General features: G+C 49.8%; 79 protein-coding genes and 2 tRNA genes (1 of these 81 cut by a window edge). 35 read left to right on the top strand and 46 right to left on the bottom strand.

Annotation, left to right across the window (positions count from 1 at the left end):
* Positions 1-37: 37 nt before the first annotated feature.
* From FN808_RS10725 to FN808_RS10685, 9 genes are all read right to left on the bottom strand, one after another.
* The gene (locus FN808_RS10725; protein WP_142714590.1) at positions 38-1,279 is read right to left on the bottom strand and encodes a site-specific integrase; all 1,242 of its coding nucleotides are present in this window, start codon (positions 1,277-1,279) and stop codon (positions 38-40) included.
* 237 nt (positions 1,280-1,516) lie between these two features.
* A complete protein-coding gene (locus FN808_RS10720; protein ID WP_142714589.1) occupies positions 1,517-2,731 on the bottom strand; it encodes a site-specific integrase in 1,215 nt (404 codons plus the stop codon).
* A 244-nt stretch (positions 2,732-2,975) separates the two neighbouring features.
* Positions 2,976-3,065, bottom strand: a tRNA-Ser gene (locus tag FN808_RS10715).
* Positions 3,066-3,193: 128 nt separating this feature from the next.
* Positions 3,194-3,751 (bottom strand): hypoxanthine phosphoribosyltransferase, encoded by a 558-nt coding sequence (hpt, locus tag FN808_RS10710; RefSeq protein ID WP_142714588.1) that lies wholly within the window; start codon positions 3,749-3,751, stop codon positions 3,194-3,196.
* Positions 3,752-3,756: 5 nt separating this feature from the next.
* Positions 3,757-5,118 carry a tRNA lysidine(34) synthetase TilS gene (gene tilS, locus FN808_RS10705; protein WP_142714587.1) on the bottom strand — a complete coding sequence of 454 codons (1,362 nt, stop codon included), beginning with the start codon at positions 5,116-5,118 and terminating at the stop codon, positions 3,757-3,759.
* Complete coding sequence (locus FN808_RS10700; RefSeq protein WP_142714586.1) at positions 5,090-5,896, bottom strand: biotin--[acetyl-CoA-carboxylase] ligase; 807 nt, start codon at positions 5,894-5,896, stop codon at positions 5,090-5,092. The genes tilS and FN808_RS10700 overlap by 29 nt, the downstream gene beginning before the upstream one ends.
* Positions 5,897-5,910: 14 nt before the next feature.
* Positions 5,911-6,957, bottom strand: coding sequence for a bifunctional phosphoglucose/phosphomannose isomerase (locus FN808_RS10695; RefSeq protein WP_142714585.1), 1,047 nt, complete (start codon positions 6,955-6,957; stop codon positions 5,911-5,913).
* Entirely contained in the window at positions 6,954-8,702 is a 1,749-nt protein-coding gene (gene ptsP, locus FN808_RS10690) for a phosphoenolpyruvate--protein phosphotransferase (protein WP_142714584.1), read from the bottom strand. The genes FN808_RS10695 and ptsP overlap by 4 nt, the downstream gene beginning before the upstream one ends.
* Positions 8,686-8,967 carry an HPr family phosphocarrier protein gene (locus FN808_RS10685; protein WP_142714583.1) on the bottom strand — a complete coding sequence of 94 codons (282 nt, stop codon included), beginning with the start codon at positions 8,965-8,967 and terminating at the stop codon, positions 8,686-8,688. Before FN808_RS10685 ends, ptsP begins: the two co-directional genes overlap by 17 nt.
* Before the next feature lie 162 nt (positions 8,968-9,129).
* Between FN808_RS10685 and gatC the strand changes: the two genes are divergently transcribed.
* Entirely contained in the window at positions 9,130-9,417 is a 288-nt protein-coding gene (gene gatC / locus FN808_RS10680) for an Asp-tRNA(Asn)/Glu-tRNA(Gln) amidotransferase subunit GatC (RefSeq protein WP_142714582.1), read from the top strand.
* A 55-nt stretch (positions 9,418-9,472) separates the two neighbouring features.
* Positions 9,473-11,950, top strand: coding sequence for a YfhO family protein (locus tag FN808_RS10675; RefSeq protein ID WP_142714581.1), 2,478 nt, complete (start codon positions 9,473-9,475; stop codon positions 11,948-11,950).
* A 76-nt stretch (positions 11,951-12,026) separates the two neighbouring features.
* Here FN808_RS10675 and FN808_RS10670 read toward each other — a convergent pair whose 3' ends face one another.
* From FN808_RS10670 to FN808_RS10660, 3 genes are all read right to left on the bottom strand, one after another.
* Positions 12,027-14,747, bottom strand: coding sequence for a DUF5916 domain-containing protein (locus FN808_RS10670; RefSeq protein WP_142714580.1), 2,721 nt, complete (start codon positions 14,745-14,747; stop codon positions 12,027-12,029).
* 161 nt (positions 14,748-14,908) lie between these two features.
* Positions 14,909-15,682, bottom strand: coding sequence for a sulfotransferase family 2 domain-containing protein (locus FN808_RS10665; protein WP_142714579.1), 774 nt, complete (start codon positions 15,680-15,682; stop codon positions 14,909-14,911).
* Complete coding sequence (locus FN808_RS10660; RefSeq protein WP_142714578.1) at positions 15,682-16,515, bottom strand: glycosyltransferase; 834 nt, start codon at positions 16,513-16,515, stop codon at positions 15,682-15,684. Before FN808_RS10660 ends, FN808_RS10665 begins: the two co-directional genes overlap by 1 nt.
* A 92-nt stretch (positions 16,516-16,607) precedes the next feature.
* Between FN808_RS10660 and FN808_RS10655 the strand changes: the two genes are divergently transcribed.
* From FN808_RS10655 to FN808_RS18915, 7 genes are all read left to right on the top strand, one after another.
* Complete coding sequence (locus FN808_RS10655; protein WP_185958353.1) at positions 16,608-17,522, top strand: glycosyltransferase; 915 nt, start codon at positions 16,608-16,610, stop codon at positions 17,520-17,522.
* A 30-nt stretch (positions 17,523-17,552) separates the two neighbouring features.
* Positions 17,553-18,422 (top strand): ATP-grasp fold amidoligase family protein, encoded by an 870-nt coding sequence (locus FN808_RS10650; RefSeq protein ID WP_142714576.1) that lies wholly within the window; start codon positions 17,553-17,555, stop codon positions 18,420-18,422.
* A gap of 120 nt (positions 18,423-18,542) precedes the next feature.
* On the top strand, positions 18,543-20,033 hold the full coding sequence (locus FN808_RS10645; protein ID WP_142714575.1) for a lipopolysaccharide biosynthesis protein: 1,491 nt from the start codon (positions 18,543-18,545) through the stop codon (positions 20,031-20,033).
* A gap of 73 nt (positions 20,034-20,106) precedes the next feature.
* Positions 20,107-21,093: an NAD(P)H-quinone oxidoreductase gene (locus FN808_RS10640; protein ID WP_142714574.1), complete on the top strand. Its 987-nt coding sequence runs from the start codon at positions 20,107-20,109 to the stop codon at positions 21,091-21,093.
* A gap of 209 nt (positions 21,094-21,302) precedes the next feature.
* Positions 21,303-22,562 carry a histidine--tRNA ligase gene (gene hisS, locus FN808_RS10635; protein WP_142714573.1) on the top strand — a complete coding sequence of 420 codons (1,260 nt, stop codon included), beginning with the start codon at positions 21,303-21,305 and terminating at the stop codon, positions 22,560-22,562.
* Positions 22,563-22,623: 61 nt separating this feature from the next.
* Positions 22,624-23,625: a hypothetical protein gene (locus FN808_RS10630; protein WP_142714572.1), complete on the top strand. Its 1,002-nt coding sequence runs from the start codon at positions 22,624-22,626 to the stop codon at positions 23,623-23,625.
* A gap of 8 nt (positions 23,626-23,633) precedes the next feature.
* Positions 23,634-23,780, top strand: coding sequence for a hypothetical protein (locus FN808_RS18915; protein ID WP_185958352.1), 147 nt, complete (start codon positions 23,634-23,636; stop codon positions 23,778-23,780).
* Here FN808_RS18915 and nhaA read toward each other — a convergent pair.
* The 3 genes from nhaA to FN808_RS10615 all read right to left on the bottom strand — a co-directional run bounded on the left by nhaA (position 23,777) and on the right by FN808_RS10615 (position 27,687).
* Positions 23,777-25,135, bottom strand: a complete 1,359-nt coding sequence (gene nhaA / locus FN808_RS10625; protein WP_142714571.1) for a Na+/H+ antiporter NhaA — start codon at positions 25,133-25,135, stop codon at positions 23,777-23,779. The two genes, FN808_RS18915 and nhaA, sit on opposite strands and share 4 nt — an antisense overlap.
* 76 nt (positions 25,136-25,211) lie before the next feature.
* Complete coding sequence (locus FN808_RS10620; RefSeq protein ID WP_142714570.1) at positions 25,212-27,338, bottom strand: amino acid permease; 2,127 nt, start codon at positions 27,336-27,338, stop codon at positions 25,212-25,214.
* Positions 27,339-27,468: 130 nt separating this feature from the next.
* A complete protein-coding gene (locus FN808_RS10615) occupies positions 27,469-27,687 on the bottom strand; it encodes a hypothetical protein (RefSeq protein WP_142714569.1) in 219 nt (72 codons plus the stop codon).
* 306 nt (positions 27,688-27,993) lie between these two features.
* Between FN808_RS10615 and FN808_RS10610 the strand changes: the two genes are divergently transcribed.
* Positions 27,994-29,838 (top strand): cation:proton antiporter, encoded by a 1,845-nt coding sequence (locus FN808_RS10610; protein ID WP_142714568.1) that lies wholly within the window; start codon positions 27,994-27,996, stop codon positions 29,836-29,838.
* 112 nt (positions 29,839-29,950) lie between these two features.
* Entirely contained in the window at positions 29,951-30,988 is a 1,038-nt protein-coding gene (locus tag FN808_RS10605; protein ID WP_142714567.1) for a S1 family peptidase, read from the top strand.
* 70 nt (positions 30,989-31,058) lie between these two features.
* Here FN808_RS10605 and FN808_RS10600 read toward each other — a convergent pair whose 3' ends face one another.
* The 9 genes from FN808_RS10600 to FN808_RS10560 all read right to left on the bottom strand — a co-directional run bounded on the left by FN808_RS10600 (position 31,059) and on the right by FN808_RS10560 (position 45,773).
* Positions 31,059-32,324, bottom strand: coding sequence for a sugar MFS transporter (locus FN808_RS10600; RefSeq protein ID WP_142714566.1), 1,266 nt, complete (start codon positions 32,322-32,324; stop codon positions 31,059-31,061).
* A gap of 73 nt (positions 32,325-32,397) precedes the next feature.
* Positions 32,398-33,261: an ROK family protein gene (locus FN808_RS10595; protein WP_142714565.1), complete on the bottom strand. Its 864-nt coding sequence runs from the start codon at positions 33,259-33,261 to the stop codon at positions 32,398-32,400.
* A 179-nt stretch (positions 33,262-33,440) separates the two neighbouring features.
* Positions 33,441-33,749: a hypothetical protein gene (locus FN808_RS10590; RefSeq protein ID WP_142714564.1), complete on the bottom strand. Its 309-nt coding sequence runs from the start codon at positions 33,747-33,749 to the stop codon at positions 33,441-33,443.
* Between the two features lie 75 nt (positions 33,750-33,824).
* Entirely contained in the window at positions 33,825-34,385 is a 561-nt protein-coding gene (locus FN808_RS10585) for an RNA polymerase sigma-70 factor (RefSeq protein WP_142714563.1), read from the bottom strand.
* Positions 34,386-34,498: 113 nt separating this feature from the next.
* Positions 34,499-35,380: a PIG-L deacetylase family protein gene (locus FN808_RS10580; protein WP_142714562.1), complete on the bottom strand. Its 882-nt coding sequence runs from the start codon at positions 35,378-35,380 to the stop codon at positions 34,499-34,501.
* Positions 35,381-35,480: 100 nt separating this feature from the next.
* Positions 35,481-36,890, bottom strand: coding sequence for a Gfo/Idh/MocA family protein (locus FN808_RS10575; RefSeq protein WP_142714561.1), 1,410 nt, complete (start codon positions 36,888-36,890; stop codon positions 35,481-35,483).
* An 84-nt stretch (positions 36,891-36,974) separates the two neighbouring features.
* Entirely contained in the window at positions 36,975-38,741 is a 1,767-nt protein-coding gene (locus FN808_RS10570; RefSeq protein WP_142714560.1) for a RagB/SusD family nutrient uptake outer membrane protein, read from the bottom strand.
* A 61-nt stretch (positions 38,742-38,802) separates the two neighbouring features.
* The gene (locus FN808_RS10565) at positions 38,803-42,000 is read right to left on the bottom strand and encodes a SusC/RagA family TonB-linked outer membrane protein (protein ID WP_142714559.1); all 3,198 of its coding nucleotides are present in this window, start codon (positions 41,998-42,000) and stop codon (positions 38,803-38,805) included.
* 476 nt (positions 42,001-42,476) lie between these two features.
* Positions 42,477-45,773 carry a VCBS repeat-containing protein gene (locus FN808_RS10560; RefSeq protein ID WP_185958351.1) on the bottom strand — a complete coding sequence of 1,099 codons (3,297 nt, stop codon included), beginning with the start codon at positions 45,771-45,773 and terminating at the stop codon, positions 42,477-42,479.
* Between the two features lie 437 nt (positions 45,774-46,210).
* Here FN808_RS10560 and FN808_RS10555 point away from each other — a divergent pair, with 437 nt between their 5' ends.
* Positions 46,211-47,572 (top strand): aspartate kinase, encoded by a 1,362-nt coding sequence (locus tag FN808_RS10555; RefSeq protein WP_142714557.1) that lies wholly within the window; start codon positions 46,211-46,213, stop codon positions 47,570-47,572.
* Here the strand turns inward: FN808_RS10555 and FN808_RS10550 are convergent, their stop codons facing one another.
* On the bottom strand, positions 47,573-48,646 hold the full coding sequence (locus tag FN808_RS10550) for a hemolysin family protein (protein WP_142714556.1): 1,074 nt from the start codon (positions 48,644-48,646) through the stop codon (positions 47,573-47,575).
* Positions 48,647-48,765: 119 nt separating this feature from the next.
* Between FN808_RS10550 and FN808_RS10545 the strand changes: the two genes are divergently transcribed.
* Both FN808_RS10545 and FN808_RS10540 read left to right on the top strand, forming a co-directional pair.
* On the top strand, positions 48,766-50,730 hold the full coding sequence (locus FN808_RS10545) for an ABC-F family ATP-binding cassette domain-containing protein (RefSeq protein WP_142714555.1): 1,965 nt from the start codon (positions 48,766-48,768) through the stop codon (positions 50,728-50,730).
* Positions 50,731-50,832: 102 nt separating this feature from the next.
* Positions 50,833-51,600, top strand: coding sequence for an SDR family NAD(P)-dependent oxidoreductase (locus tag FN808_RS10540; RefSeq protein WP_142714554.1), 768 nt, complete (start codon positions 50,833-50,835; stop codon positions 51,598-51,600).
* A gap of 16 nt (positions 51,601-51,616) precedes the next feature.
* Here the strand turns inward: FN808_RS10540 and FN808_RS10535 are convergent, their stop codons facing one another.
* The gene (locus tag FN808_RS10535; protein WP_434084133.1) at positions 51,617-52,048 is read right to left on the bottom strand and encodes a VOC family protein; all 432 of its coding nucleotides are present in this window, start codon (positions 52,046-52,048) and stop codon (positions 51,617-51,619) included.
* A 171-nt stretch (positions 52,049-52,219) separates the two neighbouring features.
* On the opposite strand from FN808_RS10535, the gene FN808_RS10530 reads away from it, so the two are divergent.
* Together FN808_RS10530 and FN808_RS10525 are read left to right on the top strand one after the other, a co-directional pair.
* Entirely contained in the window at positions 52,220-52,975 is a 756-nt protein-coding gene (locus FN808_RS10530) for an alpha/beta hydrolase family protein (RefSeq protein ID WP_142714552.1), read from the top strand.
* A 71-nt stretch (positions 52,976-53,046) separates the two neighbouring features.
* A complete protein-coding gene (locus tag FN808_RS10525; RefSeq protein ID WP_246068333.1) occupies positions 53,047-53,634 on the top strand; it encodes a superoxide dismutase family protein in 588 nt (195 codons plus the stop codon).
* Positions 53,635-53,754: 120 nt separating this feature from the next.
* Here the strand turns inward: FN808_RS10525 and FN808_RS10520 are convergent, their stop codons facing one another.
* Entirely contained in the window at positions 53,755-54,615 is an 861-nt protein-coding gene (locus FN808_RS10520) for a sulfite exporter TauE/SafE family protein (RefSeq protein ID WP_185958350.1), read from the bottom strand.
* 369 nt (positions 54,616-54,984) lie between these two features.
* Between FN808_RS10520 and FN808_RS10515 the strand changes: the two genes are divergently transcribed.
* Entirely contained in the window at positions 54,985-55,185 is a 201-nt protein-coding gene (locus tag FN808_RS10515; protein ID WP_142714550.1) for a dodecin family protein, read from the top strand.
* A gap of 60 nt (positions 55,186-55,245) precedes the next feature.
* Here FN808_RS10515 and FN808_RS10510 read toward each other — a convergent pair whose 3' ends face one another.
* Positions 55,246-56,715: a glycine--tRNA ligase gene (locus tag FN808_RS10510; protein ID WP_142714549.1), complete on the bottom strand. Its 1,470-nt coding sequence runs from the start codon at positions 56,713-56,715 to the stop codon at positions 55,246-55,248.
* 184 nt (positions 56,716-56,899) lie between these two features.
* Here FN808_RS10510 and asd point away from each other — a divergent pair, with 184 nt between their 5' ends.
* A complete protein-coding gene (gene asd / locus FN808_RS10505; RefSeq protein ID WP_142714548.1) occupies positions 56,900-57,961 on the top strand; it encodes an aspartate-semialdehyde dehydrogenase in 1,062 nt (353 codons plus the stop codon).
* Between the two features lie 37 nt (positions 57,962-57,998).
* Here asd and FN808_RS10500 read toward each other — a convergent pair whose 3' ends face one another.
* The gene (locus FN808_RS10500; protein WP_142714547.1) at positions 57,999-58,406 is read right to left on the bottom strand and encodes a hypothetical protein; all 408 of its coding nucleotides are present in this window, start codon (positions 58,404-58,406) and stop codon (positions 57,999-58,001) included.
* Between the two features lie 279 nt (positions 58,407-58,685).
* On the opposite strand from FN808_RS10500, the gene FN808_RS10495 reads away from it, so the two are divergent.
* The 3 genes from FN808_RS10495 to FN808_RS10485 all read left to right on the top strand — a co-directional run bounded on the left by FN808_RS10495 (position 58,686) and on the right by FN808_RS10485 (position 66,423).
* Complete coding sequence (locus FN808_RS10495; protein ID WP_185958349.1) at positions 58,686-64,295, top strand: lamin tail domain-containing protein; 5,610 nt, start codon at positions 58,686-58,688, stop codon at positions 64,293-64,295.
* A gap of 89 nt (positions 64,296-64,384) precedes the next feature.
* Positions 64,385-65,185, top strand: a complete 801-nt coding sequence (gene murI / locus FN808_RS10490) for a glutamate racemase (protein WP_142714545.1) — start codon at positions 64,385-64,387, stop codon at positions 65,183-65,185.
* A gap of 2 nt (positions 65,186-65,187) precedes the next feature.
* Positions 65,188-66,423 (top strand): BaiN/RdsA family NAD(P)/FAD-dependent oxidoreductase, encoded by a 1,236-nt coding sequence (locus tag FN808_RS10485; protein ID WP_142714544.1) that lies wholly within the window; start codon positions 65,188-65,190, stop codon positions 66,421-66,423.
* Positions 66,424-66,448: 25 nt separating this feature from the next.
* Here the strand turns inward: FN808_RS10485 and FN808_RS10480 are convergent, their stop codons facing one another.
* Together FN808_RS10480 and FN808_RS10475 are read right to left on the bottom strand one after the other, a co-directional pair.
* Positions 66,449-67,780 carry a PhoH family protein gene (locus tag FN808_RS10480; RefSeq protein ID WP_142714543.1) on the bottom strand — a complete coding sequence of 444 codons (1,332 nt, stop codon included), beginning with the start codon at positions 67,778-67,780 and terminating at the stop codon, positions 66,449-66,451.
* A 140-nt stretch (positions 67,781-67,920) separates the two neighbouring features.
* A complete protein-coding gene (locus FN808_RS10475) occupies positions 67,921-68,706 on the bottom strand; it encodes a TrmH family RNA methyltransferase (RefSeq protein ID WP_142714542.1) in 786 nt (261 codons plus the stop codon).
* Between the two features lie 115 nt (positions 68,707-68,821).
* Here FN808_RS10475 and amaB point away from each other — a divergent pair, with 115 nt between their 5' ends.
* Entirely contained in the window at positions 68,822-70,351 is a 1,530-nt protein-coding gene (gene amaB / locus FN808_RS10470) for an L-piperidine-6-carboxylate dehydrogenase (protein ID WP_142714541.1), read from the top strand.
* Between the two features lie 81 nt (positions 70,352-70,432).
* Here the strand turns inward: amaB and FN808_RS10465 are convergent, their stop codons facing one another.
* On the bottom strand, positions 70,433-71,380 hold the full coding sequence (locus FN808_RS10465; protein WP_142714540.1) for a DUF3078 domain-containing protein: 948 nt from the start codon (positions 71,378-71,380) through the stop codon (positions 70,433-70,435).
* Positions 71,381-71,453: 73 nt separating this feature from the next.
* Complete coding sequence (locus tag FN808_RS10460; protein WP_142714539.1) at positions 71,454-71,969, bottom strand: phosphoribosyltransferase family protein; 516 nt, start codon at positions 71,967-71,969, stop codon at positions 71,454-71,456.
* A gap of 143 nt (positions 71,970-72,112) precedes the next feature.
* Between FN808_RS10460 and FN808_RS10455 the strand changes: the two genes are divergently transcribed.
* From FN808_RS10455 to FN808_RS10420, 8 genes are all read left to right on the top strand, one after another.
* Complete coding sequence (locus FN808_RS10455; protein ID WP_142714538.1) at positions 72,113-72,397, top strand: hypothetical protein; 285 nt, start codon at positions 72,113-72,115, stop codon at positions 72,395-72,397.
* 7 nt (positions 72,398-72,404) lie between these two features.
* Complete coding sequence (locus FN808_RS10450) at positions 72,405-73,592, top strand: DUF2851 family protein (protein WP_185958348.1); 1,188 nt, start codon at positions 72,405-72,407, stop codon at positions 73,590-73,592.
* A gap of 52 nt (positions 73,593-73,644) precedes the next feature.
* Positions 73,645-73,715: transfer RNA gene (locus FN808_RS10445), tRNA-Gln, on the top strand.
* 79 nt (positions 73,716-73,794) lie between these two features.
* Positions 73,795-74,727, top strand: a complete 933-nt coding sequence (locus tag FN808_RS10440) for a ribose-phosphate diphosphokinase (RefSeq protein WP_142714536.1) — start codon at positions 73,795-73,797, stop codon at positions 74,725-74,727.
* A gap of 18 nt (positions 74,728-74,745) precedes the next feature.
* Complete coding sequence (locus FN808_RS10435) at positions 74,746-75,459, top strand: 50S ribosomal protein L25 (protein WP_142714535.1); 714 nt, start codon at positions 74,746-74,748, stop codon at positions 75,457-75,459.
* Positions 75,460-75,486: 27 nt separating this feature from the next.
* Positions 75,487-76,044, top strand: coding sequence for an aminoacyl-tRNA hydrolase (gene pth, locus FN808_RS10430; protein ID WP_142714534.1), 558 nt, complete (start codon positions 75,487-75,489; stop codon positions 76,042-76,044).
* A 611-nt stretch (positions 76,045-76,655) separates the two neighbouring features.
* Positions 76,656-78,842: a sodium-translocating pyrophosphatase gene (locus FN808_RS10425; RefSeq protein ID WP_142714533.1), complete on the top strand. Its 2,187-nt coding sequence runs from the start codon at positions 76,656-76,658 to the stop codon at positions 78,840-78,842.
* 134 nt (positions 78,843-78,976) lie between these two features.
* Entirely contained in the window at positions 78,977-79,636 is a 660-nt protein-coding gene (locus tag FN808_RS10420) for a hypothetical protein (RefSeq protein ID WP_246068332.1), read from the top strand.
* A 51-nt stretch (positions 79,637-79,687) separates the two neighbouring features.
* Here FN808_RS10420 and FN808_RS10415 read toward each other — a convergent pair whose 3' ends face one another.
* Positions 79,688-80,431 (bottom strand): SAM-dependent methyltransferase, encoded by a 744-nt coding sequence (locus FN808_RS10415; RefSeq protein ID WP_142714531.1) that lies wholly within the window; start codon positions 80,429-80,431, stop codon positions 79,688-79,690.
* A gap of 195 nt (positions 80,432-80,626) precedes the next feature.
* Here FN808_RS10415 and FN808_RS10410 point away from each other — a divergent pair, with 195 nt between their 5' ends.
* The 4 genes from FN808_RS10410 (at position 80,627) to rnhA (ending at position 84,657) form a co-directional block, all read left to right on the top strand.
* Positions 80,627-81,895, top strand: coding sequence for an OmpP1/FadL family transporter (locus FN808_RS10410; protein ID WP_142714530.1), 1,269 nt, complete (start codon positions 80,627-80,629; stop codon positions 81,893-81,895).
* A gap of 18 nt (positions 81,896-81,913) precedes the next feature.
* The gene (locus FN808_RS10405) at positions 81,914-83,254 is read left to right on the top strand and encodes an SGNH/GDSL hydrolase family protein (RefSeq protein WP_142714529.1); all 1,341 of its coding nucleotides are present in this window, start codon (positions 81,914-81,916) and stop codon (positions 83,252-83,254) included.
* Between the two features lie 124 nt (positions 83,255-83,378).
* Complete coding sequence (gene pyrF / locus FN808_RS10400; RefSeq protein WP_142714528.1) at positions 83,379-84,218, top strand: orotidine-5'-phosphate decarboxylase; 840 nt, start codon at positions 83,379-83,381, stop codon at positions 84,216-84,218.
* Positions 84,211-84,657 (top strand): ribonuclease HI, encoded by a 447-nt coding sequence (rnhA, locus tag FN808_RS10395; RefSeq protein ID WP_142714527.1) that lies wholly within the window; start codon positions 84,211-84,213, stop codon positions 84,655-84,657. The genes pyrF and rnhA overlap by 8 nt, the downstream gene beginning before the upstream one ends.
* A 54-nt stretch (positions 84,658-84,711) precedes the next feature.
* Here rnhA and tsaD read toward each other — a convergent pair whose 3' ends face one another.
* From tsaD to FN808_RS10345, 10 genes are all read right to left on the bottom strand, one after another.
* Complete coding sequence (gene tsaD, locus FN808_RS10390) at positions 84,712-85,716, bottom strand: tRNA (adenosine(37)-N6)-threonylcarbamoyltransferase complex transferase subunit TsaD (protein ID WP_142714526.1); 1,005 nt, start codon at positions 85,714-85,716, stop codon at positions 84,712-84,714.
* 11 nt (positions 85,717-85,727) lie between these two features.
* Positions 85,728-86,669 carry a quinolinate synthase NadA gene (gene nadA / locus FN808_RS10385; protein WP_142714525.1) on the bottom strand — a complete coding sequence of 314 codons (942 nt, stop codon included), beginning with the start codon at positions 86,667-86,669 and terminating at the stop codon, positions 85,728-85,730.
* Positions 86,670-86,703: 34 nt separating this feature from the next.
* A complete protein-coding gene (nadC, locus tag FN808_RS10380; RefSeq protein WP_142714524.1) occupies positions 86,704-87,564 on the bottom strand; it encodes a carboxylating nicotinate-nucleotide diphosphorylase in 861 nt (286 codons plus the stop codon).
* A gap of 8 nt (positions 87,565-87,572) precedes the next feature.
* Entirely contained in the window at positions 87,573-89,141 is a 1,569-nt protein-coding gene (nadB, locus tag FN808_RS10375) for an L-aspartate oxidase (RefSeq protein ID WP_142714523.1), read from the bottom strand.
* A 132-nt stretch (positions 89,142-89,273) separates the two neighbouring features.
* A complete protein-coding gene (gene dnaK, locus FN808_RS10370; RefSeq protein ID WP_142714522.1) occupies positions 89,274-91,223 on the bottom strand; it encodes a molecular chaperone DnaK in 1,950 nt (649 codons plus the stop codon).
* Positions 91,224-91,348: 125 nt separating this feature from the next.
* A complete protein-coding gene (locus FN808_RS10365) occupies positions 91,349-91,774 on the bottom strand; it encodes an Hsp20/alpha crystallin family protein (RefSeq protein WP_142714521.1) in 426 nt (141 codons plus the stop codon).
* Between the two features lie 137 nt (positions 91,775-91,911).
* Positions 91,912-93,201 carry a 3-phosphoshikimate 1-carboxyvinyltransferase gene (gene aroA, locus FN808_RS10360; protein WP_142714520.1) on the bottom strand — a complete coding sequence of 430 codons (1,290 nt, stop codon included), beginning with the start codon at positions 93,199-93,201 and terminating at the stop codon, positions 91,912-91,914.
* Positions 93,201-96,197: a tetratricopeptide repeat protein gene (locus FN808_RS10355; protein ID WP_142714519.1), complete on the bottom strand. Its 2,997-nt coding sequence runs from the start codon at positions 96,195-96,197 to the stop codon at positions 93,201-93,203. Before FN808_RS10355 ends, aroA begins: the two co-directional genes overlap by 1 nt.
* Before the next feature lie 337 nt (positions 96,198-96,534).
* A complete protein-coding gene (locus tag FN808_RS10350; protein WP_142714518.1) occupies positions 96,535-98,589 on the bottom strand; it encodes a ComEA family DNA-binding protein in 2,055 nt (684 codons plus the stop codon).
* Positions 98,589-99,440: a PorV/PorQ family protein gene (locus FN808_RS10345; RefSeq protein ID WP_142714517.1), complete on the bottom strand. Its 852-nt coding sequence runs from the start codon at positions 99,438-99,440 to the stop codon at positions 98,589-98,591. The genes FN808_RS10350 and FN808_RS10345 overlap by 1 nt, the downstream gene beginning before the upstream one ends.
* A gap of 35 nt (positions 99,441-99,475) precedes the next feature.
* Here FN808_RS10345 and porD point away from each other — a divergent pair, with 35 nt between their 5' ends.
* Positions 99,476-100,390, top strand: coding sequence for a type IX secretion system protein PorD (porD, locus tag FN808_RS10340; RefSeq protein ID WP_142714516.1), 915 nt, complete (start codon positions 99,476-99,478; stop codon positions 100,388-100,390).
* A gap of 98 nt (positions 100,391-100,488) precedes the next feature.
* On the opposite strand, the gene cysN is transcribed toward porD, so the two are convergent.
* Positions 100,489-101,769 carry a sulfate adenylyltransferase subunit CysN gene (cysN, locus tag FN808_RS10335; RefSeq protein ID WP_142714515.1) on the bottom strand — a complete coding sequence of 427 codons (1,281 nt, stop codon included), beginning with the start codon at positions 101,767-101,769 and terminating at the stop codon, positions 100,489-100,491.
* Between the two features lie 78 nt (positions 101,770-101,847).
* A protein-coding gene (gene cysD, locus FN808_RS10330) for a sulfate adenylyltransferase subunit CysD (protein ID WP_142714514.1) crosses the window boundary here: on the bottom strand, positions 101,848-102,221 show its 3' end. It continues 532 nt past the right edge of the window; the window shows 374 of its 906 coding nt (coding positions 533-906); the start codon falls outside the window, past its right edge; it ends in the stop codon at positions 101,848-101,850.

Raw genomic sequence — 102,221 nt, 5'->3', positions numbered from 1 at the left:
TTGTCTTGCGTAGTCATGGTGAGTCTGCGTTTAGTGATTAGGTTGTTGGATACTCTAATCTAACTAAACTGTCAGATTTCATCGTGACTACTTCATATAAGTTGGTTTCATTTGTCATTTTTATCTCCTGTGCTATGCGGGCATAGTGCATAGTTCTTGATAGCCTGGAGTGTCCCATGATCATCTGGACCGTCTCCACGGGGACTCCATTGTTTAACAGTACTGTTATAGCAAAGGTACTGCGTGCCACATAGTGGGTAAGAGTTTTGTTAATCCCACAGAGTGCTGCTAATTCCTTTAGGTAGGCATTGGTCTTTTGATTCGAAATCATAGGCAGCAGGCTTCCATCCTGGGTCTCCGGAACTGACTGATAACGCTTAATGATCTCTACCGCTTTGGGTAGTAATAGTATTTCGGACAACTCATTGTTCCTTGTTCGGTTCATCTCCAAGAACGCTTCTCCCTGTTTATTCCAACGAACATCAGTTTGCTTCAACTGCTCGGCATCGGTGAAGCTCAGCCCTGTATAGCAGGAGAACACAAAAACGTCTCTGACCTTGCTGAGTCGGTCAATATCGATCTGTTTGTTTTCAATGCGACCCAGTTCATCTTGGCTTAAATATACCGGCGTTTTCTTTTTGTAGCTTATGTCGTAATTCAAAAAAGGATCCTTCTTGATGAAGTCTTTTCTCAGAGCAAGATTGATGATCTTCTTCAGATGCGACATGTATTTCATCGTGGTATTATGAGAGCAGGGATTCTTCTTAGTCTTGAGGTAATACTCAAAGTCCTCCAGGAAATCCAGGTCTACTTTGGTTACCGGAAGTTCCGGGTCATCCATAAATCTTTCCAGGTGCCCATACGAGGTTTTGTACTTTTTATAGGTATTCTCTGAGTAGTCTTTTCCGATGAGCTGTTCCATCTTATTGTTGTGCTCGGTAAACAGCTCAAGTAGAGGCTTCATATGCACTTCTTTTCCTTGCATCCTTGCCTTTACATTATGAGCAGTAACATCCTCTCCACCCTGCATAAGTTGGTGGTGAGCATCGTTGGCTTCCGCCTTTAAGGTATCCAAATAAGCGTTGATAGAGCGGGCATCTGGCGAGTGACCCTTGACCCTTCTAGCCTTGGGATCCCACCGCTCTGGGTCAATTTTGCGCGATGCCGACATTTCCGTCACTTTACCGTTAACACGTATGCGCATGTAGATGGGTGCTGTGCCGTCTTTGCGCTTGTCACTGGCTCGCAATACAAATGAAAGTTGAATTGGTTTATACATAATGTTCTCTTGATTTAGTTATGATATGAAATGATGATTCTAGTGGGACTGTAAATGGTATCCCTGTACCATTGTAGCTGGTGGTTGTTAAAATATAGCCATACCAGAAAATAAAATAGCTACGAACAGATACTATGTATTACTGTTCCCTGGGTGGTCAGTACTTTAAACTATTTTGTATCAACAGAGATAAGCCCCACAACATGAAACGTTGTGGGACTTTCTTCCTGGGTTATCTCAGGAGGCCAACCGTTTTTGCAGTTTGTTGATATCTTTATGAATTTTACTGCCTGCTACCCTCGCATAGTGCATAGTGGTAGATAGCTTAGAATGGCCCAGAATTTTTTGGACCGTCTCTACCGGAACTTCATTAGCCAGCATGACCGTAGTAGCACAGGTATGCCGGGCTACATGAGTAGTCAGCTTTTTGTCTACACCTGCCAGAGTCGCGACCTCTTTGAGATACTCATTCGTCTTTTGGTTGGAAATAGTGGGAAGCAACCGCCCATCAGCTGTTTCGGGATCATCATGATACTTCTTGATAATCTCCATGGCTTTGGGGAGCAATGGGATAATGGCCTGTTTATCAGTTTTCACCCGCTTTACATCCAGGTAGGGTTTGCCTTCATTGTTGTACTTAATGTGATTTCCATCTACCCTGCAAGCATCGCTATAGGCAAGTCCGGTATAGCAACGGAATACAAAGACATCCCGAATTCTTCGAAGGCGCTCAGATTCCAATTCTGTGCTCTCTATACGTTCCAATTCATCCTGACTCAGACAGGTTGGGGACTTTTTCTGTAACGTTTTGTCATACTCCAAAAAAGGATCTTCATCGAGCCATTTTTTCCTCATGGCCAAGTGAACAATCTTCTTGAAGTTAAATACATATTTGAGCGCGGAGTTGTGCCCACAGGGGTTCTTTTTGGTTTTAAGATAATATTCAAAGGCTTCAATGAACTCCAGGTCCACCTTGTCGACGGGATATTCCATATCATACTCTTGGGAAAGGAAATCCTTTATATGGTTCAAACATGTGCAGTACCGCTTGTATGTGCCTTTGGCAAAATCCATCCCGACGAGGGATTTCATCTTTTCGTTGTGCTTTGTGAAGACATCGACAACAGCATGGGACTTTTTATCCTTTCCTGTAAGCCTGCGTTTGATAGCTTTAGCGGAAATCTCCTCCCCTTCCTGCAGGAGCTGCCGGTGGGCATCATAGACGTTGGCTTTTAAGGTATCAAGGTAACTGTTGATGGACTTTACTTCCGGTGTACGTCCCTTTACCTTTTTTCTGTCAGGATCCCATTTTTCAGGGGCTATAGTGCGGGATGCAGAGATTTCCACTCGCTTGCCTCCCATTCCGATTCTTAGATAGATAGGAACAGTTCCGTCTTTACGCTTCTTGTGCTTACGAATGAGATATGATAATTGCAGAGTCTGATAGGTCATAATGGCTATCCAGATTAAAATATTGAGATTATAGCTGAATGAAAGGCGGTGTCAGTCTATGTCTCTGTCCTGGTATGCCACAAATTCCGGTTATCCCGGTGACCAAATTTCATGAAAAACGGATGGTCACCGAAATAGTCACCAAGAATCTGGCAGAATCTGTCGTTATCTGTAAGTAGTACCTGCCTTCTAAGGTGATAGAGTACAGATTTGGATCTATATAAACAATCTGTACCCTAATTTGCGGAGAGAGAGGGATTCGAACCCTCGATACCCCGTATGGGGGTATACTCCCTTAGCAGGGGAGCGCTTTCGACCACTCAGCCATCTCTCCGAGCGAGTGCAAATATAAGCGAGTTTATTTTTCTAATCAATCTATTTCTGTTAAAAACTGACATCCCTGGCTGCAGAAGTACTCATTCCTTTCGGCTCGGCCTTCGGAAGCGAGGTTTCCGGCGCCGGTTATTCGCCGTCGAGGATGTAAATCTGAGCCAGATTCCGTCCCTCCTGTGCATAGTCCAGCCCATAGCCCAGCACAAACAGCGTGGGAATCTTAAACCCCACATAATCAAGCTGAACATCGTGGTGAGTTGCTTCACTTTTATGCAGAAGCGTTACCGTAGCAATAGAGGCGGGGTTCTTCTTCTGCAGCTTGTCGACGATATACTTCATGGAAAGCCCCGTATCAACGATATCTTCAACCAGGATAACGTTTCGTCCTTCGATATTGGCGTCAATATCCTTGAGGTCGGTCACCTGCCCGGAAGAGACCTTTTCATCCCCGTAGCTGCTCAGTTTCAGGAAATCAACCTCGCAGGGTATCTCCACACGGCGCATCAGGTCAGAGAGAAATATGTAGGCTCCGTTGAGTACACCGATAAAAATAGGATTTTTGCCGGCATATCGTTCGGATAACTCTTTTCCCAGCTCAGCTATTCGTTCCCGGAGTTCTTTTTCAGTAAGATAGACATGAAATGTTTCACCGTTGCATTCAACCGTCTGTGGTTTGTAGAGGGCCATCAATACTATGTGCTATATCTTATTTTCAAGCATCGCGCCTCTCCGGCATCCAGCTTAACCTGTTCGGAAATCATGCCGATGGAGGTGCCGTTTTTGACTGGCGGAAAGATAACAGCGCAAATGGTTTCTTCAAAAGATTCAATAACCAGTGCTTTGCGCTTATGGGCCGATGGTACTTTTCGGTTCGTCAGATGGTCGGATACCAGCTGATGGCCCTCCATGCCCAGCGGCTGAAAACGGTCTCCATCCTTCCAGCGGCGCAGCCTTAACGGCCACTCCATCTTATCCGGATCCAAGCAGAGTATGTCAGGATCCGTTAAATCATCGCAGGAGGTTAGTGCCAGGGTTAGCCCTGCTCCACCGAAGCTGTCTTGTTCCAGCTTGTCCTTGTGCAGCTCGATCTCACCCATAGTCGCAGGCTGTTCTTCCAGAATACAGTAATAATTACGATCGCGTATCAGCGAAAAGTTCTTCGTCAGCTGAATCTTACCTCCGGTCTGCAGACCGCTCAGGGCTTCTACCTGCGCAAGGCTTTGGCGCGAAATATAGGCATCGGGATTTCGCTCTTTGACCAGAGACAACAGCACGGCTTTCTGCAGGCCCTCACCAAGCGTATGAAAAGCCTCCCTCTCAATGCCACGTCCATCAGATATGTGATCCGCTATCCATGCAAGGGCACGATCGTATTGTCGGGCCTGCTTACTGATACGCAGGATATTCTTTTTCCATCCCGGAAAAAAATCGGAAAGCGATTCCAGCCATTCATTTCGCAAAAAGTTACGCGCAAAGTCAGATTCCAGGTTAGAAACATCCGTGCGATATGGAATCTGCTCACGGCGGGCATAGGCGGTGATCTCCTCCCTGGAAAACTCCAGCAGCGGACGAAAAAGACGCCCGTCCCAAACCTGCATGGCCGACCAGCTGGCCAGTCCGCCTCCCCGAAACATCTTCAACAATATCGTTTCAATCTGGTCGTCCCGGTGATGGGCCACGGCAATGCCGTCCGCCTGCTGCTGCTCAGCCATGACATCAAACAACCGGTACCGGCGGTCACGGGCCCACTCCTGAAAATTCTGTCCCTCCGCATCCTTCGGGTTGACATCGATAATGCGGCACTCAAAATTCCACTGCCTGGCCATCCGTTCCACAAGACGTGCATCGTTACGGGAAGCCTCTCCGCGTTTCTGATAATTCAGATGAACCGCGCAGGCTGAGATGTTTAGTCGGTGCAAGGCATAGAGCAAACACATGGAATCCACCCCTCCACTCACTCCAACAATAAGATGAAGAGTTTCCCGATCTCCAAAAAAATCGGTTAGGTAATTTTGAATGGTTGCTTCAATCCGTGATAACTCGGATTTGCTCATACGAAAAAGACTCTAATCCACCTTCCCTGTTTAGTACCACCAGGCGTCCAACTTCATTGACGCCCAGCAGCTTATAGGCCCCATTTTTCTTCTTCCCGTCAATCCTCAGGCCAATCCATTTGCCGTATCCCTGAATTTTCCGGTTAACTTCCCTGAGAAGATCCAGCTGCCGTTCATTCCACCGTTTATATTTGTATTCAATACGATACAGCAGATCACAAAGAAGCTGCTCGCGTACCAACTTCTTGTGGATTTCCAGTCGGATAGAGGTTGCTTTATCGCTCAGTTCGGCATCATATTCTTGCTGATTGACATTCAGGCCCATCCCAATTATCAGGCGGTCCGGCTTGTTTCCCAGAAAGACGGCCTCGGTCAGGAGCCCCGCAACTTTCTTATGATTAAACAATACATCATTGGGCCATTTGATAGAAAGGCTGGCTTGCTGGTCGAACTGTCTTAGCTGTTCCACAAGCGCCAATGCACAGGCCAGGGTCAAGACATGAAAGCCCTCGGCACTCTGAGGTTTAAACGCCATCGAAAACGTCAGGTTCTGTCCCGGCTCGGAGGTCCAGGTCCGGTCGTACTGCCCCCGGCCGGAAAACTGCTCGTCGGTCACTACGATCGTGCCCTGCGTAATTTCACCGGCATCCAGCTCCTTGAGATAGGTATTCGTTGACGGCAGAGAGCTAAAATAGCGAAACTCCCGTCCCAGCCATTGGGTAGACAAGCTCTTTTTAAATACTGATACATCAAAAGAATCGCTCAAAACATCATGCATTCATTATCATTTTCCTATGCTTCAGCCAATTTGCTTTTCAACAAATCGATCTTTGCCACAGGGGTCGGGTCTGTTCCATTGAGTATCGCCAGGTAGAAGCTGGTCCAGTCGGCCAGTTGTATCAACGAAAACATCCGTGCCAGCTTGCTTTGGCCGCGAGTTTCAAAAACATGCATGGATGCCGTCTGATACGCTATAAGCTCTTCCACAATCTGCATGCGCTGTTTCACTCGTTTATTATCTCCTTCATCGACAAGCATGATTACCGACAGGCGCCCTGTCAGATGAACAACCCGTTCCCACCCTACTATTTCATTGTGCGTCATTTCCGGTAGGCTATTGCCATATGCCAGTGTTTTTGCATTCTCTTCGAACTGCTGCCGCCACCGGAGGTTAACCGGTTCCATCAGCGTGGCATCCGAATAAATAATGGGCAGGGTGTCATTAAGCTCCCTTGCCAGGGTCAATGCCTCATTGTCATCAGGATTTGAAAACAGTCCATTCTGTTCACGCAGCAATTGATGCGTCTCTTTCAGGGCCTCCTCCCCCTCGTCCGTTAGCGACAGGTACTGGAAAAGACGAAAAAGAGGGACAAAACTATAGCCCAGGGCCGCCCGCGGCGCAATGCCACCCGGTATTTTAATATAATCATACCCTTCGCGCGCCGCATTCAGCAGTAATTCACCGCCGGAAGTGATAACAACGGCCTGGGCACCTTTCCGGCGGGCGCTGGCCACGGCGGTCAGGGTTTCTTCGGTATTACCGGAAAAGCTGCAACCGATAACCAGGGTGTGCTCATCAACCCAGCCGGGTATCTCATAGTGCCGAATCACCTGCAGGGGGTAAGGGGAGCTGTGATAACAGCAGGCGCGTATCAAGTCGGCCCCTATGGCCGAGCCTCCCATTCCCACCAAACAAATTGTCTGTATTCGGTCCTTGTCAATCGTAAAGTCTACCTCTTTCGTCAGCTTACCGGCTTCTTTCCACTGCTCCGGGAAACCCACCAGGTAACTCCACATGTCCTGTGTATCGACCGCTTCTATACGTGATAGATCCATCATTCTAAATAGCTACTCTTAGTTGAAAAATCGGCGAACAGTTCCTTGACCTCCGAAACCCTTGTGCTTGCCACAATATTTTCAGAAAGTTCCCTCATCTCATCCATGGAATGACTGCACAAGGTCTTTTTGACCCTGGGGAGTGCGCCCGGGGTCATGCTCAGTTCATTCAGGCCCAGTCCGAGCAAGCCACAGGCCGCAACCGGATCGGAGGCCAGTTCTCCGCAGACACTAACGGGGGTATTGGTAGCGGCTCCCGCTTCAATCACCTTTTGGATCATCTTCCATACGGAGGGATGCCGCTGGTCGTACAAACCGGAAATTCGTTCATTACCGCGGTCTACAGCCAACAGATACTGCGTTAAATCATTGGTCCCAATACTCATAAAATCCACCTCTCGGGCAAAGTGCTCGGCATCCATGGCAACAGCCGGCACCTCCACCATGATACCAAGCCGGACATCAATTTTGGCAACCCCGATTTCCGTGCAAAGCTGTTCTTTCAACTTATCAACTCTCTCCTTTATTGCCGCTACTTCCTCAAGCGAAGAGACCATTGGAACCAGGATACGGACACGGCCGGGATAGGCTGCCGCAGTTTTCAGAATAGCCCGCAGCTGCTGTTCCAGCAAGGCCTGCTCATCCAGGAGCAGGCGTATACCCCGCCATCCCAGGAAGGGGTTGTGTTCCTGCTGCCCGAGATCGAAAAACTTATCACCTCCGGCATCAAAAAGGCGTATGGTGACCGGGTGAGGAGCGGTCTTATCAAGAATTGATTGATAAAAAGAATATTGTTTCTGCTCATCGTCGAACTGGTCGTGACGCAAATAAAGTGATTCCGTACGGAGCAGGCCAATGCCCTCCGCACGAACAGCCTCGACCGCAGCCAGCTCCTCTTCAAACTCAATGTTGGCCTGAAGGGTAAAGGGACAGCCGTCGCTGGTTTTGTTGGGGTGTGCACAGATCTTTTGCCGTTGCGACTCCTCATCAGCCGCACGTGTCACAATCTTATCATACTTTTTCCGCGTTGCGAGCGTGGGATTCACAACCACCTCTCCGTGATCACCATTCAATATGATCAGCTCCTGGGTGCTGATCGAGGAGGAGGCATCTTTCACTCCCACAACAGTTGGAATGCGCATGGATCGCGCCAAAATAACGGCATGCGAAGTGGTCCCCCCCCGGTCCATCACAATACCGCGGATATTCTGCTCGGAAAATTCAATCACTTCCCGGGGGCTGAGTTCCGCAGCCACCAGAATGCTGCCCTCCTCAATTTCCTCCTCTTCATCATTATTAATAAGCTGGATCAATCGATCCCGAACATCTGAAATATCCACAGAACGGTCCTGCAGCATCCCCTGCTGGTTATTTTCCATCAGGTCCAGATAGGTACCAAAGACTTTCTCTATGGCAGCATCAGCGGGCTGATTATACTTGTGAATTTCAATTTCCACCCGTTTTCGAAGATCGGGGTCGTTGATCATCTCTATGTGAGCCTGCAACAGCTCCCGGACTTCGGCGTTATTCTGAGCCTGCAAAAGTTCCCGGATTTCCTTCCGGGCTTCCTCCAGCGCTTTCTCGAAATGGGCAAGCTGCTGTTCAATTTCATCATCGGCAATAGCCTGTGATGAGATCGTCGGCCGGTTTCGCCTGTAGATACTGGTCCGGCCCATGGCAATACCCGGCGCAGCGGGAGCGCCGGAAAGCAACATTTCTTCTGTAGAAATATTATCCTTCATCATCATATACTTCTCCGAAACCACTGTTGATCAGATCAATGATCGCTTCAGCAGCTTCTTCTTCATCTTTACCCTCAATTTCCAATTCCAGCTCAGCACCCTGTTCCGCAGCCAAGGTCATGACTCCCAGGATACTTTTGCCATTGACCTTGTATCCGTACATATGAATAAAGAAATCGGAATCATACTTGCTGGCTAACTTCACCAATGCTGCTGCCGGACGCGCATGCAGCCCGGCATCATTCACAATCGTAACTTTTTCTTTAATCATCAGGTGCTTGTTTATAGTTTAAAATGCTAATTATTGTTCTAACTATCCATGAAGGATACAGCGAAAATATCATCACCAGAACGCCTCATTATTAAATTGCCGATTCCTTATTTGTTTTGTTAATTTATGACTCATTTGAAATGAACTAAATATCGAAATTTCATGTCTGTTACCAAAAAAGATGTTAAATATGTAGCGGATCTGGCTCACCTGCAACTAACGGATGAAGAGTCGGAATCGTTAGTCAGTGATATGAACCAGATTCTGGACTATATGACCACGCTGGAAGAACTGGATACCTCCGATGTTGAGCCTCTGGAGCATGTCATTGACCTGGAATATCGGCTTCGCGACGACAAGGCCCAACCGCCTCTTTCTCATGAGGACGCCCTCAAAAATGCTCCCGATGCCGATTCCGACTACTTTCGCGTGCCCCGGGTCATCGACTAAGATGCCCGCCGCCGTGTTTATACGGGGTTAATGATAATCACTCAATATTCCCGCTTTGAATTCAAAACGCACCGCCCCCACCCTGAAAGAGGATTTTCTATCCCGGCTGTCAGAAAACAAAAAGCACGGGATCGCACTGGCTTTCCTTTTCCTCCTTCCCCTAATCCTTTACTCAGCCATATTTTTCGGGGGCAAACAGTTTTTGGGAAATGATGTCCTGCAGTGGCGTGCAGGCTCGGAGTCGGTCATTGAGTACATGGAAACCCACGACGGGGACCATCCCAACTGGGCCACCAACATGTTCTCCGGGATGCCCTCCTATGTACTTCATAATCCCTCCTCCCCGCCAAGTATTGACACTTTTTTCAAATGGATTGGCGCAAATGCGCATCCGCTTGCTTTTTTCTGGATTTTATTGGGTGGAAGCTATTTCTTCTTTGTCATACAGGGAGTCCGGCCACTTTCGGCTGCTCTCGGGGCGGTCCTCATCGGTTTTACGACCTACCTGCCTATTATCATTGAAGCCGGCCACTACAGCAAATTCATGGCATTCTCGTTTATCCCCTGGATGTTTGCCGGCTATTATCTGGTTTCAAGGTCCAGCAGAAAACTGGCCGCCTTTTTCATTTTCGCCCTGGCGATGACCCTGCAGCTGAGGGCCAACCATCCGCAGGTGACCTACTATTTCTTATACCTGCTTGGGTTCTGGTGGTTATACGACAGCTGGATTGCCTACAAGAAGGAAACCATCACCGAATGGCTTCAGCGCACAGGCCTTGCTTTTGCAGCCGGCATCCTCGCCATCCTTTGCAGCATTGACCTGTACTGGCGCCTGTATGAATATGCCCAATACAGTACACGCGGAGGGTCTACCCTGGATACATCCTCACAGGCCGGCGGTCTATCTCTCGAGTATGCATTCAGCTGGTCGCAGGGCGTTGGGGAGCTGTTAACCCTGGTCATTCCCGGACTCTACGGCGGCTCCTCGAGCGAAGCCTATTGGGGACCGAAATCTTTCACCAGCGGCCCCCATTACCTGGGAGGCATCGCCTTTGTATTAAGCCTTGTCGGCCTATTCCACTACCGAAAAAAAATCAAATATCTCTTCTTCGGTGTTGGATCTCTGACCACCCTCTTCTCCCTGGGCTACCATTTTCCTCTGCTCAATGAGTTTTTGTTCAATTACATGCCCTACTTTAATAAATTTCGCACGCCCGAGATGTGGCTTATTGTTTCCGTCTTCTGCTTTTCGGTGCTTGCGGTCTATGGAGCCGAATCGCTGATCGGCATGGCTCAATCCACAAAGAAAGGGATAAAAGACCTCTACCTTCCCCTGGGAATAGCGGCGGGGCTGGGAGTCATTTTTGCCTTCGGCAGTGATGCGGTGCTCTCTTTTGAAAAACCCGGTGAAGTGGAACAGTATATCCAACAGGTCGCTCAGCAGAATAATGTATCACCCGACAACCCGCAGGTTCGCCAGCAGGTCAGTACCTTTATCAATACCCGGTTAAAACCAGAGCGCAAGGAGATGGCCGGCAGCGATTCCATGCGCTACTTTATCCTGGTTCTGCTGGCGGGTGGACTCGTCTGGGCGCTGTTCAACCGGAAAGTGAGCAAAGGTTATTTCCTGGCGGGTCTGCTGCTGCTGGCTACCTATGATATGCTGAGCGTGGACCACCGATACGTCAATGAGGATCAGATGACAACCAAGCGGATGGAAGCGGAACAGCTTATCCAGCAGCGTCAACAGCCGGCCGACAAATATATCATGCAGAATATCAACAGCGGTGAAGGCTATCCCTACCGCGTTTTCCCACTGATGCGAAATCCGTTCAATAATGCCATTCCGGCCTATTTTTATCCCACCATCGGGGGGTATACCGGGGCCAAACTGGCCCACTACCAAGACTTGATCGATCATCTTCTGATGGGTGGTTCCTCCGGCATCAATGATCCTATCCTGGACATGCTGAATGTAAAATATGTTACGGCTCAGCAGGCCCTGCCCTTTGAAGGCTATACCGAAGTTTTCAACCAGAATGGACAGCGGGTTTATCGCAATGATGATGTATTGCCCAAGGCTTTTTTCGTGGATTCTGTTATCACTGTTTCTGGTCCCCGGGAGGCCGTAGAACAGATGAAGCCGGCGGCAAATTTCAACCCTGCCAATCATGCTGTCATTGAGACCAGCCAGAGCATGGCCGCTTCTACAGACACTGCTGCAACGGTAGAGGTTGCCTCCTACGACGCAAAAACCATTGAACTTACCACATCTTCATCCGGAGAAAGCTTTCTGGTACTGAGTGAAATCTATTATCCAGCTGGGTGGAAGGCGACAATCGACGGTACGCCAACCCGAATTTATAAGACGAACTTTGTGCTCCGCGGGCTGCAGGTACCAGCCGGAAATCATACTATCAGGCTGACATTTGAACCGGCCTCCAATATATGGGGGCTGAGGCTTGCATGGGCCGGACATATCATTCTGTGGATCATCGGAGGTATTGTTCTCGTACAAAGCTTCAAGCCCTGACAGCCCTAGAAGCCGGAGCTGTACGCCCCGGTCTCTGAATGGGTGTTCCCTACGCTGCCCCGCCCTTTTCTTAAAATCATTTCCCGAACCAATAGCTGAGTTTTACCAGGAAAACGTTCGTGGCCCGGGTCTGAAAAAGGGCGTCAACATCCCGGGAAAGATTAAAATCACCCACATTCAAGGTTCCCTGCCGTTGTTGCTGCCAGACCAGGTAGAGCGTCGACCCCGGAGCATACTCCCACCGGAAAACCGCATTGCCCTGAATAGAACGGAAATTAAAATCGGGATTGGCAAAACTGAAGGTATTTCCATTGTCCGTCCCATCGGGATTCACCTGATATTTCTCTCCGTCGAATACTACATTTCCCCTGTCCTCGCCGTAGCGGGCAAAGTTGACCGTACGGGGCTCCGCAAGCTCCTTATAATGGTGGTAGTCTCCGCTTGCGAAATAGAGACGGACATAGGTCTGCAGGCTCATCCGGGTTGAAAAGGTCCAATTCAGCCGTATACTCGTGCTAAGCGTATGCTGCCCGATATCTGCAAATACATAACGATAGCCGTAGGTATGATCAGCGCCACTATCTTCCACCCTCCGCACATACTGATCGATATCCCTGGCATATCCATATCGGGGTGATATATCCAGCTGCATCGAAGGTATTGGTTTCACTTTCAGCGAAGCCCACACCGCATTGTCCAACTCCCCGGCCACTTCCCTTCTCAGGTTACCGCCCATATTAAAAGAAACCGTTTTATTGGGATTTGAATTGATCTCAGCCACCAGGTTCCAGTCCCGCGGACGCTCCATCACCGGCCCGCCCCGACTCACCCGGTCGGTATACTGTTTGAAATTCTGTCCCAGGTTGAAATTAAATGACCATAAGTTGTGAAAGCGTACAAAGCCTCCAACCATCATGCTGTTTCGGATCAAATCCCCATCGTAGTTCCAGCCGCGATCATAGCCTCCAAAAAATTCGTAATACTCTACATGCCGCGGAGAGGTTTCCCGGTAAGCCAGCACACCTCCCATCCAACGCAGATCGGATCTTGTGAGAAAGCCCAGATCATTGGCCTCATAGCCGGGGGAAATTTCCGTATAGGTAAGTGCCCCCAGCCAGTGATCCTCTCCTCCCCTTTTCTGCAGGCTGAGCTCTGTAGCAAAACCATTCAGCGAGGACCGGTTGGCATCCACTGACAGCCTTTTGGAATCCACCCGGTTGAAGTAGCGCACCGGCGATTTCTGGGTTCGTTCAACAGCTGCCCGAGACCCATTGACGCTGCTGTAGGAGAATGCACCGCTGGCAATCCAGTTGTTTTTCCAAAAACGATGCTCATAATCAACACCGCCGAGATAGGCCGAGGAGTGCAGGTAATTGCTAAAGTAGGTGTCGCTGATTGAGCGGTTAACCCCGCTGGCAAAACCACCGACAAAAGAATTGCCATTGTTGAAATCCTTCTTGGCACGTCCCACCAGATAGTTGGTAGCCGGCTCAACCGCAAATGACTCCTCAGCGCCCCCGGGAGTAGAAAATCGCGCATTTTCCTTCAGCGTATAGGCATCCAGGAAACCCAGGGACCATCCCCCCTGGGTTTTGCCGCTTAATTTGGCCGCCCCCGCAATGGTGGTAAAATCGGGCCGATCCACATAAGCTTCCCCATCGATAGCTGCCATAGTCCTGTCGCCCTGCGGATTCCGCCCGATACGGCGTGAGTAAAAGGGCGTGGGAGCGGTATAGCGGATAAACGTGCGGGTTCGTCCAAATTGAAAGATATCACGGCCTTCCAAAAAGAAGGGGCGCTTTTCCTCAAAGAAATTCTCATTGGCCGTCAGATTGATGACAGCGGGATCCCCTTCCACCTGTCCAAAATCGGGATTTATCGTTGCTGAAAGGGTTAAATCGGAGGTGATGCCATATTTGAGGTCCCCTCCCACATTTCCGGAGAAGGAATTCTGTTGGTAGTAGGGATTACCCGTACTTTCCCGGGGAGATCGGGTGATATCAGCAGAAATATACGGCATCACTTCCAGGCGGCGTGGTTCCTTCAGCTGACGGATTCCCTCCAGGGTGCCAAAGTTGGATACGATTCCAGATGAACTCTGGGGCGTCGGCGCCCAGAACGCCTCCTCACCCGAACGGGCTACAGACCGCTGGAAGTTAATGCCCCACTGCTGAACGTCGGACCTGGAACTGAACCGGAGCTGAGAGAGGGGGATCTTCATTTCCGCAACCCACCCATCCTCAACCAGCCGGGCCTGCGCTTGCCAGACCGCATCCCAGCTGCTGTCCTCGTTGGAATTGTCCGTAATCATAAAATCACGCTGTACTCCCCGGGGATTGACCCCAAACACAAAAGCCGTGCGCCTGTCACTATAGCTGTCGAAGGCAATATGGAACCAGTCGCTGGCCTCATCACCATCACGGCGAAAAAGCGGGGCTACAATGGAATCCGGAGCTGAATCAAATGCTTTCATAGCAACATAGACATGGGTATCCGTATATACCATTTTTACCTCAGTCCTCATAGTGGCGGGCGCACCGTCGTCTGGCTTCCGCTGGGTAAACCCGGAAGCCACAGGCACATGTTCCCACACAGAGTCGGAGCTGAAACCATCCAGGATTATTTCCGATTCGGGATCTATACGCCTTGCCTCCATCCTGGGAGCGGCGGCTGATCCTTTGCGGATATCGTTATCAACTGCACGGCGATACTCGTATTCATTAAAATCATCAGGCGACTGGGCATAAACAGTCACGGCAAGACATACCAATACCATGGATATACATACTGATTTCATAAAAACAGGGAATTTAAAAGTTAGCAGGGATTGCGCTGTTCCCCAGTGGACTACTCATCCGGATTGATTTTTATATAGAGACTAGTGCCATGCCGAAAAGGTTTCAAATATCAGGGATTTCTCACAAGAACTCTCCTGACGACGAGCTACGGCCTATTCTCTTACGCCTTGCTGGCCCGGAAAGCTTTTGTGAGCTCACGCCTGCTGACATAGCGATCCAGCAGTTTATAGTCCTCGTGGTAAAACTGCAGTGCGTAATCCAGTGCCTCCGCTGACAAATCAGCGAGGATCACCCTGGTGCCCCCCGTTTTGCGGCGGCGCAGCTCCAAGTCCGGTTTATACGCCCGAAGCATCTTTACCAGTTCTGGCATCTCATCCAGCGTGTATATGTTATCCAGATAGGACAGGGTACCACCCAGAAACTGGCTCTGGGGACGCGAATGATGATCTATGCTCTTGCTGGCCTGCCGGTAGTGCTCCAGGTTCAGTACAAAGGTGTTCAGGTCCGGCTCCACAGGCAGCTGCATCCTTTCCAGTGCCCTGCGGCTTGCATGCAAGTCTTTCAGGTCCACCACACGGTTGCGATAGCAGGAAAGCAGGCGCCGTACAGGGTCACGAACCAGGGCAAAACGAAAAGCATCGGCCTTCCGCAAGGCTTTCACACTCGTAAAAGCATGAGAGCGTTTTTTATAATAGTCATGATGTTCCCGGTAATCACTGAACTCGGGCAGATCGGAATCAAACCGTTTGTCAAATTCGATCTCATGCAGGGCGTGCTTAATAGAGGTGCAGGCATTCTTGGGAATGGGAATATAGATAAGTTTCTGTTCCGGCAGGTAGATCTGGTGAATCTGATAAGCCCGCCAGCCCATTTTCCGGAAGGCATAGCGGCTGTACAGCCTGAGCTCATCCCATGTTCGTCTGAGACCCCCCATCAGTTTGTGAAGTATTTAGCAGCCAGCCAGTTTTTGATCTCCTTCCAGTACCGGTGCGGCGGCACCCACCCTGCCAGGTCCAGCAGGGAAGTGGCCTTTCCGGTGGCTTTCCTAATATTGAAAAGCTGGTATTTGCGCTGGCGGTTATTCATTTTGGATTTGTGTTTCTGATAAAAAGCCAAATATCCCCGCAGCTGATCGTGCGGGTTGGAGATACGCTCCCCTCCATGCTCAATATAAACATCCTGCAGCGGTTCACGGACATTTTTTACGGGGCCAAATTTTTCTGCCAGCCGGATCCACAGGTCGTAATCCTGGGCGGCCGCCAGCGTGTCATCAAAACAACCCACCGCCAGCAGTCGCTCTTTTTTTATAAGCCCCTGATTACCTACATAATTGGAATAGAGCAGATCATCGAGGGTAATCGATGGGGGCTTCCTCCACACCCGCGCTCCTTTCCGGTACATCATTCTAACATCCGAGGTCACAAAAGCCCAGTCATCGGAATAAGCCTCCACCAGCTTTGCAATACGATCTTTCCGCCAGGCATCATCATCATCCAACCCCGCCACAAAGATGCCGGAAGCTGCCTGGATGCCCTGGTTACGGGCCCGGCAGGCTCCCCTCGGATGTTCATTCCGGATATATTGCACCGGCAGTACCTCCCTGTATCCCTTCACAACAGACCTGACCTCGTTCCTGGAACCATCATCCACTACCACCAGTTCCAAGCGGGGATATCCCTGTACAGCTACAGAATCGAGCGCACGCGGCAGCAGCTCCTCCCGGTTGTGTGTGGTAACAACAGCGGATACAAGTGGAGACTGATTCATAAAACGGCAGAAACACTTATTATCAAAATTCGCATCCTTTACAATAAAAAATGTATTTTCAAGCTTTTAACGAACGGACATCAACCAACATCATGACCCAAAGGCCCAAGGTCAGTTTTATAATATGCACATACAATCGTGCGGATTATCTCGATGACACCCTTTACTCGCTGCAGGATCAGCACCTGGTTGACCTGCAGGTTGAACTGCTGATTGTGGATAATAATTCCACTGATGAGACGCCCAGGGTCGTTCATCGACATCAGGAATCATATTCTAAAGATCACAATCCGATTCGTTATATCAAAGAACCAAATCAGGGACTTTCGCATGCGCGAAACCGGGGCATTAAAGAAGCAAAAGCACCCTTTCTGGTTTTCCTCGATGATGATATTCGTGCCACAGGCAGCCTGATATCAGCCTGGTACTCTTTTGTTTCAGAGCATCCACAAGCCATGGCAGCCGGCGGAAAAATCCATGTTCAGTTTGATGCTTCCCGGCCCCGGTGGATGTCCCATTTTCTGCTGCCTCTGCTGGGCCATCACGACCTGGGCAATTCCCTCAGAAAATATCCCGCAGGCAAATATCCGTTCGGAGGAAACATGGGGTTCCGAAAAGCTCTCTTTAACCGGGTTTCCCCTTTTAATACCAATCTCGGCCGTAAAGGACGCCAGCTGAAAGCCAGCGAGGAGAAGGAGCTTTTTGAGCGAATCAGGGATAAAGACATTACGGTCTATTATCTTCCGGAGGCGATGCTCTATCACCGGGTTGACGAACAACGGCTGACCGAAGAATATATTAAGCGACAGGCCCTGGGACTGGGCCAGAGCATGGCTCTGCAGGCACAGAGCAGCCGCATGACCTACTGGATGAGAGAACTGCCTAAATGGGGGGCCTCCCTCCTGCTTTTTTTTCCGTATGCATTATCCCTTCAGCCCGCGAAAGCAGTGATGCTGCTTAAATTTCGGAAATGGATTGCTGAGGGATACTTTTCCGGGCAATCGTAATTTAATCTGCAATTTCTTGACTGACCAGCCATGAAAAAATTGTTAGATCCGCTCCTGTCAAAACTCTTCTGGGGGATATTCCGCCACATGCTCTCCGACCGATGGTATGCCAAAGTCCGCTACTGGCTGGAGCTCAATGAATGGCCCGACCTTGAGGAGCCCGAAAAGTTTACGGAAAAAATTCAATTCATCAAGCTGTACGAACGAACTCCCCTCCGCCGACAGGTGGCGGATCGAACCAAGGTGCGGAATTATGTTGCTGAAAAAGTGGGCACAGACCACCTGATTCCTCTTATGGATACCTTTGGAACCCTCACTCAAAAAACCTGGGATTCGCTGCCGGCTGCATTTGTACTGAAAGCCAACCACGGTTGCGGCATGCTTCGTATCGTGTTCGATAAAGAAGAGGAGCCGTACCGGGAGGCTTACCTGCAGACCGAACGCTGGAAGAAGACCGATTATTTTAAAATCGGCCGCGAATGGGTTTACCGGGATCTGCCGAGAACACTCCTGGCGGAAAAACTGCTGCTCAATGACGCAAAGGATATTCCCAGGGATTATAAATTTTTCTGTTTTGAGGGACAAGTAAAGCTGATCCAGGTCGACTACGATCGCTTTGGCAACCAGAAGCGCAACCTCTTTGACCGCCATTTTAACCGGATTGAGGGACAACTGCTCTACCCTCCCTACACGGGGCACGTCCGTCAGCCGAACAACCTTGAAAAAGCCATCTCCATAGCTGAAACATTATCCGCTGACTTTAATTTTATACGCGTTGACCTTTACCTGCTCGACGACGGTGTCTACTTTGGCGAGATGACAAACTACCCCGGCAACGGCTTTGTTCCATTCCACCCCGCCGACCTGGAGCGCACCCTGGGATCCTGGATCAGCCTGTAGCCTCGTCCGTGCTTTCCCAGCTTTTACTTTTCATTTATTAATGACCATCATAAAATACTATCTTAACGAGCATTCGAAGATCAGAAGATTCTCTAAACCCCCAGTAAGACCGTATTTGCCTTGGGCGTCATCATCCGACAAAGTATTCAAAACACTGTCATCTCCTATGTGGGGATTGTACTGGGCTTTGTCTCTACCATCCTGCTCTACCCCAATATCTTAAGCACCGACCAATACGGTCTGACCCGCGTGCTCATTTCGCTTTCGATCATATGTGCCCAGTTTGCCCATCTTGGCGTCAAAAATATTGTAATACGGTACTTCCCCTATTTCCAGCATTCCGCGCAGTCGAGGGGCAACCTGCTGACACTTATCCTGTTGGTCCCCCTGGGAGGGTTTCTACTCTTTATAACTGTCTACCTGCTGTTACAGGGACAGTTTATCACCTATTATGATGACCAGTCGGCTCTTTTTGCGTCCTATTATCTCTACCTGGTTCCTTTGGTGTTTGCCATCCTCTTTTTCGAGGTTCTAAACAACTATGTACGGGCACTGCAGGATTCCGTTACCGGATCGTTTGTTAATGAAGTGTTAATGCGGGCCCTGATCATCCTGTTACTGGTTATTCACCATTTTGATCTTATTTCCTTTACCGGCTTCATGATCGGCTTTGTACTGACCTACGGTATTCAGCCGTTTTACCTGCTCGCTTATCTCTACCGGCGGGGAGAACTCAACATAACCTTCCCTAAACTGGACAGGAACACCAAGCTTCTCAAGGGCATGGGAGTCTACGGGGCCTACTCCCTGCTCGGGGGACTCGCAACCCTGCTCGTAGGCAATATTGATATCATCATGCTGGGTGCCATGATCGACCTCAACAGCACCGCGGTCTATGCCATAGCCTTCTATGTGGGATCTGTTATTGCCGTGCCTCAGCGCTCCATCATCAAAATTGCCAGTCCCGTGCTGGCCGGCTTGATCAAAGAAAAAAAATATGAAGAAATCGACCGCCTCTACAAGCGTACCTCGTTGAATCAGATTATTGCCGGCACGCTGTTGTATGTGGGAATATGGGCCAATATGCACAATCTGATGGACCTGCTGCCCGCTGAGTACCAGGGAGCGAAATGGATTATCATTGTTGTGGGAGCCGCCAAATTGTTCAATATGGCTACCGGTATCAACGGCAGCATCATCATGAATTCAAAATATTACCGGTTTGATCTGTATACCAACATCATGCTTATCATCCTCACCATTGCCACCAACTACATTTTCATTCAGCTGCATGGTATGCTGGGGGCTGCCATGGCCACGGCCCTTTCCATCTTCATATATAATTTTGTTAAATTCGTCTTTGTCTGGATCACCTTCTCCATGCAGCCTTTTCGGTGGAATGCACTGGCCGTTCTGTTGACTGCGGCGGCCTGTCTGGGTCTCTCCTTTCAGATTCCCTACCTCTATAATTTTGTCCTTGATCTGCTCGTGCGATCTTTCGTAATTACATTCCTGTTTACAGGAGTTATCCTGCTATTTAACCTTTCTGATGATGTAGAAAACCTGCTCCGGCAGGGCTGTCAAAAGATATTTCATTTCATCACCGGTTAACAGGCTTACACTCCACCAGGTCCACCACCATAAACTGTTCTTCAGATAACCTTGCAACCAGCCAATTGACGGTATGAAAGCTATTCTCATCCAAAACCCAGGTAAAAACTCCTCGCTCTGCATCGAGGAGAGGTCCAGGCCGGAACCAAACGGCAGTGAAATACTGGTAAGAATTAGAGCCACTGCCGTGAATCGTGCAGACCTGTTGCAGCGTAGCGGAAACTACCCGCCTCCTGAAGGCGCAAGTGATATTCCAGGACTGGAGATGGGCGGCGTCGTCGAGGAAGTCGGGGCTCACGTCACCAAATGGAAAAAGGGCGATCGCGTATTTGGACTGCTGCCCGGCGGCGGATATGCCCAATATTGCACGCTACACGAATCTCTGGCCATGGCCGTACCCTCCCAGATGTCTTTTGCCGAAGCCGCAGCCATCCCTGAAACCTTTTTGACCGCTTTTCAGGCCCTCTACTGGCTGGCAAATGTACAGGAAAAGGAAACAGTACTCATACATGCAGGAGGCAGCGGCGTGGGCACTGCAGCCATCCAGCTCTGCCGGCATCTCTCTGATGCCCATATCATCACCACTGCCGGCCAGGAATATAAGCTGAAGACCGCCAAGAAGCTCGGGGCAGACTTGGCCTATAACTACAAAACACGGGATTACGCGGAAGAAATCACCCGAGAGCTGGGCAGTGCCCCGGTTGATGTGATCGTAGATTTTATCGGCAAACCCTACTGGCACAAGAACATGGAAATACTGGCCATGGACGGGCGCGTGGTTTATTTGTCCTTTCTCGGTGGACATGCTGTTGAAGATATGAGCTTGATTCCCATTCTTCGCAAGCGCCTGTCCATTATGGGCTCTACCCTGCGCAACCGGCCGGAACGGTACAAGATTGCACTTGTCCGCGCATTCACCGTCCAGGCGCTCTCGCTGTTCGATGCGGGAATCCTGCAACCCGTTATCGACTCGACCTTTGACTGGCACCACGCGGAGAAGGCCCACCAGCGAATGCGGGAAAATAAAAATACAGGTAAAATAGTTCTGGAGGTAATGTAAACAAACCATCCACGCATCACTGGCTAATTTTGTCCCCATTTGCAGTATTGGGCCCTCCTGATACAGAGAGCTGGTATTTGAAATCCATGTTGATGGTTTCTTCTCATGCAGCCCCGGATACCAAGCGTTCCTGCAAAATTCCCGAAGAAATTCTGACTGCAGACTCTTATCTTGGGAGCGAATATTTTTAAACCAATAGCATTTATTTCATGGCGCAACCGACGTTTAGCACACACCTGGGGATGGTAGATATTCTACCCGGCGAAGTAGAACAATGGCATACCCTTGAGCGTATTATCCACGAGGAGGCTAAGAAGTTTAATTTTGAAGAGATCCGCACGCCCATACTGGAGCAGACCGAGCTGATTGCTCGGGGTGTAGGCCAGCTAACAGATATCGTCTCTAAAGAGATGTTTGCCTTTGAACGCGGTGAAGACCAATACGTGCTTCGTCCCGAATGCACGGCACCCGTTGCCCGTGCCTACGTGGAACATCATCTTGACCAGCGCGGCGGCACACAGAACTTGTATTATATCGGCCCCATGTTTCGTGCCGAAAAACCCCAGAAAGGACGCCAGCGCCAATTCCACCAGTTCGGAGCCGAAATTATCGGGGCTCAGGACCCGGCAGCCGATGTCGATATCATCGCCCTGATGATGTCCATTTATGACCGCATAGGCATCCGGAACACCACGCTTAAAATTAATTCCGTGGGCGACCCGGAAAGCCGAAAAATCTATACGAAAGCTCTGAAAGATTATTTACGTCCCCATCTGGCGGAGCTGAGTGAGATCTCCCAAAAGCGATTTGAAAACAATCCGCTTCGTATTCTTGACTCCAAAGAACAGGAAGACCAACCCATCGTTGACAACGCACCCGTTATCACGGATTTTTTGACCGATGAGACCGCTGACCATTATAAAAGGGTTAAAGCACTCCTTCGGGAACTGAATATCTCCTTTGTGGAAGATCCTCACCTGGTTCGTGGACTCGATTACTACACCCGCACAGCTTTTGAGCTTATCAGCCCTGATTTGGGCGCTCAGGATGCGCTGGGAGGCGGGGGGCGCTATGACCTGCTGATCGAAGAAATCGGAGGACAGCCCACGCCAGCGGTCGGGTTTGCAGCAGGTATTGAGCGCCTGCTGATAGCCTGTGAAGAACTGGATATCAAACTGGCAGAAGAAGATATGCTGGATGTTTATATTGTGACCCTCGGTGAAAAGGCACGGTCGTGGGCCATTAAACATCTTCCCAGACTGCGAGAAGCTGGTCTCTCCGCCTCCATGGATTACATTGGCCGGTCGATCAAAGCCCAGATGAAAGATGCCGACCGTGAGAATGCCCGCCATGTTATTATTGTGGGCGAGAACGAACTTTCAGAAGGTAAATTTGTGCTTCGGGATATGAAGGCCAGTGAAGAAGTGGCCCTGCCCTTTGATGACATACTGGAAGAACTATCTGCCTGAGGTGCTTTCTCCAATCGCACCATCGTCCGAATCATGATCACCAAAAGCCTAGGTGCCAACAATGAAACAAAGATACCTTTTATTGGGCCTCATCCTTGCAATCGCTTTAATTACAGGGTACCACTATTATGCGGCATCACAAGCTGAAGAACAGATTGTTCGACTTATCGAAGAACAGACGGGGCAGGATCCATCCATCTCCGTAAAGCACTCCTCCGTTGAAGTCACCCCCTTTACCGGCAAGGTAATCCTGCATGATGTCACAATCATCCTGGGTAATCATATCGAGCGGACCGAGCAACTGACGGTGGATCTTTCCTATCTCGATGTCCTTAAATTCTACCTGGGCGGCACAGCCTATGCCCTGGAACATCTTTACCAGGCAGAAGCACAGCTCCTGCGCCCCTCCTATGTCAATAAGTCAAATCTTCAGCAAGTATCAGCTGACAGCCTGCATCTTTATTTTGATGGGGAGGCGCTCAGCGGCATCCGGGCAGCGGTTTCTGATACCCTCTTCACCAAACCACAGGCCATTCGGGCCGAAGGCTTTGGATTCAGGCTACAGTTTCCCAAAACCCTTGTTGCGGGCTTACGCTCACAAGAGTTTCAATACGAGGGTTCCGTGCCGGCCGGAAAGAAAAGCTTCTGGGAGCACGGTTCTCATACGGTTACCATGGATTCCCTGCGCTGGAAACCACTGGAAGCCTTTCAAAGTAAATACGGTTTTTTTATCAAGGGCTTTGGCTATGCCACCGATGCCATCCCCTTCCATTCCGCCCGTATAAAATCCTCCCCGCATCCCCAGAATGGGCATCTGCAACTTGAATCCGAACTTAACTCGGAACTTGCTTTGATTTCTGCCCGTGCAGACATTGGCCTTCAACAGCCATATGGGGCATCCACACTGGAGAATGCCACGATTTCCATAAGTGATTTTTCCCCCTCTTTCCGGCGTGTTCTGGAAAATATCGAACAGTTGCTCTCTATATCCCTTCCCCGAAACGGAGAGGGCATTCTAATTCGTCTGGAAGGAACACTGGCTGAGCCCGCTATTGCCAACTGACCAATTCAATGTTTGAGAACGCTGGCAAGGTGCAGTATCGGGGTACAGTATTTCTCCTTTCACTATTCCGGGCGGCCTGTAAACTAAAAAGGACGGCCGTCGAGGCCGCCCTTTCGATGCAATACTGCGTGGAATATGTTCAAAAGTCCAATTAAACCTGCTCTTTTTGCCCGCTGCGCTCGGGTACATCATACGGCTGCTGTGTTTCTGCTCCGTATGCGGGACGTCGGCTGAGAAAGTAGTATCCGAGCAGGCCGCTGATCAAGGACCCGATCAGGATGCCGACTTTGCCGAACTCCAAAAGCTCTGAGCCCGCTTCGAAAGACAAGTTCGCAATAAACAGCGACATGGTAAAACCGATACCGGCAAGCAAGGCCACCCCATAGACGACCTTCCAGGTTTCCCTGTTGTCCGCAAGATCGGTGAACCCCATCTTGGTGAGTCCCCAGGTGAAGCCCAGAATACCAATCTGTTTTCCAAAGAATAGCCCCAGTGCAATACCCCAGGTAAGCGTTGAAGCAAAGGCATGTCCCATCACCTCGGGATCAAAGATGACGCCTGCGTTGGCAAAAGCAAAAATTGGCATAATCAGAAAATAAACTGAAAAGTGCAGTTTGTGCTCCAGCCTGTGCAGCGGTGATTCAGCGTGACTGACCGTCTCTTCCATATGGTGCAGCGCCTGCTCCTTGGTGACTGGCATATCATCATCTTCGGCCTGTTTGAATAGTTCAAACCCTTCCTGGGCATAATCCTTGAGCCGTTCCAGACTCCATCCGCGGCTGGCCGGGATGGCAAACCCCAGGATCACGCCTGCAATCGTGGCATGCACCCCGGACTTCAGGACAGCCCACCACATGATGAATCCTATAATCATATAGGGCGATATACGATTAACCCCGCGATAGTTCAACAGCAATAGCAGCAGCAGGCAGGCGCCGGCTACTCCAAGGGCGACCATACTGATCGATTCCGTGTAGAAGAAAGCAATAACAAGGACGGCAATAAGATCATCCACAACCGCAATGGCTGTCACAAACACCTTGGCCCATACCGGAACACGCGACCCCAGCAACGCCACAATACCAATTACAAAAGCGATGTCGGTAGCCATGGGAATGGCCCATCCATTCATATATTCCGTACCACTGTTCATTCCCCAGTAAATCAGGGCGGGCAGCATAGCCCCTCCCACAGCTGCAACAGCGGGAAGCAGCGCCGACTGCACAGTTGACAGCTCACCGTATTTCAATTCCCGCTTGATCTCCAGCCCCACAAGCAGAAAGAAGACGGCCATCAATCCGTCATTTATCCAGTGATGGACCGACTCATCAATCATAAAGTCGCCAAATCCCAATACTGCGTGCATTTCCAAAAAATGGTGATACATCTCATAAAGAGGACTATTGGCTACAACCAACGCAAGGATGGTTGCAAACATCAGCATCATACCTGCAGCCGAGTCCTTTTTAAAAAAACCGCTTATCTTTTCCGTTATACTATTATTCGCCACTTTCCTGTGTATTTATTTTAATTTAGTATTTACTGTTAATTGCGTATCAAGAAATCAAAAGCCACGGGAATATCTGTTATTCGTCGACCTTTTTCCATTCTTTTATCAGGCTTATATCTTCAACCTCGCCGATAATGGATAATTCGTCCCCCTCCCTGATAACCGTACTTCCATGGGGGATCTTGATTTCCCCGTCTCGCTTCAGAATGGTTATAAGGCTTTCACCCGGCAGGTCAATTTCCATTATTTTTTTCCCAATCAGCTTCTGGGTATTGTTGACGGAGGATATTTTGATGTTGATAAATCGCTCGTCCCTGAGCAATATCTCGCGAAGTTCGGTATCATTGGAAGCCTTTTTCCAGCGGTCAATAAAGTGTTTATTGTCGATCATTTCAGCAAGATGTGCTAAAATTCGCAGATGCTGACCGGAGTTCTCTGAAGAACTCACCAGGAAGAAAATAGCGCGTAAATTTTCCACCTCCCCGGTTTTATCTTCATTGAGAACATCAAAATCCTTCGTAGAAACAGACAGGTGTTCAGGGATCCGGACCAGTACCATCTCGGAGGGCAGATCCTCGTTAATACGTACATGATTGATTGCCGCCCCGTTACCAAGCGGGATGGCCCCCGTATTGTGCGTGGCACAGAACTTATCAAACAGGGCCTCCGCATCCAGAGTCAGCCGTTCAGCCAGCTTTTCTGATGCTCTTTTAATAATGGTCTTATAGCTTAACTCGGTACTGCTTTCATCTATGACAATAGCCTGGGAGACCACCCGTTCGAAGGGATCGTCCTCGCGAAGCCCCTTTTCCCGCAGGATGCCTCTCATCTCGCGCTCCAGCCCGTAATCCTTCTTTTCACCCAGGCGGGCATGTACGTGGAAAATAGCTCCCTGCCGATCAATTTTCCCATAGGCGTAGTAATAGTACCATCCGACCGCGAAAATACTTACCACTACCGTAAAGAGAATGGAAAGCAGACCCATTTCCAGAATAAGTACGGCAGAAAAGATCATCCCGATAATCTGTAGCCAGGGGTACAGCGGGGAGGTGAACCCCGGGTCGTATTCCTCAATTTTGCTTTCCCTCATAACAATAACCGCAAGGTTCAGCAGGGCAAAAAGCAGCAACTGAAAGGCACTGGCCAATTTGGCAACCTCGGCCACATTGAAGGCCACAAGGAAGAAAATCATCATCAGTGTTGTCGCAACAATAGCAATGATAGGAGTTCCCTTCGTACTGATACGGGCGAAGCGTTCGTCAAGCAGTTTATCACGCGCCATCGCCAGCGGATATCTTGAAGCCGACATAATACCGGCGTTTCCGGTGGAGGCAAAAGCAGCAACAGCGGCGATAACAACCAGAAGAACGCCCGACTCTCCCGGCAGCCAGTGCATGAAGGCCTCACCCGCGGTGGCTACCGGCGTAAGGTCTGACCGAAATTCCGAGGGCTCGAGAACAGCCACCATAATGTAGACCCCGGACACATAAACAAAAATGGCCGACATGATCGAGAGGATCATCCCCAACGGGATGTTTTTATCCGGCTGCTTTACCTCTTCAGCAATGCTGGCCACCTTGGTCAAGCCCGCATAAGAAACAAAGACCATTCCCACCGTGGCAAAGAAGCCTGTGGCCCCGTTGGTGAAGAGCGGGGTGAACTGGGTCTTTGTAATTTCCACAAAATCCATTGAAAAAATCGAGAACAGTCCCTGCAGGATATAGAAGATCATGATACTGATCAGGGCGGCCACCAGGATCTTCTGAAGAGCGGTGGTTTCCTTGGCGCCGACGACATTGAGGATGCCAAACACCAGGGTCAGCACAATGGCAACAGGGATGATGGGAATATCAAAGAAAATACCCAGATACGCTCCCATCCCAATCAGGGCAAAAGCACTCTTGAGGACCAGCGCCAGCCAGGACCCATACCCCCCCACTGTGCCAATCATGGGACCAAGGCTGCGGTCAATAATATAGTAGGTCCCCCCCGCTTTGGGCATGGCCGTAGCGAGCTCAGCCATACTGAACATGGTCGGAAGTGCCAGCAGCCCGGATACCAGATAGGCGATGAATACCGACGGACCGGTTTCGGCGGCGGCGATGCCCGGCAGCAGGAAAAAACCCGAACTGAACATTGCCCCGGTTGCTATGGCGTATACATCCCATAGTCCCAGTTGTTTCTCTAATTTTTGATGATCCATAAATTCTTTAACGTTCTGTATTGATATTATTTATTTGTTTTGCAGCTGTAAAGAATGGAAAGAAACAGCTTTAGTTCGGCAGATCCACTGCTGATAAATTTATTCCAGACAAATTGTTACACTATTCATATCAATCAGTAGATGTTTTGAAATAACTCACCAGGCGAGCTGCCATGCGAATGGCATACCCAATGATTGTCAGACCTATAACGACCTGAATTTTTACGCTCAGGATGGGATGCAGGTCGAGTAATAATATAAAAACATATTCAATTATTGCAGAAATAAACAGAAGTCCTGCCAACCAGATAACTTCCGTTATTACTTTATTTCGCAGCTGACGATCCATACCGACTGTGATTAATATAATATTTTAACAGCAGAAATAAGACTGAAAAAACTCTAGCCAAAGATAAATCATTCCTTCCTTTTATAAATATGCTCTTCATTATTTTAACTAAATTTAACCATTAGCTAATTTATACATGTTTTTCACTCTTTTTATACAAAATACGTTATTCACATGATTTTTAACAATCGCTGACATTGTCCCAAATTTTTAGTTAACATTGTACACGAATTCCTTATATATTTTCATCCTCATCAAAAGCTTGGATGCGACGCTCGGGTAATCGGGGCACAACGCAATTTTTATATGGAAGGACATTTACTGGTAGGTATTACAAGTATTCTCATCTTTGGAGTAGGTGCGCAATGGGTGGCATGGCGGCTGAAGCTGCCTGCCATTTTGCTTCTCTTGATTTCCGGTTTGCTGGCAGGGCCGGTGCTGGGCGTGCTCGAACCCGATGTATTAATGGGAGACCTGCTCATTCCTTTTGTTTCGGTGGCGGTAGCCATCATCCTCTTTGAAGGGGGACTGAGCCTGCGCTTCAGTGAATTGGACAATGTGGGCGGTGTTATAGGCAACCTCGTCAGCATCGGAGTTATTCTCACCTGGGTTGTCACCTCTGTTTCGGCACACTACCTATTTGATTTTGGGTGGGAACTCGCTATCCTGCTGGGGGCTATTCTGGTTGTGACCGGTCCTACTGTGATCATCCCGCTGCTGCGCCAGGTGCGCCCGTCGGGACAGGTCGGTTCCATACTCAAATGGGAAGGCATCATCATAGATCCAATCGGGGCCATGCTTGCAGTGCTGGTTTTTGAAGTTATCCTGAGCACAAGTCTGACGGCGGCAACCAGCCTGGCCGTAATGAGTATTGTCAAAACGATCTTTTTTGGTACGCTTTCGGGCTTCGGGGGGGCGGCCCTGCTGTACTTCCTGCTGAAGCGGCATATGCTTCCCGATTATCTTCAAAACCCGATAAGCCTTATGATCGTGGTTACCGTGTTTACCATTTCCAATATGCTGCAGCACGAATCGGGCCTCTGGGCAACGACCCTGATGGGGATTGCACTGGCAAACCAGAAGTCGGCCCATATCCACCATATAACCGAGTTCAAGGAAAATCTCAGGGTACTGCTCTTGTCTGCCCTCTTCATCCTGCTGGCGGCTCGCGTGGAGCTGCGCAGTCTGCTCGCTAATCTGGATTGGAGCCTGGTTGCATTTCTTTTTATCCTCATCTTCATCGCCCGCCCTCTCTCGGTTTATGTGTCGACCTTATTTTCCGAAGTCAACTGGCGTGAGAAACTCTTTCTTTCGTGGATGGCGCCGCGCGGTGTGGTGGCCGCTTCCATCTCCTCCATCTTTGCCATTACCCTCGCTCAAAATGGCTTTGAACAAGCCGACCAGCTGGTACCTATTGTATTCCTGGTCATCATCAGCACGGTAACCATCTACGGTCTTCCGGCTTCATGGGTGGCCCGCAAGCTGGGTGTTGCCAAACCGGTGCCAAACGGCGTGCTCATTCTCGGCGGTCACGATTGGGCGCTCAAGGTGGCCAATGCTATTCAAAAAGCGGGCATACGGGTTATGATAGCGGATTCAAACTGGAAAAATATCGCCAGTGCGAAAGCACAGGACATCCCGCATTACCATGGCAATGTGCTTTCCGAATATGCCCTTGAAGAGATAAACCTCGATGGTATCGGGCAGTTGCTGGCCTTGACTCCCAATGACGAGGTCAATTCGCTGGCCGCTCTGAGGTTCAGTGAAATATTCGGACGTTCCCATGTGTACCAGCTCCCCCCCAATACCCACGGAAAAGCTGACAACAAGGATGTAAGCAGTAATTTAAGCGGACGAATTTTATTTCACGATAAACTGAATTTTGAATGGCTCTCCAGGATTTTCAGAAATAATCACGAGATTACAACTCATGAAGTAACGGCAGATCATACCTTTGATAAGCTGGGTGACAATACGGAACAACACCCGGTTCCCCTTTTCCTGATAAAATCTGGTACTACCGTCGTGCCCTTCACCGTGGACAATCCTCCGGTTCCCGCCGAGGGAGACCTGATTCTCTATGTAGCCATTCAGAAAGGCATGGATCCCCAGCTGTTCAGTATGGCCAGAGAGGAAAAATCTGCGACCTAGTCGTTCAGTACACCCAAAAGAACCGGCTAATGTACTGCCAGAGATTTGATTTTGCTACTTATAGGGAGAGTTTTCATATATTATAGATAGGCATGAACCCAATCTGGCTACTATGGATAAGTACGTGGCTTTTACATCCTTTTTTTTCCTAACCCTGTGGGTTACTTCCTGTAGCGTTCCCCAAGAATCGTCCGTTTCTGCTGCCCGCACCGGCCAGCCGGATACCTACACGACAGCTTTTCCACACCGCGACATCTCCGATCAGCTTGAGGACGCACAGGAGTCCCTCATCCGGATTGTATCAACGTCTCATTACAATACCTATGTTTTCGACAAACCGGAGGTCCGTCTGTCGGATGTGAGAACAAGCAATCTGAAAGAGATAGCCTCTCAGCAATACAGCGATGATGAAAGTACAGCGGGCACTTCTATCATCCTCGACCTTAATGACAACGGCGAGGCTCTGCTCATCACCTGTGCCCATTCAGTTACCTCTCCGGATACCTTGATCAATTATTTCATCGATGAGGGCTACGAACAAAACACCTATATCGAATCCATAAGTATTAAAAGGAGACAGACCAATCTGCTGTTCACCGTCAGCGAATTGACAAATTTCGAAATTATTGCCGAAGACAGGCTCTCGGACCTCGCTCTCCTGTCGACAACCCTCAATCCCGATACCCAGTCGCAGCACCGGGCCCTCCGCTTCCCTATGGGACAGATGGAGCATCTCAGGCTGGGTTCCTTTTTATATGTGCTGGGCTATCCAAAAGGATTTCCCATGATAACCCGCGGCATAGCCAGCACGCGCGGGAATCCCCCCCACCGCTTTTTTATCATGGACGCCCTGTTCAACCCCGGCATTAGCGGCGGTCTCGTTATCGGCAGCAGAGACCATTTCAGAAGTTTTGAATGGCTTGGCATGGCCCGCTCTGCCACCGCCTCCCAGGAAACAGTTCTGCTCCCTTATCCCGACAGTGAAGAGGATGTTCAGGCCGGTGTCATTCGTCCCTATACTGACCAGATCTTTCTTGGGCAAAAAAACAGGATTGCTTATGGCATTACTCAGGCCATACCCATCAGTGAAATTCGTTCTTTCCTTGATAAAAACAGCAGGGTGATCAGCCGACATCGTTTTGCTTTGTAGGCTAACAGGCCCATCATTTCAGGCTCAGTTCCGGCATTTCCTGCTCATCCCTGCCGCCCGTCATCTATTATTAGCCCACTTCTTGTTTGTCACGTTTCTGGGTGGAAAATTCAATGGTCTTATTGGTGACCAGGGGCTCGGCCCAGAAACCGATGCTCAGGATATAGCCAAAGGTGAGATAAAGGAAAAACATACCAAACTTTAGGCCCATCATATCGCCGAGGGTGCCCACAATGAGTGGTACAACGGCTCCTCCAACAATGCCCGTCACCAGGATCCCGGAGAATGAGCCGTGGCTTTCGGCCACTGAATTCAATGCCAGTGAAAAGATAACCGGCCACATAACGGCGATCAAAAAACCAATAGCCGGGAAGGCATAAAGGGCTGTAGATCCGCTTCCGAACAGAGCCAGGGTCAAGCAGACCAGGGCCCCGGTGGTAAAGCTAATCAGCACCCTGCGACTGTCCATGACCTTCAATAATAATAGTCCCAGCACTGTTCCAGCCGTCATCATACCCCAGAACCATGAGACGGTACTGGCTCCGGTGGTCTGGGGATCATAGCCATGGTAGGTAGAGAGAAACTCGGAAATCCAGTTGGCGACGCCCTGTTCGGATCCCACATAACAGAAAATACCCAGGAAGAAAAACCAGACCATCGGGCGCTTGAGCAATTCCAGGGTTTCCAGCACCCCTACTTTCTCATCCTCCTTCCGCTCCACTTCCGGAAAACGGGAAATCGATATGATGATGACCATCAACAGTGAAACTAAAGCAAAAATCCAGTAGAGTGATATCCAGGGCAATTCGGAAGGTACCATCGCTGCCAGTACCGATAGCAGGATGCCCTCGGTAACGCCACTCTCCAGATTAACCACCAGATAGGAATAAACGAGCGGGCTCAGAAACGAAGCCAAACCAAAAAAGAGCTGCCCCAGCTGCGAATTGAAGGCAAAATGCTCTTCTCCCCCGGCTTCACGAAGCAGCGGATTGATAGCGACCTGCAGCATCGCCATTCCCGAACCTATCAGAAAAAGAGACACAATCGCGATCAGATAAACAGGAAACAGGCCAAACAGAAGGGCTCCGCTGAATGCCACCAGAAAGGCGCTGATCATGATTTTTTTCTCCGTATAGCGCTCGATGAGCAATCCAGCCGGAATGGACATGGCCCCGTAGGCTATGAAAAAAGAGAAGGGCAACACCGCCACCATGGTGAGGCTCAAATCAAAGTCTTCAATAATTTCCGGGATAAGCGGACCAATAATATTGGTCAGAAAGGAAATTACGAAAAACGTAAGTAGAATAAGTGCTACGAGGTAATAGTTCCGTTTCATATGATGTTGATTGAATTAAAGTTAGAACCTCAATATCTGGGAATGCCGACCTTGACAGCAGGCGTCCGTTTAATTACACCTGACAATTCAATTTATTTTCGAGGACAAGAGCAGCAGCCCCTTTTAAAGTTATTCGCTTGTCTTCTGTCACTTCGATGGCAATTTTTTTCAGTGAATTCTGATACGCAAAGCTTTCGAGCGAGGAATACATGGTATCCTTGAAAAAAGAAAATGCCCTGCTGATGGGTCCCCCGATGATGATCATTTCCGGATCGTAGGCATAGATGACTGCTTCTACAGCAATTCCAAAATGAATGCCGAATTCTTCAAAAAGAGCCTGAATCTGGGCATTCCCTTCTGCGGCCAGCCGACAGGCTTCCAATGCTGTTATTCCCTCTCTTCTGCTGAAAAACTGGCCCGAACAATAATGCTCCATAATTGAATTGCGATACGGAAACATTCCGACTTCTCCTGCCCCGCAGTTCCGGCCTTCATAGAGCATACCGTCAATAATTATTCCGGCTCCCAGTCCCGAATCACAAACGACAAGTCCGACTACAGTGTCGAAGGACTGTCCCTTGCCAAAATACTTTTCACCAAGTACAAAACAGTTGGCATTATTATTGACAAAAACCGGCAGCTGAAATTTTTTCTCATAAATTGCCTTTACAGGGACCTCCTCCCAGGATGGGATATTCTGCACGTCATATACGATACCCTTTTGGGTATCCACCACACTCGGCACTCCCAGCCCGATTCCACTCACCTGCGGTATAAGCACGCGGTCAACCAGCACAGCAATCTGATCGATGATCAGGTACTTATCCTCATTGTCCCGTATCTCTTCGGATACCATATTCTCTATTTCATTGTCCTGTATACAGGCCACACGAATAGTCGTTGCGTCTATATCTATCCCAATCAGGCAATCATCCATAATAATTTTGTACTCTTAACTAATCATCGATACAGTGATCCACTACAGGCATATCATAACCAGCAGAAAACAAACTTCTCAGTCTTGGATGGTATTCAATTCGTACTCAAACTAACGGCAGGATAAAATAACATGGGCAGGCGGAACCGCTATTTATCCTTTGTTTCAGACAACAACACTCACTCTTCCAGGAAAAGCCGGATACGCAACGGAAAGTCATCCTGAACAGTGCGCTCTTCAACATTACCGTAGTCCATTTGCACGGACTTCGCTGACATACGTTCTCTTAATTCCAGCCAGCCGATTTCCACATCAAATAAATTTCTAAAATCCACTTCTGAACTTTTTGATAATTCCCATATGGTACGATACTCTTCCATGACATAAGTATTACGGCCGTCCCCTCTGAACCATTGTTCAACTGCGCTTTCTTCCCCCGGAGTACAGTCATCCGACAAATAACGCAGGATCAAAATAGGATTAATCATATTTAATACCTTTAAATATCCAATAAAAAATAATGTATATCTGACCTATTTATATTTATTTACATAAATTAATATTTAATAATTGATTTCTTCCCGTATCGTCTGGAGCGCAAGGGCCATATGGTTTTCAACTGTTTTCCGGGTAATACCCATGACATCACCTATCTCTTTGTAGCTGAGTCCATTACGACGGTGCAGGATGAAGACTGTCTTTCGTCGTTCGGGCATCTCTTCCGCAATATCCCATATGGCCTCGATGAGTTGCAGCACATCATCAGACTGTTCATATTTTTTCTGCTGCTCGATCTTCTGCTTTGTCAGACTGTTTAACGCCTGTTCAGACAATTCTTTGGTAAGGTTTTGCTGTCGGTTCTTTTTCTCGAGCAAATCAAGCGATTTATTCCTCACAGCCTGGTAAAGATATACTTTCAGCGAGCGGTATATATTCCAGCTCGCACGATTTCTCCATATTTTCAGGAAAACTTCCTGTACAGCATCACGCGCCAGATCCCGTGATTTTAAAATTTTCAAGGCATAGCCGCACAAAGAGGCATAGTACTCAAAAAACAGTTCTTCAAAGGCTTCCTCATTTCCATTTCGAATTTCCCTTACCCTCTGTTCCTCTTCTGAATTCATATATTCTCATCTGTTAATGTTAACAATAAGAATTCATTTCAAAATGCCATCATCTCTGCCTGGCGCCTTCTCATGCCTGCCCGTATAGCACGTTGCGGCCCATGGTACGTCTGTTAATGACGACGATGCCCAATGCCATCGGGTATGCCTTTGTAATACCTGAATCCTTCGACCGTCGTCCCATCTTTCTTATTGTCATATACCCGGCTGCGCATCTTGTCCAAAAATTCATTCCGATCTTCCGTCGGAAGATCCTCCGCCTCCAGATTGGAACCATTATAGTCTTCCCACGCCGAGCTAAACTGGCTGACATGTTTTGATACCGCATTGAATTTCCTGTCGGCATGCTTGCCAGAGATGTCTACCCAAGTATTTTTATCCTCCTCCACCCCGCTGTAAAACATGTATTCCTGGATCCAGTGCTTCTCCAGGCCATCCTGAGTAATCTGGCCGGGGAAGATCAACCGCCATTCCGCAGCTCGTGCAGCATCCACAGCTAAATAGGAAGCGCGCCGGTGGTCGGCTTTCAGCCATTTCTGGTATCCGTAACCCGGATCAAAGGCAAACAGCACATCAGGTTTTAGTTTTCTGTACCATTTGACAAGACGACGCACCACCTCTTTGCGATCGGTAAATTCAAGCATACCATCATTGTAGCCGAGGTTGATATAGTTTTCTTCCGGAATTCCAATCTCATTTAATGCACGCAGTTCTTCTCCACGCCTGATCTTGGCCAGGCGATCGCGGGTCATATCCGGGTCTTTTGTCCCCACATTGCCCGTCGTCATCAACAATACATAGACTTCATTCCCGTTCTCCTGCAGCATGGAAAGCGTGCCGTATGAGTTGGAGTCGTCATCGGGATGAGCACCCACAAGCAGAATCGTTTTTCCGGTCCATTCACTAACCGGGGTTTCCGGTTGTGCAAAAGCCGGAGAGCTTACAAGCCCCACCAGCAGCGTCAGCACAAGTATGTTTTTTATTTCTCTCATCATATTAAATTGTTTTACGATTGTTATTATTAATAATTACAGTAAGTCCATCCTTTCATAAAAAACCGGTCTCCGTACTCAATCATCTGTTGCAGCACTGAATTCAGACAAGCTGCATCGCCTCCGGATCCCAGTTGATCATCTCATTCTGGAAATAACTCAGGTTACTGGCCAGTGCCGGTGCAGCCGCCCGCAAACCAAATCGGGCATCCTGGATCAGCTTTGTACCGTTGCGGATGGCCCTGAAAAAATTGTCAAAATGATCGTAGCGCGAGCTGTAGCCCTCCGGGGCCTTGTAGGTAACAACTTCCGTCTGTGTTGCCGTCGGACGCTGTTCCTTGCCATATTTCTCCTCATAATATTCCCTGTATTCTTCACGGACCTCTGATCCGAATTCGTAAATACTCATGCCCGGGCGGTCGGGAAGCCTGGCCTTTTTCAATGTGACCTGGTCGCCGGCTATAGTTATCTCGCCTTCTGATCCTACAAAACGCATCATCCGGCCACCTCCCGATCCATCGGCAAGGTTAACCCGCAGTGTTAAATTAAAAGCCGGATGCGATTCCGTCTCCGGGTAATCGTACATCCCGGTCATCATATCCGGTACGTCTCTCCCATCATTCCAGAATCGGAGTCCGCCTGTAGACATGATCCGTTCGGGGCCTTTTGAACCGGTAACCAGGTGAATACCCGAAAACAAGTGTACAAAAAGATCTCCGGCCACGCCAGTACCATAATCACGGTAATTTCTCCATCTGAAAAATCGCTTGGGATCAAACGGGATCTCAGGAAGATCCTTCAGGAACATATCCCAGTCAACGTTATCCGTAGATGCGCCGGGCGGAATGGAGTACTGCCATGCACCCATCGCGGAATAGCGGTCATAGTGAGACTCCACCAGATTCAGCTCCCCTATCTGCCCATTTCTATACAACTCCCGGGCTTTCCGGTAGACAATGTCACTGGTAGACGTACTGCCGACAATGACCGGCTGCGAATTCTCCTCAGCCGCTTCAATGATCCCATAGCCTTCCTCGATATGCTGGACCATCGGCTTTTCAAGATAGACAGCCTTGCCACTGTTCAGGGCATCTACAGCTATAGTATTATGCCAGTGATCCGGGGTCGCAATAACAACCGCATCTACATCCTCACGGGTCAATATCTCACGATAGTCGGTGGTGGTGTCAACATGGTTGCCGAAGCGTTCCCTGCATCTATTCAGACGGCTGTCATACAGGTCGCAGGCTGCCACCAGCTCAACGCCCTCGTGTTCAAGTGCTACCCGAAGATTGCCCTGTCCCATTTTTCCGGCCCCAATCAGGGCAAGCTGAATCTGATCGTTCCGGGAATAGGATTGCGATCGATTTGAATCAGCGCCCGGTTCCAGTACAACTGCGTTGGGGGGATGCTTACGGCTTCCGAAAATAAAAGGCGTGCTGAAGATTCCAGCAGTGGCGATACCAATTTTTTTTAGAAAAGAACGTCGTGCAGATTTATCAGAATCAGACATGCATCAGTGCATTAGCCACACTTTGCAAGTCTCCTCCCCCTATATATCACGGGGGGAGGAAAGCTGCAAAGTTGTTAGCGGTTATTAGTAGGATTCATCTTGTGTCAGGACATCACTCTGGATATCGATCTGACTTTGCGGAATGGGCCAGTAGTCATCCCGTTGCGGATCGAAGCTGGCCCCCTGCATGAAGGTTCGGAACTGACTATCCCTCTGGATATAGTCGTTCAGCACCTGATCCGCAATGCCCCAGCGCCGGAGCTGGAAGAAGCGCAGCCCTTCTGTTGCAAACTCCAGACGATGTTCCAGACGGACGGCCTTTCGTGCATTTTCCTGCGATGAAAAAGCGGCGGAACCCACAGGATACGGTTCAATTTCATAGTTTGCAGCAGGTTCATCCCAGTTTATATCTTCCTCCGCAGGCTGAGAGTCGAGGGTGTAATCCGTGACACGCCCCATGACATAATCGCTGTTTTTAGCCCTGCTACGGATCATATTCACCAGTTCGCGGGCATATCCCAGGTTACCGTCTTCAACCGCAATTTCCGCTCGCCACAGCAGTACATGGCCATATCGCAGGGCCCGGAAGTTCCGGGGATTATCAAACCCACCATCCGCTGTATTGTCGCTGAACTCCTGCAGGTAGAAGAACTTCTTTGTCATGTAGGGTCCGCCGTTGCTCTGGGCACGGATCCAGGCTTCGCCCGGGTGTATACCCCATCCGAGGTAATCGACCCCACGGCGGGCAATAGTCCAGTCAACGCGTGGATCAAGTTCGTGGTCCGTCGGCACGAATTCTTCATCACTCCCCATATTCATATCATTGGCCAGCGGGTCGCGATCCTCCTTGTCAAGTACCGGTAATCCGTCTTCGGTCGTCTGGAAAGCTTCGAAAAGGTCCTGCGAAGGCTGAAAGAAGCCCCAGCCCACACCGGCCGGTCCCTTTTGGTGCGAAGCGGGCCCTGCCATAATGATATTATTCTCAACACCCGTTTGCACCGATGCCTGGATTTCAAAGATGGATTCTACATTATTCTCCGTATCCTGCCGGTAATTGTCGAAATAGTTGTCAACCAGTTCGAACTGTCCACTGTCAATGATCTGATCGAGCAGCGGCTTGGCCTTGTCAAACTCATTCTGGTACATGTGCGCTTTGGCCTTGAGTGCCACAGCCGCCCATTTGTCAGCACGCCCGGGTTGTCCCTTTGGGGAGTCCTCGGGCAGGTTGTCAATAGCGAACTGCAGATCGGCTTCAATGCCTTCCCAGCCTTCAGAATCGTTGGGCACTTTTTCAGGTGCTACATCGCCCAGCTCTTCCGCCGTCTTTATATAGGGAATTTTCTCGAACACCAGAGTTGCCTTGAAGTGGTACCAGGCTCTCAAAAACTTGGCCTCCCCTTCGATTTCATTTGCCCGGTCTTCTGCTATAGGATCATTGCTTTCCTGGGCCTTCCACAGGTTTGTCAGCACGTCATTGGCCCGTGAGACCCCATTGTAGGTATCTCTCCACCGCTCTGCCATGTACGGGTTGGCGGGATTGGTATTGTACCGCTCCACCTGGTTGAATGAGCTCTGGTCGCCAAAGGTGGTCCCTTTATAGGTATCATCAGAAGCCCCGGATCCGTAGGTCCAGTCGGTAGCCATGGCTCCCCCGAAGTACCCATTACCATTGAGCATGTCATAGGCCCCGATTAAAAGGCTCTCAACGCCGGTGGAGGTTGACATCACCGATTCAGAAGCCGACCCCGGCGGCTCGTTGACCAGGAAGTTGTCCTTGCATGAATTCAGGAAAGCGACAAATCCCATTAAGGTTGTCAGTAAAACCAGCTTTCTTATTCTTATTAACTTCATAACTTAAATTTTAAATTTTTAAAATTGGCTGCGTTCAAATAATATCTTTCGGTTTTGGTGATCACAAGCCGATGTCTACTCCGAACATCAATCGCCTGCTTGTAGGCCATGCACCACGGTCGATGCCCCGGTTGATTCCTCCGGCATTAACTTCCGGATCCAGTCCGGAATAATTGGTTATCGTAAAGAGATTATTTGCCTGGATATACAGCCGCAGGTTCCTGACATTCTGAACATTCAGGATGGAATTCAGGTCGTAGCTCAGGTGCAGCTGCTCCATGCGCAGGTAGGAAGCATCCTCCATAAAATAGGTAGAGGGGTATTGACTGTCGGTATCATTGCCTTCCGCCTTGGGCATGGTCGCATTTGCATTGTTAGCCAGGTAAGGACTTCCCCAGGATTCATAGAGTCGCCGCTCGCTTCGGTTCCCCTGGAACTGGTTAAAGTCAATCCATCGTCTCACGTAGTTAACCATGTCGTTTCCATAGCTGGTATAGAAACGGGTAGAGGCCCGGAAGCCTTTGTAGCTCATGTTGAGATTAAGTCCCGAAGTAAAGAGCGGGTGGGGGTCGCCGATATAGGTACGGTCATCCGCCGTAATGACCCCGTCCCCATTGACGTCTTTATACTTGAAGCGGCCGGGTTCGTTGTAATCGCCCCCTTCTCCGAATGCCGCCGGATGATTGTCAGCCTCCTCCTGTGTCTGGAAGATCCCTTCAATCACGTAGCCGTAGAATTCGGGGAACTGTGTTCCCGTTTCCGCACGTGTATAATTCATTTGACGGAACGAGGATCCCTCCATGAACTCGTTGGCGTCTGAGGAGAGACGATTGACCTTGTTCTTGTAATGGGAGACGTTCAGGCTGATGCCATATTGCAGTTCCTCGTCCATGGCAGTACCATTGTATCCCACTTCCACATCGATACCGTTATTCTCCATCTCGCCCACGTTGATGGACGGAGCAGCAGCCTGACCCAGAACGTCGGGTATCCGCTGCGGGTACAGCATATCGCTTGTCACCCTGTTCCAGAGGTCAACGCTCAGATCCCAGTTGCTGAAGATTGTAGCATCAATACCGATGTTGGTGGTAGTGGTAATCTCCCACTGCACGTTGTCATTGCCAAGGCTGGCACGATAGAATCCCGAACTCCCCGGGCCGATATTGGCTCCCGCTATGGGGTAAAAGGAATTCGACTGGCTCGACGCATAGGTGGTGTAGGAGTTGTAATTTCCTATGCGGTCGTTACCGGTCATACCGTATCCTACGCGCACCATCAAATAGTCCAGCCAGTTTTCGGTGGAAGACATGAACTCCTCGTTGGTTATTCGCCAGGCCGCTGAAAACGCCGGGAACGTACCATAGCGATTTTCTTCGCCAAAGCGAGAAGAGCCGTCGCGACGCACAACTGCTTCCAGCAGATACTTTTGATCATAGGCGTAGTTTACACGGCTGAACATGGAGAACAGGTTCCACTGGCTTTCATTACCCCCGTTTATCTGGTTTTGCACCCCGGAGTTAAGCTGCATGTAGAGGGGATCACGCGAGAAGAAATTTTCCCGAGATCCGTTTCGCCAGCGATAGTTGTTCTGTATCGCCTCGGTTCCTGCCATCAGGGTAATATCATGGACGTCCGCAAATGTTTTCGAATAGTTCAGGGTATTTGTCCAGTTCCACTGCGTGCTGAAGGACGCAAATTCCCCAAGGCCGTCATACTTACCCCTTTCAGCGAAAGCTACTTCAACATAACTATAGTTCCTGACATCCGCGGTGTTGTAGTTAAAACCGACCAGCGATTTGAAAGACAAATTTTCTAAAATATCGGCCTCGGCAAATGCGTTTCCACTGAGGTTAAGGCCATTGGTCTGGTCATGCTGGTTCATATCAAGAGACCACAGCGGGTTTGTACCGTTCCCCGTGTTGGATGCCCGGGTTCCTGCATACGCTCCTTTGATATCGTACACCGGTACAATGGGCTGCATCCGGTAGGTATGGGAAATTACGGTTGCCTCGTTGTTGTTCGACTGATTTCCGTAGTCTTCGCTGTAGGTCAGTCCCACTTTTTCACCGACGCTCAGCCAGTCATTGACGTCAACACTGACATTGGAGCGCAGGTTGTACCGGTTGTAGCCGGTGTACTTTAAGATACCTTCTTCCTTCAGGTATCCGGCCTGGAATGCATAATTTGTCGTCTCGCTTCCTCCATTCAGTCCCACGCTGTATTCCTGGTAGACGGCATTACGTTCAATCTCGTCCATCCAGTCGGTACCCTGCTTGTTGGCGCGCATGATGATAAACGTATCATCTCCATCCTGGTGGACCATCTGGCGATCGTACAGACTCTCATCGACCTCGCCATTGGTACCCGCCGGCAGGATGTAATCAGGAATTGCAGGCTCATCACCACTGCCATACTGCGGGTGCACAGGATCATTTCCGTCATTCTTAGCCTGCAGCCAAAGCATTTCCCCATATTCCTGGGTATTCAGCAGATTATAGCTGTTGGCGTTTTGGGTGATACCGTTCCTTACCTTCACATTGACCTGAACAGGTTGATCCTTTCTTCCGCTCTTTGTGGTTACAAGCACAACCCCGTTAGAAGCACGGGCCCCGTAAATAGCCTGGGAAGCCGCATCCTTTAAAATGGAAATGGATTCAATATTTTCAGGGTTTACCGGAGCACCGGGCACCCCATCAACCACCCACAAGGGTTCATTGTCATTAATAGTAGTCAGGCCGCGAATACGAATACTGGCTCCTTCACCGGGCGTACTGGATTCCACAGCAGTAACACCGGAAACGGCTCCTTTTAGCGCTGAAGAGGTATTAACAACGCTTACATCTTCCAGGTCTTCCGAGCTGACAGAAGATATGGAGCCCGTAACCTCTCCGGCCTCCTGCGTTGCGTAGCCCACAGCCACAACTTCACCCAGCTGGTTGACGCCGGGTTCCAGTGCCACATTAATTTCCTGGCGCCCGTTAACCGGTACCACCTGCTCGGCATAACCGATAAAGGTAAATACCAGGGTCGCATCACTCGGAACTTCAATAGAATAGTTACCATCGGCGTCGGTGGCCGTACCCCTGCTCGTTCCCTGCACCGCAATATTAACACCGGGCAGGGTTTGATCAGTCGTAGCATCAATCACCGTACCACTCACTTCTATGTCCTGAGCCGTTGCAGAAAATGTACTACAGAAAACCAATCCTGAAAATACAACCAACAATGCTATCCATTTATTTGAGGAATATAACTTCATATTAAATTGAGTTAATTGAACATTATGAATTTACTTTATTTCGCCTTTAAGGAATTGAAAGGTGAGAACACAACAGTTCTTCTCCGTACCTATTTGCTGACTGCAATAGATAATGGATTGGATTCAATCCACAAACTGCTATGAATACGATAACAAAACCAATGTCCTTGGAAAGCAAAAACTAATCCTAATCATATCCTTCTCACCATCTTTCCGTTGTAATAGACGCTCTGAAAATTGCATACCCCCAAATTTTTTTAAAAAAATCCTGAGAAGAAAAAATTTTTTTTCATCTGTATTTTAATAAGACCTCCCCACACCCCCAAAAAACCGCATACAATGAACAAAAGGTAGATATCAGTGTGAAATTATTTTCATAGATCCTCACGGTGCCCCTGCATACAACCCCGGCAATAATGTCCCAGTCCCCTGCCGAACGGATGAAATTAGAAAATTAAGTACAAATTCTGTGCGCATTACTTCCGGGCCGGCTGCAAAAAGAGTGGCGCCTTGTCATTAATCCCTACTACAACAGAAGAGAAACCCTGCCCGGCTGAAATTCCTTCGATATCCCTTATTTCACCTCTGATCCTCAGGCTGACCGGCGAAGAGCCCGATATGCCTCCCGGTCTGCCCGCCAAAAACCATCCGTAACTGGCATCATAACGGCCGCCAAAGACAGGACGAACATCGTATAAGTTGCCGCCCGCTACTATATCAGAACGACCATCCTGATTCAGATCGCCTGTATAAAATGCAAAAATAGGTGCAGACTGCATCGCCGCCGGGAGCGAATGTATTTTGAAGGTGCCATTGCCTGTATTTTCAAAATAGACAGAAGCCAGGCTTGTGACCCTCCTGTGAAGTACACGCTGCAGTTGTTGTTCTCCAAAAATATCAGTCAGTGACTTATTAGCATAGGATTCGTACGTCGGAAAGCGGTTGCGTAAAATACCGATAGACTTCAGCAACCGATCCCTGGGGGCCACCGGAAATACCTTGTTCTCTCTGGTATAGCCGATAATTGGATCAGCATTGCCCTGCCCGGTAAAATCAGCAGCATACATTACCAAAGGCTCGGTTTCCGAAACGTCAAATGGGGTATTCAGCCCCATGTTGCCCGCCAGTATATCAACATCACCGTCCCCGTCCACATCGGCCATGTGGAGGCTCTGCCACAGACCAGCAGGAGATTTAAAGGATTCATACCGTTCAAGCTTGCCATCCTTCGCCTGGAATACGGTCACCGGCATCCAGTCTCCCGCCACGACCAGCTCCATCCGGCCGTCTCCGGTTATATCCGCTTTTCCGGCCGCACTGACCATACCGATAGAGCGCAGGGCAGGACTGACCGTCGACGTTACATCCCTGAATGTTCCATCCCCCTGGTTTTCGAGCAAATACTGAGAAGGTATTTCGCCATAGCTGCCGGGGACAGAGCGACTGCCGACAAACAGGTCCATCCGGCCGTCGCTGTTGAAGTCTATCGGTACCACCACTGACCCATTAGCACTAACTTCCGGAAGAGCCCCCGAAGCAGCAGGTGAAAAGTTGCCCTCTCCGTCATTAAAATACAGCCGGTCGGCAAGACGTCCGTCATCTCTGCTTCGTTCGTCGCCCCCGCTTGCGGTATACAGGTCCGGATGGCCATCACCGTCTGCATCAAAAAAAGCAGCAGCTACATCTTCGCCCAGGGCGTGCTTTTGGAAAGTGGTGTTCTCCCCGTACTCGAAATGCCCTGCTTCTCCCTGCAAAAAAAGAGCTCCGGCCTGCCGGGCCGCACCGCCTACGTAAAGATCCTGCATCCCGTCCCCGTTGACATCAGCCACGGCCAGGGGAGGACCCATTGCTGACAGCTGATAAGGCATAAACGGCTGTACCTTGAATTCATCAAAATCATTTTCGCGGTGCCGGAATTTAGCAGGCAATGGGGTACTCCTTTTCTTCAGCGGCTTCGGATCGTCCTGCTGTTCAATAACTTCGTTTCCGGCCTCCTGCTCAACAACAGTAAGTTGTTGGTTGGCCGGCACCTCCTTCATAAACGTTTTTTTTCCGGCAGGCCAAATGATGACAAGACTGTCTGCATGATTGGCCTCTCCCAGACCGAAAAAAAGACGCGGATCAACCGAAGACTGATACCCTCGGGAAGGAAAAAGCTCTGCGACCTGTCGCCTCTCCCCGGCGTACACTATGGCTTTGCTGCCTACTCCCCTGGTGTTGGGGCCCTCTCCCTCGAGCTTCAGTGCCAGGTAACTGCTGCTATCCTGTTCCCTTGTCAAATTCCGGTATAAAGCAGCCTCCGAATTAATGTTATTAACAACAATATCAAGATCACCGTCATTATCTAAATCCCCATAGGCTGCTCCGTTCGAATAGCTGGGGATGTCCAGCCCCCATTCTTCCGTCTTATCTGAAAAATAAAAAGCATCCTCATTTTGATACGCCCTGTTTGGAATTTTAAGCTGAGGCATGCTGTCAATCACCGAGATATTCTCTTCCGTCATCCCCCCTTTCAATGATTGCTGCATCTCATCTCTTTTTACCATGGCCAGATAATCCATGTTGTTGGGTCGTCGATAAATGCCATTTGAAACATACAGGTCTTTTGAACCATCATTATTCATGTCAAAAAGCAGAGCCGACCAGCTCCAGTCGGTAGCCTGAACGCCGGCCATGGGGGCAATATCAGCAAAAAATGGGACGGCACTGCTGTCCTGAAACAGGTTCAGCTGCAACGTATTCCGTATGAGCTGCGGATGGTAACCGTAGTCACGCTGAATGGAATACAATTCATAAGGCTCACTGCTTATCGCTGTTTTCAGCCCTTCCTCCGTGTATGGCAGCATATCCACAACGGCTATATCGGGCCTGAGGTCATTATTGATATCCGCTATATCACTGCCCATGGATGCCCGGCTGGTATGGCCCGTGCTCTGCGGCAGCACGTCGCGAAACGTGCCATCCCCCTGGTTCAGGTATAAATAATCATTTTCATGAAAGTCATTGGTTATATAAAGGTCGGGGTAATGGTCGCCGTTCAAATCACTGACCGCGAGGTCCAGCCCGTACCCCAGGGCCGTGTTGTGGATACCAGCCTCTTCGGTGACATCCGTAAATGTTTCCCCGTCATTGCGGTAGAGGCGATCTCCCGCTTTGGGGCTGGCGGACTGCTGCTGGTCACGGGGCTTAAATGTATCCTTGTTATGCACCGAATGATTCACAAGGTACATATCCAAATCGCCATCCCGGTCCATATCAAAAAATGCAGCCTGTTTGGAATAGCCCCTGAACGCAAGACCGTACTCCTCTGCTTTTTCCGTAAAAGTGGAGTCCCCGTTATTGATGAAGAGCTGATTGCGCCCCTTTTTGGTCCTGTAGTGCACATTGGACACATAGATGTCAAGCAGTCCATCCCCGTTGATGTCGGCCATGGTCGTGCCGGTTGTCCAGTCTCCGGATCCTCCCACCCCGGCCCGCTCGGTGATATCCCGGAATTTAAAATTGCCTTCATTCAGATACAGCCTGTTGGTTCCCATATTAGCAGTTAAATAGATATCGGGCCGTCCATCCCCATTGACATCTCCTATCGATACCCCGCCGCCGTCATAAAAATAGAGGTAGTTGACAATATTGAAATCCGGGGTCTGTTCCACCCGGTTTGTGAATGAGAGGTTGCTTTGATCCGCACTTATATTTTCAAAACGGGGCGTCGGTTTATCACCTGCACAGCCGGCAAACCCTAACAGTACACCTGCAAAAACAAACTTAGACACTATTTCCCGTAGATTCCTAATGCTATCCAATAAATTCATAGATCCTTTATCAACTAAACTACTGTGAGGATATGTCCCCCGGGCTGAAGCCATGTACAGGGCCTTTTGCGGCTTTTTGCGAGGCAGACGAAGGCTGAATATCCCAGTGATTTTTTAATGATTTCTAATAATGATAAACCAAACAGAGTAATACAAACATGATTTTCATCGTCTAATTCTTTTTAAAAAAAGATCCTTATGCAAATGGGCAGGCTGATCGGACTGTATGGCCAGCAGAATATCCGTAGTACTATCGGTCGAGGCAATCCGTTGTGTTTCCTGCTTTAAGATTTGTTGTGGAACAATACATTATCCGAGAGCCTTCAACCGTTACTGCCAAGCCGTTGCTGCAAGTCGTTCAACATAACTGAACCATATCCACCAGATTATTTAACCTGATGCATGTTCTTAAATTTGGGGGCACCTCCATGGATAACGCCCAAAACTGGCACCGTGTGCTGAATATCATAAGACAGTACAAACAGCCGTTTATTGTTGTCTCGGCCACTGCCCGCACAACCCGCCAGCTGCTGAATGCCGCCCAGACGGCTCTTTCTGATCCTGAGCAAGCCCAAAAAGAAGTATTGAATATCCAGCAGCGCCACCTAGAACTGGTTGCCAATTTCTTGCACGAATGTTCCAGCCATGCCCCCGCCGTCGGCGATCGCTGCAAACAATGGATCTACACCCAGGGCAAGCGGTTAATGCGTCGGCTGGATAACATCCACCATGCCCGACATCTCAGCGAGCGGGACAAAGATGCTGTTTTAGCTACCGGCGAACTTCTTTCCTCCTATCTCTTGGCACAATGTGCCGAAGCCTGCGGGCTGTCCACGCACTGGATTGATGCCGGCAGGGTGATACGTACGGATTCAAATTTTGGCGATGCCCAACCCGACATCGACTGTATACGCTCTTATATTTCACAGGAAATGCAATCCATTGCCAGCCGGCAGATCCCCATAATGGGAGGTTATTACGGGAAAAACGCGGGCGGTGATTTCACAACCCTTGGCTTTGAAGGCTCAGATTTTTCAGCCAGCATTGTCGGGGCGGCCCTGTCGGCCCGATCTATTGAAATCTGGACGGACGTGAGCGGGATTTACACCTGCGATCCGCGGATTGTCGCCAATGCCCGGCCTGTGCCCAACCTCAGTTTTGAAGAAGCAGGACAGCTTGCTCACTTCGGGGCGAAAGTGCTGCACCCATCCACTACCTGGCCCGCTGCCCGCAAAAATATCCCGATCCTGGTAAAAAATATATTCAGTCCCTGCCAGCCCGGAACCACCATCAGTACAGAGGGCGGCACCAACGGACTTGCCAAAGCCATGGCTCTTAAAAACAATATGGTGACGTTAACCGTAACAGCCGAAAGACCGATGCCGGCTGAAAACCTGCTGGGCGCCATGTTTGATCTCCCGGAGGCCAAGCGGCTATCTATGCAGATTCTGACCTTGACCGGAACCTCATTCACCGCCGCTGTAGAGCAGGCTGATGCCGGCCGCAAGCTCATTCCTGTATTGGAGAACCTGGGGTACGTTGAAATAATTGAACATCAAAGTATAATCGGCCTTGTAGGCTGCACCCCTCGCCTAAGCTCCATACTTATGGGGCACATGCTAGATAGTTTTGATGCAGAAATGCTCAGCTTGCTCTCATTCAATCCCACCAAACGCATTTTAAACGCAGTTGTCGATGAGCGGAATGTCATACCCGCTGTACAAGCACTTCACAGGCGTCTTTTCTTGGAGTCACAGTAATTACGACTCGCCCTCGGCAGGTGCCTGTTCAGCGGGGTCTACAATTCCCAGTCGCCGGGCCCGCTCCATCCATTTTTTGCGGGCCATCTTCTGCATATCCTCAATAGTATCCACTTCGTCAATGATTTCCATCCCAAGCAGGGTTTCCACCAGGTCTTCCATGGTAACCACGCCCGCGAATCCCCCATATTCATCCACGGCCAGAGCGATGTGCTCCTGTTTGCGCATAAGCCGTTCGAAGAAATCCTGGAGCGGCATCATTTCAGGTACAATCAGGATATCCCGCTTGAATTTCTTGAGCGGCATCGACAATTCACTGCGTGCCATCATCAGCAGTAAATCGTTTTTCAGCACATAGCCTGTAACTTCATCACGGGCCTCACCATAGACCGGCAGTCTGGAAAAATGAAGCTGCTCCACATTCTCGCTAACCTCTGCCACTGTACGGTTTTCATTGAACCCAACAACAACCGTCCGGGGAGTCATAATATCCTTCACACGCAGGGAGCTGAAACGGATAAGGTTTTTAAAAATGCGGGATTCCTTCTCTTCAAATACCCCCTCCTCTACTCCCAGATCCGCCAAAGCACCGAATTCTTCCCGGCTGAAGCTCGGAGAGTCTTCATCTGATAACCAGCGGGTGATAGCTTGGGATATCAGCACAAAGGGGTAAAGCAGGATCATCAGCAAATTCAGCGTCTTGGCCGTAAACGGAGCCAATTTTCGCCAGTATGTCGCTCCAATGGTTTTCGGTATTATTTCTGACAGCACCAGGATAAGCAGTGTTAGAACGGCCGAAGTCGCTGCGACATACCCTTCGCCAAAGATAATCTGTGCCTGGGCGCCCACGCCGGCTGCACCCACCGTATGCGCGATGGTATTTAAGCTCAAAATAGCTGAAAGCGGGCGGTCTATATCCTCCTTGTAGCCGCGCAGCAACTTGCCTGTCCTGCTCCCTTTACGCTCCATGATGGCCACATACGAATGGCTTACCGATAGCAGCACGGCCTCTAACATTGAGCAAAGAAAAGAAACCCCGATGGCAAGTAACAAATAAAAAATAAGTAAACCCATAGGCCCAAAATAGAATAAAAGTATCTTTTTAAAAAGATATGGATCACAAAATTAAGAAAAAGCATTTAGCTCTATGCCTCTGATGGTTATATTAAGCACCAACTTAAAATAAGATTATCTTGCTTTCATTAAATAATATATCACTTACATTTGGCGATCAGCAGTTATTGAAAGGCGTCAGCACACTCATAAATCCTGGCGAGCGCATAGGCCTGGTGGGACCCAACGGGGCTGGAAAATCGACGCTGTTGAAAATTATCGCAGGCCACATAAAACCTGATGAGGGCAGCATCAACACATCCAGGGAAGCAACCATAGGCTATTTGCCCCAGGACGGCGTGGAGCCCGATCCGGGTTGTTCCGTCTATGAAGAAGTTGAACGAGCCTTCCAGGAGATTCGTGAGCTTGAAAAACGGGTCCGGCAACAACAGCAACAACTGGGTGCCATGGACAAGGAATCCCCAGAATACCGAAAAGCGCTCGAACAACTGGGCACCATGCAAAACAAGCTCGAACAGTCGGGGGCCTATACCCTGCGGTCTAATATAGAGAAAGTACTGATGGGACTGGGTTTTGGACCAGAGGATTTTAACCGTTCGACAACCGAATTCAGCGGGGGATGGCTGATGCGTATCGCACTGGCCAAACTGTTGCTCCAGCGCCCCACTTACCTGTTGCTGGATGAGCCCACCAACCACCTCGATATTGAATCGCTGCGGTGGATGGAACAGTTTTTAACCAACTACGAAGGGGCCGTTATCATTGTTTCTCACGACAAGGCCTTTCTCAATACCATTACCAACCGCACCCTGGCCCTGGACCGTGGAGCCCTGCTTGATTATGCCGGGAACTATTCCTACTACCGAGAGAAAGACAAGGAGCGGCAGGAACACCTGCGGAAGGCTTATGAAAACCAGCAAAAAGAGATCAGGGAAACCCAGGAATTCATCGACCGTTTCCGATATAAGGCCAGCAAAGCCAAACAGGTACAGAGCCGTATTAAAAAGCTCGAAAAGATGGATAAGATTGAGCTTGACGAGCACGAAGAAGAAATTTCCTTCCAGTTTCCGCCGCCCGAGCGCAGCGGTGCGGTGGTGATGAAACTGGAGAATGTCCATAAGCAGTATGACTCCAATGTAGTGTTCGGTAATCTTTCCTATGCCATCGACCGCGGCGATAAAATTGCTGTTGTGGGTCCCAACGGGGCCGGGAAATCTACCATGATCCGAATTATCGCCGGACTTGAAGACTTCGACGGTGGCAACCGTGAGCCGGGACATAATGTCACGGCGTCCTATTTTGCCCAGCACCAGGCTGATGAGCTGGATCTCGACAGCACGGTCTTTGATATCATGCGCGAGGCGGCACCGAAGGCCAAGGAGACCCGGCTTCGCACTATCTTAGGCTGTTTCCTCTTCCAGGGAGACGATGTTTTTAAAAAAGTTTCCGTGCTCTCGGGCGGCGAAAAAAGCAGGCTGGCGTTGGCTCGCATGTTATTGATGCCCGCGAATTTTCTAATCTTTGACGAACCGACCAACCACCTGGATATGCAGTCCAAGAAGATTTTGCAGCAGGCTCTTGAGCAGTATGAAGGCACCTTCATGATCGTCTCCCACGACCGCGATTTTCTAGATCCCATTGTTAACAAGGTACTGGAGGTGCGTCCGGATACCACCAATACCTTCCTGGGCAACGTATCCTATTACCTGGAAAAAGTGGAAGAGCGCGAAAAAAACCGCGCTGAACAGTCATCTTCCGGCTCTTCGGATTCCGGCAAGAACAACGGCCTGTCGCGCAAGGAGGAACGCCGTCTTGAAGCCCAAATAAGACAGAAAAAGTACCGGCAGCTCAAACCGCTAAAAAGGAAAATAGATCCCATTGAAGAAAGCATAGAACAAAAAGAAGCGCGGAAAAATGAAATTGAGGAAATGATGGCCCAACCCGATTTTTATGATGACGAAGAACAGGTCAAGGACCTATCACTGGAATATGAGAAGCTAAAAGGGGAACTGGTTGAAATTTATGCCGAATGGGAGGAACTGGCCATGGAAATCAGTGAAATAGAAGAAAAATTCAGCTCCTAGCGAACAGCAGGCAGGTTCCACGACCGGGAAACAGGCACTGCATACATACCATCCCTTGTCTAATTTTAAAACACAATTAACTTTTAACGCAGCTATCACGGAATGAAAAAATTAAAAAATAAAGTAGCGCTTATTACGGGTGGAACGCGCGGGATGGGCCGGGCTGTAGCAGAACTATTTGCCAAAGAGGGCGCCAGCGTTGTTATCAACGGCCGGAATAAAAAGCTCGGTGAAGAAGTAGCCGGCAGTATTGTCGCAAGAGGAGGAACGGCCACTTTTATGGCGGCTGATATACGCACGCCGGAAGCTAACCGTCAGCTTGTTAAAAAAGCCGTTCAGACCTACGGCCGGCTTGACATCCTTGTTCCCAATGCCGGCATGCTTGGACTGGGTTCTGTAACCGAAGTAAAGGAGGAGACCTGGCACCGCACTCTGGATACCAATCTCAATGCCGTCTTCTACTTGCTTCGCGAGGCTATCCCGGAAATGCGCAAGACAGATGAACCCAGCTCTGTTGTGGTAACGGGATCCATCGCAGCACACAAAGGCTTTCCCAACCACGCGGCCTACTGCGCCTCAAAAGGGGCTGTGGAATCCCTGGTCCGGCAGGCCGCAGTAGACTATGCACCGGATATCCGCATCAATTTAATTCAGCCCGGCCCGGTGGAAACGAAATTATACAAGGATTCAGCTGCGGCCTTCCCGAATGCTGATACCATCCTGGATGAAGTGCCCGGCTCCCTCCCGATGAAACGTGTCGGGTCACCCAGCGATATTGCCCAAACGGTGCTATTCCTGGCCAGCGAAGACTCCTCATGGATTACGGGATCGGTCATTACAATTGACGGGGGCGCTTCGGCCGCAGGATAGCACGGCTCTCCATCCCTCAGCCGGCAAAAATTTGTTCCCTGCTCCGAAATGCCTTGAATTCCAGTGCATTACCGCTGGGATCCTTGAAAAACATCGTTGCCTGCTCACCAGGCTTGCCCTTAAAGCGAACATAGGGTTCGATAATGAAATCCATCCCCTTTTCTTCCAGTCGTTCAGCGAGCTTTTCCCACTCGTGCCATTCCAGGATCAGCCCGAAATGCTTTGCCGGTACGTCATGCCCGTCAACATCATTCAGGCTCGATTTTCCCGCCTCATCCGGACTCAGATGAGCTACGACCTGATGTCCCCAGAAATTAAAATCGATCCATTCGTCCGTACGGCGTCCGGTGTCACAGCCCAGTACATCACGATAAAAGCGGAGGGTGTCTTCGAGATCAGCGACCGGAAACGCAAGGTGAAAAAGTGGAGTTGTATTATCCATCGTCATTAAAACTTGATTTGTATTTTATCTGTGGTCATACTCCCAGTACAGCATAATATACATTAACTTATTGTGGCTTAGCACTATTAGACCAGCAGCTCGCGGCAACAAGACTTTTTTCTCTCGGATAACAATATCCGGCCATAGCTCATTGAACTTTCACATAACCAGACTCTCATGTCATCAGAAAAGATTACCTTCGAAGGCGCATTTGGCGATCAGCTTGCCGCCCGCATGGACCTGCCCGAAGGCACCATCCGTACCTATGCCCTCGTTGCACACTGTTTCACCTGTTCAAAGAATCTGAGACCGATAAAAAATATAAGTGCCGGATTAAACGAGCGCGGCATAGGCGTTTTCCGATTTGATTTTACAGGGCTCGGTGAAAGCGAGGGCGATTTTGCAGATACCAATTTTTCCTCGAATATCGACGATCTGATTGCAGCTGCGGGGTATATGCAAAAACATTACGGTGCTCCCGAGATCCTTATTGGCCACTCCCTCGGAGGAGCGGCGGTTATTCAGGCTGCTTCCCAGATTCCAGCCGCCCGGGCGGTGGCTACCATTGGAGCCCCCTCCAATCCCGACCATGTTAAAAAAAACTTTGGAGCCAAACTCGATGAAATAGAAAAAAAAGGGCGAGCTACCGTTACCCTGGCCGGACGCGACTTCACCATCACCAGGCAGTTCATAGAAGATCTTGAAGCCAGCCGCATGGACCAAAGCATTAGAAACCTTAACCGTGCGCTGATGATTTTTCATTCACCGGTTGATAAAATCGTAGGCATAGACAATGCCGCCCACATCTATAAGATGGCACGCCATCCCAAGAGTTTTGTCTCCCTCGACAATGCCGATCACCTGTTGATGGATGAAAAAGACAGCACCTTTGTAGCGGAAGTCCTTGCCAGCTGGGCGAGAAGATATTTTTGACAACCGATTGAATTACAGATAACTTGTGCTCTAACAATAGGATTGAATCAAAAATAAAACAATATACTGTCATGACATTATTTAAAAATATTTCTGTGGTCCTTTCAATGATGCTGTTTGCGATGGGTTGTGCGCAACAGGAATCGCAGGAGGAGAATATGCAGTCTGGACCGCAAGTTGAACAAGAGGTCGAAGAAACGATGTCCAATGCACCGGAATTCTCCAAGACGGTGGCCGTCATTCACCCTACTGAGGGCAATGAGGCTTCCGGTACGGTCACCTTTACCAAAACAGCTGATGGCGTACAGGTTCAGGCTGAAGTAACGGGCTTGGCCGAAGGGAAGCACGGTTTCCACATCCACCAGTATGGGGATTGTACAGCTGCTGACGGGACCTCGGCCGGTGGACATTTCAACCCGGCAAGTAATGATCATGCAGGGCCGACCGCTGAATCGCGCCATATGGGAGACATGGGTAATATTGAGGCCGATGCGGATGGAAACGCCACCATTGATTACGTAGATTCTACTATCGATATCAACCAAATTATCGGCCGCGGTATTATCATCCACGGTGGAGAAGATGATCTGGAATCTCAGCCTACCGGTGCTGCCGGGCCACGCATGGGATGCGGTGTTATCGGAATTGCCAGCAATTAACACCCGGGCAACAAAACTGATACATTTACATATAACCTGTCAGGCCATACAAGGTCTGGCAGTTTTTTTTGGGACCGGCCCATTGCCTTTCTTTTCAGGAATGTTCCAAAAAACTAAGGGTCAAACGACCTCCTCCCTGTGGAGCGAGGTAAGAAAAAAGAAAATGATGATTCCAGCGCAAAAAGTGAGAACGGATACCATCATCAGGGATCCTGCGGGACGAATGATAAAAAGAGCGGCGATAAACTGGGCAATGATGATGGCGTACAACATGACGGCTATACTAAGGCGATTTATTTTATCCAGTAAATTTGCCCCAAGGGGAGCACCCAACACGACGAAAGGGATACAGACCAGCCAGTAATTGATCGCCTCCGGCTGCATATCAGCTATTAAAAAGCCGTGCATCAGGCTTCCCACTACGGCATTTGAAGTCATCAGAACCACAGAGGTCGGCGTAGCCACTTTTTCAGACAGGCCGTATTTCATTGTAACAAAGGAAAAAGTGCAAATATCAATTCCATTACCAAATATTGCACTCAATACCCCCCCCAGCACACCTACAAGGACCAGTTCTGATTTCTGGCAGGCCGAAAGACGGGGCAGTTGCTGCCGGGTATCGCGCTTGCGTACGTGGTTAATCACAAAAAGTGCAATGCCGAAACTGAGCCAGAAAGAGACAAACATCATCTTCGCATAGGCCGCCGGCACCAACGGCGCTACCCAGAGCGTTCCTCCAACAACCCCGAATAGCCCTCCCGCCCCTGAAAGCAGCAAATAAGTCCGCTCAAGCGAGATTCGCTTGGCAATAATCCAGAGAGTTGCCGCGGTCATGCCGATGCTTTGAATAGCCAGGCTGAAATTACGGGCGACCTCCGGTGTAATATTGAAAACCAGGGTCATAACCGGATAGGCAATAGCCCCCCCTCCCTCAGAACTGATACCGGCAATAAACGAACCAAAAATCATAGTCAAGGACATAAACCAGTTGTCGTTAAACAACCCCCACTGTCCCGTGAACTGCATGTAAGAAAGCCAAACCACATATACCCCGGCTACGGGCAGAACAAAATAAAGGAAAGGCCTTCGACTCGTGAGCGAACTTAAAAAAGAGACAGCCATTTACAATATAAAAGTTTCAAAATCAGCGGTACGGCTATCAAGGAAATGCAAAGATCGATAGAAAGCAAGTGTAAATTATGTCCGGACGAAGGGCTGGCAGGCAGCTTTGACCCCAAAAAAACTACTCAAAGATGGTCTGGGAGACAGTTTGAGCTTGACCTTACTTGGGAGAAGAAGTAAGTTGGAAAAACAGGTTCATCAATTCCAACCTAAACATCTACGATCATTATGTCCGTACTAAAAGTCTTAGAGATTATGAGCGAGTCCAAAGAATCATGGGAAGATGCAGCAGAGGAGGGGATAAAAAAAGCCTCTCAAACCGTTAGCAACATCAAATCGGCCAATATTCAAAACCAGAGCGCAACCGTTTCCGACGGCAAGATTACTTCTTATCGCGTAAACCTTAAAATTTCCTTCGAAGTTGACTAACCTTTGAGGTGGATGGAGCCCATTCCGTAGTATGGACTCCATTACCATCCTATTGTCAGGCTATGCGGGCTTCCAGCTTTTCATCTTGTCGTCAATGACCTCGCGAAGACGGCTTACGGGCACCCGGTCCTGCGTCATATCATCGCGATAGCGGATGGTTACCGTATCCTCTCCCTCCGATTCTACCCCATCAAAATCAACCGTTATACAAAAGGGCGTTCCCGCCTCATCCTGGCGGCGATAACGCTTACCAATGGATCCGGACTCATCATAAAGTACCTTGTAGTCCGCTCTCAGATCGCTTTCAATCTTGTGAGCCAGGTCTTGGAGCTTGTCTTTTTTAATCAGCGGAAAAATGCCCACTTTTGTCGGCGCGATCTCCGGGTTCAGCTTCAGTACGGTCCTCGTATCCCCATCCACTTCCTCCTCGCGATAGGCATCACAGAGGGCCATCATCACAGCCCTGTCCAGCCCGATGGACGTTTCGATGACATAAGGAGTATAGCGTTTCTGTTTTTTCTGGTCATAATACTGCAATTTCTTGCCGGAATACTCCTGATGCTGGGAAAGATCAAAATCCGTCCGGTTGTGGATACCCTCCACTTCCTGCCAGCCAATGGGATATTGATATTCGATATCAGCTGCACTTGCTGCATAATGGGCCAGTTTGTCTTTGGGATGAGGGTGCGTGCGCAGCTTATGTTCCCGGATACCCAGGGTTTTGTGCCATTTCAGGCGTTTGCTGAGCCAATTCTCATAGCTTTCCCCATCGGTACCGGGCTCCACAAAGTATTGCATCTCCATCTGTTCGAACTCGCGCATGCGAAATACAAACTGACGTGCCACCACTTCATTGCGGAACGCTTTACCGACCTGTGCAATGCCAAATGGGATTTTCTGCCGTGCGGTGTCCATCACATTCTTGAAATTCACAAAGATGCCCTGCGCGGTTTCGGGCCGCAGATATACCGCATCGTCATCATCAGCTGATGAGGTTGCCCCGAACTGCGTTTTAAACATCAGGTTGAACTGCCGGACCTCCGTCCAGTCGAAAGCTCCCGATTCCGGGGCCCGGATCTCGTTATCCATGATAATATTGTGAAGGTCTTTGCACAGCCCTTCGCGCGAACCGGCCGTGTCCAGCAGCTTCTGCAGTTCATCAGCTTCCTCCTCCTTGCCCTTTCCCCGCAGCTTGGCAATATGCCCTTCCACCAGCATATCCGCCCGGTACCGCTTGTTTGACTGCTTGTCATCAATCATCGGATCATTAAACCCATCCACATGCCCGCTGGCTTTCCATACTTTCGGATGCATAAAGATGGCCGCATCCAGCCCTACGATATTATCGTGACGCTGGGTCATCTCTTTCCACCACAGCTCACGGATATTCCGCTTCAGCTCGGCTCCCAGGGGGCCATAGTCGTATACGGCTCCCAGACCTCCGTAAATTTCAGATGATTGAAAAATGAATCCACGCGCTTTTGCCAGAGACACAATCGTATCCAGGCTTTCAAGTTCGGTAACGGACATGTAACTTCAGTCAATTTATAGTTAAACAATTCAAAAGACGCCCAAAGATAGTAAAAATTACGTCTTTAATTAATTCTCCTTTTATTCTTATTTTCAGGGTCGTTAACAGGGCAGCGAATCGATCTTGGTTCCCTGCTGCTGCAATAATACAGACTCTGTAAATCATACAAACTTGACTAAAAAAATGCATTCATATCAAATCGGTATACTCGGTGCCACCGGCGCTGTCGGACAAAAATTCATTCGTTTACTTGAAGACCATCCCTGGTTTACCATTACAAAACTGGGAGCATCAAAACGTTCGGCCGGGAAAAAATATAAACAAGCCGTGCACTGGGTCGAAAAAACAGAGCTGCCGGCTGCGGTAGCTGATATTACGGTTTCTGAATGTCATTCATCCAACTTCGGAGAGGTCGACTTTGTATTTTCCGGTCTCGACTCTTCTGTTGCCGGAGATATTGAACAGGAATTTGCCAGTGCAGGCATTCCCGTTATTTCCAATGCAAAGAACTACCGCATGCACGACCAGGTACCCCTGCTTGTGCCCGAAGTCAATCCTGGTCATGCAGAACTTATCAGCAGCCAACATTTTGACAGCGATGGCAAGGGATGGATTGTTACCAACCCCAACTGTGTTTCGGTGCCATTGTCCATGTCTCTCAAACCACTGGACGAAGCCTTCGGCATCGATTCCGTGGTTGTAACCTCCATGCAGTCGGTCTCCGGGGCCGGATATCCAGGGGTCCCCAGCCTGGATATTATCGCCAATGTGGTTCCCTATATCGGGGGAGAAGAATCCAAAGTGCAGACAGAAGCCACAAAGCTGCTTGGACAAGTAAAGGGCAATACCACTGAATTTCGATCATTCCCCATCCAGGCAACAGCTGTGCGCGTGCCGACTATAGAAGGACACCTGTTATCCGTGTCGGTCAAGCTGAAGAACCCGCCGTCTGACCTTGACGAGGCCAAAAAAGCATTTGCTGAATGGCAAAATCCCATTGCAGACCTTGGGCTTCCCTCTTCCCCCCGGCAGCCTGTGAGGCTCTATGAGGAAAACCGGTATCCCCAGCCACGGCTGCATGCTGACCGCGAAGGCGGCATGCAAACGGCCGTAGGACGCCTGCGGGAAGGCACCGTCATGGATCTGGGCTATGTGACCATGGCGCACAATACCATCCGCGGGGCCGCGGGCGGTGCGATCCTCAATGGTGAGCTCCTGGCTGCCAAAGGATATTTTGAATCATAACCTCCGAGGCAAGAGTTCTGGATTCAGCACGCTGGATTCAGAACTCTTTCTCCTCCCCTCCCTCTATCTCGTTAAGCCTGTATTCCGAAAGCTGCATCCGGGCACGCGATACAAGATTCTGCGCTTCCTCCCGGTCTTTTCGCTTTATTTTCAGCGTTCGGCTGCCCGGTTCGGTCCCCGGAAGCCCCTGAAAAGCACGCATCGAGGTCCCCTCCAGAATAATCTTACCGCTAAACCAGCCCTTTTCGAACGTTATGTCTTCCAGGCTGCCAAAGGGAATATGAACTGATTTCATCTCTGATTCCAGTACTCCCACAAAACCGTCCACCAGCTTATACTCCAGCTCCAGCCCGGAGGGGCTGGATTTGATGAGGCCCTTTACCTCTTTCAATCCATGCGAAACCCCTGTTATCTCAAAAGGAACCGTTCGATGACCTAAATCCATATATCCAAAATATAGCGTTCACAGTAAATGCATCACATGATATGAAAAAAATCAAAAAACTTTGTAAGGATTCCCCCCGAAAACGGTCTTACTAACAGATCCTCTCCTAAAAGAGGTCGGTTGTTATATAACTATAACACAGCTGAGATGTCCTTCTGAGGTAAAATAGTTGATAGCTATTTTACCTCCTCCTTCAGGGAAAGCATTTGGTATTCTTCTTTTCTACGTACACCAACAGCGGAGCGCATTATGTATGGGCATTATCATCGGCTATGGCTAATGCTGTTCTTTGCACTTGCACCGGCAGTCAACGGTTTTGGCCAGGTCACAAATTTCACGGATGGTTTCGAGGATGGCAACTTCACAGTCAATCCTGAATGGAATGGTGATGATACCCTTTACACCGTAGTCCAGGACTCCCGGAATCATCTGCTGCAACTGCAGGGCGACGCCGAGAATGGCGGCATAAATTACCTTAGCACGCCCTCATCAGATTCCATAGGAAGCTGGGAAGTATATATTCAGCTCGATTTCTCTCCCTCTGGCAGCAACAAAGCAGATATATTCCTGATGAGCGACATGGCCAACCTGCGGGGTCCCGTAAATGGCTATGCCCTGCGTGCCGGGGAAAGTGGCACAGCCGATGTATTCAGGCTCGTTCGCTATGATGCGGGGAGCGAGTCGGAGGTTGTTCTCTCCGGCACGACCGATATCAGCAGTGGAGGGGATTTCCGCGTTAAGGTTACAAGAGAGGGCGGCGGAATATGGAGCATGGCGGTAGGGCTTGGCTACGACGGGCAACTGGAGCCAGAGGGAGGAACCCAGACAGACGCTACCCACGCTTCAACCCGGTACTTCGGGGTTCGCTCCACCTATACCAGCACGCGCCATGACCTGTTCAGCTATGATTTTAAAATTGACCTCCCCGCCTTTACGATCACCGGGGCCACGGCTTCAGACAACCAGGTCGAGCTCTCATTCAACCGTAAGGTCGATCAAGGCAGTGTTCAGCCGACCGACTTCACAATCGACAACGGGATGGGCAGTCCCTCATCCATAAGCTTCCCTTCGGCTTCCGTGGTCCGCCTTTCTTATGATCATTCGCTCCTCTCCAATGTCTATACCCTGACTGCCAGCAACATTGAGGATCAGCACGGTAACAGCATAGCTACCGATACCACTGCACAATTCATTGTCTATGGAAACTATAAAAAGCAGGATATCATCATCACCGAATTTATGTATGACCAGCCAAGCGGCCAGGCTGAATATGTTGAGTTGAAAAATATCTCCGATAAATTTCTCAATCTCCAAAACTGGCGCATAGGTGACAACTCGGGAGATGCACGCATTTCAGCCGACACCCTCACACTCGCCCCTTATGGTTACCTGGCCGTTTCATCCGACACATCCGCCCTGTTCCACAGTCATGGATCTCAGCCTTATGTGGAATCTCTTAACCTGCCGGCCTTCAACAACGGGGGCGATGTGGTTCATCTCATCACAGCGGCCGGGGCCTCAGCGGATTCACTCAGCTATACTCCCTCCTGGGGTGGATCAGGCGTAGCCCTGGAACGGCGCTCAGCTGCAACCCCAGCCCTCTATATGGAAAACTGGGGTGACTCTACACACCCGGAAGCCGGCACGCCCGGACAGCCGAATACCCTGCCCCGGGATACGACCGCACCCAGGCTCATCGCACTCCAGGTTGCTTCCGCTCAAAAACTCAAGCTGGCTTTTAATGAGCGACTGGAAGTGACTACCGCCTCTGCCCCATCCAACTACAGCCTTACCAACACCGCCATTACCACCGCGAGGGTCATTGAACCGGATACTGCCGAATTAGCCCTGGCAACCCCGCTGCAAAATGCTTCCTCCTATACTCTTGCAGTGACGAATATTGAGGATATATTTGGCAACGCTATGATCCAGACAGACAGCACCTTTACCCACTATACATTATCAGAGGCTGATTCCGGCGATGTGGTAATTAACGAGTTTATGTACAGCCCCCCGCCGGTCAGCTCAGAGTATGTGGAAATATACAATCGTTCAGCCAAATCGTTTGATCTGCAGGACTGGACCTTCAGCGACAACAGGGGGATGAAAAGGTTGATTACCAACAAGCCATATATACTCCCGCCCGACAGTTTTGTTGCCGTTGCTCCCGACAGCACCCTGGCTATCTCCGATCCCGGCCTTCCCCTCCTCATTATGGATGATTTCCCCTCATTAAACAATGGCGGCGACCAGATCCTGATACATCGCAGGGACAGCACGCTCCTCGACTCCCTGGCCTATACCTCCGGCTGGGGTGGTGAGCAGCTCAGCCTCGAACGCCGAAGCCCCGACGTGGCAGGGATCTATACAGACAACTGGGCTGAAGCTCCGGAAGGATTTGGCACTCCGGGAGCCCCCAACACCATTGAGCCCGACACGAAGCCGCCGGAACTGAGCTCCCTTTCGGTCAAGGATGGAACCCTCCTCACCCTTACTTTCTCTGAACGACTTTCGGGATCAGCCGCCGAAGAACCGGAAAACTATACGCTTGTGAGTGAAACAGCTATAATCAACGCCCGGTATTCACCCCCCGATAGTGTCTTCCTGAAGCTGGATGATAACCTCCAGAATGGGTCGGAATATACGCTCAGCATCGAAAATATCGGCGATATTTTCGGTAATACAATCTCCTCCGAAGATACACTGTTCACCCATTATCGGCTTTCATCAGCTGATTCCGGGGATGTGTTTATTAATGAATTCATGTACGATCCTCCGGAGGGGTTTCCCGAATATATTGAGCTCTTCAATGCTTCCAGCAAAACATTGAACCTTCAAAATTGGACACTCAATGACAATACAGGACATAACGTCCGTATTACCGCCCAGGAGTATCCCCTCCCACCAGGTGGCTTTGCCGTCCTGTCGGCTGATTCTTTGCCAATTCCCTACCCGGTTATAAGGATGCTTAACCGGTCCCCGTCCCTCAACAACAACGGCGATCATATCGTACTGCGCGACTCATCGGGATCACGTTTGGATTCTCTGCAGTATTCCGGGGATTGGGGGGGCATGCAGGTTGCCCTTGAACGGCGCTCCCATACCCTGGCCGGCTACTACCGGGCCAACTGGGGCCTCCCTTCTGACAGCACCGGTTCGCCGGGCAGCAAAAACACGGTCTCCCCGGATGAAACGCCTCCGAGCATAGAAGTCCTGGACCTTACAGATCCACAGACCCTTCAGCTTATATTCAGTGAACATCTCGATTCCACCTCGCTTGCAAACAGCTTTAGCTTTTCCGGTACCCCCGCAATAGATGATATTCAGTTCCTGCTCCCCGATACGACTCAAATAAAATTATCCTCTCCCATGCAAAATGCCGTCTCCTATACCCTGACCCTATCGGGTATCAGGGACCTCTTTGATAATGTGTTACCCCAGATCGATACGACGTTCACCTTTTACAGGAGCACTGTGGCCGATTCAGGAGACATATTTATCAATGAATTCAGCTACAATCCGGCTTCCGGCCAGACAGAATATCTCGAACTGTTCAACCCGACCGACCACTCCTTTGATTTACAAAACTGGACCCTGAACGACAACCGCGGACTGGAAGAACCGCTGACACCCCATCAACTGATCCTTCCGCCGGACAGCTTCGTCGTTCTCGCACCCGACAACACTCTCCTCAAGAGTCATCCAGGCATCAGACTTCTCAGTATGGGCACCCGTTTTCCGGCCCTGAATAATAGCGGAGATCAGATCGTACTCAAAAACAAAAACGGCATTCGCCTGGATTCCCTTCAATATACCTCCTCCTGGGGTGGCCGGGAGATTGCATTGGAACGGCGGACCACCTCTGTAGCCGCAACCTACGCTGAAAACTGGGGACCCGCACCCGAAATAACGGGAAGCCCGGGGCGGCCAAATTCCATTACTGCCGACCAAACCCCACCTGAAATACACAATCTCCATCCGCTCGGCAGATCCTCGCTTCAGCTTCTGTTTTCAGAACACCTGTCGGTTTCCAGTGCCACCAGCTTTGACAATTACCAGATTATACCCCATCGTGAACTTCAGCTGGTCTCCGTTCAGTCCGATTCGGTTACCCTCTTCTTGGCCACCCCTCTTGCATCCGGGGAGACTTATACACTTGAAACATCGGGGATCACCGACATTTTTGGCAACGCCCTCCCTCCCGAGAGTCACTCTTTCAAATACCTGCGCCTGGAAAAGGCCATTCCGGGCGATATAATTATCAATGAAATCCTGGCTGATCCCGGTAATGACATGGTAGAGTTTATAGAGCTGTATAATCGCTCCGACAAGAATATTGACCTCCGGAACTGGTCACTGGGGGACGCGCAAAATGAAATCACCCTGCCAGCCGGGACGGAGCTCCAGTCCCGGCACTACCTGGTCCTTGTCCCCGGCTCCCTGCCTTCCCAAATTCCCGGTACTGCCCTTGTTCTGCCCCGTTTCCCGAATCTCAACAACAGTAGCGACGCTCTTTTTATCAGGAATAGTGCTGGCCTTACCATCGACTCTTTGTACTACCAGTCATCCTGGAATATGGCTCCGGCGGGACATTCCATGGAGCGGAAAGATCCCCATGCCGCTTCCAACGACCCTTCGAACTGGACCTCCAACAGCTCTGATGCAGGCAGCTCGGCCGGGGCTGAGAACCTCAGTTTTGAGGAAGACCAGACGCCCCCGGTGGCTCATTTTGCCACGATCCGCAGTGATGGAAAAATTGAAATCCACTTCAGCGAATTCATTCGTCATCCCGAAAAGACACAGTTTATCCTAAATGGGAATCTCCTTTCCATAGCTGTTTTTGACAGCTTGGAAGCCGACAGAGTCACGATGAACCATCCAGCCGCCAACATCGGAGGTTCGAACCCCACAATCCATATTAAGCACCTGGAAGACGTCCGTGGTAATATAACACCGAGCAGCAATATCCCGCTGGCACAGCCGCTTGAGCCCGGCACCCTTGTCATTAACGAAATTATGTATCATCCCGTCAGTGTCCCTGACGACCAGCAGCCTGACCAAAGTGAATACATTGAGCTGTATAACAGAAGCGATCACACGGTATCACTGGAAGGACTCAGGCTGCATGAGGCCCCGGATGAAAAGGGGCAGTTCCAGGAACTGCACCCGGCCAGGACCGCCACCAAGTGGGTTGCCCCCAAACAGACGGTGCTGATCTATGCCGACCAAGCCCCGACCTATAGCCAGTCCGACATCGTCACTTTTTTCGAACTTGATTCCACTAGATTGCAGGCTATCTTGCAAATTGACCGCAGCAGCCTCAGTCTCTCATCTGGCGAGGAAATCTACCTGGCCGATAGCACGGGTACTACAATCGATTCGGTCCATTACCGGGCCCGGTGGCACAACCCCAACCTCGTCGATACGCGGGGCATTGCACTGGAGCGCATTACCCCCGGCGGGCCCACCAATGAACAGGCCAACTGGGGGTCGAGTGTACACCCGAGGGGAGGTACTCCAAAGGCTGTGAATTCCATCTACCAGGAAAATACCGAACAGCCGGAACAGGAAGGCATCCTTTTGACCCCCAATCCCTTCTCGCCCGACGGCGACGGTTTTGAAGACCAGCTGATCATAAACTACAAGCTCGACCAGCCCGACTATCTGCTGCGGGTCACTATTTTTGACCGCTACGGCCGGTTCATAAAAAAACTGGCCGACGGCAAACCCGCCGGTTTTGAAGGCTCCCTCCTTTGGGACGGGCGCAGGGACGGCGGCCGACGCAACCGGATTGGCATCTATGTCATTGTCTTTGAAGCCTATGACAGTGCGTCCGGCGCCAACATCGCCTATAAGAAAGCCATTGTACTCGCAAGGAAACTTCACTGAGTACCCGGAGAAATCCCTATTTTATTCTTTTAAATGCTCTGCGGTTCTTTCTACCTTTCACCAAGCTATTTTTAACAATCACCATATGGATGAATAAAGAAGCACCTATCGGTATTTTTGATTCCGGTATCGGCGGTCTGACTGTTGTGAAGGAAGTTCGCCGTGCCCTCCCCAATGAAAATATTATCTATTTCGGAGATACTGCCCGGGTGCCCTACGGCATCAAGTCGGAAAAAGTGGTCCGCAACTACGCCCTGCAGATTACAAACTTCCTGATGCAGCGTAATGTCAAGATGATCCTCATCGCCTGCAATACCGTCTCTGCGTCGGCACGTGATGAAATTCAGGAAGCGGCGGGCGACATTCCCGTTTTGGATGTTATCAGTGCAGGCACCAAGGCAGCCATGGCTTGGCCAGAACATGACCATATCGGCGTCATAGGTACACTGGCAACCATTGGCTCTGAGGCCTACAACCGAGCGATCCGGGAATATAACGGTGGGGTAAAAATCACCTCCAAGGCCTGCCCGATGCTGGTCCCCCTCGCTGAAGAAGGATGGACCGATAACGATATTGCCAGGCAGATTGTTCACCGGTACCTGGCCTCTTTTGAAGATCAGAATATTGACAGTCTTATCCTGGGATGTACACACTACCCGCTGTTCAAAGAAACCATCCAGCAGGAGCTTTACCGGAGAAAGATCAGGATTGTGGACTCCGGTGAATCGATTGCCAAGATGGCCCGGGAAGAACTCGCCCGGCGCCAGCTGCTGAATCCCTCAGGTGGCACCTTCGAATGCTATGTCAGCGACCGTCCACAGCGTTTCCAGGAACTGGCCGAGCGCTTTCTGGGTACTGAAATCCCCAATGTCCAGATTATCCAGCTCTGATTATGCCCTCTGCTGATCACACCCTTGCCGTTGTTGGTGGTGGAGCCGCCGGTTTTTTCACAGCCGTCAATGCTGCACGGCTGCATCCGGATCTGAACGTTATTATCCTTGAACGCAGCCGCGAGGTCCTCTCAAAAGTTCGTATTTCAGGCGGGGGACGCTGCAATGTAACCCACCACTGCTTTGACCCCCAGGTCCTGTCCCAGGCCTATCCGCGCGGCCAAAAAGAACTGCGCTGGGCATTTGAACAGTTTCAGCCCCGTGATACCGTATCATGGTTTCAGGAGCGGGACGTCGATCTGAAGACAGAAGAAGACGGCCGCATGTTTCCGGTCACCGATGACTCGGCTACCATCATCGGCTGCCTGAAAGAGGAAGCCCGGAAATACGGGGTTCAAATACGGACGAAAACAAAAGTGGAAGATCTCTCCCCCGAAGCGGGCCACCGGTATGAGGTCATCATTCGAAACGAGCCCTCCATAATGGCCGATGCCGTGATTGTAGCAACCGGCGGATCAAACCGAAGCCGTACGTATGACTGGCTGCGCAGTATCGGCCATGGTGTGGTAGAGCCCGTACCTTCACTTTTCACCTTCAATTTTCGAAAAAAAGTATTCAAGGATCTGGCGGGCATTTCTGTTGAGGAAGTTTCTGTAGCTATAGAAGGTACTTCCTTTGAGCATGAAGGCCCCCTGCTTCTCACTCATTGGGGTGTGAGTGGTCCGGCCGTACTCAAAACCTCAGCCTGGGCCGCGCGATACCTGTATGATGAAGAATACCGTTTTGCTATACGGATAAACTGGGTGCATCCCAGAAATGAGCAACAGACCCGTGAAGTACTCAATAATCTGCGGAAAGACAATGCCCCAAAACTTGCAGATAAACAGGATCGTCTTCCCATTCCGCACCGCCTGTGGAAACGCTTTTTGGAACGGGCCGAGATCAGCCTGCAAACCCGATGGGCAGAGGTTTCCAACCGGCAGCTGCATCAGCTGACCCGGGAGCTCACGGGGGGGCGTTATCCTATCCAGGGGAAGACCACCTACAAGGAGGAATTTGTGACCAGCGGAGGCATCCCCCTGAAAGAAGTCAACATGGGAACCATGGAAAGCAAGATCTGTCCCAACCTCTATTTTGCCGGCGAGGTACTTAACATCGATGGCATCACCGGAGGCTACAACTTTCAGTCGGCCTGGACCACCGGCTGGATTGCGGCCCGTCACCTGGACTTCTATTAACCGTCCCCCCTTCAGCGCCCCCTGTTTAAAGCAGTTTACTTGCGAGGTTGGCCAGCTCCGAACGCTCGCCTTTTTCCAGGTTGATATGGGCATACAGGTCGTTGTCATGCATTCGGTCAACCAAAAAAGACAGCCCGTTACTCTGGGTGTCCAGGTAAGGGGTATCGATCTGATAAATATCACCGGTAAATATGATTTTCGTATCATCGCCGGCTCTCGTGATGATGGTCTTCACTTCATGTGGCGTTAAATTCTGGGCTTCATCTATAATAAAGATGACATTTGAGAGACTCCGTCCCCGTATATATGCCAGGGGCACAATATGCAGTTTCTCATTTTCAATCATTTCATCCACTTTTTTGTACTGTTTGCTGCCGGAGGGAAACTGATTTTTAATAAATGACAGGTTGTCCCAGAGCGGCTGCATGTAGGGATTGATCTTCGAGGTAATATCTCCAGGCAGATAGCCAAGATCCTTGTTGCTGAGCGGAACGATGGGACGGGCGAGATATATTTGCTGGTAATGACGCCGCTGCTCCAACGCCCCGGCCAGGGCCAGCAGTGTCTTGCCCGTACCCGCCGACCCGGTAATAGTCACCAGCAGGTTATCGGGATTCATTATAGCCTGCAGGGCAAAAGTCTGCTCCGCATTGCGAGGTTTAATCCCATAGGCCGTCTTTTTCTGGACCGGCAGAATACGCCCCTGATGGGCGTCATAGTAGCCAAGGGCCGAATTAACAGGGCTTTTCAGGATATAGAAATGATTACTTGCCGCCTCCTCGATACCTATCGACTCCGGCTTGAGCTCCCCTTCCTCATAAAAGCGATCAATGATTGCCGAATCCTCAAAATTGAGCTCTGTTTTTCCCCGGTACAGGTGCTCGATATCCTTGATGCGGATGGTTTCATAGTCTTCGGCATCAATACTCAGCGCCCGGGCCTTTATCCTGAGGTTGATATCCTTGGACACGAGGATCACTTTCTTATCGGGTTCCTCCTCCATCAGCTTGAGCACCGCATTCAATATTCGGTGGTCATTTTTTTCTCTGCCAAATACTTCTGCAGCATCGATTTTGCTGTTCTCGTTGTTGAGAACCCTCAGTTTTCCATGCGTTTCACCGTCGAGGGGAATCCAGGTCTGCAGGAGATTCTTATCCGATATCTTGTCCAGATAACGGCTGAATTCGCGGGCATGCAGATTAATTACATCATTGCCCTTTTTGAAAGAATCGATCTCCTCCAACACCGTGATTGGTATTGCAACATCGTTTTTCTTGAAATTTTTAATGGCATCGCAGTCGTACAGGATAACCGATGTGTCGAGAACGTAAATCTTATGTTTTTTAGCGGCAGCCATAGAGAGCGGAGTTTAATGATTGCAAAGAACCAGAATCATCTCTTGCAGTTTATTAACGTTAGACAATCACGCTCTCAGAATCAATACCCATTGCAGTTCCGGCTAAAAATGAATGGGGACGCTCTTGCACATCCCCCTGTTTAACAGCCGAGGCTATACAAGGCAATGGAGGCTGCAATGGCTGCATTTAAACTCTCCACTTTGGGCTGGACCTCGGCCGGGGGAATTTCCACTTGGACCCGCTTTTCTCCCAGCAGCTGCGGGTCGATACCATGGGCCTCGTTGCCCACCACCAGGATCGTCTTTTCAGGGCGTCCCACGGTTGCCAGAGGTACCGAAGCTTCACTTTTGTCAAGGAGGAGGATGTTCCAGCCCATCTTCTCAAAATCCGCCAATACCATCGGCAGCTCCCCGTTGAGATGCGGCAGCACTCCCGTTGCCCCGGCGGTACTTCGCACCACCTTGGGATGAAACAGATCGACCGTTCCCTTTCCCGACACTATGCCCGCAGCCCCAAACCAGGAAGCCGTTCGAATAATGGTCCCCAGGTTTCCGGGGTCCTGAATGGCATCCAGCACAACGATGATCCCCCTCCTGCCCTGTCCCATCTTTTCAACCGATGTTTCACCGGGCATTCGGCACAAGGCCAGAACACCCTGCGGATGCTTGGTATCTGAAATTTCAGCAAAATGTCTGTTGTCCAGCAACGCTGATTCATGGGTTTCGATCAGGGCTTTCCAGTATTCCTGCGCACTGTAATCCTGTTCGTCATCAAAGAACAAGGCCTCAATCCCAACCACCTTGTTCTTTAGAATCTGTCGAACAGCACGATCTCCTTCAATCAGAAAAAGCCGCTCCCGGTGGCGATATTTTTTCCGGCCTAATTTTCTGAGCAGGGTTAACTGCCGGTTAGAAGCATATGTCATGATTATTTCTTTCGAACTAATGTTGAAAATACGGGCTTAATTAAAGAGCTTCTTATTCAAAACACAAAAACTATCCTTATCTTGAGGCAAAACCAATATCCAAAAAGAAACCTTTATGGAATTTCTTAAAAAACTGGGCATCGAGGGCACGAATACAGGAACCAGTACCGGCCGGAAATTTCTGGGGTCAGGTGCAAAAGAGAAGCTTGCCAGTTATACTCCCATTGACAATTCACAAATCGCAGACGTAACAGTCACTACGCGGGAGGAATATGAACATGTTATTGAAACCGCTCAAAAGGCCTTTGAAGAATGGCGGATGATTCCTGCTCCCCAACGGGGTGATATTGTACGTCAGATCGGACTTGAGCTGAGAGCGAACAAGGAATATCTGGGCCGGCTGGTTACCTATGAAATGGGTAAAATATACCAGGAGGGACTTGGGGAAGTACAGGAAATGATTGACATCTGTGACTTTGCTGTCGGGCAGTCGCGCATGCTTTACGGCAAGACCATGCCATCAGAGCGGCCAAAGCATCGCATGTATGAACAATGGCATCCGCTGGGCATTACCGGCATCATCTCCGCATTTAATTTTCCCGTGGCGGTCTACAGCTGGAACGCCATGATAGCGGCTGTTGCGGGCAATGTGATGATCTGGAAAGGATCTGAAAAAACGCCACTCTGCAGCATCGCGGTTCAAAATATCATTGCCAAGGTATTGAAGCGCAATGATCTGCCCGAAGGGATCTTCAACCTTGTCACAGGCGGACCCGAGGTTGGGAAATGGATGAGCAGTGATGAGCGCATTCCCCTTATTTCGGCTACCGGTTCCATCCGTATGGGTAAGGAAGTTGCCAAAACCGTTGCAGCCCGACTTGGCAAAACCATTCTTGAACTGGGTGGAAATAACGCGGTCATTGTCTCCAAAGAGGCCGATCTAGAAATGGCGGCCCGGGCTATCGCCTTCGGCGCCGTGGGAACCTGTGGCCAGCGCTGTACTTCCACCCGGCGACTCATTATTCACGAAGAAATGTTTGATTCTCTCAAAGATCGCCTGGTGGCCATTTACGAAAACGTGAACATCGGCAACCCCCTGGATGAAGACACACTGGTTGGTCCCCTGATCGATCAACAGGCCGTGGATAACATGCAGAAAGCTCTTGATGAGATCGAACAACAAGGCGGGGAACGGGTGTATGGAGGTGAGGTGATAGACAAAAACCAGCTGTCCGACGGCAATTACGTACGGCCAGCCATTGTCACTGCCCAAAACGACTGGGATATTGTACAGCGTGAGACCTTTGCCCCCATTCTGTACTTAATGAAGTATTCGGATCTGGACGAGGCCATAGCCATGCACAACGGGGTCAGACAGGGCCTCAGTTCCTCAATGTTTACCCTCAACCTCCGGGAAGCTGAAGCCTTTTTGAGTACACGGGGTTCCGACTGTGGAATTGCCAATATCAATGTTGGCACAAGCGGTGCTGAAATCGGGGGAGCCTTCGGTGGAGAGAAAGAAACCGGGGGCGGACGCGAATCCGGATCTGATGCCTGGAAAGCCTACATGCGCCGGCAGACCAACACCATTAACTGGAGCGATGAACTTCCGCTCGCGCAGGGCATTGAATTCGACGTGGATTAACACCAGTGACTATCCGGCTTCTCTTATTCGTTCCGTTCATAACCATTGGAGGGGACTGGGCAGTCCGTACGCCCCCTTCCCTTACAGGATGTTAACCGATATGCCCGCTGAAAGAACCTGTTTGATCTGCACTTTCTTGGAATAGTCGTCGTCGTAGATGGTGACATATTGGAACGACATATTCATAAAGTCATTAATTTTCCCAATAAGCTCATTGGAAAAATGTACATCCGTACTGCTTATATTCCGCTGGAGGTTGGTAAAGGTTTCTACTGAACTGATGAGGCGCACATTACTGAAAAGCTCTTTTTCAAAAAACAAAGCTGTGGAATAGCCCGGCTCAAAACGAAACTGCTCGCCTGCACTCAATCCATAGCGCTGAGAAAGTGAGGTATCTGCAACTATGGTTTCTTTCATTGCCATCCCTGCCTGGGCAGAAAAATAATCAGCCGGGGTAAAAGCGATACCGGCGATTTGAGTGAAATAGGCGGGAGAAAAGATCTTGGAAATCAACTCGGGCTGCACCGTATCGGGAACGTTGTAATTAAATCCCTTGTCAAACTGGGTGCTGAAATTTACGTTAGCGAAAGCACTCCATTTTTTATTGTCGAAGAGGTAACTAAATTTATTATTAACGGCTACTCGATCATCCGTTTTCCGGGTGCCTTCATCCTCAATTCGCGCCTTGCCATATCTGAGATTCGTATCCAGGGCATATGCGAAACGGTCTTTGCGGAACTTCAGATTAAAAATGGTAGAACCGGTAACACTTATGGTATTGGTCCCCCCCTGGCTCCAGTTATTATAGGCGGCCTGGGCACCATTGAGCCCCCCGATCCAGCTGGCTTGCCAGCCATCCAGCGTATCCGCCACAATGACCGTTTTATCAATTCTTGAAATATCCTGAATCGATATATCACCATCATCCTTCAGAAGCTCACTTATCCTGATTGCTTCCTGGCCCAATGCAGGCAAGGTGTTCGCAAACAGCAATAATGCAAAAACAAAGAAGGAAAAATATTTGCGCATTTACCTAGATAATGTCATTAATTAAAGGGCATAATTGTTTAAAAGTACGATAAAAAAATCCAACTATAAACCGTCACTGCTCATGCGTCAGACGAACCTCGTGCACTTTTCCGTCCTTAACTTCGACCGCCACATGCTCATCCAGTTTTGTTGGTAACACCATCCCGCAGAACTCCGCTTTTACCGGATATTTTCGGTGTCCCCGATCAACAAGTACAGCCGTATACACTTCCCCCGGCTCTAGTTCCTCCACCACGGTGGTTAGAGCCCGGAACATCGTCTGCCCGGAAAAGATCACATCATCAACAATAACGATAAAAGATTGCTTTTCGTATGCACTTTTATCCCATTTCTTACGAGAGGCCCCTTCCTCTCCCAAAGTCAGAGATTCAACTTTAACGGGACTGTCCAGAATCGGGGTCAAGAAATGCGCTAAATCCCTGGCTACCGCCAGCCCTCTCTGGTTAATTCCCAACAGAACAATAGGCCAGTCGGATTTATTCTTTTCATTGATCTCATGAGCCATCCTTTGCAGTGAACGGGCGATGCGATCGGTGCTCATAAGCAGGATGTTATCTGGATTCTTCATAGAATAAAATTCTTTACGTCTTTTTTGAATTCAGCGGTAATATCTATTTAAAATATCTAATGCATTTAATACCTTTATAATATATAACAACGAAATATAGCGGATTATCAACAAGATACCATTCATTTTAAATGCGATTTCTTATGAAGAAAAAAGCTATTTTACAGTCCCTTCTTTTGGCTACCGGATCATTTGTGGGAGGCATGACCCTTGGCCTTCTGCTGACCCCCACAAACGGCCGTCAAAACCGGATGTGGATTTCAGAACACGCTGCTGAGCTGGCCGAGTGGGCTGAAGACCGACGCAGGAACGCCGAGCACAAAGGACAGCTGAAACTGCGACACATACGCCGGAATGTCCACGAAGGTCTCAGCCACCACATACCGGATCTCTATGAGGCTACAGAAGATCTTGATATCAAGAGGTGATACAACCATGAGCCGGCCCCAGGCATCATATCACGAACGGTTGCTCCACTGGATCTGGGAAACCGGACATTTTGATACGCAAGGGCTTGCTACGATAGACGGCCGCGAAGTAACAATCCATGAACCGGGTCGCCACAACAAGACCGACGGCCCTGATTTCAAGGGAGCCGAAATTACCATTGGCAACCTTCGGTGGTATGGCGATATAGAAATCCACTGGAAACTGGCCGACTGGAGGTCACATGCACACGGGACTGACCCCCGCTACAACAAGGTAATTCTGCATATTGTCCTCGAAAAAACAAGCGATGAAATTCAACGCCAGGATCAGACCAGCATTCCCACCCTCTGGCTGGGCCAATACCTGGCAGATCCCCTGGGTTCTTTTCTGACCGAATACCTGCGGCACCCACAGCTTCCCTGCTCAAGGCATCTTTCGTTCATCTCCGAGGCAGTCTTTCTAAAACAGCTTGAAAAGGCACACAGAGAATACTTCGAACAAAAAGTAGAAGACCTGTTACCTTTTTACGATGCTTCGCTTCCTCCCTCCCGCGCCTGGCGCAGATTAGTATCCATCGCATTTTTTGATGGACTGGGCATAGCCCATAACCGCGCTCCCATGCGAAGGCTCTGCAGTCAGCTGTATGATCAAATCGACGCCTGCTCATCTGCCGATGCTCTTCGGAAGCGGGCGCTGTCTGTCTCAGGGGCCGGGGCTCCCTCCCGTTCCGGTACGGGCTACCAGTGGAATCATAAGGGATGTCGGCCGGCAAACCACCCCGCCCAACGGGTTCAGCAGGCGGCCCTTGGGCTCTGGCATATCCATCACCTTCCGTTTGGACAGTGGCTCACGGAACATCCGTATGACCTCTGGGATGGAATCCTGTCAGCAATCTCCCTTTCTCCCTCCATCGGGAAAGAACGCTCTTCCATCCTCTTCGGAATTGTGTTACTGCCGGCACTCTATATCCTTGGTAATCTTTTCCACTCTGAGGCCTTGAAAACCAACAGCTGGAACATTTGGAAACACCACCAGGCCCAGCTACCAAAATCACTGATCAGCCTGTTTGAAGGAACCGGTTTGTCACCCTCATCCTACAATAAAAAATTAGGCACCATCCACCAGTTACGTAATTATTGTAAAGCCGGACAGTGCCAGGAATGTTTTGTCTTTAAAAATGCAATTTCTTCTTGATTTAAAATCAGCAAATCCCTATTATCTGAATCTGTTAAAAAAGGCACCTAATTGCCCGGTCGTCTAATGGCAGGACAGCGGTTTTTGGTACCGTCAGTGGGGGTTCGAGTCCTCCCCGGGCAACACTTGATACTCCATAACCCGAAGGATGACTGTAAAGCCATCCTTTTCTTTTTAAATCGAACTTCTGAATTCCGCTCCGTTGGATACACCCTTAGCCATATTTGCCGGACGCAGTAATTTAGCTTTATCACGGGCTATTGCTGAACAATACGGAACTTCGCTCGGCGAGCTCACCATTAAGCCTTTCTCGGACGGTGAACTCTATGCCAAATATGAACAAAGCATTCGAGGCGAAGATATTTTCGTGGTTCAATCCACACCTCCGCCCGGCGACAATATTATGGAGTTATTGCTTTTGCTCGATGCGGCCAAACGGGCGTCGGCTAAAAGAGTTACAGCGGTCATACCCTATTTTGGATATGCCCGCCAGGATCGCAAAGATCAGCCGCGTGTTTCCATCGCTTCCAAAATGATGGCTAATCTGCTGACGGAGGCCGGGGCCGACCGTATTCTGACCATGGATTTGCATGCGGCCCAGATTCAGGGTTTCTTTGATATACCGGTTGATCACTTGTATGCCAGCCGGCTGTTTATAGACTATTTCAGCGAACATCCGATTGAAAATCTTGTGGTTGTCGCACCGGATGTGGGTAGTTTAAAGATGGCCCGCTCGTATGCCAAGCGTCTGGGAGCCCGGTTGGCCTTTATTGACAAACGGCGTCCCAAACAGAATGTAGCGGAAGTGATGAATATCGTGGGCGAGGTTGAAGGTAAGAATGTGCTCATCGTTGATGACCTTATTGACACAGCCGGCACCCTGACCAACGCTGCGGCAGCCCTGAAAGAACGTGGAACATTAAACATCACGGCAACTTGTACGCATCCGATTTTATCGGGACCTGCGTTTCAACGAATTGAAGATTCGCCTATTGATCAGTTGCTGGTTACCGATACGGTACCGCTTCGCAAGCCTTCGAATAAAATAAAGGTGCTCAGCGTAGCCGGTATTTTTGCAGAAGCAATACAGCGTATCCATACCAACGATACAATAAGTGCACTTTTTGACGATTAAATTAACGATTTACGAATTATGACTACTCCTGACGTTGTAACATTAGAAGGAAAAGTAAGAGAAACCGGTCGCAAGGCTGCTGATGCGCTTCGCGATGCGATGCGGGTGCCCAGTGTGCTCTATGGACCGAAGGTGGAAGAAAATGTTCACTTCTCCATCGACGAACTTGAACTTGAAAAGGTACTGTCTGTCAGCAAGCGTCAGATCATCGAAATTAAGATCGACGGTGAAACCTATAAGACGCTTCTCAAGGAAGTCGAATTTCATCCCCTGACCGACCGGCCGGTGCACGTAGACTTTTATGTATTAGCCGATGATTACAAGGTAACGCTCAGTGTACCCATCCACCTGGAAGGAACGCCGACAGGCGTAACCGACGGGGGCGGACGCATCTTCCAGCCTATGCATATCTTGCGCATCCGTGTTACACCTGATCTTATCCCGGGGGTTTATAGTGTGGATGTCAGTGACCTGAACATCGGTGATTCGCTGCACGTGCGGGATCTGGATCTTGAGGGCATCATCCCGCTGGACGATCTCAGTCGAACTATTGTGACCATTCGTCCTCCAAAATCCGAAGAGCTGCTTACTTCTTCTCTCATTACAGAAGAGCCAAGCGAAGAGGAACTTGCCGAAGGCGAAGAAGCGCCCGAAGGAGAAGTTGCCGAAGGCGAAGAGGCAGCCGAAGGAGAGGAAACAGAAGAAGGTACAGAAGACGAATCCGAACAATAACAGTGACCAAACCGGTGTAAGTGCGTTATGCCTGTTATTATAGGTCTGGGCAATCCCGGACACAAGTACGCCGGTACACGTCACAATATTGGATTCCAACTTATTGATGCATTGGCTGACGCCATGTCAGTACGAATGGGGCCCGGGAAGGGCCCTTTTCATGTGGGCAAAGGCCGGCATGGCGGGCACAACGTCTACCTGGTCAAACCAAGCACTTTCATGAATAACAGCGGGGATGCTGTACAGCAGGTGCTCCACTGGTATAAAGAAGAACCGGAGAACTGCCTGATCTGTTATGATGATCTGCATTTAGATATTGGAACGATACGGCTTCGGCCGGGAGGAAGTGCCGGGGGACATAATGGTATCCAGGACATTATTCATAAACTGGGCACCAAGAGCTTCCCCCGTTTGCGTATTGGCATTGGCGATCACTACCCAAAAGGTCAACAGGCCCGATACGTTCTCTCCCCTTTCAGCAAAGAAGAACAGCAGCTGATGAACTCAACGCTCGACCGGGCCGTTGATGCCAGCTTTGCCTTTATCCGGGAAGGTATTGATCAGGCGATGAACGACTTCAACTGACTAAGATGAAAGCCTTCTTGTGAGCCGAGCTGCAATAGGCCACATGGGCCGGGCACTTCTTTTGGCAATTTCCCATTGCCCCCTGGAATAAAGATTCACATCCAAAACGGGATCTCACACAGTACTTCATGCAGGCTGTGTTTTGTCCTCCGAATATTGAGTGCTCCCTGTCATTTCCGCCACCCTACGCCGGAGGCTCTTTCCGGTTGTTGTCCTTTCTCATAATCCCCTCCCTTTGGCATCCGGGATTATTTTCATCGGCTGGAACCCTGAATCCAGCTTGGTTATTTCCATATGAATGTAACGGGCGCCCCGAACCAACACTGCTGTCCCGCTGAAGAACGTTCAATTATTTCGGTTTGTTTTTCTGGTTTCTAAATGATAAGGTTAGAATTCTGTAGAATGGAAACGTACCTACAGTATACAAGAGAAATTTCGAACAACAGACGTTTGCTTTTCAACCGATCCACGGAAGTGCAGGAGATGCAGTTGAAATTAGGCAGTTCTGGGAAAACCAATTATGCAAGTACAATGTAATATGATAAGGCTCAACAGATAACAAGGGATTATTAATACTAACCATAATTAGTCTACAATTAATCGAATCAAATATGGATACACTAATAACCTACCTCATCCCGGTTAGCGGGATCATTGCCCTGCTCTACACCTTCTTAAAATCATCATGGGTTTCAAAACAAGATACAGGCACAGAGAAAATGTCTACCATAAGCTCCCACATTCAACGCGGAGCGATGGCTTTTCTAAAGGCGGAGTACAAGGTGCTGTCGATCTTTGTTATATCCGTGGCCATTTTACTGGGAATTACCGCAAACACAGAAACCTCGCACTGGCTGGTGTCTGTTTCCTTCGTGGTTGGGGCTCTCTGCTCGGGACTTGCAGGCTTCATCGGAATGCGCGTGGCTACCAAGGCCAATGTCCGAACAACCAATGCCGCCCGGGAAAGCCTGGGAAAAGGATTGAATATCGCTTTCGCAGGAGGATCGGTTATGGGACTCGGCGTTGTAGGTCTGGGGGTACTCGGCCTGGGCGTACTCTTTTTATTCTTTGGGAATATGTTTGGAACCGGGACAGCTGCCAGCGTTAACAAAGTGTTGGCGGTGGTAACCGGATTTTCGTTTGGAGCATCCTCCATCGCCCTTTTTGCCCGTGTGGGCGGTGGCATTTATACCAAGGCGGCAGATGTAGGGGCCGATCTTGTAGGGAAAGTCGAGGCCGGCATCCCGGAAGACCACCCGCTGAACCCGGCCACGATTGCCGACAACGTGGGTGACAATGTAGGGGATGTAGCAGGGATGGGCGCTGACCTCTTTGAATCGTACGTGGGATCCATCATCGGTACCATGGTTCTGGGGGCCGCCTTTATGGCAAACCCCGACTGGGCCGACAACTTCAACGGGCTTTCTGCCGTACTCCTTCCGTTGATCCTGGCCGGGACCGGGATACTGACTTCCATCCTCGGAACGTTCTTTGTTCGCGTCAAAGAAGGTGGGAACCCGCAAACCGCATTGAATATCGGTGAATTTGCTTCCGCTGCCGTCATGCTGGTTGCTTCCTACCTGTTAATTCACTGGATGCTCCCCGAGAGCTGGATGTTCAATGGCGTCACCTATACTCCGAGCGGTGTTTTCTGGGCAACCATTTTCGGCCTTGCTGCCGGTTTGCTCATCGGCCTGATTACCGAGCACTATACGGGGACGGGCACCAGCCCTGTTGAGTCCATTGTAGAACAGTCGTCCACCGGTGCTGCAACAAACATCATTGCCGGTTTGGGCGTGGGCATGATTTCCACGGCCATTCCCATTGTCATTATTGCTACAGCCATTATCGGGGCATATCACCTGGCCGGCCTGTACGGTATTGCCATTGCTGCGGTTGGCATGCTTTCCAATACAGGTATACAGCTGGCGGTGGATGCCTACGGTCCAATTTCTGACAACGCGGGTGGTATTGCGGAGATGTCTGAGCTGCCCGGAGAAGTACGTGACCGTACTGACAAGCTCGACGCTGTTGGTAATACGACCGCTGCTATCGGCAAAGGGTTTGCCATTGGATCGGCGGCTTTGACCGCTCTTGCGCTTTTTGCCGCCTTTATCACCTCTTATAATGCGACCCACGAAACTACACTCGCGGGCATCGACATTACCCAACCCACCGTTATGGCCGCCCTCTTCATCGGTGCCATGCTCCCCTTTCTGTTTTCTGCCCTTTCCATGAAAGCCGTGGGACGCGCAGCTATGTCAATGATTGAAGAGGTACGCCGACAGTTCAACGACATCCCCGAACTGCGCGCCGGTCTTGATACCATGAACCGCAACAAGGGAGCCAAACTCGAAGATTGGTCGGACGAAGATCAGCAAACCTTTGAAACAGCCATCGGAAAAGCCGAATACGAGAAATGTGTAGCTATTTCCACCACGGCCTCCCTGCGCGAGATGATTGCCCCTGGTGTACTGGCCGTGGTTGTGCCTGTTGCCTTTGGATTCCTGGGAGGTCCTGAAATGCTCGGTGGTCTGCTTGCCGGTGTGACCGCCTCCGGCGTGTTGATGGCTCTGTTTCAATCCAACGCCGGCGGGGCATGGGACAACGCCAAAAAGATGATCGAGGAAGGTTTCGAGTACAACGGGGAAATCCTGTCCAAAGGCTCCGAGGCACATAAAGCGTCGGTCGTGGGCGACACGGTGGGAGATCCATTCAAGGATACTTCCGGACCATCGCTTAACATTCTTATCAAGCTGATGTCGGTCGTTGCTCTCGTTATTGCAACAATGATATAGCCTGAACGTATCAACCTTCCCTGCCCTGCATCCGTACCTGAGATGCAGGGCTTTTTTTACTTCTGTCTATGTTTAAAGCGGTTCCTGTATTCCGTATCTTCAAACATTCAATCCAACATTAAATCATACCCTTCATGGACATCTTTAAACTCTTCTTTGATCACGATCTGCGGCTGGATAAACCGGCGAAACGGAATGCCAACAAGTCACCGGAAGAGATTGAAGCGACCCTGGCCGATTTTATGAAGCCCACCCCTACCTATTCCAAATTTTATATCACGGGAACCCGGCTCGATAAAGAACAATTTGGTCTGAATGCCCTGGAGAAAGCAACACGGACGGTCGAGCAACTGGGAAAAACCTTTGAACACCGGCACATTCATGTCCCCGGCACCTCTTTCAGATCCCTGGCCGAGGCCCTGGCGTCTTCGGGGATTGGCGAACCGATGGTTATTGCCGATGAGAAACCCGGAGTGATGCTTGATAACCTCAACATTGACAACGAATCCAATATTGTACACCGAAAGCAGGAACTGCGTGAAATTCTGACAGCGGGCGGCTATGTGTTATACAAAGAACAGGCCCATCACGGATTTGACCTTCATCTCCTCACCATGGAAAATATCTACCCGGCTCTCTTCCGGGCGTTCCAACCACTGGTTAGCAACGACTTTCGCTTTTTCAGTATCAACAGCAAACGCATGCGTTCCGAGCGTCACTTTTATTTTGAGACCTGGACCCTTGATCGACCGCCCCACGGGGCAGAAGAAGTATCTGCTAATACGGTCTTATAAGAGAGTGGTAGAGATAGATCGGCCGTGAGTTCCATCTCCACTTGTCTTCTTTTACTTCTGCCGGTGACTGACAAGCAAAAGACGTGAACTGACATCCGGGTCAAAATCATTACCCAGGTAGTCGCCATATACATGATCAATGCTAAAATTCCGCTTGCTCATTTCCCTTTCAAACCAGGATTTCTCATAGAGCTTGACCCGTTCCACATATTTTTTGGTATCGTTAACCTCGTCTCCGGAAAATGTTATTTCCTTGAACACCATATCATTTTCAATGTATCGTGAAATATCATAATGAATACCGTGAAACGAGCCCTCCTCATGGGGGCGGATGGTACTTCGAACCTTTTGGGCATTGAAATAATCCACAACAAAAATCCCACCCGGCGACAACATTTGACTGACACTGTCAAAGACGCCCGCATTTTCTTCATCCGATTCAAAATATCCAAAAGTGGTAAAAAGATTAAACACCGCATCAAACGTCTCGGGAAGCGGATTGCGCATATCACGGACCTCAAAACGGATTTGTTCGATGCCCATGTGTCCGGACTTCTCGCGGGCTGTGGCAATGGCCTGTTCAGAGAGATCAATACCGGTAACCTGATACCCCTTTTGGGACAGGGTAATCGCATGGCGTCCCCTTCCACACCCCAGATCCAATATTTTGGAGCCTGCAGGAAGCGACAAGACGCGTTCCAGCAAGTCGATCAGCCGTGCGGCCTCATCCTCATCCCGGTCTGCATACAGTTTCTCATACAACGGACTGTCAAACCATTCTTCAAACCAATCCATGAATCTGCTGGTATAATGATGTTAAGTGTTTTTCAACCGAATGAATAAAAATTCGAGCCCTTTTGCAAACTTTGCTTTTATATTTGCCCATCTTTTAGTTATTTAAACTTAACAGCGTTAAGTATATCCTCCAGTATAGCAGGGATAACATTAAAAATACATTATAAGGTAATATTAATTCACAATGGTAATTTTATGCGTAGAACAATAGCTACCATATGTCTTGTTTTTGTATGCTCGACTTCCGCTTTCTCCAGCGGATTTTCGATTTATGAAGCCAGCATCCGTGCCAACGGGATGCTGGGAGCTTTTGCAGCCTATGCCGATCACGTATCCACGATCTACTACAATCCAGCCGGGCTGAGCGGGCTCGACGGGCTCAGGATAAGCGGGGGCGCTACCATTATTGCCCCGCGATCGAGCTTTAGAGGGCCCTTTGCAAGTTCCAGTGCCTATCCCGGCAGTAGCAAAAGATACGATATGCACGAGCAAAACTTTCTGGTCCCCAATTTTTATGCCTCCTATGAAATACAGGATGGGCTCACGGCCGGGATTGGTGTATATGCCCCTTTTGGACTGGGAACCAGATGGGATAAGAACTGGGTTGGTCGTACAGAAGCTATCAATACCTCTGTTGAAACCATCTTTGTACAGCCAACGGTAGGGTATCAGCTGCCCGATTTTGGCATCGGCAACGTAAAAATTGGGGCCGGATTGGTTATTGCCGCCTATGGAAAAGTTGAACTCTCCCGCGCAGTGGAGGATTTTGCCGTGGAAGATGATATCTTTGCACTGGACGGAGAACTTGAAAAGCCGGGCCTTGGGTATAACCTGGGCCTCCTTTACGAGCCGACAGACCGGGTGACCCTGGGCTTCACCTACCGCAGCAAAGTTGAGACGGAATACAGCGGTGAAGCCGACTTTGGTGATCTTCCAACGGCCCTCTTCCCCTCAGATGCCGGAGGTGGCACAACTCTCGAACTACCGGCCAACTGGGTTGCAGCTGTCAATGTACAGGCAACCGAGAACCTTAACCTCGAAGCCGATTATGTATGGTGGGGCTGGTCCAGCTATGACGAGCTGGTCATAGAATTTGACCAGCAGATCCCTGCCTTTGGTTCCGACCGGCTTGCAAGTGAGAGGGGATACGACAACTCCTGGCAGCTCCGGGTGGGAGGCGAATATACCGATGCCTGGACCCCGGGACTCTCCCTGCGTGCGGGCGTGGCTTACGATAAGTCGCCCCTCCCCACCAAATATATGGACCCCACCCTCCCCGACGCCAACCGGTGGTTATTTTCCGGCGGGCTAAGCTACGACGTTACGGAATATCTCACCGTGGACGCATCCTACATATTTATCAGATCCAATGAACGTACCAATCGAAGCTCGGTTAATGGACTGCATGGGGTGTATAATACCCACGCCAACCTGCCTTCGCTTGGTTTAACGATGAAATTCTAAGGATAAAAAGAACTCATTATGAAATTCCGTACACTTTCACTTCAGGTCTTCCTGGCGTTATTGATAACGGCAGTCTCTCTATCGGCGTGTAAAGATTTTAATGACGTAAATTTTGAATCCAACAGTGGCGAGGCGGACTTTTCAATGGTGGCAGCCGTTGGCAACAGCCTGACCGCCGGATACCAGAACGGGGCCCTCTACCGCACCGCCCAACGTTATTCCTATCCATCGCTCGTGGCGGGCCAGATGGAATCAGTACAAAATTTTGAACAGCCGCTTGTCAGCGACCCCGGCATCGGCCTCGGCCGCCTCGGGCTGGAAGGCTCGGATCTGTCCGGTCCCACCCAGACCGACGAACAGGGCCAGCCCATCAACTCCGACCTTGACCGCCCCTATAACAATTTGGGTATTCCCAATGCCCTTTTAGCTGATTTCCTGGGACAGGACCTCCCCAGTGCCCCCTATTCCGCCCGACGGCAAAACAACCCGTTCTTTGATCTTGTGTTACGTGACATGGGCAATACGCAGTCCGAGCAGCTGGCCGCCCTTGATCCCACCTTTGTACTGTTCTGGCTTGGTAGCAACGACATTCTTGGCTACGTTACCAGCGGAGGCACACAGGCGTATGTGCCTCCAAGCGACTTCCGACAGCTGTACCAGGCGTCAGCTAGCACTATTGCACAGACCGGAGCCAAGGCAGTTCTTTACAATATCCCCAATGTAACCACTATTCCCTATGTTTTCCTTTTACGGACAAGGCTGGTTAATGAAGGTATTATATCCTACAATGAAATAACTCAGACCTACCAGTTTAACACGTCAGAAGGTTCGTTTGATATTTTTATTGAAGCAGTCGAGGGCACACGAGTTATGCGCGCTAATGACCTCATTCTGTTATCAGCTACCAGTTATTTTGAAAGAGTCCAGACAGGCGAAACTCCCCCCCCTATAAAACCAAATAATCCTATTCCAAATCAATACATCCTTGATGGGCCTACGCCTACTTCCGCAGGAAATTCTGAAATTGCACAGGCCAATCAAGTGGTCGACAACTATAACAATACTATATCCAACGCTGCAAGTGCAAACAGCTGGGCCTTGGTTGATATCAATGATACATTCAGTCAGATATTCCAAAACTTCCAGCAATCCAGCGGTGAACAGGGAATTACTATGAATGGGATTACTCTTACACCTGTTCCCGGCTCCCTCTTCAGTTTCGACGGGGTGCATCCCAGCAACCAGGGACATGGCGTCGTTGCCAACCTTACCATTGAGGCCATTAATGATACGTATAATGCCTCCTTGCCGGACATAGACCTGGGGACTATTCCAAGAGGCATTCCCATTAACAACTGAGGATCCGTCTCTTGTTTATGCCTGTTTGGGAGCCGTTGTACGACGGCTCCTTTTTTATGGGTAAACATTTCGAACTCCTTCGGCCAGTTTGTATCTTTCGCTGAACTTTAAACCGTATTGTTCTATGGATTACAACGACAAATTAGCCGAGGCGGTCCGGCAAGCTGACTCTACCCTCTGCGTAGGACTTGACCCCAATATTGATCTGCTGCCGGCAGCCATCCGGAATGGACAGGCATCCCCGCCTGTAAAAGTCCGTACCTTCCTCAAAAAGGTGATTGACGTTACACAGGAGCACTGTGCAGCCTATAAGCCCAACCTGGGTTTTTTCGAAGCCCTCGGCCCCGATGGCTGGGATGTTTTCCAGGAAATTCTCGCATACCTCCCGCCCGGAAAAATGGTTATAGCAGACGCCAAGCGGGGGGATATCAGCTCGACAGCAGAACATTACGCCAAAGCCTTTTTTGAACAACTGGAGGTGGATGCGATTACGCTCAATCCACTGATGGGATTTGAGACACTGGACCCCTTTCTTGACAATGCATCCAACGGTGTCTATACGCTCACCCTGACGTCCAATCCGGGAGCTGCTGATATTCTTCTCAAAACCCTTTCCTCCGGAGAAACGGTTGCAACTTACATTGCCCGTGAACTTCAGCATAAACAGGAATCGAGCGCTGCGGCCATCGGCATGGTTGTGGGGGCTACCAAAGCCCCTGACCTGCAGCCGGTCATCAGCCAGTTTCCCGCTTCTCCTCTTCTTATTCCGGGCGTGGGCAAGCAGGGAGGCTCTGTCAGTGCCCTGGCAGAAGCCTTGAAAAATCACCATGGTATCCCCCTGATAAACTCGAGCCGGAGTATCCTGTATGCGGGCGGGGATTCTGATGACTGGGAACAGGAAGTCCGTCAATCGGCCAAGAACCTCAAAGAACGAATATCTCCAATCACTGCAACCTATGTCTAAGAAAAAAACGGTTATTGTATTTACCGACGGAGCGTGCAGCGGAAATCCCGGTCCCGGCGGCTGGGGGGCACTGCTCCAGTGGAATGGCAGAGAGAAAGAAATTACCGGCAGCGCACCAAATACGACCAACAACCGCATGGAAATGCGGGCGGTTATTGAAGCTTTGAATGCGATAAATCAGCCCTGTCATGTAAAAATACACAGCGACAGTGCACTCATTGTGAATGCATTCAAGCAGGGCTGGATTGATGGCTGGCTGAAGCGGGGCTGGAAAAAAGCCAATAAAAAACCAGTGGAAAACAGGGACCTATGGGAAGAAATGCTGACCGCGATGCAGCCCCATGATGTAGAGTGGATTAAAGTCAAAGGCCATGCCGACAATGAACGAAACAACAGGGTTGACCGACTGGCGGTAGAAGCCTCAAAAAAATTTCAGTAGCGGCAACAAAACGTCTCAGCTCAATGGAAAAGCAGCCTGAGCTCTTGCAAGAAATCAGGATACTGCCTGTTTGAGGCTGGCAAATGGTTTCAGGTTCATGTCAGAAAACAGCCCCCGCCGGGCCATCATATGGCCTGTAATCGCTATCATTGCAGCATTGTCGGTGCAGTAGGCAATATGGGGGATGAACAGCTGCAGATCTTTTTGCCGGGCCAATGCCTTCGCTTTCTGTCGCAGCATTGAATTGGCTGATACGCCCCCGGCCAGCGTGATGGTCTGAACGCCGGTGTGAACGACCGCGTTACGCAGTTTTTTGATGAGCACTTCTGTTATCGCACGGGCAACACTGGCGCAAATATCATTCAAATGTTCTGCAAGAAAAGCTTCCGGGTCCTCCTTGTCCTCCAGGTAATACATCACCGATGTTTTAAGACCCGAAAAGCTAAACTCAAAATCATTATCCAGCATGGCCTGGGGAAAATCATGGAATTGCGGATCTCCCTTTTTCGATCGTTCATCAATCTCAGGGCCGGCGGGATAAGGCAACCCCAGAATCTTTCCGATCTTGTCGAAGGCCTCCCCTGCCGCGTCGTCGCGGGTTTGTCCCAGCAGGGTATGCTCGAACGGACTCTCAACGTAGACCAGCTGAGTGTGTCCCCCGGAAACAGTCAGAGAAACAAAGGGATACTCCGGCTGTCCCTCAATAAAATTGGCATAAATATGGGCATCCATGTGGTTAACCCCAATGATCGGGATATCCCGTGACAAACACAGCCCCTTGGCAAAACATAGACCAACCAGCAGTGATCCCATAAGACCGGGTCCCTGGGTTACCGCAACAGCATCGATCTTGTCCAGTGATGTCCCAGCTTCCTCCAGCGACTGTTGAACAGTCGACCAGATGGTCTTGTGATGGGCTCGGGAGGCCAACTCAGGCACGACCCCTCCATACTGTTCATGAACCGTCTGAGAGGCAATGACATTGGACTGTAAGCCCTTATCCGTATAAACAGCAGAAGCTGTTTCATCACAGGAAGACTCTATGCCTAAAATATTCATTGGCGTCTGTATCAGGCCACATTTAACATGCGCTGAATCGGCAGATGGGCACGCTCAGCCAGTTCTTTGGACACTTTCACTTCATGCTGGTCGTATTTAAGGGCCTCATGCAGTTTTTCAAGGGTAATCATCTTCATGAACTCACACACGGCATTCTCATTAGCCGGGTAAAACTTCTTTCCGGGATTTTCTTTGCGCATACGGTGCAGGATACCCGTTTCCGTGGCAACTACAAACTCTTCTGCCTCCGACTCACTGGCACGATTGAGCATTCCGCTGGTCGAATGAATATGTCCGTCTTCGCAGTCAAAGTACATAGCCGACTTCATCATGCACGAAGTAGAGCAGCCGCATTCAGGGTGTATAAGCACTTCCGCATCGGGATATTCTTTCTGCTTTTCTCCCAGATTCAGTTCTCCAATCTTCTCATGCACATGGCAGGAGCCGTCCCATATATTGAGCTCGCGCCCCGTAACCATCTCCACGTATGATCCAAGAAATTTGTCCGGTAAAAACAGGATTTCTTTTTCTTCGGGGATGGACTCTACAATGTCAACCGCATTGGAAGAGGTGCAGCAGTAATCGCATTCAGCTTTAACAGCAGCAGTTGTATTGATATAGGTGACGACTACGGCATCCGGGTGGTCGGCCTTCCACGACCGAAGCTGCTCTACCGTAATACTATCGGCCAGGGAACAGCCTGCATCAAGATCAGGAATAAGCACTTTCTTGTCGGGTGAAATAATGGAAGCCGTCTCTGCCATGAAATGCACTCCGCAGAAAACTATAACGTCTGCGTCCGTCTCAGCCGCCTGATGCGAAAGTCCCAGGGAATCGCCGATATAGTCGGCGATATCCTGTACTTCGGGCACCTGGTAGTTATGAGCCAGCACTACTGCATTGCGTTCCTCTTTTAACCGGTTGATTTCCGTGACTAGTTCTTGGGTATTCATAAGTGTTCGGTTATCTCACAATTTGAGATTTTATTTATTTAAGTTGTTGTAAAGTCTGACTGATATCAAATGCTTCCACCGAATGGGTCAAGGCCCCCACCGAAACATAATCCACCCCCGTTTCTGCAACCTCCCTGACCGTATGCAGCGTGATATTTCCGGAAGCTTCGGTTTTGGCCCGTCCGTTGATCTTTTTAACGGCTTTTTGCATCAATTTGTTGCTCATGTTATCGAGCATGATGATATCCGCCTCCGCTCCCAGTGCCTCCTCTACCTGCCGCAAGGTTGTTGTTTCCACCTCAACGTCAAGTCCGGGGGCATATCGGCGGACCTTCTCTACCGCTTCGGCAATACCTCCGGCAGCAATAATATGATTATCCTTAATCATGGCCAGATCATAGAGTCCCATGCGATGATTTTGTCCTCCTCCCGTCTTGACGGCATATTTATCCAGCAGGCGTAACCCCGGCGCTGTCTTGCGGGTGTCCAGAATTACAGTGTCAAGCTCGCCAACAGCCGCTACATACTGGCGGGTCCTGGTAGCAATCCCTGACATACGCTGGACAATATTAAGCGCGATGCGTTCTGCAGTCAAAAGCGCACGTGTCGCCCCCTGCATAACAGTAAGTATGCTTCCGGCCGATACCCGCTGCCCCTCCTTCGTTTCCGGTTTCCACTCCAGCTGAGGGTCCAGCCGTTCAAATACCTGCCGGGCAATTTCAAGTCCTGCAACAATTCCTTCATCTTTTGCTTTCCAACAGGCTTCTGCCTGGGCATATTCATCCACAATAGCATCGGTTGTCACATCGCCGTTTCCGATATCTTCCTGAAAAGCCTGATCTATGAGGCGGCGTATAACCTCTTCAGGGATGCTTTGGGCGGTTTCTGTACTCATAAGTGTGCTTAAAGTAACTCTTTATGTTCAAGGGGCTTTTGAAAAGAGAGGTGGCGCGAAGTATTATCCCGTTCAGGAAAATCGATCCGGGTGTGAACGCCGCGGCTTTCCTTTCGCTGCAGTGCCGCCTCTGCAATCAGCCCGGCCAGCTGTACAAGTCCCCGGGAGCGGATTGAAAAATATTCGTTGGGTTTATTCGGCAGCTTCTCCTTTATTGTATGGAATGCATGAACCGCCTCTTCCAGCCCTTCCCGGTGGCGCTGAATTCCCACATGCCGGCTAAGCAAGGCCGACACCTGCTGCTGAAACGCTACAAACTGGTCACCGGCCTCCTGTTGAATGACAAATGATCCCCACACCGGAAGTGTTCCCTGATTTTTATTTTCCCTCATGGCAGCATGGGTTACGGCTCTTTTACTGAAAACCAGGCACTCCAGCAGTGAGTTGCTGGCCAGCCGGTTAGCCCCGTGTACTCCCGTTGCTGCCACTTCTCCACAGGCATACAACCCTTCTACCGTTGTTCGGGCATCCAAGTCCGTTGCAAGTCCCCCGATGCAGTAATGGGCTGCCGGTGCCACCGGGATTCCTTCGTTTTTAATATCAATGCCGTGTTCCGCGACTTTACCCATCAAATTCGGGAAATGATCGTTCATTCGCTGGGTATCGAGGTGCCTGATATCCAGATAGACGTATTCTTTTTCCTGCTGTTCGATCTGACGGAAAATCTCCTGTGAAACCACATCCCTGGGCGACAGCTCTTTCTGCTTGTAGGCTTCCATGAAGCGCTCCCCTTTTTCATTCAACAGATAAGCACCTTCTCCCCTGACAGCTTCACTGATCAAAAAAGTTGAGCCGTCAGGGGCATAAAAAGCAGTAGGGTGAAATTGTACGAACTCCAGGTCCTGGAGAATGGCGCCTGCTTCATAGCCGAGCCACAAACCATCGCCAGTAGATGTGTGGGGATTAGTGCTGCGCTGGAAGAGCCCTGAATAGCCGCCCGTAGCCAGGATGGTAACCGGGCTTTCAATTGTAAGAAGTTCATCTTCCCTGTACAGGTAGGCTTCAGCTCCCCGGCAACGCCCCTCCCCGTCCTGTAACAGCCGGTATACAAAGGCCTGCTCCGTTACCGTAATACGCTCTTCCGCCTTCACCAGCTTGGTAAGAAATTCGATGAGCGCTTTTCCGGTTGCTGCCCCATTGGCATGCAATACTCTCCTGTTCGAGTGCCCGCCTTCCAGGCCGAGGTCGAGCTCCCCATCAGTCTTGTCAAAGTTCATTCCCCGGTCAATATATCGTTGCACTTCCCGGGCTCCCTCGCGCACCAACAGATCCACCGCCTGCGTATTACACAAACCACGTCCCGCTGCGAGGGTGTCTTTCTTGTGACTTTGGTAGGTATCACCCTCTGTCAACACCGCGGCAATCCCCCCCTGCGCCCAGTAACTGCTGCTATCTTCCAGACCGGATTTTGTTATGAGCCTGACCTCGCCATGCCGACTGGCATGCAACGCTGCATTCAGGCCGGCTGCACCACTCCCAATAATAAGAAAATCCGTACTGATCGCTGTACTTTTCACGTAAGTTGAATTCCTAAAATTTCACCCTAAATATAAGGTATATTCCGTAAGCTACCCAAGATAATAAAAAAGCCCTCCATCAGCCGATGGAGGGCTTTATATTCTATTCGACGGGGATGCTATTGAGCCGTTTTATTCCTTGTCATCGTCATCGACGACTTCAAAATCGGCATCCACAGCATCTTCATCTTCCTGGTCGGCTTCCGCCCCGGGAGCGCCGTCTGTGGCACCACCGGCGGCTGCTCCGGCTCCCGGTCCAGGTTGACCCTGTTGTTCCTGAGCAGCAGATTGATAGATTTCCTGCGAAGCCGCAGACCAGGCCGTGTTAAGTTCCTCCATGGCCTCATCGAGCTCATCGACCTTCTCCTGGTCGTGCAACTCCTTAACTTTCTCGAGTGCCGCTTCGATTTTTTCTTTATTCTCATCAGAAATCTTGTCGCTGTGCTCATCCAGCTGCTTGCGCGTAGAGAATACCAAGCTGTCAGCCTTGTTCAGCTTTTCAGCTCGTTCGCGGATACGTTCATCCTCTTCTGCGTGTTCCTCGGCAGCCTGTTTCATTTTTTCGATCTCCTCTTCGGACAATCCGGAAGAAGACTCAATACGGATGCTCTGCTCTTTCCCCGTGCCCTTGTCTTTGGCGCTTACATTCAACACACCGTCGGCATCGATATCGAAGGTGACCTCAATTTGGGGAACACCCCGTGGGGCCGGCGGTATACCGTCCAGGTGGAAACGGCCGAGGGTGCGGTTATCCTGGGCCTTGGCCCGTTCTCCCTGCAATACGTGAATCTCCACGCTGGTCTGATTGTCAGCAGCCGTAGAAAAGGTCTCTTTCTTGCTGGTTGGAATTGTCGTGTTGGCTTCAATAAGCTGTGTGGACACCCCGCCCAGAGTTTCAATACCAAGTGACAGCGGTGTAACATCAAGCAGCACAACGTCATCAACGTCGCCCGACATCACTCCACCCTGAATAGCCGCTCCGACAGCCACAACCTCATCAGGATTCACGCCCTTGCTGGGATCTTTGCCAAAGAAGTCCTTAACAACTTCCTGTATTTTCGGGATTCGTGTAGAACCGCCAACCAGTATGACCTGGTCAATTTCATTCTTGCTCAGACCCGCATCTTTAATAGCCTTCTTGCAGGGATCAATGGTTTTTTGAACGAGATCATCAACCAGTTTTTCAAACTGTGACCGGCTGATGTCAATATTCAAATGCTTTGGCCCGGAATCGGTAGCTGTAATGAACGGCAGGTTTACATTCGTCTTCTGCGAGCTGGAAAGCTCAATTTTGGCTTTTTCAGCTGCATCTTTCAGCCGCTGCATGGCCATCGGATCTTCTCGAAGGTCAATACCCTCATCTTTCTTGAATTCAGAAGCCAAGTGATCTATCAGGCGAGAGTCAAAGTCATCGCCGCCCAGATGTGTGTCTCCGCTGGTTGACTTCACTTCAAATACACCATCGCCGAGTTCAAGGATGGAAACGTCAAAGGTACCACCACCGAGGTCATAGACAACAATGGTCTGATCCTGATCTTTCTTGTCCAGTCCATAGGCAAGAGAAGCAGCCGTTGGTTCATTGATAATTCGCTTCACATTCAATCCCGCGATGTCTCCTGCCTCCTGGGTAGCCTTGCGCTGTGCATCATTGAAATAAGCGGGAACGGTAATAACAGCATCCGTTACCTTTTCTCCCAGATACTCCTCCGCGGTCTGCTTCATCTTCTGAAGCACCATGGCAGAAATCTCCTGGGGAGCATACTTTCGATCTTCAATTTGAACACGGGCGGTCCCGTCGTCACCTTTGACAATATTGTAAGAAACCTGCTTGGTCTCTTCCTTCACCTCATTAAAAAGACGGCCCATAAACCGCTTGATAGAAGAGATGGTTTTGTCAGGATTGGTAATCGCCTGGCGCTTTGCGGGAGCTCCCACAAGACGCTCGCCGTCTTTAGAGAAGGCGACAACCGAGGGAGTTGTTCGCCCGCCTTCTGAATTTTGAATAACCGTGGGCTCATTCCCCTCCATGACGGCAACGCAGGAGTTGGTAGTACCCAAGTCAATTCCTATGATCTTTCCCATAATAGTCGTTTATGATTTTTTGTTAGTAGATTAATTCTTTGGTAGAAAATATCATGTTATGCTGAAACGTGGTATCAGCAGATTTTTTTAGATCCCGGAAAAACACCGGGGGAACATTCTTGCTGTCATTTTATCGGTATTGAGGTTGCGTCATCAAAGATTTCCGATTTAGGCATTGTAATGGAAAGCACTCCTTTACTAAACCGGGCTTCGGTTTCGGCGGTATTCACATTTTCCGGCAGTGCAAAGGAGCGTGAAAATACCCCCATCGAACGCTCCTGCCGGCTGTATTTTTCATCTTCATCCAATGTTTCTGCCCGTTCGCCTTTGACGGTCAATACCTGCTCCTTGAGAGCAATGTTAATTTCATTTTTAGCCATACCGGGCAAATCCAGCTTAATAACAAAAGTTTTATCACTTTCAATGATATCACAGGCAGGGGTAAAATCATGGCCCCGATCTTCAAGGGGAACAATACGCTCCACGAAATCCTGTATATCCTTGCCAAGCTTCGTTAGCTGTTTTTCAATATCGACTTTGAATTCACTCATGGATCCACCCATTTGTTGATGTTCGCTCTTATAAGAGCAATCACAATGCCAAGCTACAAAGAAAGGATAGTTTTATGACGTATTGGCATTATTGCGTCAACAATAGGCAGCTTTTGTCAAATTTGCGGAACGAAAAATCAATTCGTCAGCATTGACAGGTCGGTCCAGAAGTTGGGATAGGAAATAGCAGTGGAGTCGCCGTCCAGTACCGTTGAGGGTTCCTCCCCCATCAGTCCCATTACCGCCGCCGCCATAGCAATGCGGTGATCATGGAAGCTTTTAAATGCTGCTCCATCAGGGATAAAATCCGGGTCTCCCGCTATCTTGAGTCCGTCTGCATACTCTTCGAACTCAGCTCCGGCCGCACTCAGCATTTCCGCGAGGGCATGCAGGCGGTCTGTTTCCTTGTGACGCAGCTCTTCAGCCCCCGATACCTTCGATACACCGTCGGCAAAAAGCATGGCAATGGCTAAAATCGGGATCTCATCAATGCAGTTGGGAACAATCTCTTCCGTTATCGTAACCGGTCGCAGCCTGGAGCTCTTGACCCGGATATCAGCAACCGGCTCGGCCCCTGCATTGTGGTTGTTCGTAATTTCAATATCGGTCCCCATCTGCTTCAGAATCTCCAGGGCCCCTGTACGGGATGGATTCAACCCTACCTTTGGCAGCCTGATGCTTGCATCGGGATGAATGGCCCCGGCCACCAGCCAAAAAGCGGCTGCAGAAAAATCATTGGGAACCCGGTAGGACTGCTGCGGTACAGGGTCCTGGCGGCTGGACCGGATAATCTTTTTTTCTCCCTCTTTTACAATGGAGAGACTCAGCAGCCGTTCGGTATGATCGCGGCTGGGCAGGGTTTCAACAACTTCGGTCGGTTTTTCTCCAAACAGGCCGGCAAGCAGCACGCACGATTTCAGCTGAGCACTGGCGATAGGCAGCGGAAAGTGCAAGGGTTTCAAGGCGGCGCTGCGGCTTATTGAAAGGGGCGCAAAGTCATCTTCTCGAGCGTCAATATGAGCCCCCATCCTACGGAGCGGCTCAATAATGCGTCTCATCGTCCGGTTAGAGAGAGATTCATCGCCCGTTAACCGCGCCGATAGTCCTGAACCGGTAATAATACCACTGAGCAGGCGCATCGTAGTTCCGGAATTTCCACAGTCCAAGTCAGTGGACGGGGTTTTCATGCCGTCGCGCCCCACCCCCTCCACCTTGATGGTATGGCCGGACTGCTCCTCAATTTCTACACCCAGGCGACGCAGGCAATCCAGGGTACTGTGGGGATCTGCCGCTTCTGAAAAATTGGTGATGACCGAGGTGCCCTCATGCAGGGCGGCAAACATGGCTGCCCGATGCGAAATAGACTTATCGGCGGGTAGTTGCAGGGTTCCCTGCAACGACGTAGCCGGTTGTACTTTGTAATCCATTAATTTGTAGAATCCAGTATACGTTGTGCTTCCTGTGCTTCCGGGCTGTCCGGATAATCAGTGACCAGCGTGTTCAGGGCAGCTTGAGCTTCGCCGGGCTGCTGCAGCTTAAGAAAGCTTTCCGCTTTTCCAAGCAGCGCCTTGGCATTCCATCGGTCAAAAGCACCGTAAAGTACGCTGACTCTTGCGTAGCTTTGCACCGCCTCTTCGTAGCTGCCGCTGCGCTGACTAGCCACTCCGAGCAGATATTGTGCTTCGGCCCCCACTTCCGTCGTATTGGCCTCGGCCACCAAATTTAACAGATCACGGGCATCCTGGTATGCACCGTTTTGAATAGCCACTCTGGCCAGGCCAACATTTGCAGGATCGTAACTTCCGTTGACCTCGAGGGCTGAGCGATATTGCTCCTCGGCTTGACCGGTGTTGCCCATGGCAATCTGAGCATTGCCCATTCCGATAAAGGCCTCCAGGCGATACTGGCTCCCCCCCTGCTCCAGGAGCTGGCTGAAATAGTCGTTAGACTGCTGGTAGTTACCCCGGCTGTAGGCAACACGTCCCAGTGCCGCCAGGGAAGGACCGGCCCGCTCCGAATCGGGGTATTCCTGTACAATCGTTTGATAGGCGTTGATAGCTTCGTTCATTTGATTGGTCTGCTCATAGGCATTCGCCATGTTGAAATAAGCATCAGGAAGCAACTCCTCGTTGTTTGTGATTCGTATGTATTGCTGGAATTCCTCTATTGCGCCGTTGTAATCGCCGGCCTGCATCATCTTGTCCGCTTTGCGGAACCGAAGACGATCGGCCATTGACGTCTGGGGGTTTTCCTGAAGAAAATCCTCCAAGACGGAGGTACCGGTGTCCGTTTTCCCTGCAGACACCTGTGCATATTCTATACCGTTGGCAGCCTCGATGATGTAATCACTATCCGGATACTTCTCCATTACTTCCTTATAGGCTGCAATCGCTTTGTCATAGTCGCCGGCATTATAGTAGGTATCCCCGATATTATACTGCGCCCGAGCGGCCCAGCTGGTACCGGGATACTTATTAATAACGGTCTGAAATTCTTCAACAGCCTGAGAATAATTTCCGGTATTCAAATAGATGTAGGCGATATTATACTGCGCCTGCTCGCTCAACCGGCTGTCAGGATAGGTACGCAGGAACCGTCGAAGGGTAGTCACCGCGTCATAGGTCCGTTCGCTGCGGTAATAGCTGTTGCCTATCTGGAAGAGCGCATAGTCACCGCCCGGTTCTGCTCCCAGCACCTGTTTATAGGTAGCAATGGCATCGCTGTAGTTCCCCAGGGCATAGTAGGCATCACCTATGCGCAGCCGGGTATCAGTGTCGTAGGGGTAGAGCGCTGTTTCAGGAGCTTCGTACTTTTGGAGGAAGGTATTCAAGGGACCAATGGCTTCCTTAAAATTGCCCATCTTGAAATAGCTCCATCCCAGCGAATAACTGGCCGGACCGACCAGCTCATGATCCGGATATTGCTGCATAAACTGACTGAACTGATTGGCAGCCGGACCGTACTCCTCCATATTATAGTAGGCGTCCGCACTCCAGAATAGCGCTTCTTTTCCTATCTCCTCGTTGGGAACCTCATTATGAAGTGATTGGAAAATAGCCTGTGCCGCCTCATACGCCTGATTACTGTACTGCACCCAGGCTTTTTGAAAACGGGCCTCCCGTTTTACCGCCGGATCAACATCCGTCACAGCTTCAGCAGCTTCAAACGCTTTTATTGAACGGGTATACTCTTCGTTTGCAAAATATGCTTCACCCAATAGTGTATAAACCTTGCCGCCCCACTCCAACTGTTCCTCATTTCGAACCAGCGGCAGCAAGACCTCAATAGCTTCAGAGTAGTTGCCCATTTCATAAGCGGTAATAGCCCATTCATAGTAGGTCTGCTCAACCCAGGGCCCCTCTTGAAACCGGTCTCCAAAACTTCGGAAGGTTTCCATCGCCTCCCGGTACCGGGAACCCAGTTTCTCGTTTACCGCTTTATAATACAGAGCCTTCCGGGCAAGTTCATCCGATCCCACTGCAGCTTTTTCGAACTCGTCAGAGGCCCAGTGATAAATCTCTTGTTTGTGATAGAGCCATCCCAGTCCATAATGGGCCGAACGCTCCTTGTCTGTACCTTTGGTACGGTTGATATACTGCAGGTAATTGGCCGATGCCTCGTCAAAGTTTTGCAGATAATTGTGGCTTTCAGCTATTAATAATACAGCCTTCGTCTTCATTTCCTCGTCCAGATAGGGCATGGCATCCTGGAATGCGCCAATAGCTTCCTGATAGCGCCCCTGCTGGTAATAGGATTCACCCAGGGCCATTCCAATGCGCCGGGTGATTTCGGCATTGGGATACTGTTTCTTGAGAAGCTCAAAGGCCTGGGTGGCAGCATCATAGTTATTTTCGCTTAAAAACAGGCGGCCGCGCGTGTACAGCGCCTTGGGAGCCCACTCAGAATCAGGATATTTCTCACCTACTGTCAAAAAGTATTTCCTCGCCTGTTCGGTATCTCCGGCCTCAATGGCAACTTCCGCCATCCAGTAATACGCTTCAGCTGCTTTTTTCTTGGGAAGCCCCAGGTCAATAGACCGCTGATACAAGTTGATCGACTTACTGTATTGTTTCTTTCTCTTGGCTTCTTCCGCCAAGTCAAACAGCAGGGTTGAGGCAAAATCAGAATGCGGATGCCTGCTTATAAACCGCTCGTAATACGATTCCTTATTCAAGGAGTCCATTCTCGCATTAGCCCGGGCCAAGTAGAACTGAGCAGATAGCGCGAGCTGGTGTTCCTCGTGCGTATCCACAAACTGTTCCAGCTCTCCCACCGCCTCTTCATATAATCCCCGGTCGAACAGCTGAATCCCTCTTTGATAGTCATCGGATGAGGACTTTTGAACTTCCTGGCCATGAGCGGGAACAGCATAGCCTATCACAAGGGCTAAAATAATACTGAGAAATTTGGATAGATTTACCATGAGATACAGAAACCGTTTGCTGTTTCAGTTGTGAACAAAGATATCAATATAAATCAATAGTTAAAGCATGAGATTACAAGAGGTCTAAATGTAAAAAATAAGTATGAACACACCTATTATTTTATCATTCCAGCTAAACACTGCCTTCAAGACGCATTCCGACCCCTCGCAACAAATACGTATCGTGTTGTTGATTAGTATGCCAATAAAAGCAAAATGTTCCTTCGAAAACGGAGGCTCTTCATTCCGGAAAAGATTCGCGTATATAAAATAAGCCCCCCTTTGTCTTCAGAACTCATGAATCTCATCCATATCCCGCTGCATTCCGCTCGCCCAGTTAAAACTTGAATCGTATCTGAAAACTGATCTCCGTTTTGCTATCCCCCTGTATTTCATTAAGCCCACTGCCTATCACCTGCTGGTCTTCGTATTTAGTATGGCCTATTTTAGCCCATATCTCGATAAGAGAGATAGGTTCATAATTGACCAACAGATACATACGCTGTCCCTGGTTGAAGAGAGGCTCAGTGGCAAAAACATAAAGCAGATCATTTTCAAACTGGTATACTCTTGAGCGGTAGCTTTCGGTATCAAAGAACGTCAATCGGGCATCCAGTGTCAGACCCGAAGCAACCAGCAGACGCAGGTCCTGATACATCAGGTAGCCGGTCTCTTTGCTGCCACTGGGATCGCGACTTTGGATCCACTCTCCACGGGTACGCATTCGGACATATTCGTTAATCCAGTAGGCTATTTGCCCCCGGATGCTGCTACGCCGGGCCTCCCCCAGCATTCGATGAAGGCGCCCTGTCTCATCTTCCCACTCATATTCATCTTCTTTGGTTTCACTTTTGACCTGAAGATACGCCTCCAGCCCCGGCATGATGTCCATCTCTATTTTTCCGAGCCAGTCATATCCCTTGGTTGCCTGGTACGTCCCAAAACGTGCATGAGGAAACCTGAACTGGTCCATATACACACTTAATGTTAATCTATCGCCAGCCTCATGCTCCAACCCCATATACATGCCCTCTTCGTTTTTCGGCGGCCCTGAAGCTTCGCCGAATCCATCCCCGAGAAGCGACTGAAACTCCTTCCGATAGTTGCGATAGGCCAGCATAATACCCGTCTTTTTTCCAATCGAACTCTCCAGGCCGGTGATAAGTCCCCAGCCGCCGTTGCTGCTTCCTGCCCCTTCACCAAAAACGACTGCTGGTCCCACTACCAAAGTATAATCAACGCCGGCAGTCAGGGAAGATCTTCCACGGAAATTGTACAAGGCGTAGTCCTGGTCACTTGCCGCAACATAGCGATCAAATGTTGTCCTGTAACCGGTAGCTCCTATAATCCCAACGGGAAACTCAACCTGTGCCCGTCCTCCCAGTACTGTTTGGCTGATGTTACCCTTCCGTTCATACTCATTCAGGGTCCGATGATAGCCGCTTTCATCAGGCAAGCGGGTGGTATCCTGCGAAACGGAACGGCCGCTACGGAGCCGGGAGGAATAAAAACCCGTCAGCTGGAATTGACCTCCATAAGTTACAGCCGCGCCGCGGTAATAATTGGTTTCCTGAGCCGAGGTATACGGCTTGATGCCGCGGCCATTTCTGTTTACCGTTCCAATACTGCTGCCCTTGCCGAATGATCCGCCGTTCCACAGCACCAGGCCCTGCCCGAAAGATAAACTGTAATCTCCCAAAGCAAGCATTTGTAACCGGCCGTTCCCTTCAAGAGCCAGATGCCATGACTGGTGATCAAAGCGAAGGGGACTGGACAGGTTCTCACCAGCATCTTTTTCCTGTGTCAGGTTTACAGACAAATGATCACTCCGGTAACCTATTCGCTGAAAATACTTGACGGGACTGCCCACATAGCCGCCTTCCCGGGGTGCCGTTGTATACCCCCGTCCCTGTTGCAGGTCCTGCTGGTATCTTGAAAACACCTGGAGCTGCCCATTATGCGTCCAGTAGCGATAATCCGAGTACAGCAGCTTGCTCAGGGCCATCCCCTCCCCTGTGGTAACATAGGGACTCATTTTCTCGAATGTTACCTTGCCAATACCGGTGATCTTTTTTAATTCATCCAGCCCTTCGAACGGCTTTACACGACTACGGTAGCGGATGATCGCACGGGCGATCTTAAGGTTCACGCCGGGCACCTGCCTGAGCGCCTGAAGATCAGCCCTGTTGATATTCACAGGATCTGCGGCCAGTCCCTGCAAAAACTGTATCAGCTGCTCACTCTTATTCTCCCTGCTCTCCGAATCAAGTTCCTCCAGGGCCTGCTCCAGATCCTTCTGTACTTCAGAGCGCACCGAGTCGGGCTGCTGGGCGGCGCTCAAAGCCGGAAGCATCAATACACCTATCAATATGCTCAGTCTGAAGATGCGCATCACCAGTTGATACTGAAATCAACCGCGGGACTGTATCCCAGGATGCTGTTTTCATGACGCTGAACAGCCACACTTGTCCTCCATAAGGAACCTGCATACCCAAAACCCGCTGTAAAAGTCTGCGGTGAGGTTGTCATGCCGGCCCGCCCGGTCAGTCCTCCCACAATTTGAACCTCAATCCCTCCCCTATAGGCTATGGGAAACCGCACATCCTTGAATACCTCGCCTGAAAAAAGGGCGATATCGGTAAGATAATAGGAGAATCCAAGGCTGAGATTTCGCGGCAGCTCCTCCCCATTCCGTGATCCATATACGGGCTGGTTGATGTTAACCGCCTTGGCCGCAATCCATAATTCCGGCAGAATGGGGGCCGCTACCCCCAGGTCCACCCCCAGCGCACCGGCTGACCCGTATTCTCCACCCTGAGCCACGTGACTGTAGTTCATAACAAGCCCGTAATGAAATCCCGCCGCTGCGTTCTTGTACCCGAGCCGCAGCCTGCTTTCATTGAACAAGTTGTATCCATAACGGTGTACTCCTGCTCCGATGACACCCACCGAAGTGGCATAGATTGCGGCAGCCGCTATATCGGTGATCTCAGACAACCCATAATAGCGTACACCAAAAAACGAGACCGATGATTGATTGCCAGGCATCATAGCCGGATTGGAAAAAATCGACCATGAACTGTTAGGCAGGGCCGTAGTTGCCTGCCCCATCGCCATTTCCCGTGCTCCCAAAACCGCTTGTGACTTGAGATCAGCGGGCCATGCATACAGCAGAAAGGCTGATATAGATAGAAAAAAGAACTTTCTGTAAGAATCCTGATGCTTTTGTATAATACACTTCATAATAAACGACTCCCTATTTTTGAATTGTCGCTTTGATGAATTTACTCTCTGTATCTAAAAGGTGGAGCTCCCTTGCTCTTTGTCTTCTTGCCCTGCTATTCTCTGAGCAGGCTGCCTGTCAGGAGATTAATGCGGATGTGACCGTAGATCGCAGCCAAATCAACAGTACCTCGCTCAGCTATATGGACAATCTCTCTGATGAAATAGAAACGTACCTCAATGAATATACCTGGACCGATACCAATTTTGGGACAGAAGAACGGGTCCGGGTTGATATACAGATTACGTTACTGAGTGTAGATGACAATTTCAACTTTGATGCCCAGGTAATTTTCAGATCACGACGTCCCATCTACCATACGGCCCGTGAAACAGCACTCTTTTTTTATAATGAGGAGAACTGGGGTTTCTCCTATACACCCAATCGCAGCCTCATTCATGACAGGCTACGATTCGATGCTTTAACCAGTTTCCTGGACTTTTACGCTTACATTATTCTGGGGTACGATTTCGACAGCTTCGATGAACTCGGCGGCACGCCCTATTTCTCAGAGGCTCAGAACATTGTATCCCAGGCGCCATCCACTGCACCCGGCTGGGATCGCGGAAGCATGAACCGGCGCAACCGGGCACTGCTGGTGGCCGGCCTGCTGAATCCCAATTATGAAGGGCTTCGCCTGGCCATGTATCAGTATCATCGACAGGGGCTGGACTATTTTGTTGATGATCCGGAAGAAGCACGTCAACAAATTCTGAAGGCACTGCAGAAAATAGAACAGGCGAAACAAACCACTGCCTCAAACCTGCTCTTCGATACATTTTTCAATACCAAATATCGTGAAATTGGCAATATTTTCGAAGATGCCAAACCTGAAGTTAGGCTTGAGGCCTATCAGCTGCTCTCTAATATTGATCAAAGCCATCTCTCGGAATATCAAAAACTACAGTAGAAGATGGCTTTTCGTCAACCCAAAGGAAGGCCGTAACAGGACTGTCGCTGTCCTTGAATGCAATGCTCAGGTGAAAGAAAAAGCAGGGCCGTTCCAGCTCAGATAATCATCCCCGCACCCACCGTTTCATTGGTATATTCATCGATCAGAATGAGGCTTCCCGTCACCCTGTTGCGTTTGTAACTGTCGTAGAAAAGCGGTTCGGTGGTCCGAATCTGAATACGCCCGATATCGTTCAGCCCAATTTCCTTGTCCCCCTCAACGCGATGCAGGGTATTGATGTTTACTTTATACTTTACATCTTTAATAATGCACCGTGCATCTTTGGTAGTGTGCTTGAGTGCATATTTCCCGTTTGGCTTGAGCTGCTCTTTGTTGAGCCAGCAGACCATCAGATCAATATCCTGTCCCACCTTGGGCTGGTTGTCGGGCTTGGCGATCATATCACCACGGCTGATATCAATATCATCTTCGAGGGTCATCGTGATTGACATCGGCTGGAAGACCTCCTCTTCTTCCTTCTGAAAGGTTTCCACGGTGTCAATCGTACTGGTGAACCCAGACGGAAGTGCAATTATCTCGTCTCCGGGCTTAAATACTCCGCCAGCCACTTTTCCGGCATAGCCCCGGTAGTCAGGGTATTCCTCCGACTGTGGACGCGTTACCCATTGCACCGGGAAGCGACTATCCACATGATTGTAGTCGCTGTCAACCTGTACATTTTCCAGGGTATACAAGAGTGTTGACCCACCATACCACGGCATATTATCTGATTTCTCCACCACATTATCACCATAGAGTGCACTGATGGGGATATAATGGATATCTGGAATATCGAGTTTGGAAGAGAAGGATCGGAATTCCTCCTGAATTTCCCGAAAGCGCTCTTCACTGTAATCCACAAGATCCATCTTGTTGACACACAGTACAATATGTTCGATCTGCAGTAATGATGCGATGAAAGAATGGCGACAGGTCTGTTCAATGACCCCCGTCCGGGCATCCACCAGAATCACAGCCAAGTTGGCCGTCGAAGCCCCGGTCACCATATTACGGGTATACTGCACGTGTCCCGGCGTATCAGCGATAATAAACTTGCGATTGGGAGTCGAGAAATAACGGTAGGCGACATCAATGGTGATCCCCTGCTCCCGTTCAGCTGAAAGTCCATCGGTCAGCAGGGCCAAATTGGTATATTCATCCCCCTTTTTCTGACTTGATTCCTCTATCGCTTCCATCTGATCATCAAAAATAGACTTGGAATCATACAGCAGCCGTCCAATAAGCGTACTTTTGCCGTCATCTACACTTCCTGCCGTCGTAAACCGCAGGAGGTCCATATCGAGATATTTTTGTGCTTCTGTTTTATTCGAACTCATGCTATCAGTAGAATTTGCTATAAATTAATTTCGCAATTTTGTATTGGTGCAGTCACGGGCTTCCAAAAAAATCCTTCTTTAGAAATATCCCTGCTTTTTACGTTCCTCCATGGCAGCCTCGGCCCGTTTGTCATCGGTTCGGTTGCCTCGTTCGGTGATACGTGCGGAAGCAACCTCTTCAATAATCTGCGGTACGGTGGATGCCTGCGACTTGAAAGCCCCGGTACAAGTCATATCTCCAATGGTCCGGAAACGGACGGTTTGCATCTCATATTCTTCCTCTTTACTCAGGGTAATATACTTGGACTTGGCTAAATAAGTGTCTTCCCGTTCCACAACTTCGCGTTCGTGGGCGAGATACAAGCTGGGAATGTCAATTTCTTCTGCCGCAATGTACTGCCATACATCCATCTCAGTCCAATTACTCAATGGAAATACCCGGAAATGCTCGC

It is taken from the genome of Fodinibius sediminis, assembly GCF_900182555.1.
Lineage (GTDB): Bacteria > Bacteroidota > Rhodothermia > Balneolales > Balneolaceae > Fodinibius > Fodinibius sediminis.
This window is presented reverse-complemented; position numbering and strand designations above follow the sequence as displayed.

Coding starts and splice junctions, on each gene's coding strand:
- FN808_RS10725 (WP_142714590.1), bottom strand. CDS start 1,279: ATGTATAAACCAATTCAACTTTCATTTGTATTGCGAGCCAGTGACAAG.
- FN808_RS10720 (WP_142714589.1), bottom strand. CDS start 2,731: ATGACCTATCAGACTCTGCAATTATCATATCTCATTCGTAAGCACAAG.
- hpt (WP_142714588.1), bottom strand. CDS start 3,751: ATGGCCCTCTACAAACCACAGACGGTTGAATGCAACGGTGAAACATTT.
- tilS (WP_142714587.1), bottom strand. CDS start 5,118: ATGAGCAAATCCGAGTTATCACGGATTGAAGCAACCATTCAAAATTAC.
- FN808_RS10700 (WP_142714586.1), bottom strand. CDS start 5,896: ATGCATGATGTTTTGAGCGATTCTTTTGATGTATCAGTATTTAAAAAG.
- FN808_RS10695 (WP_142714585.1), bottom strand. CDS start 6,957: ATGATGGATCTATCACGTATAGAAGCGGTCGATACACAGGACATGTGG.
- ptsP (WP_142714584.1), bottom strand. CDS start 8,702: ATGATGATGAAGGATAATATTTCTACAGAAGAAATGTTGCTTTCCGGC.
- FN808_RS10685 (WP_142714583.1), bottom strand. CDS start 8,967: ATGATTAAAGAAAAAGTTACGATTGTGAATGATGCCGGGCTGCATGCG.
- gatC (WP_142714582.1), top strand. CDS start 9,130: ATGTCTGTTACCAAAAAAGATGTTAAATATGTAGCGGATCTGGCTCAC.
- FN808_RS10670 (WP_142714580.1), bottom strand. CDS start 14,747: ATGAAATCAGTATGTATATCCATGGTATTGGTATGTCTTGCCGTGACT.
- FN808_RS10665 (WP_142714579.1), bottom strand. CDS start 15,682: ATGGGGGGTCTCAGACGAACATGGGATGAGCTCAGGCTGTACAGCCGC.
- FN808_RS10660 (WP_142714578.1), bottom strand. CDS start 16,515: ATGAATCAGTCTCCACTTGTATCCGCTGTTGTTACCACACACAACCGG.
- FN808_RS10655 (WP_185958353.1), top strand. CDS start 16,608: ATGACCCAAAGGCCCAAGGTCAGTTTTATAATATGCACATACAATCGT.
- FN808_RS10650 (WP_142714576.1), top strand. CDS start 17,553: ATGAAAAAATTGTTAGATCCGCTCCTGTCAAAACTCTTCTGGGGGATA.
- FN808_RS10640 (WP_142714574.1), top strand. CDS start 20,107: ATGAAAGCTATTCTCATCCAAAACCCAGGTAAAAACTCCTCGCTCTGC.
- hisS (WP_142714573.1), top strand. CDS start 21,303: ATGGCGCAACCGACGTTTAGCACACACCTGGGGATGGTAGATATTCTA.
- FN808_RS10630 (WP_142714572.1), top strand. CDS start 22,624: ATGAAACAAAGATACCTTTTATTGGGCCTCATCCTTGCAATCGCTTTA.
- FN808_RS18915 (WP_185958352.1), top strand. CDS start 23,634: ATGTTTGAGAACGCTGGCAAGGTGCAGTATCGGGGTACAGTATTTCTC.
- FN808_RS10620 (WP_142714570.1), bottom strand. CDS start 27,338: ATGGATCATCAAAAATTAGAGAAACAACTGGGACTATGGGATGTATAC.
- FN808_RS10615 (WP_142714569.1), bottom strand. CDS start 27,687: ATGGATCGTCAGCTGCGAAATAAAGTAATAACGGAAGTTATCTGGTTG.
- FN808_RS10610 (WP_142714568.1), top strand. CDS start 27,994: ATGGAAGGACATTTACTGGTAGGTATTACAAGTATTCTCATCTTTGGA.
- FN808_RS10605 (WP_142714567.1), top strand. CDS start 29,951: ATGGATAAGTACGTGGCTTTTACATCCTTTTTTTTCCTAACCCTGTGG.
- FN808_RS10600 (WP_142714566.1), bottom strand. CDS start 32,324: ATGAAACGGAACTATTACCTCGTAGCACTTATTCTACTTACGTTTTTC.
- FN808_RS10595 (WP_142714565.1), bottom strand. CDS start 33,261: ATGGATGATTGCCTGATTGGGATAGATATAGACGCAACGACTATTCGT.
- FN808_RS10590 (WP_142714564.1), bottom strand. CDS start 33,749: ATGATTAATCCTATTTTGATCCTGCGTTATTTGTCGGATGACTGTACT.
- FN808_RS10585 (WP_142714563.1), bottom strand. CDS start 34,385: ATGAATTCAGAAGAGGAACAGAGGGTAAGGGAAATTCGAAATGGAAAT.
- FN808_RS10580 (WP_142714562.1), bottom strand. CDS start 35,380: ATGATGAGAGAAATAAAAAACATACTTGTGCTGACGCTGCTGGTGGGG.
- FN808_RS10575 (WP_142714561.1), bottom strand. CDS start 36,890: ATGTCTGATTCTGATAAATCTGCACGACGTTCTTTTCTAAAAAAAATT.
- FN808_RS10570 (WP_142714560.1), bottom strand. CDS start 38,741: ATGAAGTTAATAAGAATAAGAAAGCTGGTTTTACTGACAACCTTAATG.
- FN808_RS10565 (WP_142714559.1), bottom strand. CDS start 42,000: ATGAAGTTATATTCCTCAAATAAATGGATAGCATTGTTGGTTGTATTT.
- FN808_RS10555 (WP_142714557.1), top strand. CDS start 46,211: ATGCATGTTCTTAAATTTGGGGGCACCTCCATGGATAACGCCCAAAAC.
- FN808_RS10550 (WP_142714556.1), bottom strand. CDS start 48,646: ATGGGTTTACTTATTTTTTATTTGTTACTTGCCATCGGGGTTTCTTTT.
- FN808_RS10540 (WP_142714554.1), top strand. CDS start 50,833: ATGAAAAAATTAAAAAATAAAGTAGCGCTTATTACGGGTGGAACGCGC.
- FN808_RS10535 (WP_434084133.1), bottom strand. CDS start 52,048: ATGACGATGGATAATACAACTCCACTTTTTCACCTTGCGTTTCCGGTC.
- FN808_RS10530 (WP_142714552.1), top strand. CDS start 52,220: ATGTCATCAGAAAAGATTACCTTCGAAGGCGCATTTGGCGATCAGCTT.
- FN808_RS10525 (WP_246068333.1), top strand. CDS start 53,047: ATGACATTATTTAAAAATATTTCTGTGGTCCTTTCAATGATGCTGTTT.
- FN808_RS10520 (WP_185958350.1), bottom strand. CDS start 54,615: ATGTCCTTGACTATGATTTTTGGTTCGTTTATTGCCGGTATCAGTTCT.
- FN808_RS10515 (WP_142714550.1), top strand. CDS start 54,985: ATGTCCGTACTAAAAGTCTTAGAGATTATGAGCGAGTCCAAAGAATCA.
- FN808_RS10510 (WP_142714549.1), bottom strand. CDS start 56,715: ATGTCCGTTACCGAACTTGAAAGCCTGGATACGATTGTGTCTCTGGCA.
- asd (WP_142714548.1), top strand. CDS start 56,900: ATGCATTCATATCAAATCGGTATACTCGGTGCCACCGGCGCTGTCGGA.
- FN808_RS10500 (WP_142714547.1), bottom strand. CDS start 58,406: ATGGATTTAGGTCATCGAACGGTTCCTTTTGAGATAACAGGGGTTTCG.
- FN808_RS10495 (WP_185958349.1), top strand. CDS start 58,686: ATGCTGTTCTTTGCACTTGCACCGGCAGTCAACGGTTTTGGCCAGGTC.
- murI (WP_142714545.1), top strand. CDS start 64,385: ATGAATAAAGAAGCACCTATCGGTATTTTTGATTCCGGTATCGGCGGT.
- FN808_RS10485 (WP_142714544.1), top strand. CDS start 65,188: ATGCCCTCTGCTGATCACACCCTTGCCGTTGTTGGTGGTGGAGCCGCC.
- FN808_RS10480 (WP_142714543.1), bottom strand. CDS start 67,780: ATGGCTGCCGCTAAAAAACATAAGATTTACGTTCTCGACACATCGGTT.
- FN808_RS10475 (WP_142714542.1), bottom strand. CDS start 68,706: ATGACATATGCTTCTAACCGGCAGTTAACCCTGCTCAGAAAATTAGGC.
- amaB (WP_142714541.1), top strand. CDS start 68,822: ATGGAATTTCTTAAAAAACTGGGCATCGAGGGCACGAATACAGGAACC.
- FN808_RS10465 (WP_142714540.1), bottom strand. CDS start 71,380: ATGCGCAAATATTTTTCCTTCTTTGTTTTTGCATTATTGCTGTTTGCG.
- FN808_RS10460 (WP_142714539.1), bottom strand. CDS start 71,969: ATGAAGAATCCAGATAACATCCTGCTTATGAGCACCGATCGCATCGCC.
- FN808_RS10455 (WP_142714538.1), top strand. CDS start 72,113: ATGAAGAAAAAAGCTATTTTACAGTCCCTTCTTTTGGCTACCGGATCA.
- FN808_RS10450 (WP_185958348.1), top strand. CDS start 72,405: ATGAGCCGGCCCCAGGCATCATATCACGAACGGTTGCTCCACTGGATC.
- FN808_RS10435 (WP_142714535.1), top strand. CDS start 74,746: ATGACTACTCCTGACGTTGTAACATTAGAAGGAAAAGTAAGAGAAACC.
- pth (WP_142714534.1), top strand. CDS start 75,487: ATGCCTGTTATTATAGGTCTGGGCAATCCCGGACACAAGTACGCCGGT.
- FN808_RS10425 (WP_142714533.1), top strand. CDS start 76,656: ATGGATACACTAATAACCTACCTCATCCCGGTTAGCGGGATCATTGCC.
- FN808_RS10420 (WP_246068332.1), top strand. CDS start 78,977: ATGGACATCTTTAAACTCTTCTTTGATCACGATCTGCGGCTGGATAAA.
- FN808_RS10415 (WP_142714531.1), bottom strand. CDS start 80,431: ATGGATTGGTTTGAAGAATGGTTTGACAGTCCGTTGTATGAGAAACTG.
- FN808_RS10410 (WP_142714530.1), top strand. CDS start 80,627: ATGCGTAGAACAATAGCTACCATATGTCTTGTTTTTGTATGCTCGACT.
- FN808_RS10405 (WP_142714529.1), top strand. CDS start 81,914: ATGAAATTCCGTACACTTTCACTTCAGGTCTTCCTGGCGTTATTGATA.
- pyrF (WP_142714528.1), top strand. CDS start 83,379: ATGGATTACAACGACAAATTAGCCGAGGCGGTCCGGCAAGCTGACTCT.
- rnhA (WP_142714527.1), top strand. CDS start 84,211: ATGTCTAAGAAAAAAACGGTTATTGTATTTACCGACGGAGCGTGCAGC.
- tsaD (WP_142714526.1), bottom strand. CDS start 85,716: ATGAATATTTTAGGCATAGAGTCTTCCTGTGATGAAACAGCTTCTGCT.
- nadA (WP_142714525.1), bottom strand. CDS start 86,669: ATGAATACCCAAGAACTAGTCACGGAAATCAACCGGTTAAAAGAGGAA.
- nadC (WP_142714524.1), bottom strand. CDS start 87,564: ATGAGTACAGAAACCGCCCAAAGCATCCCTGAAGAGGTTATACGCCGC.
- dnaK (WP_142714522.1), bottom strand. CDS start 91,223: ATGGGAAAGATCATAGGAATTGACTTGGGTACTACCAACTCCTGCGTT.
- FN808_RS10365 (WP_142714521.1), bottom strand. CDS start 91,774: ATGAGTGAATTCAAAGTCGATATTGAAAAACAGCTAACGAAGCTTGGC.
- aroA (WP_142714520.1), bottom strand. CDS start 93,201: ATGGATTACAAAGTACAACCGGCTACGTCGTTGCAGGGAACCCTGCAA.
- FN808_RS10355 (WP_142714519.1), bottom strand. CDS start 96,197: ATGGTAAATCTATCCAAATTTCTCAGTATTATTTTAGCCCTTGTGATA.
- FN808_RS10350 (WP_142714518.1), bottom strand. CDS start 98,589: ATGCGCATCTTCAGACTGAGCATATTGATAGGTGTATTGATGCTTCCG.
- FN808_RS10345 (WP_142714517.1), bottom strand. CDS start 99,440: ATGAAGTGTATTATACAAAAGCATCAGGATTCTTACAGAAAGTTCTTT.
- porD (WP_142714516.1), top strand. CDS start 99,476: ATGAATTTACTCTCTGTATCTAAAAGGTGGAGCTCCCTTGCTCTTTGT.
- cysN (WP_142714515.1), bottom strand. CDS start 101,769: ATGAGTTCGAATAAAACAGAAGCACAAAAATATCTCGATATGGACCTC.